The organism is Leptolyngbya sp. AS-A5 (assembly GCF_039962495.1).
Taxonomy (GTDB): domain Bacteria; phylum Cyanobacteriota; class Cyanobacteriia; order Leptolyngbyales; family Leptolyngbyaceae; genus Leptolyngbya.
In genome coordinates, this window is sequence record NZ_JAMPLL010000017.1 from 1 (window position 1) to 95,134 (window position 95,134).

Below are 95,134 nucleotides of genomic sequence, written 5' to 3' on the forward strand. Positions count from 1 at the left end.
TATTCTGTTGTATAGGTTCAGGCACTGATGAAGTGCGTCGCTTTCGCTCGGCTTCCCTCACCGCTTAATCAATATAGCCGGAAGAGAAGGAGGGTGTCAATAGCGTTTTGAAAAAAAGTTTCGGGAATCGCTCCTGAGTATTGCTATGGCTGGGTTTGAAGCTCTGAATTCTTTAAAGCACGATCGCTTGAACTTGATTTGTGGGAATTCTTGCTTCTAATCGACGCGGAGGCAGATCTGTGGGAGAGCGAAAACTGAGAGACGATCGACTAGCCGTTTTAATCGATGCGGACAACGCAAGCGCGAATCTCATCGAGCCGTTATTGGAAGAAGTAGCTAAATATGGGACTGCTAACGTCAAGCGAATTTATGGCGACTGGACGAATAATCAGTTAAGTGGCTGGAAGGGAAAGCTTCATACATATGCTATTCAGCCAATTCAGCAGTATAGCTATGTGCCTGGAAAGAATGCGACGGATAGCGCCTTGATTATTGATGCAATGGATTTGCTGTATACGGGCAGTTTTGATGGATTCTGCTTGGTGTCAAGTGACAGCGATTTCACTCGGCTTGCCTGTAGGCTAAGAGAGGCTGGATTGTTTGTCTACGGATTTGGGCGAAAGCAAACGCCCATATCGTTTCAGAAAGCGTGCGATAAGTTCACCTACACTGAGATTTTTGGAGCAGAGGATATTAATGTCGGTTCTGAGGCGAAGCAGATCGATCGAGAGTTAACCCCAGTAAGGGATGAGCCTTCAGCAAAAGAACCAGTCAGTAAGGAATTAATTGAGTTACTGAAACGAGCTTATGAAGCGACAGCGGGAGAAGATGGATCAGCGGAGTTAGGAGCATTCGGCTCACAAATTAATAAAATCTCACCGTCTTTTGATTCGAGGAACTACGGATACAAAAAGCTTCGTTTGCTAGTTGGAGATGTCGGTTTATTCGAGGTGCAAGAGATTCCTGGTAAACAGAATCCACTTGCCAAAGTTGTGTACATCAAACTGAAAGGGTAGATCAAGCGCTGCTCAACCTACCCTAGATTTTGTGATCGATTTTGAGGAGATTGGGTTTGAGGTTCTGATGATTGCCAGAACCTCAAACAATTACCTTAAAGGGCTGCGATCGCACTCCCTTCTTTCACAACCGTCTTCAGAATTCGATCTGCCATTTGCGGGGGGGTCAGTCCTAATTCCGCCTTCGATTCGTTAGGGGTTGCGTGATCGACCAGAATATCAGGAACACCGATGCGAGTGACTGGGACAACCACTCCGGCATCCATTAATGATTCAACGATCGCGCTTCCAAATCCACCAGGTAGACAACCTTCTTCAAGTGTGACCACTCGACCGATTTTCTGGGCTAAGGGGAGAATTAGCTCTTCATCAAGCGGTTTTGCGAATCGTGCGTTGATTACGGTGGCTTCAATTCCATGTTCGCTGAGAATCTCAGCAGTTTGCATTGCAGGATAAACCATCGAGCCGTAACCAATCATCAAGAGATCGTCGCCTTGACGGAGAATCTCGCCTTTGCCGATCGGTAGTTCTTCCCAACCTTCCTCCATCAAGGGCACACCATAACCATTGCCGCGAGGATACCGCATGGCGATCGGGCTTGAAGTGTGATTGATGCCAGTGACGAGCATTCGTTGTAGTTCAGCTTCGTCCTTGGGAGCCATTAGCACTATGTTGGGGATCGATCGTAAGTACGCGATGTCGTACATTCCCTGGTGGGTGGGACCGTCTGAGCCGACGATGCCAGCGCGATCCATGCAGAAGAATACAGGGAGATTTTGGATACAGACATCGTGAACGATTTGATCGTAGGCGCGTTGGAGGAAGGTGGAGTAGATGGTTGCGACAGGACGCATTCCTTCGCAAGCTAATCCTGCTGCCAGAGTCACTGCGTGTTGTTCTGCAATGCCGACATCCATGTATTGTTGCGGAACTCGCTTCTGGAAAATATCAAGTCCGGTTCCAGTTGCCATTGCTGCGGTAATACCGATGATGCGCGGGTTATTCTCCGCTAATTTGCTCAGGGTTTCTCCAAATACTTTGGAGTAGCTTGGGGGCTTGGGCTTCGAGGAGGGGATAGCTTTTCCGGTGGCGAGGTTGAATGGAGTTTGGGCATGATAGCCGACTTGATCCTGTTCGGCGATCGCATAGCCTTTTCCTTTCACCGTTGCGACATGAACAAGGACTGGTCCGGGATGTTTATGCGCTTCTTTGAAAGTCGCAATCAGCTCCTCAAGATTGTGTCCATCAACTGGACCCATGTAGGTAAAGCCCAATTCTTCAAAAACGGCTCCAACCTTCGGCACAGCAAGCCGCTTCATTCCTTCTTTGAGGCGGGACAGTTCTGGAGAGAACGGCATGTTTTTCATCTGTTCTTCCAAGTTGTCTGTGAGAAATTGAACGGGCGGACTCAGGCGCATCTTGTTCAGATAACGAGGAATCGCACCGACGTTGGGAGAAATTGACATCTCGTTGTCGTTGAGAACGACAAGAAGATTCGTTTTCGGTAGGTGTCCAGCATGGTTGATTGCTTCGAGTGCCATGCCGCCTGTGAGTGCGCCATCGCCAATAACAGCGGCAACTTTGAAGTTTTCGCCTTGAGCATCGCGTGCTAGTGCCATGCCAAGCGCGGCAGAGATGCTGGTTGAGGCGTGACCTGCACCGAAATGATCGAACTTGCTTTCGCAGCGTTTCAGGTAGCCCGCAACGCCGTCTTTCTGTCGAAGCGTGTGGAAATCAGCATAGCGCCCAGTGATTAGCTTGTGGGGGTATGCTTGGTGTCCGACATCCCAGATCACTTTGTCGCGATCGAGATCCAGGGTTTGATAGAGGGCGAGGGTTAATTCAACGACACCCAATCCAGGACCAAGGTGTCCCCCAATCGCTGCCACAGTTTGCAGGTGCTTTTCGCGGATTTGACGCGCGATTTGCTGAAGCTGAAAAATCGATAATCCATGCAACTGGTTTGGGTGTGTTAATTCACTCAAATGCATACCGGGGTATCCTTCGGATGATGTGATGTGAGCAGTAGACGGATCTACTCTTATCACTCTAGTTCATCGGGGGTAACGATTCGGAGTATTCGTATGCAAATCGCAACTTTTCTTGTGATAAAAGTTTAGGCGCGATCGCGTTCATTAGAAACACTTTATGCTGTGGTGATGCGGGTTATGCGTCTTTAATCTTCGTGTCGGTTCTACGGAAGGATGTGCCACAATCTTTCTGAAGTTTGCACCCGTGGGGCGAGGATTTTATTGATGTTGATGCGGAATTTAATGCAATCAAGAGGAATGCGAAGTATAACTGCATCCATCGTGGGGATGAGTTTAATTGCATTGGCGATGCCTGCTAAAGCAGGGGTGCTAGATGATTTGCTGATTCGTCCGGGTGTGGATGAGGCAGATTACGATACTTGTGCGCGGGATTTGGTGCGAGGCAAGATTTCAGCAGCAACTGCGGCGGATGCTTGCGCGAAGGCACAGCGTCCCAGAGATTTGGGAATTTGTGTCGATCGCATTACCAGAAACAACATTGCTGGGGAGGATGCGCTTTCGGTATGTCGGCAGGTACGCCGTCCTGTGGAGGCTTCGACTTGTGTGGTGGATATCCGCCAGAGAGCGCCTCAAACTTCGCTAGTCAACGTTTTGAGCGGCTGTCGTCGGAGTTTGCTGCCGGAACGTTTTTCTAGATGCGTTGTAGACTTAAGCCGAGAGTTGAAGCTGGCAACGGATCAGTCGATCGCAACTTGTATCGATGCGACCGATCGATCTCGTGATGTGGTTCCAACGGTGCTGCCCGGTTCGACAACGACGCCGCCTGTCACCACGCCGCCTTCAGGTTCCACTTCTCCGACCCCGCCTGTTTCTCCGGGTCAAACAACCCCAACACCCCCGACGACAACCCCAGGGTCATCTACGCCGGGAACTGTGACACCTCAACGATTCTAAGTTACACTCGGAACTCAGCAGAATTTTGGCGAACACTGAGTTCCGAATTTTTCCTCATGATCAACATTCCTCAACTTTTGGCGCAAGAGCTTTCATTACGATCGTCTCAGGTTGCAAATGCGCTGGAATTATTTGCAGAAGGGGCAACGGTTCCGTTTATTGCACGGTATCGCAAAGAGCGAACAGGTGAGATGGATGAGGTGAAATTGCGGGATTTGCTCGATCGATTTACCTATCTCACGGAGTTGGAGGAGCGCAAGAAAAGCGTTTTGGAATCGATCGAGACTCAGGGCAAACTAACTGAGGAATTGAGAGGCAAAATTGAGGCTTGTTTGCAGAAAAATGAGCTAGAAGATTTGTATTTGCCGTATCGTCCGAAGCGCCGAACGAGGGCGACGATCGCTAAAGAAAAAGGTTTAGACAAGTTAGCAGGATATATTGCTTCTCTGAATCAGCCGCATGCAGGAGTGGCTTCTTTAGAAGATGAAGCAAGGAAGTATTTATCTGAAGAGAAAAGCGTCAAAACGATTGAAGAGGCACTACAAGGAGCTTCGGATATTTTGGCGGAGGAAGTTTCAGAGAAGGCAGAACTACGATCGTATTTACGAGAGTTTTTATTCAATACAGGTGTGTTTGCATCACGTATTAAATCTGACTACGCCGAAGGTACTACTAAGTTTGAAATGTACCGAAGTTACGAGGCAAAAGTGAAAACGATCGCACCCCATAATCTTCTTGCTTTACATCGGGGAGAATCAGAAGGGATTTTAAGTTTTGAGCTTACGTTTGATGAAGACGCGGTACAGCAATATTTAGAAACGCAAGTTGTTCGAACGAAAGTAAAAGCTGTACGAGAGTTTTATCGATCAATGCTGAAAGATGCGTTTAATCGATTAATGCGAACGTCGATTATTTCAGAGGTACGATCGCAGAAAAAACAAGAAGCAGATATCGAATCAATCAAAACGTTTGAAACGAATTTGAGAGAATTATTGCTTTCGGCTCCCGCAGGAATGAAGCCGACACTAGCGATCGACCCAGGATTTCGGACAGGCTGTAAAGTTTCGGTGCTAGACCAAACTGGAAAATTTTTGAAGTATGAAGCAATTTTTCCACATACCGGAGCAGAAAAGCGAAAACAAGCTGCAGTTACACTAAAGCAATTAATTGACAAATACAAAATCGAATTAATTGCGATCGGAAACGGAACTGCTAGCCGTGAAACTGATGAATTTGTTGGGGAAGTTTTAGCAGAGATCGATCGTAAACCAATCAAGGTTATTGTGAACGAATCAGGGGCTTCAATCTATTCAGCAAGTCCGGTTGCGATCGCAGAATTTCCAGACCTAGATATTACGGTTCGAGGAGCAATCAGTATCGGACGACGCTTACAAGATCCACTTGCGGAGTTGGTGAAAATTGATCCAAAATCAATCGGGGTTGGGCAGTACCAGCACGATGTTGATCAGAAGCTTTTAAAGAAAAAGCTTGATGAAACTGTTGAAAGCTGTGTCAATTATGTCGGAGTTGACCTTAATACTGCGTCGAAAGAATTGCTGATGTCTGTATCGGGCGTAAGTGCAACTGTGGCGAATAATATTGTTGCCTATCGCAATGAAAACGGAGCGTTTCCCGATCGTAAATCTCTGCTTAAAGTGCCAAAACTCGGTGCAAAAACATTTGAGCAAGCAGCAGGTTTTTTAAGAATTCGGGGTGGGAAAAATCCGCTAGATAATACAGCAGTGCATCCAGAGCGTTATGGAATTTTGGAGGCGATCGCTAAAAACTCAAATATTTCACTCTCGGAAACTGCTCAAATTGCAGCGCAACTCAAAGCAAATCTGAAAAACTATGTGACAGAGACGATCGGAGAGCCAACGCTACGAGACATCATCAGTGAATTGGAGAAGCCAGGACGTGATCCACGCGCTGAATTTAAATATGCAACCTTCAGGGAGGGGATCAAAGAGATTTCTGATCTCAAAGTAGGAATGGAGCTTGAGGGAATTATTACAAACGTGGCAAATTTCGGTGCATTTGTGGATATTGGAGTGCATCAGGATGGACTGATTCATGTTTCGCAAATGAGCGATCGATTTGTCAGCGATCCAAATCAGATTGTAAAAGTGGGACAAGTTGTAAAAGTTCACGTCCTAGAAGTAAATGAAGCGCTCAAGCGAATTAGTCTTTCGATGAAATCTGGAGAACGCAAGCCTGTTTTTACGAAGAATCAAGATGTAAAGAACCAAGAGACATCGAAGCGATCAGAGCAAAAGCAAACCTCTCAGAAACCAGCCTCGCTCAATGATTTGAAGTCAAAGTTCGGCAAAAAAGCTTAACTCGATCGTGAATGACTTAATTTCCAACATTCCTGCGCGATCGTCCAATCTTCCTGCGTGTGAATAACCAAAATTCTCACTTTTGACGATCGCGCACTAATATCTTGATCGATCGGCGAGGACTGATTTTTTTCTGAATCGATCTCGACCCCTAGCCAGCGAAATGCTTCACAGGTACGCGATCGAATTAATGCCGAATTTTCTCCGACTCCTGCAGTAAAAACGATCGCGTCAAGTCCGCCTAAACCAGCAATCATCGCCCCCATTTCTGAGCGCAATCTGTGAATATAAGTGTCAATTGCTTTAGTCGATCGTTCTGTTTGTGAACCCATGACTTGACGCAAATCACTCGAAATTCCTGAAATACCAAGTAAGCCTGATTGCTTATTGAGAATTTGCTCGATTTCGTCGATCGTATAGTTTCCTTCCCGCATGAGATAAAGCACCACGCCCGGATCAACTGACCCCGATCGGCTGCCCATCATTAAGCCTTCAAGCGGTGTGAATCCCATTGTTGTATCAATGCTCTGCCCATCTTGAACTGCCGCCAAGGAGCAACCATTGCCCAAATGACAAGTGACTAACTTTAGGTCAATTAGCTCACGTCCCAATAACTGAGCCGCACGATTTGCACAATATTGATGGCTGATACCGTGGAAACCATAGCGCTGTACGCCCTTTTCATACCACTCGTAAGGAATTGGGTAGATACTGGCAGCAGGGGGCAAAGTTGCGTGAAATGCAGTATCAAATACCGCAACTTGAGGAACACCTCCCAAACTCTGCTCGATCGCTTCGATGCCTTGAAGATTTGCGGGATTGTGTAACGGGGCAAATCGAACCAGATCAGCGATCGTAGCTTTCACAGTCTGGTCAATCCGGACACTCTGACGGTAATGCTGCCCACCGTGAACAATGCGATGTCCGACAATATCAACATCGCCAGTTTGCTGAATCACTTTGGTTTTACCCTCAGAAAGCGTTTTCAGCATTTGTAGAGTGTCTGTAGCGCGATCGGTGGACTCAATTGCAGATTCCAGCCTTGTTTCATTAGCTTTAACTTTGAGGACTGCTTTTCCTGGTTGTACTGTCCAATCAATCTGAGCTTCCCAGAGTGGATCAGGCGGGTCGATCGGCAAGGAGCCATTGAGATCGTAGAGACAGCTTTTCTGACTGCTTGATCCAGCATTTAAAACAAGAACTTTCATAGGCAACTAAAGTCCTGAAATCCCTGAATTGACAGAACTCTATCATTCTAGTTGAATCCTGAATTGCAGCAAGAAAACGGAGCGATGCGAGCAAGAACTGTATGTAGCAGGGTTTCTGGAGACTGGTATAAATCAGAGAAAATTCTTATGAAAGCTATCGAAATCCTACAAGAAAGCCAGAGAGAAAGTTCTCTCTGGCTACACATCTTTGAGCAACAATCAGGACTCTAGGTTTATAAAACGCCCATATTTGATAAGCCGAGGATGACACCCGCACCCAAAATATGACCAAAGCAAGTGCTGCCAATCACCGCAGGCAACCCAAACCCGCCGAAAAAGTTTGAGGATGGCATCGCAGGCGGCGCACTTGGGTTTTTCATCGTAAATTTCGCAATCGCGATCGCCAAAATATTACAAACGATCATGACTGCCGCAACATTCGGAGTCCATTCCAACGTTCTTGGCACAACAGCCAGCAGTGTAGAAGTAAACAATTGAGCTCCTCCTTCGCTTTGCAACACAATATTTTGAATAGTGAATTTCTACCAGAAACGCGAATCCCCTAGATCAGATTGCAGTAATAGTTAATGTTTCTACGTAGTTTGATACAAAACTGCGATCATACTGAGTAATTTTATATACAGATAGATGAGTAGGAATAATGAACGTTGAGCTGCTCTTGTTGAGATTTCGTATTTAATTCATTTGACGTAGGCTACTGAGTCTCAAATAACACATGAATTTGATGCATGAATTTTGCAGTACTCTCTATCTATTCGCTCATCAGCTCTATTTCAGTATGTTAAAAGCTTGGATTTTGTTTTATAATTATCCCTAGAAAACAAATATCTTGCTTAGCTCCCTCAATGTGGCTGTAACCCCTAATAACCTTTGGTGGTTTAAGCTTTTTTGAGTAAAACGAAAAACACGAATATTAGTATCTCAATTTACATTCAGTATAACTTGGTTCTGAATGTTACTTGCCATTTCGGAAAGTTACCAGTACCCTATTGGTGACTCGAAATACCTAGAATTTTAATTTGCAGTTCTAGAGATATTGCAAGTCACAGAACAAGCACCCCATGTACTTACAGGGCTAACAAATTAATTTGCTGTCGTAATCAGGAGGCTAATATTTTCTGAGGCTTTTGTTTAATCAAGTCAACAAGAATAGGATTGAACGGACTTCTCTCATTCTTGCCGAAGAAAGGGCTTGAAATTCATATCAGATTGCCGGCTATCTCTGATAGATAGTCCGGGTTTTTGTGTTTAGAGACCAAATCTAAATATGAGGAAATTTCTGTTCTTTCATCAAGTTTCGGTTAAGATAGCACGACTATTCCTAGTGCTGGTAGTCCTAGTGCTGATAGGCTTTCTAATAAGCAAGATACTATCAGCTTTTCCGCTGATTACGAGATAACTCTGTCGATGAAAAATGCGTTGCTTTCGGCACAGCAAAGCTGTTCACAATTAGCTGTCCACAATTTATGTAGAAGCTTATGTAGAAGCGCACTTCATCTCTCGAAACCTTCGCCGAGTAATGATTAGTTATGGTGAGTCACAAACCGTTTCAACGCCTTCAGCCGCTGTCGTTGTTGGCACAATTAATCAGCCGTCGAGTCGATGGGTGCTTGCAAATCATGAGCGAATCAACCTCCTGGTTACTGTATCTCGATGAGGGCAGGCTTGCTTTTGCCACGAATTCAATCCAGCCCTTCGATCGCCTCGATCGCATCCTCGTTCAGATGAGCGATCGCACTCCCGCACTGAAGCTATTAGATCGGTCGCAATTACGACAGTTTGAGAGTGAGACCGGAAGCTACCCTGCAAATAGTGCTGATTATCAAGCGATTCAATGGCTGATTGATCAGCAGTTAATTGAGCGATCGCAAGTGCGCGAATTGGTTGAAACTATCGCGATCGAGGTGCTGAAACCCTTTCTCACCGTCACAGAAGGGATCTATGAGGTGATTGCAAAAGCTAGCTTTTTAGACTATCCAAATCTTTGTCAATTGGACTTACGCTCGATCGTAGAGCGCTGTCATTCTGAACTGCGGCAAGTTCCAACTTCTAGGGCAACAAGCGCTGATGTACAGGCTCCAGCTTCGAGTGTCCCAACGACACCGCCGCGACCCTTGAGCTTCACCTCTCCAACCGAGCCAGCTCCAACTAGAATTCCAGTATCGCCGACCCCCATTACCGCCCGCCAAACCGCCCGTTACACGATCGCTTGTATTGATGACAGTCCCACAGTGCTACAAGCGATTAGTACCTTTCTCAATGATTCTAGCGTCGCGGTGATTATGATCAACGATCCGGTCAAAGCGCTGATGCAGGTGGTTCGCAGCAAGCCGGACATGATTTTGCTGGATGTCGGAATGCCAAATCTGGATGGATACGAACTCTGTTCGCTGCTGCGTCGCCATCCGAGCTTTAAGCAAACCCCCATCATTATGGTGACGGGTCACACAGGTTTCATCGATCGGGCTAAAGCCAAAATCGTGGGTGCATCGGGTTATTTGACAAAACCGTTTACGCAATCGGAACTCGTCAAAATGGTGTTTCGATATCTCAATTAGCGCATTGTTTACCCTTTTTACCGCAATGAAACGTTATGAGCTTAACTTTAATGGGAACAGTTCTAGTCGTTGAAGATACACTCTCGGAAATGGAGCTACTCAGCCACTACCTCCGTGAAGGTGGATACAGCGTTGTTGGAGTTGTTTCTGCCAAGGATGCTTTGAACAAGGCGATCGAGATTAAGCCCGATGTGATTATTACCGATGTGGTCATGCCGGGAATGAGCGGCTTTGAACTGTGTCGCAGCCTGAAGAAAAACCCCGAAACTCAAAGCGTGCCGATTATTATCTGTACGTCTAAAGGGCAGGAGATCGATCGCCTCTGGGGAATGCGACAGGGCGCAGATGTCTATATCACCAAGCCTTTTACACGAGAGCAACTAATTCGTGCTGTGCGATCGGTCGGAGGATAACCCGTGGATAACTCAGTACTGACCTTAACAACAACTCGAAAGGGGGAAATTGCACCTCCTAATCTCGGAGAAAGTTATCTCAAGTTTGAAGTCGGACAAGGCACGATCGTCGGACTGCCGATGAAGCAGGTTCAGGAAGTCGTGGTGCTACAGCCCCGCTACCTCACTCCGGTTCCCACTATGGAGCCGGAGATTTTAGGACTGATGCACCGTCGGAGCCGCGTCTTATGGGTTATTGATCTAGCGATGCTGTTGGAAGTGGGCAGGCTCGATTACAGTCCGCAGCAGTACGATATTGTGATTTTGCGAACGGGTTCGATTTCTATTGCTGCGGCAATCAAACGAGTGGATGGGATTGCTTGGACGCTTCCAGAAGCTTTACAACCCGTTCCGAGTCATGTGAGCAAGGGACTCATTCCTTACTCTCGCGGCTGCCTTTTACAGTCTCAAGAAATAGTATTCATGCTGGACGGTGAAGCGATCTTGCAAGCTCCGCTGCTTCAGCATTCTTGATTTTTAAGGTTTGCTTTGTGTTCGATTTTGCATCTGACTCATCAGGCGATTTGTGCATCTCATCTACTCTATTACCCGTTTGAGAACTCCTACCTATGGTTGATCAACTGAACGCAGCCCAACGGGATCAGCCCGTCGATCGCGGATTTGATCCGAGTGTAATCGAGGTTTCCTCTAAGCCCGGTCTACCCTCAAGCTCTGTAACCTCCTCTAAACCGTCCAGCATCGCAGCTCTAAGACGATTAAGCCTGAAAACCAAAGCGACGACGATCGCCATCGCGATCGGTACCCTACCCGTCCTAGCGATTGGCGCGATCGCCTATTCGTTTGCCAATGCTTCGGTGACAAGGCAGGTGATCGCCACGGAAGAAACGTTGGCGACGACGCTCAGCCAGCGGGTGACAAGCTTTATGACAGAGCGAACCTCAGATCTACAAACGCTCTCCAGTTTGCCGTCTTTAACGGTGCCATCAGTACGAGATTTGGTGTCTCAAGACGACAAGCGGCTTGTGTTTGAACGCTTTGTTCAGGAGAAGGGCGTGTATGAAGGAGTGGCGCTGTTTGATTTGAACGGAAATGCAGTGCTGCAAAGCGATCGCACCGCAATTCCATGGCAGGGTGAGCAGGACTATTTCCGCGCCGCCCTACAGTCGAATCGCGTCTTGATTAGTCGTCCAGTGCGGGCAGACAAGACGGGTGCTTATTTCGTGTATGTGACTGCTCCGGTGCAGGAAAGCGGCACAGATAGGCGCACGGGGATTATTCGTGCCGTCCTGCCGATTAGAAACCTGGCATTGGAACTGCAAAACTACAATCGAATCGGCACTGACTTTAGCTTGTTAGATGCCAGCAATCAAATCTTTCTATCCTCGAAAGAAGCGCAAATCGGTCAAAATGCTGCTTCGGTTTATTCGCGGCTTTCACAAATGCAGTCACGCCGATCAATTAATTCCCGCGAAATTAACGAAACGGTTGCCAATCAGACAAAGCCTGTTCTTGCTAGCTTTGTGCCTTGGACGGGGCGCGATCGCCTGCCCGATTTAGGCTGGGACGTGATTCTTTCTGTGCCAACCGAGGTTGCATACCAACCTCAGCGCCAGCTCTTTTGGACATTTTTGCTGGGAACTGGAGCAGCAGTTGTCGCGACGGGATTGCTGGCGAAATGGCTCGCTGATCGCGCAACTCGCCCAATTTTGGCGGCTACAAGTGCAGTTAAAGCGCTAGGGGACGGCAAGCTTGATACACGAGTCACGGTCAGCAGTGAAGACGAAGTCGGCGTGTTGCAGCGCAACATCAATCTGATGGCGGGACAACTGCAAAGCTTTGTCGATCAGCAAACCGAAAGCGCTGAACGGGCACGGTTGTTAAATCAGATTATTTTGCGAATTCGTCGATCGCTCTCGCCTGAAGATATTTTTGCTGCCGGCGTCGATGAAGTTCTCGACTTTATGAAAGTCGATCGCGTGGTGATTTACCGCTTTGCACCGGATTATCTCAGCGGGACGATTACGGCTGAATCGGTTGCGCCGGGTTGGACGAAGGCGCTTGGAAAAATTGTCAACGACCCGATGGAAGCTTCGCTTGTCGATCGCTACCGGGGTGGGCGGGTGTGGTCGATGGAAAACCTGCGCCAAGCAAATCTCACCCAATGTCACTGTGAAATTCTGGAGCGGCTAGAAGTTCAGGCAAATATTGTTGCGCCAATTCTGCAAAACAAAGAATTAATCGGACTCATCTGTGCCCATCAGTGCGCCAATCCGCGTCAGTGGAAAGCGGAAGAGATTGATTTCTTTGGGCAGCTGGCAGCGCAAATCGGCTATGCCCTTGACCAAGCGTTCTTGCTGGAGCAAACTGAAGCCGCCAGAAAAGCCGCAGAGCAATTATCTGAAGAGCGCCGACAGCAGAAAGAAGAACTGCAAATGCAGCTGATCGATTTGCTGAGCGAAGTTGAAGGAGCCGTCGAGGGAGACTTAACCGTTCGAGCCGACGTGACCGCAGGCGAAATCGGCACCGTGGCGGACTTTTTTAACTCGATCGTCGAAAGTCTGCGCCAGATTGTGACACAAGTGAAATCGGCAGCCGTTCAAGTGAACGATGCCCTCAACGCTGATGAGCAAGCGGTACGGCAACTGTCCGCAGAAGCGGTGCAGCAAGCTGAGGAAACGAACCGAACGTTAGCTTCGGTGGAAAATATGGTGCGATCGATTCAAAAAGTGTCGCATAGCGCTCAGCAAGCGGCGAATGTGGCGCGGGAAGCCTCTTCGACCGCAGAAGCAGGCGGAATTGCGATGGAATTAACCGTGCAGAACATTCTGGGACTGCGCGACACGATCGGTGAAACCGCGAAGAAAGTGAAACGTCTGGGCGAATCGTCGCAGCAAATTTCTAAAGTGGTATCGCTGATTAATCAAATTGCCATGCAAACGAATTTTCTGGCGATTAACGCCGGAATCGAAGCGGCAAGAGCCGATGAAGGATCGCAAGGATTTGCGGTCGTGGCAGAAGAAGTCGGAGAATTAGCCGCACGATCGGCTGCGGCAACGCGAGAAATCGAGCAAATTGTCGCTACGATTCAGCGCGAAACGTCTGAAGTTGTCGAAGCAATGGAGCAGGGAACCTCGCAGGTTGTGGAGGGAACGCGACTCGTTGATAATGCTAAACAGAGCTTAGAAAAGATTCTCTCGGTGTCGCGGCGCATCGATGACTTGGTGCAAGCGATTTCAGAATCGACGGTGACACAGGTAGAAACCTCGGATGCGGTAACGCAACTGATGCAGGAAATCGTAGAAGTCGCGGGTCGCACTTCTTCGGCTTCACTGGAAGTTTCGCGATCGCTGCGGCAGACGGTTGGGGTAGCAAAAGAGCTACAGGAATCAGTGGGCGCGTTTAAGGTGAGCTAAACGATGAAGCAAGATAGAGAGCTTGAGATTCGCCGTCAGTTTCTCGATGAAGCGCAAGAGTATCTTGATACGCTTGATGCCACGATTTTGGGGTTAGCTAACCATCCGGTTGATGCGACCCAAGCGAATGCAGCGTTAAGAGCCGCGCACTCGATTAAAGGAGGCGCAGGAATGATGGGATTTCAGGTTCTGAGTGAACTTGCCCATCGGCTCGAAGACTCCTGGAAAGTGCTGAAGATTGATAAATCAATCTCCCTGACTCCCCGACTCGAAAATCTGCTGTTAGCGGCGGTAAGCTGTCTGCGACAGGTCGTGGAGTTCGATCGCGACTCGATGCAGCGCCATCAGGCTTCTTGTGTGGACGCAAACTGGCTAGCAGTTGAGGCGTATCCCGTGTTTGATGCGCTGCATTCGGAATTAGGCGATCCGCAGGAGGAAAACGCCGCTTCGGTGCTGTCGCCGGAAGACGGTCAAGACATTGTGCCGCTGTTGTTTGAAACAGAAGTGGAAGGCTGTTTGCAGCGATTAGAGTCGGTGCTAGCCGCGCCAGATCAGCCTTGCTTGCGCGAGGAAGTTGCGATTCTAGCGCAAGAGTTGGGCGGACTCGGTGAGATGCTGCAACTGACGAATTTTATTCAGCTTTGCCAATCGGTGTCTCACCAGATTGAGCAAGGAGAGACCGTCGAAACTGCTCAATCTGCTTTAAAGGCTTGGCGAATCGCGCAGACGTTTGCGATCGCCGGACAATACGACCAGATTCCCACCTCGATCGCGGGTGCGGAAAGGGTTGATTTTGCCGCACCCGCGATCGAGGTCGTCGAGCCGAGCGATTGGTTTACCGAAGCGCTTGCCGCCGATAGCTTTGATGATGCGGCGTATCCCGACTTTCAACCGATTCCGGCTCCTGCACGATCGCGCAGCGCAGCGCAAGCAACGACTCCTGCCCAACCGCAAGTGACCGATTTCAAAGTGCTGGAAGCGGAACCCGAACCTGTAACGGTTGCTGAAGATCAAGATGCGACGGTGCGCGTTCCGGTGCGGCAACTAAATCAGCTCAACGATTTGTTTGGTGAATTAACCGTCGATCGCAACGGGTTAGATCTCTATCTAAAGCGATTACGATCGCTCGCCAGAACGCTGCACGAACGGGTGCAAACGCTCGATCAAGCGAATGCGAAATTGAGATTGGCTTACGATCGCGTGAATTTAGCGGGAGTACGAACGCTGGGCGAAAATCGTCGCCCGGAATTTGATGCGCTAGAACTCGATCGCTATGGCGATCTGCACTTACTGTCGCAGCAGGTGATGGAAACGATCGTGCAGCTTCAGGAAGTCAGCGAAGATATTGATCTGAGCTTAGACGATACCGAACAGTCCTCGCGGAACCTGAATAAAACCGCGAAACAAATGCAAAGCGGACTGTCTCAGCTTAGAATGCGCCCGATCTCGGATATTTTGGATCGCTTTCCGAGAGCTTTACGCGAATGGTCATTGCAGTACGGCAAGCCCGTGCGATTTGACATGGCGGGTGGCAGTACGCTGATCGATCGCAACATTCTCGAAACGCTCAATGATCCATTAATGCACCTGTTACGCAATGCGTTTGATCATGGAATCGAAGCTCCCAGCGTTCGAGAATCGAAAAACAAATCGCCAGAAGGAGTGATCGAAATTCGGGCATTCAACGAAGGCAATCGCACGATTATCACGGTTCGGGATGACGGTGAAGGCATTCCCATTCAGAAAATTCGCGATCGAGCGGAACAAATGGGACTTGATCCGGTGCTGCTTGATGCAGCGCGAGATGAGGAATTACTGTCGCTGATTTTCGAGCCGGGATTTAGTACAAGCAGCCAAGTCACTGCCCTTTCTGGTCGCGGGGTCGGAATGGATGTGGTTCGCAATAATCTTAAACAAATCCGGGGTGAAATCAGCGTCAATACCAAAGCGGGACTGGGGACAACGTTTACCTTGTCGGTTCCATTCACTCTGTCGACGGTTAAAGTGTTGCTGGTTGAGAGTGCGGGAATGCTACTCGCGTTTCCTACCGACGTGGTTTCAGAATTAGTGCTGCTGCAGCCGGATCAAATTATTCAAGCTCCGGGTAGCGAACTCCTAAACTGGCAAAATCGCATGGTACAACTGGTGCGCCTGCAAAAATGGATGCGCTTTAATTGTCCCAAAATTCCTCACGGCTTTGAGACTCCGCCCACGATCGCTACTCCCAGCGTGCTGATGCTCGACCAAAACCCGCAATGGTTTGGAGTCTATATCGATCGCTGCTGGGGTGAACAAGAAGCGACGATTCGTAAAGTCGAAGGCAATTTGCCGTTACCGAGTGGATTTAGCGGCTGTACGATTCTGGGGGATGGTCGCGTTGTGCCTTTGGTGAATGCGCCGGAACTGCTGCGCTGGATCACAAGCTGTGAGCGCTCCGAAACCGAACCAGAACTCGACCTCAATTTCCGCGCCCAACTCAAAGCCAGCCTATCTCAGCGCCCCGAACTTCCTGGAAGCTTGGTTCCAACCGTGCTAGTCGTCGATGATTCGATCAACGTGCGGCGATTTTTGGCGCTGACGCTAGAGCGATCGGGCTATCGCGTCGAGCAGGCAAAAGACGGGCAGGACGCGATCGAGCGGCTTGAATCGGGTTTAGCTGTACAAGCTGTGATCTGTGATATCGAAATGCCAAGGCTAGATGGATACGGATTTTTGGCAAAGATGCGATCGGATACGCAATTTGCTCAGGTGCCTGTGATGATGTTGACTTCCCGGAGTGGCGAAAAACATCGTAAGCTGGCTGAAAACTTAGGCGCATCCGCTTATTTCTCAAAACCCTATAACGAGCAGGTTCTACTCAAAACGCTCGAAAAAATGGTGAACTCGATCGCCGTCGTTTAATTAATGTATGTTCGATATCAGTGTTGGAGGGTTGAATCCAGCTTGAAGTCTTCTATCACGGGGAGACGAGAGGCAACAATCCAACCTGAGCATCAACCTAATCCCTAAATTCTCGCAATATTTCTTTCGCTCAAAGCAGCGATGTTTATTTTTGTGTAGCCCTTATGTTAGACCGTTCTTCTCGCCCCACTCGTCCGTTTTGGTCAAATTGGTTTCGTCATTTACCGATCGAGCGAAAACAACTGCTTGCGCTACTGGTGTGTGAACTGATTCCGATCGTCGGATTAGGCATTGGTTTCTCGATCGTGCTTGCAAATAGTTTACGCACCCAACTGCTTGCCCAAGCAAAATCCGAAGTTGCGGTGACGGAGACGAACTACAACATCAAAATCAATCAGATGGGATTCGGATCGCGGGGACAATCGGATAATCCTGCGATCATTACCGCGACAAAAAATCATCAGCGCAACGAAAATCTCTCAACCGATCTGCAAAATCAACTCCAACAGATTTTGCAAAACGAAGTGAAAGCACGCCGCATGGAATATGCAACCCTCATCGGCAAGGATTTACGCATCATTGCGAATGCAAATAACAAACGAGCCAAAGAAACGGTGACAACGCCTGAATTGGTGCCGCTGATTCAGCAAGCTCTCCGAGATGGGCAACAAATCAAAGCGAGTAGCACCGTTAGCTGGGACGAACTCCGCAAAGAAGCACCGCCGCTACCCGATCGCTTCACTAACCAAGATGCTCTCATTCGCTACGTCGTTACCCCCATTCGCGACTCCGAAACCCCAAACAATATCATCGGCGTTCTCGTTTTTGGCGATATCGTCAACCACAAACTCCCGATCGTCGAAAATACCCTAAAAGCCTTTGGTAGTGGCTATAGTGCCGTTTATTTTCGACGCGAGAATGGTGAATTTGGCTTAGCCACTGGGCTGAACCAAGACAGCGACTCGAATCAACCTCAAATTGATGCGGCTTTGTCTGACCTAGCAATTCTCAGATCGGCGATCGCTGCCAAAGGCGAGACTGCCACTCAGCGAATTCCTGTCAACGGCCAGACTTACACCGTTGCTGCTAAAGCACTCCCGAATCGCATTATCGAAACACCAGATGGAGCCGTTGCAGAAATGGGAGACACTCCCAGTGCCATCCTGGTGCGCGGCACCCCTGAAACTGCCCTGAATCAATTGCTGCTAATGAGTGTGCAGCAAGAGGCGATCGTGTTGGCGCTAGCAATCGGAGTGATCGTCATTTGGACAATTATTTTTCGTCGCATCGTTCTCAAACCGATTCAGGAGTTGCAGCAGACGACCGAAGCATTTGCCAATGGCGATCGATCTGTCCGGGCTGAAGTGTTTGCTAAAGATGAAGTGGGACAATTGGCGATCGCGTTTAATCACATGGCAGACAGCATTAGTGCTTCTGAAGTTTCTTTGGCAAATGAAGTGTCGCGCCAAGAACAGCAAATGCAAGAAGCACGGGTGCTGAGCGAAATTACGGTACGAATGCGTCGATCGCTTGATCCGAGCCAAATTCTTCAAACCGCGATCGACGAAGCTCGATCGTTTCTCAACCTCGATCGCATCCTGGTTTATGAATTAGAATCCTGCGTAGTCAATGGAACGGTGATTGCAGAATCAATCAAAGCTGAGAATCTTAGCTTGATTCATAAAACGATCGCATCTCCATTAGGTTTAGATCGGTTTGAGCAATACAGCACCCAGTCGGTTTGGGTCGTCAAAAACGCAGCGAAAGAGATGGACGATCGCTATCGTCAACAGCTTGCCCAACTAAACATCAAAGCTGAAATTGCGGTTCCGCTCAAACAAGAGAATCAAATTATTGGACTCGTCTGTGCTCAAAGTTGTCAACAGGAGCGCGATTGGCAAGTCTCCGAAATCAATTTCTTCGTGCAGCTTGCGACTCAGATTGGCTTTGCCCTAGACCAAGTGAAACTGTTACAGGAACACCAATCCGCTGTGCAAACCGCCGAAGATCGTAAGACTTCGCTTCAGCAGCAAATCATTCAACTTTTGGGCGAAATTCAAACGGTGTCTGCCGGAGATCTCACCGTTCGCGCTAATGTCACCGCGAATGATCTCGGAACCGTTGCTGATTTCTTCAACGCCGTGGTTGAAAATCTGCGCGATCTGGTTCTGAAAGTGAAACAGACTTCTGCTCAAGTCAACGATTTGCTCAACCAAAACGAGGAGGAAGTCCAGCACTTAGCAACTCAGGCGCGTCAACAAGCCCAGGAGACGACCCGCACCCTTAATTCAGTAGAGCAGATGACGTTAGCGCTGCAAGCTGTTGCCGATCGAGCACAACAAGCGGCGATCGTCGCTCAGAATGCTGCGAATGCCGCAAAATCTGGAGAAACCGTGATGGATTCGACCGTGACCAGTATTTACAATCTCAGAGCCACGGTCGAAGATGCAACCCGCAAAGTTAAGCTCTTAGGAGATGCTTCTCAGCAAATCGGGCGGGTGGTTTCGCTGATCAGCGATCTTGCAACGCAAACCGATCTGCTTGCCATTAACGCCAGTATTGAAGCTACTCGCGCTGGAGAGCATGGACGTGGCTTTGGCATTGTCGCGACTGAGATCGGGGAGCTTGCGTCTCGATCGACCACGGCAACCCGCGAAATTGCCGCGCTGATCCAAACGATTCAGGAACAAGTCACCGAGGTTGTTGAAGCGATGAATCGGGGCGCGACCCAAGTGGTCGAAAGTGCCCACTCAGCCCGCAACGCCAAGCAAAGTCTGATTCATGTCGTGCAGGTTTCTGAGCAGATGGATGGCTTGACGAACTCGATCGCGCAAGCAACGGTTTCTCAAACTCAATCGTTTCAGTCTTTGACCGGCCTAATCAAAGGTGTAGCGGAAGTCTCAACGCAAACTTCTGATTCGTCGGTGCGAGTGTCGAGAGCGCTGCGGCAAACTGTGGATGTGGCAGAGCAGCTACAGGCTTCGGTGGGAATGTTCAAGGTGCAAGGGGCCGATCTCGATCCTGTTTGAGTGGTGAGTGCTAAAAGGAGTGGGGGCTAATACTAGATCTCCAAATCCTCGTTACAGATCTTACGTAAAGGCGCGATTCATCGTGTCTCCCGCTCCTCGCATCAAATAGGCTCATAAACCATTTGCGGAACTAATACCCCATCCACTCGAATCTCCCCAATCCCCAAGAATCGCAAGCTTCGCTCCACGGAGTGTTCGCGCTTGACCCTTACAATTCCCGATCGCTCAAGTTCCAGTGCAATCTTTTGTCCCTGACACCAACGTTTCGCGATCGCACTCTCCAACACAACTTCTGGTAAATGGAGCAGCACTGCTTCTGGCTCAATCAGAGGACCAGGCAGCTCCTCGATCGTAGCGCTGTCCTTCAACTCAAAGCCGCTGCTTTCGGTTCTCAGCAGCTTTGCTAACGTTGCCCCTGTTCCTAGTTGCTCTCCCAAATCACGAGCGATCGAGCGGATATAAGTTCCGCTGCCACAAGCGATTGCTAAATCAAGTTCGGGAAAATCACCCGCTCTAAAATCCAAAATCTTCAGATCGTAAATCTCAACGGTACGGGCAGGAACCTCGATCGCTTGCCCCGATCGCGCTAGATCATACAGCCGCTTCCCTTGAACTTGAATCGCACTGTAGTTCGGCGGAATCTGCTGAATCACCCCCTGAAACAAGGGCAATTTTTCCTGAATCTGTTCTAAGCTCAGGTGCGAAACTGCCTGCTGAGTCAGGATCTCACCTTCAAGATCATCTGTTGCCGTCGTTACGCCAAATCGAATCGTCGCATGATACGCCTTATCCTGGCGGAGATATTGCAGCAGGCGAGTAGCGCGACCCAACGCGATCGGCAAAATCCCTGTCGCTGCCGGATCAAGCGTCCCCGCGTGACCCACTTTTTTCAGCCCATAAATTCGGCGAACCTTCGCGACACAATCATGCGAAGTTAACCCAAACGGTTTATTCAGGTTTAGAAACCCATCCACGCGATTATTCTCCGTTTAACTGCGCCACAGTCAATGACTGTACCAGATTTAACCGTAGCGGATCTTGAGACAAGGTACGGGCATAAGCCGCCGAAAGGTAAGGGCGATAGTCCGATCGATTCGCAAGATAAGTCTGAAAAAACGCCAAACCTAGAGCATTCACATAGCGACGGGCAACGTTTGGAGCTTCACCAATCACCTCTGGTGGCAAAGGAACCCCCTGAGCATCGCCTTCTTGTAGGGCAGAAAAATGCGTTCCGCGATCGATCAGGGCTAAATATCGCTCTGGCGCTTTCAGCCAGGTAAACGGCTGGATCTGCTCCGGCAAAGCAGGCGCAACCGTATCGGCATTGCCCGTAATGATCATCGTTGGCGTTTCGATCTGCGCGATCGCCGCTTGTCCAAAGACGCTGCTCGCAATCGGGTTAATCGCAATAATCGCTTTCACCCGTGAATCGCTCAAGTTATAAGAGATCGGCGGCAGTGCTCCAGCGCGGCATTGCAGCAACAGCGACAAATTCAGCGTTCGATCGATTTCGGCGGGCTGACACGATCGCTGGAGTTGCTGAAAATTAATCGGCGCACCCGCGAGCGCCATGACCGTGTACCCCCCAAAAGACTGCCCCAACAGACCGACCTGCTTGATATTTAAGCGCTGATAGCGCGAATCGGTGTTGGCTCTGCGCTCTAGCTCATCTAACAGATATTTGATATCTAGCGGTCGATCAATAAACTCACTCGGACTCGTCACTTCATTGACCGTTCCACCAACCAGCGCTTGAAGCTGTTTGGCATTACTTCCCGGATGTTCGGGCACTGCCACGGCAAATCCATGTGAAGCCAAATGCTCTGCAAGATAGCGAAACGTGCCCCGATCGGAGCCAAGTCCGTGTGAAATGACCACCACCGGAATTGAGGCGCTCAACGGCTGCCGACGGGCAACGGGCAAGTAAACATCAACCGGAAACACCCGCTCTCGCCCTAAAGCCTGCACAAATCCCCGCGATCGATCGACCAATCTCAGCGCTTCCTTTTGAAATCCATAAGCGCCTCGAACTGACAAATCGGGAATCGCGCCCCCTGGTAACGGTGTAGCTTCTGTATTAGAGAGTTGGGCAATTGTCTGCGTTGCCCGGTTCGTTTGATTAATCAAATTTCCCAACTCTCCCGCAATGTCTAAACTGCGCTGTAAATCAACTCGCAGTCCGCGCGTTGGAAATTTACGCAGCACATTCAGCGCGGTTAATCCCTCTGGATCTGCCGATGCCAGAATTAAGGCAGCCCGAATTGCAAAAAAACCAGTATCGCGAGAGTCTGGCTGGATAATCTGCCCTAAGCGCCGTAATAGAATCTCCCCTTGCTGCGTGTAGAGAAACTGCGACACCGCGATCGGAGTCAAATCTGCCCGTGTCAGTAATGCTTTTCGGAGTGTTTGCAGTTGTTCAGGCGTGACATACTGCGAATAGACATAAAGATCGCTGTCCAATGTACCCGTGCGGGCATAAGCTTCAAGCGACGAAACTGAAATCGATCGCTCCAAGATTCCATACGTCAAGAAGACACGCTCAGCCCCCCAGACCGGACGACTCACAACAGAGAGCGACATCCATCCCCCGATCGCACAAAGCGCAACCTTTAACCGCTTAAACTTTCGCATCTTGACCACGCGCTGGGATTCTACCTAGTCTTGTCTGCCTCATTCTGGCGCACAGATAAACTTGCGACAAGGCAAATTACCTCATACTTTGGCAAAGATCTCCCTTCTGACTAGTAGTAAAATTGGTGCCTCTGATTTAATTAAATTAAATCCAAAAATAAACTGCCTTCTGGAAAACCTTCTAAGATGAAGGAAATTATTGAGTTGCGATCGGTGATCACACCCTCAGATTTAACCGTCCCGATTGCGACGCTTCCTCATTTTCTTCTGTACGCAGCACCATGACAGCATTTTGGGATCGTTTGCTTGATTCAAGCTCCTTTATTCCTCACGGACACTGCTATCTCTGGCAAACTGGGCTGGTGTGGCTTCATATCACAGGCGATGCGCTAATTGCACTGTCATACTACTCAATTCCGATTACCCTGGTTTTCTTTGTGCGGCAGCGTCGCGATCTACCGTTTGGGTGGATTTTTCTGCTATTTGGAACTTTTATTATTGCCTGCGGAACAGGTCATTTGCTCGACATTTGGACGTTGTGGCACCCGGACTACTGGATTTCAGGCGGCTTAAAAGCGGTGACTGCGATCGTTTCAGTCCTGACTGCTGTAGAACTTTATCCGCTGGTTCCCAAAGCGTTGGCATTGCCCAGCCCAACCCAACTTGCTCTCACCAACCAGGCACTCCAAGTTCAAATTGGAGAACGCCGTCAGGCTGAACTTGAACTAAAGCGCTATCAAGACCAACTTGAAGAATTAGTGGCACAGCGTACTGCTGAACTGACTGCAATTAACCAACAGCTTCAGCAAGAAATTATTGAGCGCCAGCGCATTCAGGAAGAACGAGAATTGCTGCTGCAGCGAGAACAGCAAGCGCGAGAACAAGCAGAGTCTGCCAATCGCGTCAAAGATGAGTTTCTTGCGGTTCTGTCCCACGAACTCAGAACCCCGCTCAATCCGATTTTGGGTTGGACAAAACTTTTACAGCGACAACAGCTAAAACCAGAGAAAGCCGCGATCGCGCTTGACACGATCGAGCGCAATGCCAAGCTACAAGCGCAGTTAATCGAAGACCTGCTGGACATTTCTCGCATTATGGGCGGAAAGTTAACCCTCAATGCTGCTGCAACCGATCTAAAGACGGTGGTGCTTGCAGCGATTAGTACCATTTCTCTAGCGGCTGAAGCAAAACAGATTCAGATTGAGACCCAGCTTGAAGCAGAGATCGGACAAGTTCTAGGAGATGCCGGACGATTGCAGCAGGTGGTGTGGAACTTGCTCTCTAATGCAGTGAAGTTTACGCCTAAAGGCGGTCGAGTTGAAGTGAGCTTAACTTGTCAGACGAATCAGCGCTCAGATTTTGCTACCATTACCGTCCGAGATACGGGTAAGGGGATTGGGGCGGCTGCGCTTCCCCATGTGTTCGATCGCTTCTGGCAAGAAGATAGTACCAATACGCGTGAATTTGGCGGTTTAGGGTTAGGGCTGGCAATTAGTCGTCAAATTGTGGAGCTTCACGGGGGCATTATTACTGCCGAAAGTGCAGGCGAGGGACAGGGAGCAACCATCACGGTGAGATTGCCCCTTTGCGCTACAGCCGCAGACGTAGCTCCAAAACGATCGCGCTCTGAAGAAAATTCGACTTTAGCAGGGCTGCATATCTTGGTGATTGACGATAGTTGTGACTCTCGCGAGTTTACTGCATTCGTTCTGAGTCAAGCAGGCTCGAAGGTGACAGCGGTTGATTCTGCGAAGGCCGCTCTGAATGTGCTGTCTAACTCTTGCCCAGATGTGATCGTCTGCGATATTGGATTACCCGAAATGAGCGGCTACGAATTCATTCAACAGGTTCGATCGCGTCCAGTTGAGCAAGGGGGTAGAGTGGTAGCAATTGCCCTAACTTCTTATGCAAGTGACAACGATCAGAAGCGAGCGATCGAGTCTGGATTTCACCAGCATTTATCTAAGCCGGTTGAACCGGAGCGCCTACTTAAGACGATCACAGCAGTCCGCCAGCCCGTTGGGTAGAGGCTCTATTAAAACCAAATAGAGCGATTCGGAGAATGGACAGAGAACAGATTGCGACTTTCGATCGACATCGATTTCGTAATTAAGTTCTATAAAGATTCATACAACCAAGCTTTATTTTATTTTTTGCTTGGGAGTATTACTTGAGCTAATTTTTAGTGATACGATAAACCCCCGAATCTTAATTTCATCAAAGGTTATCTAGATGACAGTTTTATTATCGGAAGTCAACGAGCAGACACAGACGGAAGAAAGCGACTCCTGCTTAGTCCGCTATCTCAAAGAAGAGTTAGCCGTTCCGGACGAGTCGATCGAACTGGCGATGCGCCATTGTGAACAAGAACGCGGAACGTTACCCATGGTGCTGTGGCGCTATGGATTCGTTTCGATCGACCAACTGAACCAAATTTTTGACTGGATGGAGCGCTAGGTTACTGCTTGCTCATCTTGTTCAAGAGCCAAAGCGAGGTCGAAATGGCGACAAACTGCGCCAAAATCACATTGATGCTTGCTTGCACCACAAGAATGTCAATGGGTTGAATGAATTTTGCCGGATCGACGTTGACAAAACCTGCAAACCCCTGATTGACCGCTTTGCCAAACAGCAAACCGACGATCGCCTCTGCTCCCAAGAGCGCTAAGAGAGTTCCCGCTAAACTTGCAATCAATCCTGTCCGAATCGTTTGAATCGCCTCCGCTTTTTTCGGTCGAGCTGCTGCCGCTCCATTCAGCCGCCGTCCGATCACCACGTATTTCGTCAACGACCAGAACATATTGAAGCCTAAGACCGCGATTCCACCGATCGTCAGCACGACCCCAACCCCGGTTCCTGGATTGTTGGCGGCTGGAGTGCGAGTGGAAACGGCAGCAAACAGCAAGATCGCACTTGAAATCACGGCCAGCACCAACTGAAACCAAAAACTAAACCAACCCGCAAATCGGAATGTGCTTGCAATTTCTCGAAGCGTGGGGGAGTCAGATTTTGCCATAACAGATCACACAGAAGCTAAATCCAGCTTATACCAATTTATGAGTAGGACAGGCGATTGCAGCACTTCAATCCGGTCAAACCCGGATCGTGTTGCAGCAAACATTCAACCGGATCAGCCTTTACGGTAGGATGAAACTTATGCCTACTCTTCTTATTTCGGGAGTTCCACACGCCTACGAGCTGACGGCTCCCACCTCAAACTCTGTCGTTCTAGTATTCATTCACGGCTGGATGCTGAGCCGCAATTATTGGCAACCTCTGATCGATCAGTTGTCATCGGATTATCAGTGTTTGTCTTATGATTTGCGGGGCTTTGGTGAGTCCCAACCGCGAGATGCGGCTTGCCTGCCCGCTGTGGACGATCGATCTGGTGGGGCAGTTGCCGTCGCCACGCAGAACGCGATCGCGCAGTATAGTCTGCTTGCTTATGCGAGGGATTTAGGAATGCTGTTGAAGCAGTTGCAGATTCCTGAAGTTTGGTTGATTGGGCATTCACTCGGCGGCTGCGTGGCGCTGTGGGCAGCCGACCAAATGCCGGAACAGGTTCGAGGCGTGATTTGCCTGAATTCTGGCGGTGGCATCTATTTGAAAGAAGCGTTTGAGCGGTTTCGATCGGCAGGTCAGCAGATGGTGAAACTGCGCCCAAAATGGTTAGCGCAAGTGCCGTGCCTGGATTTAGTGTTTCAGCGGGCGAATGTGGCGAGCGTGATTGAACGCTCGTGGGGTCGGCAACGAGTGATCGATTTTGTTAATGCGGATCAAGAAGCTGCGATCGGGACGTTATTGGATTCGACCACGGAAGCCGAGGTGCATCGTTTACCGCAAGTCGTGGCGCGGTTATCACAGCCGCTCTACTTCATTACTGGGTCGAAAGATACGGTCATGGAACCGAAGTATGTGCGTCATTTAGCTAGTTTTCATCCGCTATTTGGCGATGGAGCGGACAATGTTCTAGAGCTTCCCGATTGCGGTCATCTATCAATGCTAGAGAAAACCGATTCTGTTGAATCGCACATTCGCAGCGTTTTGGAATAGCTTTGTAATGATTAACGGCTTGTTTCTATAGCGATCCTGTTTGAGAAGTTTATGTCCTAATCGCCGCTTTTCAATTGCCTCGTTCCATGTCACACTACCGCTTGGTTTGATCTTAGATTTTGATCTTGGATGTAGAGTGCATGGACGATCAGATAGAGATGCCAGGGAAAACACGATCGCTACTCTTGGAGCGATGTTTTGTGATCGTTTGGGTGCTTGCATTAGGTGGAATTGCATTTTTTAATCAGTTGGGCAGCATCGGACTGGTGGATGAGACAGAGCCGCTGTTTGTGGAGTCAGCGCGGCAGATGACGGTTACCGGAAATTGGATTACGCCGTATTTTAATCAGGTGACTCGGTTTGATAAGCCGCCCTTGATTTACTGGCTGATGGCGATCGCATTCAAAACGGTTGGCGTAAATGAATGGGCAGCGCGGCTGCCCTCTGCGATCTCGGGAACCGTTTTGGTCGGTTTTTGTTTCTATACGATTAGGCGATTTGTTCCATTGAGAATTGCACCGTACTTGGGATCGGCGATCGTTGCGTTTAATCTGATCACGCTGTTCTTCGGACGGTTGGGCTACTCGGATATGTTGCTGAGCGCTTGTTTTGGTGGATCGCTGCTGGCGTTTTTTTTCGGCTATGTGAGATCAGATCAGCGCTGGTATCGGGCGTTTTATGGGCTGATGGGGCTGGCAGTTTTAACGAAAGGCCCGGTTGGGGTCGTGTTGCCGAGTGCGATCGTGCTCATCTTTCTATTCTGGGCGAGAAACCTGCGCGGAGTGCTGCGCGAGATGAAGCCGATTCAAGGAACAGGAATTTTTCTGTTGGTGAGTGTGCCTTGGTATTTGTTGGCGTATCTTCAAAACGGGAATGCGTTTATTCAATCGTTTTTCGGGCTGCATAATGTTGAACGCTTTACCAACGTGGTGAATCAGCATTCTGGCGCTTGGTACTATCATTTGGTGATTGTGCTAGTTGGGTTTTTCCCTTGGTCGCTTTGCTTGCCTGCGGCGATCGCTCATGCGATCAGGCAACCCAAATGGCAACAAGAACCAAGATCACAGCATCTTGGAAAGTTCGCGCTGGTATGGTTTGCGGTTGTGCTGATCTTCTTCACGATCGCGGTTACAAAATATATTACTTATACCTTACCGCTATATCCCGCAGCAGCGATTCTCGTCACATTATGGTTCGTGCATCATTTTTCACAATCAAGACAGTCCATCCCGGTTAAGGCTACCGTATACTTTAGTATTGCTATTTCTGTTGCTGTTGGTGTTCTCATTTTTTACAGCCCAAATTGGTTAAATCGTGATCCAGCTATGCCAAATTTGGGATTAAGAATGCAGCAGTCTGGATTGCATCACATTGGCGCATCCATTTGGATTACAGCCGCGATCGTTGGATTAGTTTTAGCGATTCAGTATCGATTGCGCTGGTATTGGGCTGTGAATCTTGTTGCTTTTGCAGCATTTATTCTGTTTTTTATTACTCCTGCGGTCAGCATTATTGACTCAGTTCGACAATTACCGCTGCGCCAAATTGCTCAAGCGACGATCGAGGATCGACGACCGAACGAACCGATCATCATGGCAACCGATGCGTTTGAGAAACCGAGCTTAGTGTTTTATACGCAGCAGCCAATCACCTTTCTCAATCGCGCTCGGATGATTCAGCCATATTTACAGAAGCTGCGGAAAGAAGGAAAAACAACATCGATCGTGATGATCACCACCCCAACCGCACTGCAAGAAGGAAATGTGAAACCAAATCAGTACCAGCCGCTTCAACAGTATCGTCAGTATCAACTTGTGCGCGTTCCAATTCGTTCTTCAAAATAATTCATGAAATCAGTACAAAAATGGTGGGCAGAGCCAACCAATCGGCAAGTTGCTGCAATTCTAATCGTGGGATTCCTGTTTCGCAGCTTTATCGCGTTTTGGCTGCCACCTGGATTTGATGAAGCGTACTACTATATTTACACTCAAAATCCTGCTCTGAGTTATTTTGATCATCCGCCACTGGTTTCGTTGGTGAGCGCGATCGGCATTTGGCTAACTGGCGAAGTCTCTCAATTTACAATCCGCATCGGCAGCTTATTGCTGTATCCGTTTACGTTGTACTTTCTATACCGTGCAGCAGTTCATTTATTTTCAGTTCGAGTTGGATTGCTGACGTTAGCGATCGCGTCGGTCATTCCAATTTTCCAACTCGGATTTGGCACCTTTACGCTACCCGATTCACCGCTAATGTTTTTCTGGACATTAACGCTCTGGGTGGGAGCGGTTGAATTTTTTCCTCGCGATCGCACAGTTTACATTCCCTCATATCGAGTTGCACTCATCGGGCTACTTGTTGGATTGGCTTGCGTTGGAAAATACCACGGATTTCTACTTGGATTTGGCTTAATTGGATTTTGTTTGACCAGCCGGCGGCATTGGGCAGTGTTTCGATCTCCGTGGACAATATTAAGCTTTCTACTATTTTTAGTTGCGTTCTCGCCTGTATTGTATTGGAACAGCCAGCACGATTGGATTTCTTTTACATTTCAGGGAAACCGTAGTGTTCCAAATCGTTCCTTCAAATTCTCTAAAGTAATTGATGTTGCGTTTGCAGCCTCGTTGTATTTATTTCCTACATTTGGATTACCACTCTGGTTTGTTAGCATTCAAGAAATTATTCTAACCGTGTCGCGGAGGTTTTCAAACTCGATTCACTCTTTCGTGTTGTGGACATCTGCGCCTGTATTCATCATCTTTACGCTGATTGGTGGTTATCAACAGATTTTACCCGGTTGGACAATGCCAGGATTCTTCTCGGTTACGCCACTACTCGCTTGGTACGCATCGAGGTGGCGATCGTCGGTTCTAAAACGCTGGCTTGTGGGTTCAACCCTTGCGATCGTCGCCCTGCTATTGTTTGCGCTGTCTCACGTCACGCTGGGAACGCTGCAAAAACCGGGACAATACGCGCTGTTTGGGGGATTCGTTGCGCCGCAAGACGATCCTTCGGTTGATCTGATGGACATTCTGCAACTGCGGCGAGAATTTTCGCGATCGCCTCAACTGCTCACAGCATTGAAAAATGCCGACTTCATGTTCAGTAATCGATTCCACATGGCAGGGCACACGGCGATGGCACTCACGCCACTCTATTCGACTCCGATGACTTGCTTCGATCGCCGCGACTTGCGCGGATTCGCCTTCTGGTCAACTGCAGAACAATGGCTGGGTAAAACAGGACTCTACATCACTGCCGATAAATTTCAAACCCAAGAAGACTCTGCGGCGGAATATGTCCCGTATTTTGAAAAATTTACCAAGCTAGGGGAAGTAGAGTTGCGCCGAGGTGGAGTGGTGATCGATCGGATTCATGTGTTTCAAGGGACGAACTTGCTAAAACCATTCCCGCGTCCTTACTGAGTCAAAATCATTACGCCATATCTTCATGTAGCAATATAGTAATTTAGTCTATTTTCTTAACTTGTCTAGATGGCGTAATTACCCTATGGCTAAATAGCAGTTCAACTGCCCTAATTAGCATAACCCTCTCACAAAAGGTTAAATTTATGCAATATCTTGTGAGCGAACAAAATTTAAATCAGAATTTTTTTGATCCAGCTAAAACGCAAATAGGATAGGAGATATAAGAAATTCTACGTATCTGCTCTGGGAAAATCGTATCCAAAATAACTTGCAACAATTTAACAATCGGGTTAATCTCTTCATCGAGACTTAACACCTAGGAGAGAGACGTAATGCTGAACCCAACTTCCAGCAAAATCGTGCAAACCTTGGCAATGTCGGTGGGCATTGTGATTGCCGGAACCTTTGGCAGCACGATTCAAAGCCAAGCTCAAACCGTACCTTCAGGTGTGTCTACCTCTCAAACGCTTGCGTTTCAGATTGCTCAGGGAATTCCGATCGCAGAAATGGAACGCATGGTCTTTACTCGAATTAACCAGTACCGCGCCAGCAAAGGTTTACCCGCAATGATCTGGAACGATAGCATTGCCAAGCAAGCCCGTGAACACAGCCGCAATATGGCGAAAAAAGCAGTTCCATTTGGTCATCAAGGATTTGAAAAGCGCGCAAAAGCAATCACCAGTAGCATTCCAGCGCGGGCGACAAGTGAAAATGTGGCTTGGATTATGAGCCGCCGCGATCCGATCGGGCAGGTTGTAGAAGCTTGGATCAAAAGCCAAAAGCATCGGGAAAACATCGAAGGAAATTTCAACGTAACCGGGATCGGCATCGGCCTCAGCGCAATGGGAGAATACTACTTTACGCAAGACTTTGTGCGAAATTAAGGTGCAAATCTGCATCAGGTGTAAGATACGTGAGTTGTAAAATCACTTGCCTCACCTTATGCAACCGCGTGAATTTCACCTTTGTGATCGCGATCTTACTTCCGAGCTATTGGAGCAGTATCAGTCAGCCACCGTGATCGCAGTCGATACCGAAACGATGGGGCTTCTACCACACCGCGATCGCTTGTGCTTAGTACAGTTGTGCGATGAGTGCGATCAAGTAGCGGTTGTCAGAATTGAGCGGGGACAAACCGAAGCACCAAACTTGAAGCAACTGCTTGAAGCGTCAGACATTACGAAAATCTTTCACTTTGCGCGATTTGATATTACGACCTTGCGCCATCACCTGGGAATTCAGGTCACACCGATTTTTTGCACGAAATTAGCAAGTAAGCTAATTCGCACCTATTCCCCCCGTCACGGCTTAAAAGATTTGATTCAAGAATTAACGGGGGTGGAACTTGACAAGAGCGCTCAAAGCTCCGATTGGGGTAATGCCATGAATCTTTCTGAGGCACAGTTGCAGTATGCGGCGAATGATGTGCGCTATTTGATTGAGGCGCGATCGAAACTGATTGAAATGCTAGAGCGCGAGGAACGTTTGGAACTTGCGGAGCAGTGTTTTCAAGCATTGCCTGTGTTTGCCCAGCTTGATATTCTGCAATATCAGAATGTGTTTGAGCATTAAAGGAACTCACATTAAAGGAGTTTGCTTCCTGTAGGCTCCGGAGAGCTTCCTTAAATCCCCGCTAAGGTGTCGGACTAGAACTCGGAGACGCAGCCGGATTCGGTGCAGCAGGCACACTTGGCGGAATCTTATCTGCAACGATCAAAGCTTCCATGACCGCTTTGACGATCGGCGCTGCTACTGTCGAACCAAACGCATCTGCACCCTTCGGTTCATCAATCACCGCTGCCACAACATATCGAGGCGCATCGATCGGGAAAATACTCACAAAACTGGTAATCTTCGCACCTTCGATATATCCACCCGTTTCTCCAGCTTTTTGCGCGGTTCCAGTTTTACCGCCGATGCGGTAGTTGGGAATTTGCGCGGCTTTTCCGGTTCCGTCTTGCACCACCGATTCCATCATTTTCAGCACGGTTTGCGCGGTTTGCGGTGAAAAAACTGGCTTGGGTTGAGGAGCGTTCGCGTTCCAGTAAGGCTGCCCCTTTTCATCAAATAAGCCTTGAACCACATGAGGCGTGAGCAGCTTACCGCCGCTTGCTAAAATCCCGTGCAGTTGCACCAGTTGCAGCGCCGTAATCGAAAAGCCTTGCCCAAACGAACTGGTCGCCGCATCGATCGCAGACTCGGTAAAAGCCTTTTTGTCTTTGATTTGCCCCGTCCCTTCAAACGGCAAATCGCTTCCGGTCGGCTGCCCTAAACCTATTTTTTGTAGCCAGGAATAGTAGGTGGATCGAGACATTTGCTGCACGATTCGCACCATGCCGACGTTGCTGGAATGCTCCATAATTTGAGTGATCGTACTAGGCCCTCTTGCACCGGCGCTGGAGAAATCAAAGTTTTGAATGGGCCATCCGTCTACCTGAATTGCCCCTTCATCATTAATCACTTGGTCGGGTTTGATTGCTCCTGCCTCAAGCGCGATCGCCACGTTCAAGGGCTTAAACGTTGATCCCGGCTCATACAAATCGGTTAACGCCCAGTTTTTGAACTGCTCAATGTTTGCTTTATAGAATTCATTCGGATCATAAGACGGAGCAGATGCTAGCGTTCGGATTTCGCCTGTCTTGGCATCCATCGCGATCACTACACCACGCTTAGCGTTGAATTTTTTTAGCTGCGGCTGAAGGGCGGCGATCGCCGCTCTCTGGACTCGACTATCGATCGACAACTGCAAATGCAAGTTGTCCATCTGCAAAAATCCCCCCGGAAGACGATCGGGCATCATTACCCCTGATCCGGTGCGGCTCAGTCGCACAGATTTCACTGATCGTTCAAGCAAATTCTTGTGGCTGTATTCAACTCCTGCTTGCCCGATGCGATCCAAATCCAAATACCCAACCACATCGGCTGCGAGGGTTTGCTGGGGGTAGAGTCGCTGCTGCTGTTGTGCCAGTTCCAAGCCGTCAATCTGCAAAGATTGAATGCGATCGGCTGCCGATTCGGGCACGGCGTACTCAACGCGAATGCCGCTCTCGCCCGCGCTGAATCGTTGCAGCAAGTCCCCCGCAGGGATGCCCAGAATTGCAGAGAGTTTCGTTGCAATTTCGGTTTTCGGCTCCTGAAACGCGATCGGGTGGGCGTACAGCGTGTAGACCGGACGATCGATCGCTAAAACATTGCCGTTGCGATCGGTAATCGGGCGACGCGGGATAAAGGGACGCAAAAAAGTAGTTTGTTGAGCGCGTGCCTCTTTAAGCAATTTTGGTGACTGATAGACTTGCAGCCGAACCAGATTGAGTGATAAGAGTCCTGTTGCACCCACCAAGATTGCCCAAACGAGAAATAAGCGACGAACGCTCGGTTTTGCTTGCGCTGTGCGAAACCGTTCGATCAGTTGAGTCTGACTTACAGCTTGTAGCAGTCGATCGCGCAGCTTCTCGATCATCGGCGGCAGACTCGCTCCACTCGCAAAACGGGCAGTGTTTGAGGGGCGGCGGGGTGAGGAGGTAGGCTTTCCTCGGTTTGGCATGACTAATATCCTAGAGGGGCAACAGGCGAGGATTGCGAAGAAGAAGCAACGGGTCTTTCAGGACGGGGCGGAGCAGCTTTAATAAAAATGAGGCTATCGGGATTTTGCGGAACCAAACTTGCATCCGGGCGATTCGATTGAGTCGCGATCTGATTTTTCAGGACTTCTCCGTTTGCTGTGATCTGGCGTTCATTGCGACGCAATTGTTCCAGCTTGCTGTATTCTTTGCCCCAAAGCTGCTGAGTGTACACCGTCCATCCATAAACGGCAAGTACCGTACCTGCTAAACCAAACGTCACTAAGATCGAAACTCGCTGAGTCAGGAGCAGCGATCGCAACCATCGGGGAGGTTTGCCTGACTGGGGTAACTGCCGCACCGATGTCGCGGATTTTTTTCGCTTAGACTTGAGTGCCGCTGCCATACCGCCCTCACACCTTGATAGTTTGCCTTGATAGTCTGCTTGAGAACGATTCATTGTCCTCAAGCGAACATTGTATCGGTAGTTTTAAACTATGCAGACGAAAGACTCTAAATTTTGTCGTGTCATGCGATCGGGAGTACCACTCGGCTCATAATTCGCCCATCATCCAGCTTGTAAAGATTGAATTCTGATCCCATTTGCTGCATGAGTGACCGACAGATTGCGAGATGGAGTCCGGGCGGTTTGTCGAGCGTGGACGGAGCGAGCAAATCTACGGCTCGTCCGGCTTCAAGGTCTTCGCAGAGTCGCGGCTCGATCACACCATCGTCGGTAATGGCAATTTCCATCCACTGAGCGCTGATTTGCCGACACCAAATATCAATACGTCCGCCCAGATTTGCCCGTTGACAAGCAATTAGCAGCAGTTCGTACAGGACTAATTCAAGCTTAGTAATGTCTCCGTAAATCATCGGATTAATCTCGTGATGCACTTGTGACCAGAGTTGGCGCTGCTTGAGCAAGTGATCGACGCGATCGAGCGCTCGTCTGACCAGTCCGATCATTTGCACCGTTTCGTTTCTGATTGTCAGTTGCCATTGTTCATCGCGGATCACATGACGCACCGGATCGATCGTGGTATCGATTTGCCGTAGCAGTTGAGCTTGTCGCGCATCACCGAGGGGCAGCTCAGCTAGTCGAGAAACGCTGAACTTGACTGATCGATACAGATCTTCGAGCCGACGATGCTTGTACCAACTGAGGCGCTCTAACCGTTCGCGATCGCGCTTCAATGCTTCGGACACCATTAAATGTCGGCGTGACCAGGCAAACTGAGCGACCAAGGTATTCAAAACGGTGAGGTGACGATCTAGCCATTGCCGCTCTAGCCGATCCGCCACCAGGACAACCGCAGTGGGTTCATGTTCGGGCGCAGTTCTGAGCGTGATTGCTAAGATTTGACCGATTCCAGGAGCGTTCAACCACTGCCGGGTTTCGATCGGAATCTCATCGATAGAAACGGAGAGAATTCCGTCGTGAGCTAGGACGCGCTGAAGAAAGGTATCCGTCTCGATCGAGACTTTCAGAATGGGGTCGATGTGGAATCGACGATCGTTGTTAGATTGCACCACTCGTCCGATTCCCCGACCTGCTGCCCAGCCGACTAGAACTGCCAAGGGTGCTTCTAAAATTTGCGCGATGTATTGTAACGCCGATTTTTCTAGCAAATCTAAATGCTGCGTTTGTTGAATCGTATTCAAGCCCCACTGAATCGTCTGATAGATCTTGCGCTGTTGGTCGTTTTGCTGCTGCAAGCTCCATTGCCGGAGAACAATTCCCACTTGCTGAGCGGCAATCTTGGTAAACTCGCCTTCGCGCTGTGTCCACGATCGCGCCTGCTCATGCGCCAAAATCAGCACCCCTTCTACAGCGTGTCCGAGAGTCGTGCTGCACACCAATAGCGATCTCACTCCCAGTTCTAAAAGCGGAGTTCGCCAAGCTGCAAAGCGGAGATCGTCTGCTAAATTCTCGATCGCGATCGGGCTCGATTGTTTTTCTAGCATTTGCCAGTCGATCGGGCTGAGAGAGCCAAACCAAGCAGGCAGCGGTCGTTTATATTGTGGCTGGGTTTGATAGCGCACTTCAAACGCATCGCGATCGGAGTCGTAGAGCAAAACGACCACGCGGTCGATGCCTAATCGCTGATTTAACAAAGTTGCAGCATTTTGAAAGGCAGAAACTCCATCGCCTGTGCTGTAAATTGCTTTAGCAATTTCGGCAGTGAGGGCTTGATCGAGTTTGACTTGGGCGATCGTGTTTTCCATGCCTTCGAGGGGCGATACCACCCCCAGTAGCTGCGCGGCTGCTCGCATAAACCGTTTATCTTCGTCTTGCCAGCTTCGGGGTTGGTCGCTTTCTGCGGTGAGAAATCCCAATAGCTCGTTCTGGCATAAGATAGGAGCCGCAATCAGCGATCGCGCCCGAATGAATTCCATCACTCGCACGGTGATCTCCGCTTTGGTCAGGCTGATGGATTCGCCGATTGTAATCACTTGATCGGCTTGCAGCGCTTGATAAAAGCTGCTCATTTCCTGCACGGTTAGCCCGGATGCAGAATCGATCGAGCGAGTTCCTTTTTGATTTGTGGCTCTTCGCCAAAAATAGCGGCGCGTCGGTTCAAACCAGTAGAGGCTCGTTCGCGCAGGCTGAACAAACTGCTGGACTTGCTCTATAACGCGATCGAGCCGCTGTTCAAAATTAGGGAGCGATCGCAGCTCCGAGAGCATTGTTAACATCGGACGATCAACATGCTTAATTTGTTGTCGCTTCTGTTCTTGTTCTGCGGCTTCTAGCGTTGCTGCAAATTCTCCTAAAACGATCGCGATTAGCGATTGTTCTTCGGGTCTTGGAAAGCTTCCCCATAGTTTTGAGCCGACGATCGTGACCCCATAGCATTGATTCTTGAGTGAGATCGGGAAAATCATCGCGCCTTGAATGTTTGCTTTTTCGGCAAATTTGCGCCACTCGTTTGCCCGTTGTTCTTCACGCAGATCAGGAAAGGTGAGCGGTATTTGCTGAATGACGGCTTGTTCGAGAATGTCGCCTGGAGTGAGGATGAATCGTTGTTTGAGAAAGGGTGCATCTCGCAGCGGGCTTTTCCCTCCTTTACCAGACAAACGATGTTCAGCACGATCGTACAATCCAATCCAGACGAGATCGAAGGCAAAGCAGGTATTGAGATAGGCGTAGACAGATTCGATCGCAAGGGTATCGCCCTCACGCAGATGTTTGAGAACGCGACTGAGGGCGATTAAGTGTTGTTCAGATTGCGTTGTCTCTTTCGAGTAACCCATGTATCAGCCGGAGGATAGCGCACAGGAGCGGCGGGATTTGCCTACTCGTTTGATAGAGTGCCCGGAGATTGTAGGTTTTGCACGAGTGCGATTGGATGGATACAGTCGCGCAGCGAACCCGACCAAAAATGCGCTACTGTATCGATGCTCTCTTGTTTTAATTAAATTCTTCCTGTGTCAGATTTCTATCGATCGATTCTTCGTCCTGTTCTGTTTTCTGGTTTGAATGCTGATCCGGAGTGGCTGCACGTTCAGACTTTACGATCGCTCAGTTGGATCAATTCGTCGAACTGGCTGCGATCTCGCTTAAATCATCTGTATGGATTTGACTCGCCTCGATTGTCGCAGTCTCTTTGGGGTTTGACGTTTGCGAATCCGCTCGGTTTAGCAGCAGGGTTTGATAAAGATGGCGTGGCGGCGAATGTTTGGTCGAGTTTTGGGTTTGGATTTGCGGAATTGGGAACGGTGACGTTTCATGCTCAGCCTGGAAATCCACAGCCACGCTTGTTTCGTTTGGTCGAGGATCTAGCGGCACTCAATCGCATGGGATTTAACAATCAAGGAGCCGCTGCCCTGCGATCACGCTTGGAACAGCGAAGCAAAGGAATTCCGATCGGGATTAATCTAGGCAAGTCAAAAATTACGTCACTGGAGGCTGCCGCAGAGGATTATTTAGGCAGTTTTCGATTGTTAAAACCCCTGGGCGATTATTTTGTCGTGAACGTCAGCTCTCCGAATACGCCGGGGCTGCGATCGCTACAAGCGACCGATCAGCTAGAACCGATTCTGTCGGCGCTACAAGACGAGAATCAATCCGAAAAGCCTTTGCTTGTCAAGATTGCGCCTGATTTAGAGTTCGAGGATATTGCTGCGATCGTAGATTTAGCTCAGCGCTTTCAACTATCTGGGATCATTGCAACGAATACAACCATCCGACGCAATGGACTGAAAACGCAAATGATCGCCGCGACTGGCAATCCGATCACAGAAGAAGCAGGCGGAATTAGTGGCGCTCCAGTGAGGGCACGATCGACCGAAGTGATTCGAGCCATCTGGAAACAAACTGAGGGAAGCTTGCCGATCATTGGCGTGGGTGGCGTATTTTCTGCCGAAGATGCTTGGGAAAAGATTACGGCGGGAGCGAGTTTGGTTCAGGTGTATACGGGCTGGATCTATGAAGGCCCAACAATGGTCAGGCGGATTTTGCAGGGATTAGAAGAACGGTTGGAGCAGTCCGGCTTTGAGAGTTTGCCAGCGGCGATCGGTTCCTCGCACAATCTTGCGATTAAAGAGTAATCCTAAAGAGCGATGCGGGGATCAATCACTTTCCGAATAGTGAAAAGAAAGTTTTGCGATTGCTCTGTATGAAAACCGCGTTTCTGATTTTTGGCGCACAACGCAGTGGAACATCGGTAACGAGCCACATTTTGTCGGAATTTGGAGTTAATTTTGGCTCGGATCAACACTTTATCCAAGGTGGACATAATCCGATTTTTTTTGAATTGAAGTGGGTCAATGATGCCAACAATCAACTGATTCAAACGTTGGGTTATCGCTATATCGATTTTTTCTTACCCATTGAGCAAGATTTCGAGGACGATCGCTGGCTTGAACCCGAAGAAAATCTACAGACCAAAATTGCTCAAGAATGGGGTGAGACTGCGACGATCGGACTCAAAGATCCGCGCTTCTCGCTCACTTTTCCGCTATGGCAGCGAGTTTTATCAAATGCAGGCTATCAATTAAACATCATTCTTGCGTTTCGCTCTCCATCTAGCTTTCTCAAATCCAATCAAGCCTTGTTTTACAACTGGGAAGGCTGGGACGTAGATAGACATCTGCGCTTTTGGCTGCAATTAAACTTAGCGGCGACGTACTTTACTCGCGATCTGCCTGTCTATTTTCTTTGCTATGAGGATCTGATGAACAATCCCGGCAAGGAAACTGAACACTTGGCACAACATTTTGGGCTGGATTCGAGCTTGGTCGATCGTGCAGCAGCAGTGGTCGATCGATCTCACTATCATCATCAAACAACAACTGAAACGGGTGTTGCGCTGATCGATGAGTATTACCAACGGCTGCGATCGCGCACTGTTTCAGCAGACGACTATCTAAACTACCGCAACACTACTTTATCTCTCGCCTAATTTGACATGCTGCAAAACATCGATACCTTAGAGTTAGCCAAACCGTACATTGCTCAGCAGGGCTTAACGGTTTGGTTTACAGGATTAAGCGGTGCAGGTAAAACCACAATCTCTCAAGCCGTTTGCCAACAATTGATTGAACAGGGCTTAAAAGTTGAACATTTAGATGGGGACTTAGTACGCCAAACGTTGACCAAAGGATTGGGATTTAGTCAAGCCGATTGTGAAGAGAACATTCGCCGCATTGGGTTTGTGGCGCATTTACTGACTCGAAACGGTGTGATTGTGTTAGTTTCTGCGATTTCGCCTTATCGATCGATAAGGCAAGAAGTTCGATCGCAAATTGGTGCATTTATTGAAGTGTTTGTTGATGCGCCTTTAGCGGTTTGTGAGCAAAGAGATGTGAAAGGACTGTATCAACGATCGCGAAATGGAGAGCTCCCACAGTTTACTGGAATTGATGCACCGTATGAAGCGCCTTTGAATCCGGAGGTCACTTGCTCGACTGCGGAGGAAACGATCGACCAGAGTGTGACCAAAGTGATGCAGGTGATTTCTAGATATCAGGCGAGTTCAGCAAGTTTCTCGGCTTCGGTTTGAATGGGTGATTGCCCCCTAAATCCCCCAATTTGGGGGATTTAGGGGGCGAGGGATCTCAGCAATCACAAACCAATCGACTTGTGTGTACAGGGTAGAAGGGCTGGGAATGAGGGCGAATCGCCCCCCAACGCAGCGAGAAATCTCATCAATTCAGCAACTCTAAGCCTGACTATTCCAAGCCTGTGCTGCATCGTTAATCGCTTGATCTACAGTTTTCTTACCCAACATTGCCGCCTGAAGATTCTCGTAAATCGTCTGCTGCAACGTCTTGATATTTTTAACCACCGGAATCAACACCTCCGCTTCCTTAAGCTGCCCTGCACTGACGATTCTGGCTTTATCGATCGCATTCGCATTCGCGGGTGCAGCCGTGAAGTAACCATCTTGTGCCGCTTGAATTGTCGAGGGCAACACATTCGCAGCTTTAGCAAATTCAAGCTGATTGGCATTATTGGTCAAAAACAGCGCAAACTTTACAGCAGCATCTGGTTGATCCGTATCTTTTGGAATTGCGATATTCATTACGGCAACGTTCTTCTTGCGAGTATCGCCCGTAATTTGCGGAGCAGACTGCGAAGCTTGAGCGATCGTCGGTGCGTTTTTCGCGATCGACTTGAGGAATTCTGCACCCGATGCCAAAATCGCCGTATTGCCCTGCTGATAGAGATCGATCGCGTGTCGATGTCCTTCAGTTAAGACCTCTTTTGGCATCAAACCATTTTTGTACATATCAACCCAATACTGAAATGCCGCTTTACCTTGAGGCGTATTAAATGCCGCTTTGCCCTGAGCATCGACTAACTGAACACCCATCTGCACAAACGATTCCATCACTTCCCCAGAATCATTCGGAACAACTGTGGCAAAGAACGCATATTTTCCAGTTTTTTCCTTGATTTGCTTTGCAGCTTGAGCCAGTTCTGCATAAGTCGCAGGCGGTTTGGAAATGCCTGCTTTCTTCATCAAATCCGTGTTGTAAATCGCAACTCGCGTGGTCAAATACCAAGGCACACCAAAGGTTTTACCATTCAGCGTACTCGCTTGCCAAATTCCCGGAAAATACTGTTGCTTCACGTCCGCCGGAATTTTCTCATCGAGATTCATCCACGCGCCCCGCTCAGCCAACTGAGACGCAAACCCAGGATTAAGATTCACCACATCTGGAGCCGTCTTCGCCGCCACAGAAGTCAAAATCTTGCGCTCCATCTCTGCCCAAGGCACGTCTGTCCAGCGAACTTTTACGCCCGGATTTTCTTGCTCAAACTTTGCAAACAGTGCTTTGAAATAGTTATCAAACTGTGGACTCAGTTGCATCGTCCAAAAATCAAGCTGACCGTCCGCCGCTCTTTGTCCGTTGGGAGTCCCACTGCCGCAACTGACTAGCCAACTAAGCACAACTCCCAAAATCGTAAATATCGTAAACGTTTTCCAAGTTCTAATCTGACGCATGAATCTACACAATGTCTTGCAGTGTAGCTCAGTTTACCGGATCAATTGCTCAACTCCACATTAACTGCCGCACCGGGATCTCAATTACGAAAGTTGCACCCCGCTTTGAGGGACGATCGCAGCTTAATCGTCCTCCATGCTGCTCAGTCACAATCTGATAGCTCACAGATAGTCCCAATCCTGACCCTTGCCCCACAGGCTTTGTCGTAAAAAATGGATCAAACAAACGGCGCTGTGTTGCCGCAGTCATGCCGATGCCATTGTCTGTAATCGAAATTCGCGCCCACTCGGTTGAATCTGACTGTTGAAACAGCACTGTTTGCACTGTAATTTCTGGAGTAAAGTCAATTTCTTCTGCAAGCCAGCGCTCATTAATTGCACCGATCGCATTAGATAGCACATTAATAAAGACTTGATTCAGCAAGCCTGCGTAACATTGGATCTTTGGTAGAGCGCCATAGTCTTTGACAATCTGAATGGTTGGACGCAGTAACGGACTCCCGCAAGCTCGATTTGACTTTAACAAATGCTGTAATAACATCAATGCACTTTCAATCCCTTCGTGCAAATCGACCGCTTTTAGATCCGCTTCATCATGGCGCGAGAAATGTCTGAGCGATCGCACAATATCGCGAATGCGTTCTGCTCCGGTTCCCATTGAGTCCAGCAGCTTCATTAAGTCGTGCCGCACAAATTCTAAATCCAGGTCTTCGAGTTCTTCGGCAATCTGTTCACTGGGAACCGGATGATCCGCTTGATAAAGTTGAACAATTCGCAGCAAGTCTTCAATATAGTCTTTTGCGTGTTCAACGTTGCCGTAGATAAAACTCACCGGATTGTTAATTTCGTGAGCAATGCCCGCAACTAATTGCCCCAAGCTCGACATTTTTTCATTTTGAATCAGTTGTGCCTGAGTTTTTTGGAGTTGCTTAAATGCAGATTCAAGCTCTTGGGCTTGTTGACGGAGTTGGGCGTCGGATTGTTTGAGTGCAAGATCTGCTTGTTCGCGTTCTGCCTCTAACCGGATGCGATCGCTGATGTCGCGAGCCATTGAAACAACACCCGTGATATTTCCATCTGCATCTAAAATCTGGCTGTTATACCACTCACAAACAATGATTTCTCCATCGTCTCTGAGGTTTTGATTAATGCTGTGAATTTCACCCTGTTGCTCAAACAGCGTTTTAATAATCTGATTGACTTTTGCTTGATCCTGTTCCGGCACCCAACAGTTTCCATTCCGTCCTATTGCTTGCGATCGTGGAGTTTTAAAGATTTTTTCGGCTGCTGGATTCCATTCTTTCGCGGTAAATTCCGGTGTCCATTCGATAATTCCCATCGGTGCGTGTTGAATCAGCATCGATAGTCGTTGTTCTGACTTTAGAAGTGCAACTTCCGCCTGCTGTCGTTCGATCTCGCTTCTGGCGCGATCAATTCTGTCCGCATTGATTGAATCTTCGATTGTTCCGATAACAAAAGGATTTCCGTCTGCATCGTGTACGATCGACTTCACCACTGAAACCGCTTGCGCTTGTCCGTTAGCATCGTGGAGGTAGCCTGTCTGAATCACATCGGTTTCGCGGGTGAAAATGCCTCCATCGTCTCTTAATTCTGCGGAGAAGACGCGATCGGCACCTTCGAGGAGTTGTGCAGCAGTGTAGCGCGATCGTGCGACAAGGGCGCGATTCACAAACACAACGCGAGCATGACGATCTTGAATAAAAATTGGAGCCGCAACTCGATCGAGAACGTGACAAAAACTTAGTGCTGCGGTGGTCTCAATCTCCTGACCAATCATCGTGGAATCCCTGATACACGTCCTTTTTAGGATTCCCAGAAAGGAATTCTATTGCGCCAGCGAGCTGGTTTGCGCTAACGCAAACCCTCCTGCCCAGAACAGAGATTCAGGCGACAAACTTTCAGTATTAGCTAAGGAACAATCACTGCTCCAGTTTTCTCATCAAACAAGTGAATTTTGTCGATCGGCACAAACAATCTCAAAGCTTCACCGAGCCTGACGGTGCGATCGGGAGTCATGCGAACCTGTATCGTGTCTGACTTATCGGCAAGTCTTACAGAGAGAACCGTTTCATGCCCCAAAGCTTCGACTAAATCAACCGCAACTAAAATAGTTTGCTCATTAGAATCGCTCACACTCAGATGCTCAGGACGAATACCCAATGTAATCATTTGACCATCGTAGCGGCTGAGCGCTGATGCCCAGTGATTCGGGAGTGTGAGTTGAAATAGAGCATGATGCAAGGTCAATGGAGCGCGAACTTGCATCGGAATGAAATTCATTGGGGGCGATCCAATAAACTCAGCCACGAAGCGGTTTGCAGGGTGATTGTAGAGTTCTAGCGGTGTGGCAAGCTGTTGAATCTGTCCGCCGTTCATGACGGCAATGCGATCGCCCATTGTCATCGCTTCGGTTTGATCATGCGTGACATAAATTGTGGTGGTTCCTAACTGACGCTGAAGTTTGACAATCTGCGCCCGTGTTTCGGCTCTGAGCTTTGCATCTAAGTTTGAGAGCGGTTCATCCATCAAAAAAACTTGTGGATTTCGTGCCATTGCTCGACCGAGTGCAACTCGCTGTTTTTGTCCACCTGAGAGCTGTTTTGGTAGGCGATGCAATAGTGGCTCAATTTGCAGCATTTGTGCGACCAGCTTGACTCGTTCTCGAACGGCGCGTTCTCGATCGCTGATGTAACGCATTCCACTGGGTAAGTTTCGCGTCGCTCCAACCGCTAAATTTTCTGTCCAATTTGCATTTTTTCCGTCTAACTTGGTGCGTCGTAGTCCAAACGCCAAATTATCATAGACGCTCATGTGTGGGTAAAGCGCGTAGTTCTGAAACACCATTGCGATATCGCGCTCTTTCGGTGGCAAATCGTTAACTACGCGATCGCTCACTCGAATGTTTCCAGCAGTGAGTTCTTCGAGTCCTGCAATCAGTCTTAACAAGGTGCTTTTGCCGCATCCTGAGGGGCCAACTAGCACCATAAATTCACCGTCTTCGATCAGGAGATTAATCGATCGCAACACGGCTGTATTTTCGCTTTGATCGCCCTTTTGATAGGATTTGTAGACGTTTTCGAGAACAACTTGAGCCACAGTATTGCCCTAATGCGTAGAAGCAGTTTATCGCATTTGCGGCAATGCAGAAATTCCCCAAATCCGCACCGTTTTATCTTCACTCCCGCTAACAATTAAAGATTGATCTTCATTGACGGCAACGGCTGTAACCAGGCTTGTATGTCCCTGCAATTGACAAACTTCCCGCCCTGCCTGCAAATCCCAGATTTTAATTGTGTTCTGACTGCCGCTAATGAGATAGCGATCGTCATTTCTCGCCACGGATGCAATTTGCCTTAATTTAATCTCGGTCGGCTCAATTTCTTGACCGTTTTTCAGACTCCACGATCGTACCTTGCGCTTTGCTCCTTGAATCATAAAAATATCAGCTTCGGGATCAATCGAAATGGTGTAAACAAAGGTATAAGCCTGAATGCTAAACATGACATCTTCAGCCGCAATGTCCCAAACCTGAATCAATCCCTCTCGGCTCGCACTAATCGCAATCGTGCGATCGTCATACCGTAAATGCTGTGTTGCAACTGCGATCGCTGTAATTCCAGTGTTGTGTCCTTTCAGTGCTGCTAAACATCCAAACAATCGATAGTGCGGATACGATTGCAGTAGTTCTGGATAAGGTTGCAACAATGTATAAGCAACTTTTTGAACTGCGATCGCCGAATCATCTAAGGCTTGAACTAACAGATCTAACCCTGCTGCTGTGTGTTGAATTTCTTGCAAGGCTGCAATTCGTTGATCGATGCGATCGCTCTTAAGCCGTTGCCGAATGCCGTCGATTCCTCCCAATACAGCGCTACCCATCACCGGACGGGCGGAATTTCCTAACACTGCATCAAATTCGTTCGGGAACTGAGACACGCTGAATCAATGGGATGCTCTCTCTAGTGTGCCGGAAAAGCAATTTTTTGACTGTGGTATATTTGAACTAAATTCCGCCGCGATCGTTCATATGGTTGCTACTCGCTCTCAGCAAGAAATTATCGAACAACTCGATTTGATGTTACGCGCTCGATATCCACTGATTTACTTAGTCGGAGTCGAAGAGGACTCGATCGAAGCCGTTCTTCTACAAGTGTGCCAACAATCCGAGCGGGAATTACGATGCTGGGATATTGTGCGCGGTTGGGACGATAACGGAGCAGACAAAGGATCAGCGATCGCAGCCCTTGGACGCATTGCCAAAGCTTCAAATAATCAAGCTGCAGTTTATGTTCTGCGCGATCTTCATCCGATTCTCAAATTTCCGCTACAAGCAACGAATGCTCCGATCGTGCGGGAGATCAAAAACCTGGCGCGTGACCTGAAGCGCAGTCGTAAAACCTTGGTACTCACAAGCCATTCTCTTGATGTGCCACAAGAGATTATCGAAGAAATGACGGTAATCGACTTCCCGCTCCCTGATGTAGAAGAAATTGATGCGCTGATTGCTCAGATCGTTGTGGCGGAAAAGCTCAAACTCTCTCAACTGGGTCGCGAACAATTGGTAAAAGCTTGTCAGGGATTGAGTCGCGCCCGAATTCAGCGAGTATTAGCCAAAGCGATCGCAGCCAAACAACATATCAGCGAACAAGATATTGATAGTGTTCTGGAGGCTAAACGCCAAGCGATTCGTCAAACTGGAATTCTAGAATTCTTCACCACCCAAGAATCACTCAAAAGTGTGGGAGGTTTAGACAATCTGAAAAAATGGGTACAAATGCGCCAGGATAGCTTTACCGAAGAAGCAAGGCGCTACGGCATTCCGAACCCAAAGGGTGTTCTACTTGCAGGCATCCAAGGTACAGGAAAATCACTGTCTGCAAAGACGATCGCGCACGAATGGCGCTTACCTCTATTGCGGCTCGATGCGGGTCGATTGTTTGGCGGACTGGTCGGGGAAAGCGAAAGTCGAGTGCGGCAGATGATCCGAATTGTCGAAGCGATCGCGCCCTGTGTGCTGTGGATGGACGAAATCGATAAAGCATTCGGCAACATTAATGCAGGCATGGACGGAGATTCTGGCACCAGTCGCCGTGTGTTTGGCAGTCTGATTACTTGGATGCAGGAAAAAACGAGTCCGGTCTTCATTGTTGCTACTGCGAACAATGTTCAAATTCTCCCGGCTGAACTCCTACGCAAAGGTCGCTTTGATGAAATTTTTTTCCTCAATCTGCCAAATGAATCTGAGCGGCGCGATATCTTTCGAGTCCATCTTCAGCGATTACGACCCAGCCGACTCCGCGAGTTCGATTTAGCGTTACTCGCTCGTCAGACTCAGCAGTTTAGCGGCGCAGAAATCGAGCAGACGATCGTCGATGGAATGCAACGGGCTTTTAGTCAGGGCAGTCCCGGCAACCGTCGCGACTTTACAACCGAAGATATCGTGCGGGCGATCGAAGAATCTGTTCCCCTCGCTGCGATCGCTCGTGATCAAATCAATGCCCTGAAACAATGGGCTGCCAATTCAGGAGCGCGTCCAGCTTCACAGGATATACAGTTGATCGAAGAGTTACGCGCCATTACTCGCCAGCGTGGAATTGATTTGGAGATTGAATAAATGTCACACTTTACGACGATTAAAGTTGAAATCAAAGACGGCGAAGTGCTACATCAAGCCTTACGCGAACTCAGATACAAAGTTGAGCAAAATGCACTTGTGCGAGGCTATCAAGGCAATAAAACTCAAGCAGATTATGTCATTCGGCGATCGAATGGCTACGATCTCGGCTTTCGACGCGAAGGCGATGAATACGTCCTGATTGCAGACTTCTGGGGAGCGAGAATCAATCAAACGCAATTTATCAATGAAGTTCAGCAAAAATACGCCCACAAGCAACTGCAAAAGACTGCCGCAGAGCAGGGATATACGATCGAAGCTGAAGAAGTCCTAGAAGATGGAACTGTGCGAGTCGTCGTCGGACGCTGGATTTAAATAGCTTGAGTGCCGTTGAAATCTAATCTCAACGGCACTCATAGATTTACAAAACTTCAACAATCGCGCTATTCAAACTCACCGCTTGATTTCTCACCGCACTCCAGGCAATTTGGTGCGCTTTCGACTCCTCCCCATACCACTGAAGCGCAGAGTTAAACGCTACCCTATAGAAGTGCTGGGCAGTTTCCGACAGGCGATCGCGAACCTCTTTGGGCAATTCGCGATTACTTTGGTACGACATTCAAGCCGCCTCCAGTAATGGGATAATTTTCAAGTATCCCGGCTGTGTGGACAAAACTCACCTGCCCTATGGAATATCTTCAGGATTTGATTTAAGGAGACCACTTTGATCACAGGTACTTTGAAAACCACCAAATCAGATGAAATCTTTGCGGCTGCTCAGAAATTAATGCCGGGTGGCGTAAGTTCTCCCGTTCGGGCGTTTAAGTCGGTGGGCGGACAGCCGATCGTGTTCGATCGCGTCAAAGGCGCTTACGCTTGGGATGTCGATGGCAACCAATACATCGACTATGTTGGCACTTGGGGGCCTGCGATTTGCGGTCATGCTCACCCAGAGGTGATTCGAGCAATCCAAGCGGCGGCGGAAAAAGGAACGAGTTTCGGCGCGCCGTCTTACCTCGAAAACGTCCTCGCGGAAATGGTAATCGACGCGGTTCCCAGTATCGAAATGGTGCGGTTTGTGAATTCGGGAACGGAAGCCTGTATGTCGGTGCTGCGCTTGATGCGGGCATTCACCGGACGCGAGAAAATTATCAAGTTTGAGGGCTGTTACCACGGACACGCAGATATGTTCTTGGTGAAGGCTGGATCGGGTGTGGCAACGCTTGGTTTACCGGATTCTCCCGGTGTGCCTAAATCTACCACCAGCAGTACGCTGACTGCACCGTATAACGACCTAGAAGCAGTCAAACAGCTACTTGAAGAAAATCCGGGTGAAGTGGCAGGCGTAATGCTGGAGCCGATCGTCGGAAACGCTGGATTTATTCCCCCAGACCCCGGCTTCCTTGCAGGCTTGCGCGAACTCACGACAGAACACGGAGCGCTGCTGGTGTTCGATGAAGTGATGACCGGATTCCGTATCGCTTACGGTGGAGTGCAAGAGAAGTTTGGCATTACCCCGGACTTAACCACATTGGGGAAAGTGATCGGCGGTGGCTTACCTGTCGGTGCTTATGGCGGTCGGCGCGAAATCATGGAGATGGTTGCTCCCGCAGGCCCGATGTACCAAGCAGGAACGCTCTCCGGCAATCCGTTGGCAATGACGGCGGGAATTAAAACACTCGAACTGCTGCGTCAACCGGGGACGTATGACTATCTCGATCGCATCACTTCACGCCTGATCGCAGGTCTACTTGATGTCGCCAAACAAACTGGACATGCCGCTTGCGGGGGTTCGATTAGCGGAATGTTTGGCTTCTTCTTTGCCGAAGGGCCTGTTCACAGCTATGAAGATGCGAAAAAATCGGACTTGTCAAAGTTCAGCAAGTTTCATCGCGGAATGTTAGAGCAGGGGGTTTACCTCGCTCCATCGCAGTTTGAAGCAGGCTTTACCTCGCTGGCGCACACCGAGGAAGATATCGATCGCACAATTGAAGCAGCACGATCGGTGATGTCAAGTTTGTAAGCTTTCTACTGAAATGCAAAAGCCGGAGGACTTACTTCTTCCGGCTTTTTTTAGTTTTTTAGCAGTTGCAGCCTTTGTGTCCACAGTCACCATGCCCGCTTGGATGTCCATTTGCACAGGCTTCGCTGCAATAGAATTTATCGTCTTTCTGAACAGCGCTATCAGTTAAGACGATGCACAGGCAAGGTTCACAAGCGCATTTCATTTGGGTTACGGTCGTCATCTTATTTTCTCCGAATCAGTTGGCTTGATTCTAACATCTGAATGCTTGTTCAGATATTACAAACTTCTACATAAAGCAGATGGCTTCAGATATTCATTCAAATAACAGAAAATCTTAAATTATTCCAAACAATAGATTCTTTGAAATGTGATCCTGCATACAGTGAGCAAAGCGAATTGATTTCCTAGTTGTAGGAGAAAGGTGTATGTGTGGCATTGGTGGTATTTTCCAGCACGACCCAGCAAGACCGATCGATCCTGCGGTTTTAATCGCAATGGCAGCCATTCAATCGCATCGAGGGCCAGATGGCTGCGGCTGGAAAACGATCGACGATCGCGGTGTCGGTTTCACTCATGCCCGTTTAGCCATTATTGATTTAAACGCCGATCGTGCTCGTCAGCCCTTTGTGTCAGAAAATCAGCAAATCATGATCGCTCACAATGGCGAATTCTATGACTACAAACGCATTCGAGCAGACCTGACTTCACGCGGCTATCAGTTTAAATCCAAAAGCGATACAGAGCTATTGATGCACTTAACTCACCGCTTCGGATTAGAAGGTGCATTACCTCATCTGCGCGGAGAATTCGGCTTTGCAATCTATGAAAAGCAATACGATCGACTCACATTAGTACGCGATCGCTTTGGCATTAAGCCCTTGTTCTGGACAATGACTCCAGAAGGGTTGGTGTTTGGTTCTGAGATTAAGGTCTTATTTGCTCATCCCGCAGTCAAGCGTAAGATTTCATCACACGGACTGTATCATCAACTCATGCAACTCATGGTTCCGGGAACGACTGCATTTGAGGGAGTTCACGCAGTTCAACCGGGACAGATGGTGATTGTTGAGCGTCAAGATGGAGAACTGAAGGTTCGCACCAAAACTTACTGGGATTTGAACTTTCCCTTACTCAGCGATCGTACCCAACAATACGACGACGAGTATTACATCGAAACGCTAAGAGAACGCTTTATCGAAGCAATTCAACTCAAGTTAGAAGCAGATGTTCCGGTGGCTTGCTATCTATCGGGTGGAATTGATTCTTGCACAATTTTAGGAATTGCTGCCGCCTGCCAACAATCTCCGGTGAAAGCGTTTACAGTTGGATTTGACAATCAGGACTATGATGAAACTGAGATTTCAAAACAAATGTCGCAAGCGGTCGGAGCCGATCAAGACATTGTAATGACGCGGGGGGGCGAACTATACGATCACTTTGCTCGCGCAATTTGGCACACCGAGCGCAGTATCTACAATACGTTTACGATCGCCAAACTGCTCCTGAGTGAGCACGTCCATAAAGCTGGATATCGCGTTGTTCTCACGGGTGAAGGCTCTGACGAACTGTTTGCCGGATATCCTCAACTGCGATTGGATATGATTCGTCACGGCATGAATGATGCCACTCCAGAGGAACGCGCCGATCTCGAAGCTTGGCTACAAGAAAGTAATCGATTGTTCCAGGGCAATCTACTAGCTCAAAAAGCATTAGATGATCCAGCCCTAACTCAGTTAGTTGGCTTCACGCCGAGTTGCTTACAGTCCTGGTTATCAATGGGGGCACAAGTTCCTGAATTGTTGCACCCGGAGCATCGCGCTGCAACTGCGAACTATTCACCTGGAGCAGCGATCGCTACCGCCCTTGATCCTGCTCAAATCTCCGATCGACATCCGCTTGATAAAGTGCAATACATTTGGATCAAAACTCAGTTTGAATCACAAGTTCTGGGATGGGCAGGCGATCGCGTAGATATGGCAAACTCAATGGAAGCGCGTCCTCCATTCTTAGATCATCATTTAGTTGAATTTGCGGTCACACTCCCGCCATTGATGCGTTTTCGCGGCAAGCGAGATAAATATGTGTTGCGGGAAGCAATGAAGGGACTATTACCGCAAGCATTGTACGATCGCCAGAAGTTTGCGTTTATGGCTCCTCCTTCGCATACGGATGTGGAAAAGCAAAGAGCATTGCGATCGCTGTGTGATCTGTATCTTTCAAACCGAGCGATCGCAGATGCAGGATTGCTTGATGCAGAAGCAGTGAATCAAGTGCTGCAACGCCATGCTGATCCGAACACACCGCTTTCTGCACGAACTCAGCTAGATGGCATTATCAATCATCTATTAAGTGTTCAGATGTTGCATCAGCAGTTTGTTGCGGCAGATATTCCGAGATTGGCAAGGGAGCGGTCGCAGCACTTAAATTGGCGATCTCAACAACCTGTCCTCTCCGGTGTCAGCTAAGGCGAATGCAACGAGTTTCTCGCTTCGGTTCGATCGGCTTCTTGCCCCCTAAATCCCCCACAAGTGAGGGACTTTGAAAGCCGGAAAACTTCTTAAGCTTAGGGAATTGTTCTTCTCTAAGTCCCCTAGAATGGGGGATTGAGGGGGCGACCCGGATTTGACATCGGAGCGAACGCTTCCCATCGAACCCACATTCACAGAGTTGTGCGATGACCTCAAACATACATCAAAGGGTCTGGCAAAACGCCAAACCCTGAAAACTGTAGTCACTTAGTTGTATGTGTAGCTGAAACAAGAAGTAACAAGTAAGGTGGACAAAATCGCAAACATTCTAATCAGCATTCACCATACATTCAGCCAAATCAGGCTGTAGTTTTCATTGAACTTTAGCTTGCCTCAAATTGAACCATTAAACTGAAGTGAAAGAGACAAATCTGAAAGTAATTGAAGGTTGATCGTAGTTTCGCCTTTTAGACTTTGCGAGCGATTAAAGCAGGAGACACAGGCTTTAACCTGACTGGGAAGAAGGGTTTCAACTTCTTTTGTGTCTTGAATCTAAAGTAGCACTCCCATCTCAGTTCGGCTCACTCAATTCACTAATGTTTACAGCGCTTTACGGACTGCAACGATCGCCCAAACTAGCGTAAGATTGCTGCCCAAGTTGCACCCCCAACCACCCCATCAACCGCTAACCCAAACTTCGCCTGTGCTGCTTTTACCGCTGCTTCAGTTCCAGCGCCAAACACCCCATCAACTTCTCCGTCATACATGCCGATCGCTCTCAATCGACTTTGTAATCCTTGTACTGCTTCACCTCTCGCACCCCGTCGCAAAATCGGAAACGCTCCCGTCGGTGCAGGCTCAGAACGAACCGGACGTGCTTCAGGAGTCCGAGGCGCTGGAGTCAGCGTCGTAGGTTCAGAAGTGGGAAACAAGCGATTCCAAGTTTCATTCCCAACCACACCATCGGCTGTAATTCCCGCCGCCTGTTGAAAGCGTTTTACGGCTTGATCGGTGCTTTCTTCAAATGCACCATTGACTGAACCTGAAAAATATCCTAAAAGTTTCAAAGTGCTTTGTAGCTCAGTCACCGTTGCGCCTTGACTTCCAACTCGGAGAATCGGTCGAGTCTGCGTCCATCCAGGCACGCTCGTACTCAGCACCAGCGCAATCGAAATGATCAGCGATCGAACAGTCCGCATAGACAAGCGAGAATAAGGACGAATCATGAGACGCGATATCAGGGGGTAAGGTTGCATCGAACGGATTGAATCTGCCAAAAAACCAACCAAGTCAGCGAAGATTTTACACTAGGTTTCGAGAAATAATCATGCAATCTGCCCTTCTCTATCGATTTCAAGCCGCAATGATGGGGGCGCTAATCGGCGAAATGATCGCACTGCAATCGCTGAGTCGGGTTCCTGCTCGTCGATATTCGCTCACTCAGCTCATGCAGTTTTACGCGGAGTCTTTGATTGCTCCGGAGCGAATCGAAACAGAAAACCATCCGATTTTTCGAGAGCCACTGACAACGGCGGAATCTGCGATCGCGCTTCTGCCTGTGTTCCTGTTCTTTCACGAAGACTTTCTGAAGCTGAGGCAGAATGCTCAGACTGTTCTGAGGCTGTGGCAGAATTCTGCGGTGTCGGAGTTGGACTTACTGGCGATCGGATATACGTTCTCGCAAGCTTTACTCGAATCGCTCAATCCTCGCCGCCTTGTCACTTCGATGTTTGAAGTCTTGTTACCGCCGCCTGAAGGAGTTCCTAAGCTCCAGCGGCTTCAGCAGGTCGAAACGATGGTACAGCAGGGCATTGGACTTGAAGAGGCGACTCAGCTTATTTTGACGCTGAGTGATGCCACGCTGGGAGATGCTGCCGTTGCGTTAGCCCTGTATTGTTTTCTCAGCACGCCAGGAGACTTTCGCTTGTCGGTTCTGCGATCGCTACAGATCGGGTATCGGACTCCAACGGTTGCCGCACTCACTGGGGCACTTTCTGGAGCGTATAACAGCACGATCGGGCTTCCGTCCGAATGGCGCATAAGTGTTCCACAACAAGCTGAAATTCAGCAATTGTCTCAGCAACTGTTAGCCAGTTGGTCAGGAATGTATGTGGTTAGACCGAGAAATTTTGCAGTTGCGGCTCCTCAAGTGATACGGCGTTAACTTGCTTTTTTCTTAGATTTTTTGCTATTTGCGGTGAGGCTAACAATATTCACATTCTCAGCTACAGGATGAACTAGCCATTCCTTTTTGATTAGCTCCAGTTTGACAACAGAATTCGCATTCTCAACAAACTTAAGAAACTTGCCATACCCTAACTTGCTGTGATCAAAAGTTGGATCTTGTTTCAGCATTTCTGCTTTGAGTAAGGGAAGCGTTGTTGGCGTTTGAAGACCGGAAAGCGCTTGCTTTAATAGTTTGAGTGCTTGGGCTTGAGGATCAACTACTGTTTCCAGCATTTTATCTGCGTCGATGTAGATAAAACGATCGCAACAATTTTGCACCGTTCGACTCAGAACCGATTCTCGACCAATTCCGATCGTTCTCTTACCGAGTGATTTCAAGCGTCGAAACAATGGCGAAAAGTCAGCATCGCTGGTTGCCAGCACAAACCAAGAAATATCGGGCGATCGTGCAGTCATCTCCATGACATCTACAACCATCTGAATATCAGCAGCATTTTTGCCTTTAACGGGATGGTAAACGTGAACAAGTTCAAAGCCCAAGTTAATCAGATCCTCTTGGCGACCACTGATCGCTGCATTACTAAAGTCACCATAGGCTCGTTGAATCATCACCTGTCCGAGTGCATTCGCTTGTTGCAGCAAAATGCTTCCCCCTTCTGACTTCAACCATCCGGATAGATTCTCAACATCTAGGAAAATTGCGACTTTGTTTGACATTAGGACATTAGTAGGGGAAGTTTCGCTCTGAACGCCTTTATCATTCCCATCCGAAGCGCGAAATTGTACGGGTGTCTTTCCGCCGAGTTTTGCAAATTTGATCGAGAATAGAAATCGATGCCGTTGGTCTAGATTGCCTTGAGTCAAGCCCCTTCTAATCGCCCGAATCCCCAGGACACTCACCTCAATCGAGCGCGGGCAAGTTTGCGCCAAGCGTTTACCAATTATTCTCAGTTTTTGCGATCGACCAAAGATCCGCAACTTGAATCTGCATTAAAGGCGGAACTCGAAACGATCTCAAGCAATTTGAAGAAGCTCGATCAGTACGTGCTAAGAATTGCGGTGTTTGGTTTGGTGAGTCGCGGGAAATCGGCGATTTTGAATGCGCTGATTGGGGAAAAGGTGTTTGAAACAGGGCCTCTAAACGGCGTGACGCAGGCTCCCAGCCTGGTTACTTGGTCGCCAAGTGGGGGCTTTGTATCTGAAGGACGATCGATCGTGCCAGAGTCTTCGAGCAAGATTCGCATCGAATTGATCGATACACCGGGACTTGATGAAATTGACGGACAAGCGCGGGCAGAAATGGCGCAAGACGTTGCCCGACAAGCGGATTTAATTTTGTTTGTGATTTCTGGAGATATGACGCGGACTGAATACAAAGCGCTCTGTGATCTCAGACAAGCACAAAAGCCGCTAATTCTAGTGTTTAACAAAGTTGACCTTTATCCGGATCAATCGCGCCAAGATATCTATCTCAATCTGCAAAGCTTGGGGGCTAGAACAGGAAATAGCGATCGCTTAGAGCAGCTTTTAACTTCAGATGAGATTGTCATGGTTGCGGCGGAACCCGCACCGCTGCAAATGCGCGTGGAATATCCAGACGGGCGAGTGAGCTATGAATGGGAAAGCCCACCTCCGCAAATTGAGGAATTGAAAGCGAAGATTCTGACGATTCTGAATCGAGAAGGTCGATCGCTCTTGGCGCTCAATGCGTTGACTCAAGCTAGAGTCGCAGAAGAAGAAATCGCGGCGAAGGTGATGGAACTGCGAAACACCGAAGCCGAAGCCTTAATCTGGAAGTTTACCCGCTACAAAGCGATCGCCATTGCACTCAACCCGATCGCGTTTCTCGATCTCATTGGTGGCGCAGTTTCAGATTTAGCAATGATCCAAGCTTTAGCGAATCTCTATGGCTTGCCGATGACGCGTTATGAGGCAGGAAAGCTATTAAATACAATCTTGTTCAGTTCAGGAACATTGCTGCTCGGTGAGATTGGTAGCGGAGTTTTACTGGGAATGGGCAAAAGTGCAGCAGCTTTAGCGACCGGAGTAGATGGCAGTGCAGGATTCTCGGCATTCGCGGGAACGGCTGCTGTTCAAGCAGGCATTGCAGGATATGGGTCGTACTCGGTTGGACGAGCAGCGCAAGTTTACCTGGAAAATGGCTGCACCTGGGGCGCACAGGGCGCTAACACGGTGATTCGCGAAATATTGAATCAAGTGGATGCCAAAACGATTATTTATCGATTGCGGCAGGAACTTTTGTAATATCTGTAATACTTGTAGTATTATAAAAATCTTGAAGAAGTTGAGCAGCGTCCTGTCTCAATTTCCGTTGGCGCTTGGAATTTTTTGAATGTTGTCGGGGCGATCAACCCTCAGCCACACTGGGAGGATGTATGGCTAAATTTTTAGACATTCTCAAATACTTTCGCAACTACTGGAAGATTTCAATTTTCAGTATTGCGATGATGAGTTTGTTCGAGATTATTGACTTATTTGTGCCTTATACGATCGGGCAAATTTTGAATGTCCTGTCGGGGCAGCCGCTCGATCGTGTCTTACAAAGCCTGATCAATTCAACCGCACAAATCAGCCGAGTTGAAGTTAATCAATCCTTTACGCTATCGGTGTTATTGGTGCTAATCGCGATCGTGTCTGTGGTGCGTGCGCCGATTCAGCCGTGGTTAGGTGCCTGGTTTGCTTGGGATACTGCATTTCGGGCGCGTCGTGATAATGCTGGGGAATCGTTAAAAAAGGTATTGACTTTACCATTAGAGTTCTACGACGAGAACAATGCTGGACGGATTGCAGCGCGTGTCGCAAAAGGATTGTCAAATCATACTTGGATCTATCCGGATATGATTTCGCAACTGTTCCCGAAGCTTTTACGGGTGATTGGAATTGTTGCAGTGATTTGGTTTATCGAATGGCGCATCGCGATTTTACTGCTCGTTTCGTTTATTGGTATTCTCGCGTTTAACTTAGTAGGGCTGAAAGAGCTTTCTGACCAAGAAGAACGCTTAGATAAATACATGGAGGATACTGAAAGCCGCACTTCTGAGATTATCACCAACATTAAGACGGTGAAAGCCTTTGCAACCGAAACTTCAGAGCTGAAGCGCCAGCAGCAGAGACTTGATCGAGAGTTCAAAGTGCTGGACTATCGCATTCACAAAGGCTATGTAATGCTGATGATGTATGAGCGCACGATCGTTCAGACTTGTGTGTTCATCTTGTTTGCTTTAGCAGTCTATGCCACAGCACAGGGCAAGATCTCGATCGGTCACTTTACAACGACTTTCACAATATCAAGTATGGCGTATGCGGAAGTACAACCGATTAGTCAATTTGCTGAGTTCTTTGCGCGGCGCTATGGTTCAATGGTTCGCTTTCACGAGTTTATGAAGCTTCCGGTTGGTATGGATGCTAGTAGCCTTGCACCACATCCTGAAGCGGTACCGAAGTATCAGTTCACCGGGAAAGTTGAATTCTCTAATCTGCGGTTTGGCTACAATGTCGATCGACCCGTTCTCAAAAACATCAACTTACTAATCGAACCGTATCAAACGGTGGCATTAGTCGGTCGATCGGGGTCAGGAAAATCAACGCTTGTCAAGCTTCTGTTCCGCTACTTTGAGCCGAATCAGGGCAAGATCTTGATCGATGGTCAAGACATTCGACGGTTGGATATTAGTGGCTATCGGAAGCGATTAGCCATTGTTCACCAAGAGGTTGATATCTTCAATGGCACATTGCTCGATAACCTGACCTATGGCAATCCCAACGCCACAATGGAGCAAGTCCGCGAAGCCTGTCGTATTGCTCAGGCAGAAGACTTTATCCAACAGATGTCAGCCGGATATGCGACGATCGTTGGTGAACGGGGGGTTCGACTCTCCGGAGGACAAAGACAGCGAATCGGGATTGCAAGAGCTTTGATTGTTGATCCGGATGTGCTGATCTTTGATGAAGCAACTTCAAGCTTGGACTATGAATCAGAGCGATCGATTCAGTTAGCAATGCGATCAATTCTGGGAACGAGAACATTGATCATCATTGCTCACCGATTGAGTACGGTGCGTGAAGCAGACAAAATTGTGGTGTTAGACCAAGGCAACATTGTTGAGGTTGGCAGCCACGAAGAACTGCTACAACAAGGCGGACTCTATCAACGCTTGCACTCGCTTCAGGAAACTGGCGAATTGTTAGCTTAATTCCACATAGCATGGGAAAGCTTTTACTTCCCATGCTTGTTTAAGCTGCGTTTCGTTTTTGCCTTAATTGTTGCATCCAAGCTTTTGTTCCATAGATTCCTTGCAGCAGAGCGGGGACGGTTAGATTCACATCTAGTGCCTCCCAATACAAGCCAATGCCAGAAGGAGTAATTTCAATGGTTGCTAAATCCTCTTCAGAAGCATCAGCCAATCCCTGTGCAAGTTCATGAGGAAACATAAAAGTTGAGCCGTCTTTTAGATGAATGACGACTTGACCAGAAGCACGATCGTAATAGGCAGAAGCAGCACGCGGATCTGTGGCATCTACGAGAATTGCACGATCGTAGGCACGATCGAGCTGTGCTTCTAAAGCTGCATCAAGGTTCTCCATGAATTTCTCTCCAAGCTTCTAACAATTCGCTCTGATAGGAAATCACCAGTTTGGGAGGGTAGATGGTCATCTAAATAAATCACCACTCGCAATCCATCTTTTCTATGACCGTTGGCATTCACCTTATTACAATGAGCGTAGATACTCCACGACCGATCGCGCAATGGTTAAATTTCCATCTTTAGCGAGCTTTTCTGTTTTACGCGGTGCGTTCATTGGTTGAGTGATACCTTTCCAATCACCGTTAAAAAACTCATCGGTTGACCAAATTTGATGCGTTGCATAGTTCTGAATACCTTCGAGCAACACTGGAGACTCAGCAAAACCCTCACGGGTAACAGTTGTAACCGGAATTTCGTAGCGGCAAGCCTCAGAAAAAGTGCTATATCCTGGTTTTGTGAGCAGACGACCACACACAGGCATGAGATCAATCGGGCGATAAAAACGATCATCTACTTTGATTAGATTCGGGAAGTCTGGAGCGTTTAGATCAAAACAAAGAAATCTGTAATCGGGATAGCGCATCACGTTTTCGTAGGGAATGCGATCGAGTCCCAATCCGCCAAATGTTGCCAAAATAATGTTTTCTTTCGGAGTTTCAGTTAGATCAAATTTCTCTAAAATCTCTGCGGCATCGAATCGGGGATCAACTCCGGTCAAGCCCACATCTGTAATGTGAGAAAACGCGCTCATGGATTCATGAAATGGCATTCTGAACAATCGATCGCACTGAGCAAAACATTCCCCAATCCAATCTGCAACCTCAATAAATTTGCCGCCCCAATCGCGATAGATAAAGTCCCACCCAAAGTTACTCATCATCCAGCCCGGAACGCCTGCTGCTTTGGCGATCGGAGCCGCTAACGGTGGAATATCTCCCAACACTAAGCCAACTCGATTTTGACGAATAAAATTGGCCTCGCTAGCAATGATTGATCGCTGTTGTTGCTGAATCTGACGGAGTTTCTCTAAGGTTGCCGCTTTATCCATGGTGAGACTATCCCCTTGAATCACACCCACATCAAAGGCGCGGGGACGATGGATAAAATCTCCTGGAATATAAGCTTCCAGCAGCGATCGCGGAGCCGTGGTCACAAGGATTAATACAATCTCAGGATCGAGCCGCTGAATTTCAGCCGCGATCGAAGCGGCGCGGGTGGCATGACCAAAGCCGTGATTGGTAATTGCAAGATAGAGAATTGGTTGAGGCATGGCATCTCGAAGAAACGATCAGAAAACAAGCTTAAGCGATTGAGGCAAAAATGGTACGGCTTATCTTCTGATGCGTCGCAGAACTGTTGTGAATTGGGGAGCAGGGTGTCGGTTCCTTTTCAGCCCCCCTACTCCCCACTCCTTTGAGCGTTCACAACTCAAACAGGATCGTTATATCAACGCGCTGTCAAATTTGCGATCGGAGCCGAGACAATTCCTTGAGCGATCTGCTGGGCGCGATTGATCGGAATTGCAAATCCAATGCCTTGAGTCCCCCGAATAATCGCTGTATTAATGCCAATAACCTGCCCGTTCTGGTTAAGCAATGGGCCACCAGAATTGCCCGGATTGATCGCAGCATCGGTTTGGATATAGCCTTGACCATTCGGCGCTCCAAACGATCGCCCCGATCGCTCAGTGCCACTGATAATGCCAACCGTGACAGTATTATCCAATCCAAGTGGATTACCAATCGCGATCGCCCATTCTCCGGGACGCAGTTGATTAGAATTTCCCAAAGGAACTGTGGGCAAATTGTTGGCTTGGATTTTCACCACGGCAACATCAGCCTGACGATCTTCTCCGACGACGCGCCCTTCAAACTGTCGTCCATCCTTCAGCGTGACGGTGACTCGATTGGCTCGATCGACCACATGAGCATTGGTCAAAATTAATCCATCCGATCTCGTAATAAATCCTGAACCCACTCCGCGTACTACCCGCCCATCGGAGAAATTACCTCCTGCCGTGCGTGATGAATTGATCCGAACGACTGCCGCACCTGTACGATCGACCGCGTTTGAGACGAAGTTGGCATCAGGAGATGCAGATTGAGCTACTACGGGCTGTAAATCTATAAGCCGAGCGGGGGCAAAGTGAGTCGTTGAGATCGCTGCGATCGCGCCAAATGAAACTAACGAAACTGAAGTGATTGATTTTTTCAAAGCCATCATAGCGATTAGAACTTCCTTGATTGAAATTGAATTACTTCGACTGCAACACTTGATTAATCGATGCCAATGCCGTCTGTAGCGTGTCGTTCAAGCTGGTTGCATTGGTAATGCGATCGGTCGGTGAATGATAGTTCGGATCAGAGCCGCGATAGAAAAACAACACAGGGACTCCCTTCGCTGCAAACGACGCATGATCACTGCTGCTATTTGTTAAAGCTGGAACAAAAGTTGGAACATTGGAATTGAGTTGCTTGAGCTGCGATCGTAACTCAGCAGACCCACCGATGAGGAGACGATCATTAATCCCTACCATGTCGAAATTAAACATGGCTGCTAAACCAGACAGAAATTGAGGCTGCACAGAATTTACGAAGGCTCTTGATCCTTGCAAGCCATCTTCTTCGCCATCAAACGCCACGAACCACACTTCGCGAGCCAATGGCGTGTTCGCCAACCGCCGCGCCGTCTCCAAGACCACTGCTGTTCCAGATGCATTGTCGTTGGCTCCAGGAGAACCGGAAACAGAGTCATAATGTCCACCTAACAATAAACGAGGTTGAGTTACACCAGGAAGACGAGCAATCACGTTGCGTCCGGTAATCGTTCGCCGCTCTGTATTTACAGAGACCTGTGCAGATGGCGCGTTGAGTAATTTCGCACCATTACCTTGAGTGATGCCGATCGCCGGAATTGCTGCCGGACTGCTCAGCGTTCCTCGCAGGGGTTTGTCTTCTGAATTGATCACAATGACTGCGATCGCACCCGCCTTTGCTGCGTTGTCTACTTTCTGTGAGAACGGAATTTCACCCCGCTGCACAACCGCGATCGCACCTTTCACATCAATCGATGCAAAGTCATTTGGTCGCCCCACATTGGGAACGACTACCAACCTCGCATTAGCTTGACCTGCGATCGAGTTGTTTAGAGCTTGAGCTGAGGTTGTCTGTCCATTTACAGCAACACTCGAACCTAGATCTCGAAACTTCGGATAGGTAAAGGTCTGCACCTCAGTTTGATAGCCTGATTTGCGATATTCCTCGATCAGAAATTGACTTGCTTGCTGTGCAGCAGGTGTCCCCGCAACTCTAGCTCCAATCTGAGTCAACTTTTGAACGGTTTCTTGAACCCGACTCTCAGACGGCGACGCTGCTTCAGTTGTACTTGCAGCAACGGTATCTGCGGAACGGTTTGCTTGAATTGTACAAGCCGGAAGCGTTGCCAAAATGACAGCAAAAGCTGCATAGATGGATTTAACGGTTTTTTTCATTCGAGTCATGACGACAAAAAGGTTCAGAACGCATCCTCACACCAAATTGATTTTTGAGCGCCACAGATGCTGGCAGCCCCCTAAATCCCCCATGAGTGAGGGACTTCAAGCCAAAGCCGTGTCGAATTCTCAAAGTCCCCCGTTTTGGAAGATTTAGGGGGCGAGGGATCTGTAGCATTAACAAATCAATCTGATATCACACCTACCTTTGCAAAGCGTTTCTTAACGTGAATTCGACACATATCCTTGGCTACGTTTGGATCTGCAGGTAGCCCCCTAAATCCCCCATTCTGGGGGACTTTGAAGGTAAGAGAATCTCTTGAGTTTAGAGAACCGCTTTTCTCTAAGTCCCCCACTCGTGGGGGATTTAGGGGGCAAGAAGCCGATCAGAACGAAGCGAAAAAAACGTCGAACTCACATTTTCTTAAGCTATTTCCTATTGTGCAGAGCGATTATGACAAGGAAATGTCAGAGGTAAATCGACTGGACGGCTTGAGCGGAAGTTCAATGCGGAAAGTTGAGCCACGATCAACCTCACTGATGCCCCGAATCCGTCCCTGATGCGCTTCGATAATTTGCTTCGCGATCGCAAGTCCGAGTCCAAATCCGCCGGTTTGCCGAGTGCGGGCAGTATCTACGCGATAAAACCGCTCAAACACATGAAAGAGATCTGCGGCAGGAATACCGATTCCAGTATCTTGAATCTCCAAAACAGCGTGATTCGACTGAACGAATAAACGCAGTTCAATCATTCCGCCTGCGGGTGTGTATTTGAGTGCGTTCGTGATTAAATTGACGATCGCTTGTTTCAGTAAATTGGGATCAGCTTTGAGCCAGAGTGTTGCTTCCCGAATGTGGCTGGTTAGCTGAAGGTGTTTCTCGATCGCTTGAGGCGTATATTCTTCTACCAATGATTGCACTAACGCAGCAAAATCAATAGCATTCAGGGTTGCTGGATCTAACTTTCCATCTTGGCGTGACAGAAACAACAATTGATCAATCAGTGAACCCATTGATTGGGCAATCACCACAATCTGAGTTAACCGCGATCGCATTTCTTGAATGTCTTCCGGTGGCATCAGAGCAACCTGAGCTTGGCTCAAAATTCCAGCGACGGGAGTTCTGAGTTCATGAGAGGCATCGGCTGTAAAGCGCTGAAGACGATCGTAAGCATGACGTGTCGGTTGCAGGGCGATTCCCGCCAACGTCCAACCAATGACTCCAATCACTCCAAGCGTCACCGGAAGACCAATGCTAAGGAATAATCGCGCTTGATCTAGGCTTTTTTGCAGCGAATCGAGCGGCACTGCAACTTGTAGATAGCCTACAATCCTCGCGCCGTTTTTTAGTGGAATCGTCAACTGCCTTAAAACACTGGCTGGAGATGCGATCGTTCTCCAGCCAATCGTATCTTCTAACCTCAATGGAGAACTTTGATCAGAAGCTTGAAGTCGCCTTCTTCGAGCATCATACAATCGAACATAAGCAAATTGAGGATTTGGAGTCATTGATGGTGATTGGTTGCTGCGGCTCAATTGACCCGTGAGAATCTGTGTTTGCTTCAGCAGGGTTTGATCAAATCGATCGAGTTGTTCATTCACAGTCAGCCCATAGCCGATCGCTGCAAACAGCGTCAGAACCCCGCCCATTGAGAGCGTGTACCAGTAGGCTAAATTCCGGCGGCTGCGGTGAAACATGAGATGCAGTTATCTTGCTTCAGAGTCAATAGAAATCAGTCGATAACCCACACCATACACGGTTTCAAGCCAGTTCTTGGCTCCAACTGCGTCAAGCCGTTGTCGCAGTCGTCGAACCAAGGTGGTGACTGCATTGCTTTCGGGTTGACTACCCCAGCCCCACAAGGCTTGCTCTACCTGATCGTGTGTCACCACTTGGCGCGGATGCCGCATAAAATATTCCATCAACTGAAATTCTCGTCCCGATAATTGCACCGTCGTTTGTTGGCGCTCTAGAGTCAAGGTGTCGAGGTGCAACTGCAAATCTCCCAAACTCAGCGTGTCGCCTTGCCACAACGGAGATCGTCGCCGTAATGCGCGCACCCGTGCCAATAATTCCATCACATCCACGGGTTTAACGAGATAATCATCGGCTCCAGCATCTAGTCCTGTCACTTTATCGATCGTCGTATCCTTTGCAGTTAGCATTAACACCGGAGCCGTCTTGCCTACCTGCCGAAACTGCCGACACAGTTCGATTCCGCTGATTTGAGGCAGCATCCAATCGAGAATTAGCAGGTCATAGGGACGATCGAGCATCAGCGATCGGGCTGTCATTGCTTCAGCGATCGCATCAACAATATGTCCCGCTTTTTCTAGCGCGGCTTGCAAAGGTTCTAGTTGAAGGGAATCATCCTCAACCAGTAGAATCAGCATATTCGCTCCTCAAACTAACTTTCCTATTCTAGAAAATGCTTGAAGATTCACCTCGATAAAGGAATGTTCCCTTGAAAAGCTTACCCAATCTAGGACTTTGGTTTTGGTTGTCGTTACCCCTGCTCGGCATGTTGTTTTGGACAAGCAGTGGTTGGATTGTCGATCGGCAATTGAAACAGAATAATCAAAGCGTAGAAAGTATTCAAATTAAGACAGTCGAGATTCGATAATTTCTGCGTTGTTTAACGGCTGTAATTGCCATTTTTATCAGTTGTTTGACAGCATCGTTGCTCTCATCAAATAAATGTGCGACAAGCGATGAATCGCGATCGACGGCAGGAAGGGGTAAGTTAAGATTCGGGCAAGTCACCGAAGCGATCTCGGTATCGCTGAAGTTCGGTGGCAAGGGCTTCGGCGCGTTGGCGTTCTTGAGCAGCTTGCGATTCGGCAGCTTCGAGGGCAGTCGCTAATTCATCGGGGATCAGTAATTTCTCACCCGTTTCTAAGCGATAAAACCCAATCAGGTTGCCCTCGACGGTGAGACGAAGCTGTAGGGGTTGGCTTTGACCATCGGCAATGAGCTCGTAAGTTTCGCCTCTCAAGCGATAGCCCCGGAGTTTTTCTGGAATCCATTCGCCTTTAGGATCAGATTGCCAATATTCTTGAACACCCAATTGTTCGTAAAGCGTTTTCTTAAAGCTTTCGTCCTGGGTTCTGGTTCCGGGCGAAGTCATCTCAAAAATCACGGCAGGAACTTGCCCTTCTTCCCAGATTTTGTAGTTGTCGCGTCCCCCTGGTTCGACCCCAAAAATCACCATCACATCAGGCGCAGTCCGCAGCCTGGGAAAGCCTTGCGCGTAGTAGAGAAACTGGTTGCCTAAAACGGTTGCTTGCTGACCTATGAGGTATTGGCGCAATACTTCCAGGGTGATGAGTAAAGCATAGAAATGGTCGTAGGTTTCTGCCACGGGTTCACCATCGCCAGTGGGATAGAAAATTTCTGGAGTTTGAGAAGCAGAAGCAAGAGCCGTCATCGCTGTGCCTCCAGTGCGTGTGATCTAGTTTCGTGTGATCTAGTTTATTGTATGATCGTAGCGGATATCTAAATACCGATGAGCGGATTTGGTCGGTGTAGTTTATGCGAGCTGTCTCAGCACCGTAATGTAGCGATCGATCGCATGATCTTTAAACCGCTGACTGACGAAGTTAAGACTAAACCGTCGTCCGATTCGGATCTCTTTGTCTACAGCGCGATATCCCTGCCACCAGCGCGGTAACTCTGGGACAAGATCCATTCCATGAACTATTCGGTAGCTGTTGGGAACTCGCTGATTGAAAGACTCACGAAATCCATCGTTTCCGACATTCGGTGCGCCATAAGTGTAGGCTTCGATCGTCACTTTATCAGAGAAATTGTACTGAACATCTACAGCGCATAAGGTTGCTAAGGCTCCACCTAGACTATGCCCCGTTGCAACGACACTAGATATCGCATTGTTTCTGATATACTCATGAATTCTATCTCGCACCGCAAAATAAGCTGCAACAAAGCCTTGGTGGATCAGTGCTCCCGAACGACTAGAGCCACCATACGGATAGGTTTTCTCCCGTGGCTCAACAATCAATTCTCGAATCACGTTTTGGTCAAACTGAGTCCGTTCTAGTTTAGTGTTAAAATTTGTTTCCCAATCTTCCGAGGATTTGCTACCTCTAAACACAATCGTTGCTGCGGTTCCTTCTACTAAAATCGCGCATTGGGTATCTGTTTTTGGTTCACTAATCAGGACAGGGTTAACGGTGATGCCGTCAAACTTAATAGTGTCGAAGTTCTCATAAATCTTTTGACAAAGAAGAGCGTACTTTACAGCTTTTGTATAATCAATCGACATACAACCTCCGGTGGCAACTAAAGTATTGTGCATTATTTAACTACCATTAAACTGAGTCGTTTTCAGAAGATTTTTCTAAGAAGGAATAGCGATCGCATTGAATTAATTCTTTGAATTCTAATTCTGTTTCCTTTTCTACTTGTTAGCTAGAGTGTGAGAAACTACAGTTGCATTCGCAGCACAGCTATTTTTCTAGAACGATTTAATATGGCAACTTATATAATTACGGGAGCAAATCGAGGAATTGGCTACGAATTTTGTCGTCAACTGCAAGAACGAGGAGACACGGTGATTGCCGTCTGCCGCGCTGCCTCTGAGGAATTGCAGCAGCTAGGCGTACAGCTTGAGGCTGGAATCGATATTACTTCAGACGCTTCGGTTGCAGAGTTGCAAAATCGACTACAAAAGACCACGATCAATGTTCTCATCAACAATGCAGGCATTCTCAAGCGAGTGACGTTAGATAACCTCGACTTCGATAGCATTCGCGAACAGTTTGAAGTGAATGCTCTAGGCGCATTGCGAGTCACTCATGCGTTGCTACCGAATTTTAAAAACGGCTCTAGGATTGTCTTGATGACTAGCCGAATGGGATCGGTCGCAGATAATACCTCTGGCAGTTCTTATGGGTATCGAATGTCGAAGGTGGCGCTATCAATGGCAGGAAAGTCATTGGCGCATGATCTAAAACCGCGTGGAATTGCAGTAGCGATTCTACATCCGGGTCTAGTGCAAACGCGAATGACAAACTTTACGCCTGGAGGTATTACACCAGAAGAATCTGTGAAGGGACTTCTGGCTCGTATTGATGAGTTGACTTTGGAAAATACAGGAACATTCTGGCACGCAAAGGGTGAAGTGCTACCCTGGTAAGCCGAAGTCGTCTAGCATGAGTTCGGCGGCAATTAACCGATCGATTTCACGCAAGAAAACTTGTCGAAGACCACGAGAGAGCACTACAGCCTGATTTCATCAATTCTCTAACAGATTTTAGAATCTTCATCTCTCCATTCAACAACCCTGGGAAACCTGCACGAAAAGATGAAGTTTTCATCAACTTCACTCTAAAAGACTTGAGATATTCAGTGGTTCTACTTGATGATGGTGCAACGAGCAAATGCTTGTAGATGTGTAAGGTCACTTCGTAAATATAATGCAACCAACAACCTTAGTTTCTGGGTTGGCTCCAGCAGCTATGTTCTTGTATTCCTGCCTGGAGCGCCGCTTAAATGACACTGCCTTTAGCTGGTTAAATGAAACGGTTCACCAAATAGAAGAAGGAGCCTCTGAACGTCTCTTTATTGCTCGGTTTAGCGCTGTCCCCAGACATTTGGGAAAATCTGATCTTGATCTTGCTGACAAAGATATCCAAGCGTTCGATCGCGTTCGTCCGGGATTGTTGCTGAAGCACTGGAGCCTAGATCAAGCAGGACGAGCCTTGTTAGTTCTTGCTTGGGCAGACTCTCATCCTGATTCCTATATTAGTACGGTCGAAAAGCTGTTTTCAGCAGCAGAGATGGGTGAACTGGTGGCGCTTTATCAGGTACTACCACTGCTTCCTCATCCCGAGCGCTTGCTCACCCCAGCGCTCGACGGCATTCGCACCAATATCACAGCCGTATTTAATGCTCTTACTCTAAACAATCCTTACCCTGCTGAATACTTTAGCGAAGATGCCTGGAATCAACTGGTGCTGAAGGCTCTGTTTGTCGGTAGTCCGCTCCATGCGATCGTTGGTTTAGATCGTCGCGCCAATCCTAAGCTGGCTCGAATGCTGTCGGACTATGCTCACGAGCGCTGGGCAGCAGGGCGACCCGTTAATCCTGAACTGTGGCGAGTAGCGGCTCCGTATCTAGAGCGCGATCGCATCAATGATCTCACTAGATTGATCTCTAGTGCTGATTCACAGGAGCAAAAAGCGGGAGCGCTTGCCTGTGCAGTCTCTCCACTACCAAAAGCTCAGGCTCTTCTGGTACAAGTCCCCCACCTACAACAGCAGATCCAGCATGGTGAACTGTCCTGGGAGCACTTTGCTCTGCTCTAAGTAGCGTTTCTGAAAATCTACATCTGTCCAACAATCAACCAACTGCCATGCAGCCAAACTCCATGATGTTTATCGATCCTCATATCCATATGTCATCCCGCACCACCTATGATTATCTGGTGATGCAGCAATATGGAGTCGTTGCCTTGATTGAGCCTTCCTTCTGGTTGGGGCAGCCTCGTACCAGCGCGGGAACATTCAAAGACTATTTCAATAGTCTGGTGGGTTGGGAGCGATTTCGGGCTGGACAGTTTGGAATGCGCCATTACTGTACTATCTCCATCAATCCAAAAGAAGCCAACAATGAAGCCCTAGCGGAGGAAGTAATGGAGCTATTACCGCTCTACGCTGGCAAAGAAGGGGTAGTCGCGATCGGAGAAATTGGCTTTGATGAGATTACAAAGGCAGAAGAGAAATACTTTCGCCTACAGCTTGAGCTTGCAAAAGAACTCGATAAGCTAGTGCTGGTACATACTCCCCATCGCAACAAAAAAGAGGGAACCACGTTGAGCATGGACATTTGCTTGGAACATGGGATCGACCCTCAACGAGTCATAATCGATCACTGCAACGAGGAAACCGTTGAAGAAGTAGTAAATCGGGGTTTTTGGTGTGCGTTTTCTATCTATCCCAATACCAAGATGGGGAATGAACGAATGGTAGAACTGGTGCGGCGCTATGGCAGTCAGCAAATCATGATCAACAGCGCGGCAGACTGGGGAATGAGCGACCCGTTAGCAGTTCCTAAAACCGCTCAACTGATGCTTCAGTGCGGAATTCCCGAAGAGCAGGTGAGAGCAGTTAGCTATAGCAATGCGCTTGCAGCTTATGGTCAAAGCGGTGAAATGAAAGAAGAGGACTGGCTGAATCCTCTCCCTGTCGATCAGCGTCAACTTTACAGTGGCAACTCGGTTCTACGAGGACAAACCCCTGTATACGATGCCGAGCAAGAATCTTTGATCATTCGGTAATGCTTGATACTTGTTTCTATTCTTTGAATACCAGGACAGGTCTCTCAATACAACTCTTTTAGAACCCTACCCCGATGAATACAACCAGTATGCAGTCCGCCTCGCTATGGGCTTACCTGCAATTGATGCGACCTGCCAATATCCTCACTGCCTGGGCAGACATTCTGCTAGGATATGCGGCGGCTGGGCAAGTGAGTCAAATCCAGGCAGTGCTGGCTGGAACGATATCTATAGTAGAGCTAGTTCCCCTTGGTTGGCTGTTGTTAGCAACGACAGGACTCTACGCCGGGGCGGTTGTCTTCAATGATGTGTTTGATGCAGAGCTAGATGCAGAGGAGCGTCCTGAACGTCCGATTCCTAGTGGTCGAGCTTCACGACAGGGAGCAACAATTTTAGGAAGCGTGCTGCTACTGGGTGGCATTGCGGCGGCGGCTCAAGTCTCTCTGACCAGTGCTTTATTGGCGATCGCGATCACGATTGCAGCACTACTGTATGACAGTGCGGGCAAGCACCAGGATCAGTTTGGCCCGATCAATATGGGGCTATGTCGGGGAGGAAACTTGCTCTTGGGGATTAGTGCGGCTCCGGAGTTGTTGAGTGATCGCTGGTTCTTGGCTTTGATCCCGATCGTATACATTATTGCGGTTACAGCGATTAGTCGGGGCGAGGTGCAAGGAGGCAAGCGTGAAACCGGGATTGCTGCGCTGGTGCTAGCCGGAGCTGTGATTTCAGCAATTTTGCTACTGGGATTCCTGCCTGTTTATAACTTGCTTGCTGCTGTTCCTTTTGTGCTGTTATTTGCGGGATTGATTCTCCCTGCCTTTATTAAAGCGACTCAAGATCCCAGCCCCAAAACGATTCAAAACGCTGTGAAATCAGGAGTTCTTTCCTTGATTGTGATGGATGCTGCTGTAGCGGCTGGTTTTGCTGGATGGCTGTACGGAGCGATGTTAGTCGTGTTGCTTCCCCTATCTATGCTTCTAGCGCGATTGTTCGCTGTAACCTAATCTTTGCGTTTTTTGCTGCTGTTCATTCTTCAAATAACTATGACATCTTTATTGCGCCGTCCTGCTCGTCCTCAACAGTCCTCGCTCCCGATCCTTAAACAGCAGTTTGAAGTAAACTTTCGATATGAAGTTCACTTTACACAAGGCTTATTTCGGACAGATAATCCACTCCTGGCGCAAGTCATTGCTCAACAGGCAGATGCAGACGCTAAAAAAATGTTAGTTGTGGTCGATGGAGGCTTGCTCCCGCATCATCCCCAGCTATTGAATCAAATTGAATCCTATACCAAAGCTTACCCAAAGTTAGCCCTGCCCATTTCTCCGATCGTGGTTCCCGGTGGTGAAGCCGCAAAGAACAATCCTAGTCTAATTGAGCAACTGCATCAGGCGGTCGATGACATTGGGTTATGTCGTCACTCTTATGTAGTCGCGATCGGTGGTGGTGCGGTATTAGATATGGTTGGCTATGCTGCGGCAACCGCTCATCGGGGCATTCGCCTGATTCGAGTACCCACCACGGTTCTGGCTCAGAATGACTCTGGAATTGGCGTAAAAAATGGTATTAATGCCTTCAACAAAAAGAACTTTTTAGGAACCTTTGCGCCGCCCTTTGCGGTACTGAATGACTTTGAGTTTTTAACGACGCTAGACGATCGCGACTGGCGATCGGGCATGGCGGAAGCAATCAAAGTGGCGTTGATCAAATCACCTGAATTTTTCACCAACATTGAAGCTCAAGCAGAGGCACTCGCACGACGAGAGATGCCAGCGATGCAGCACCTCATCTATCACTGTGCCCAACTTCATCTAGAGCATATTGCCGGACATGGCGATCCGTTTGAACTGGGATCATCGCGACCCTTGGATTTTGGGCACTGGGCAGCGCATCGATTAGAGCGGCTCACGAATTATGAATTGCGGCATGGAGAAGCAGTTGCGATCGGGATTGCGCTGGATGCGACCTATTCCTATTTAATCAATCTTTTACCTGAAGCAGATTGGCAACGCATTTGTAAAACTCTGAAAACATTAGGCTTTACGCTGTTTGTTCCAGAGTTAACTAGCTATCTTGATGAGCCAGAGCACCCTTTATCCCTGTTTCGCGGGCTGAGTGAATTTCGAGAACATTTGGGCGGAGAGCTAACGTTGATGCTATTAAAGCAAGTGGGTCAGGGTCTGGAAGTCCATCAAGTTGATTGGGAACAGTACCGCAAAGCGATCGCGATTCTATCTACTCTCTAAAGTTCTATTTGCCATCCTAGTCATGCGTCTTTTCACTCCATCCCCGCTCCATCTCACTTATTGCACCAATATTCATCCGGGTGAAAGCTGGGATGCAACCTACACCAATCTACGAACTTATCTTCCTGTTCTGAAACAGCAGCTTAGCCCAGATCAGTCTTTTGGTGTTGGGTTGCGGTTGGCAGATGCCGCTACCCAGGAGCTTCTTCAGGAGGACAACCTGATCGATTTTCAGACCTGGCTTCAGGCACAGGATTTGTATGTCTTTACGATCAACGGATTCCCCTTTGGAGGCTTTCACCACCAGATTGTGAAAGATCAGGTCTATGCACCTGATTGGTCGAAACCAGAACGCCTAGCGTACACCGAACGTCTGATTCGCATTTTGGCAGCTTTACTACCAGAAGGTATAGACGGTGGAATTTCAACGCTGCCCTTATCCTATAAACCTTGGTGGCGAAACGATGCAACAGCGCAGGAGAAAGTATTTCACCATAGCAGTTTGAATTTGGCGCAGGCAGTTGTGGTAATGGCTCAAGTACATCAACAAACTGGAAAGCTATTGCACCTAGACCTTGAACCAGAACCGGATGGATTGATTGAAAACACGCAAGAAACGATCGCATTTTTTCAAGACTGGCTACTCCCGATCGGAACTCCTGTTCTCACGCAAGCACTAGGAGTAGATATCCAAACAGCAGAAACTTTAATCCGACAGCATATTCGGCTTTGCTATGATACCTGTCATTTTGCGGTGGAATATGAGGAACCTGCGATCGCTCTAGCCGCACTAAAAGCGTCAGGGATCAAGGTTGGTAAGTTTCAACTCAGCGCCGCGCTCAAAATTACTTTACCGGAACCCTCTGAGCGCCAATCTTTGATTCAATCGTTAGCTCCGTTTGCAGAATCAACATATCTGCATCAAGTCGTGACTCGTCATGCAGATGGAGCGCTTCAGCACTATGCAGACTTGACAGAAGCAATGCCCTATCTTGCGATCGACGCTGCGATCGAATGGCGCACTCACTTTCACGTTCCTATTTTTATTGATCGCTACTCTTCTTTTGCTTCGACACAAGATCATATCTATCAGGCGCTTCAGAATCTATCGCTTGCACCAGATTGTACACACTTGGAAATTGAAACTTACACCTGGGATGTCTTACCGCCTGCAATGAAGCTGGACATTCTAGAGTCTATTCAGCGCGAATATCACTGGGTTTTGAAAACTCTGGCTTGATTGCGATCGTTCCATTCACTGAATTTCTCAGCAACTCATGAAAAAAACTGTTGTTATTAATGTGGTTGGTCTAAGTTCAAGGCTGCTAGGAGAGCATACTCCGCAGCTAAAACAATGGATCGCACAAGGTCGGATCGCGACGATCAAGCCGGTTCTGCCTGCTGTAACCTGTACTGCACAAGCGACTTATCTCACCGGACGCTATCCCACAGATCACGGCATTGTTGCTAACGGCTGGTATTTTCACGACGACTGCGAAATCAAGTTCTGGCGACAGTCGAACAAGCTGGTACAGAGTCCGAAAATCTGGGACGTTGCCCGAAGCATTGATCCTGAGTTCACCTGTGCGAACTTATTCTGGTGGTACAATATGTACTCCTCAGCGGATTATTCGGTGACACCCCGCCCCATGTATCCGGCTGATGGGCGCAAGCTTCCAGATATTTATACCCAACCTGCCGATCTCCGCTCTACGCTCCAGACTGAGCTTGGAGAGTTCCCCTTGTTTAAGTTTTGGGGCCCTGCGACTTCTGCTGAATCAAGCCAGTGGATTGCGGCATCGGCGAAGCGAGTTGAGGAACTGTACAGTCCCACGCTGACTCTGATTTATCTCCCTCATTTAGATTACTGTTTGCAAAAGATTGGCTGTCAGCCCGATGAGATTGCTCAAGATTTGCAGGAAATTGATGCTATCTGTGGCGATTTGATTGCTTACTATGAAAACCGTGGCGCTCAAGTCATTCTTCTTTCTGAATATGGCATTACTCCGGTCAATCAGCCGATTCACCTCAACCGCGTACTGCGTCAAGCAGAGCTGCTGCAAGTTCGAGAGGAATTAGGGCGAGAACTGTTAGATGCTGGGGCAAGTAAAGCCTTTGCTGTTGCAGATCACCAAATTGCTCACGTGTATGTTAATGATCCAAGCTGTCTCGACAAGGTAAAGCAATTACTTGAACAAACAGATGGCGTGGACCTGGTGCTGGATGAGGCAGGCAAAGAAGCCTATCATCTTGACCATCCTCGATCGGGCGATCTGATTGCTGTTGCTAAACCGAACGCCTGGTTCACGTACTACTACTGGATGGACGATCGCAAAGCCCCCGATTTTGCTAGAACAGTCGATATCCATCGCAAACCAGGGTATGACCCCGCAGAACTGTTTATCGATCCTCGGATCAAACTACCGAAACTTAAACTGGGAACAACACTCCTGAAGAAAAAATTGGGATTCCGGTATCTGATGGAAGTCATTCCGTTAGATGCCAGTGTGGTAAAAGGATCGCACGGGCACCTCACGCCAAGTGCAGCAGACTGCCCAATGCTAATCACCCGCGAAACTGACCTACTGCAAAGAGATTCTCTAGAAGCCACTGATGTATTTCACGTGATCCTAAGCCACCTGAAGCGTTAATAACCGCCTCTCTTGCTCAGCGCCGGAGTACCCAATTAACCGTGGTAGCGCTTATCCTGGAGATATCCAAGCAGCAGATTTTTAGTCGGCGGGGTGTCTCAAGACCAACGGACGGGATGTACTCCGGATCTCACACAGTGGAGGGGCTAATGAACTTACCAAATACGCTACAGACTCCGTTCTTACTGCAAGAATTGCAATGGGTTGCTGATCCCGTAAGCTACATGGAAAAAGCGGCTCAGCAGCATCCTGATCTCTTTTCGGCAGGAATTGTTGGGGGGAGTCATCTAGTTTTTGTCAATCATCCGCAAGCGATTCAAGATATCCTCACCAGCGATCGCAAGCGCTTTCTCGCTCCCGGAGAAGTGAACCGAATTCTGGCTCCGCTGATTGGTGACTATTCGGTAATTATGCTCAGTGGCGATCGGCATAAGCGTCGTCGCCAATTGTTGATGCCTCCGTTTCATGGTGAACGAATGCGGGCTTATGGCAATTTAATCTGCAAGCTCACCGAAAAAGTTTTTAGTCGAATTCCGATCGCTCAATCCTTCACGGCGCGATCGGCGACGCAGGAAATTTCGCTACAAGTCATTCTAGAGGCTGTGTTTGGTGTAACTGAGGGAGAGCGATTTAATCGCCTCCGATCAGCAATTACAACGATGACCGAGCGATTCCGCTCTCCCTTAGCGGCGAGCTTTTTGTTTTTCCCCTGGATGCAGCGAGATTTGGGGGCGTGGATGCCGTGGGGCAAGTTTGTGCGCGATCGTGCCAACATTGATGAGTTGCTTTATGCCGAAATTGCTGATCGTCGTCGCGAGAACAATCCCGATCGAGTAGATATTCTGTCGTTGCTGATGGCAGCCCGCGATGAGAACGGTGAGCCGATGAGCGATCCAGAACTTCGGGATGAACTGATGACCTTGCTGTTTGCTGGACATGAGACGACTGCAACGGCGATGGCTTGGGCGCTGTACTGGACTCATCGCTTGCCCCAAGTGCGTGAGAAATTGCTGCAAGAGCTTGATTCGATCGGCTCTAATCCCGATCCCATGACAATTGCCCGCTTGCCCTATCTCAGCGCAGTTTGTAACGAAGCCTTGCGCTTGTATCCGGTTGCGATGCTCACGTTTACCAGAGTCGTGAACGAACCGCTAGAACTCTTAGGACACCCGCTTCAGCCCGGAGTGAATGTGGTCGGCTGTATTTACCTGTTGCATCACCGAGAAGATCTTTACCCAGATTCGCACCAGTTTAAGCCAGAGCGCTTTCTAGAACGGCAGTTTTCTCCGTTTGAGTTTATGCCATTTGGGGGTGGGGCACGGCGCTGTATTGGTGAAGCGTTGGCGGTGTTTGAGATGAAGTTGGCACTGGCAACGATTTTGTTGCGTTATCAGCTTGCCCTGGCCGATCGTCGTCCCGAAGTTCCGCGTCGTCGTGGGGTGACGCTTGCTCCAGCTAGGGGAGTCAAGCTCCAGATTGTGGAACAAAGACCGGTAAAATCGACCGAAGCGATGGCGCAGACGAGATAGAAGGCGCTGATGATTCAGGGCTTAACTTGGCAAGCGATCGGGCTGGTTGGTTTCATACAAAATCTCTCAATACTCGAGACGGATCCTCGTAAAGACGCGAACACCTCCGATGAAGCTCCAAATCGCGTCTTTACGGAGGAAACGGCTGTGTCGCAGGATTGTTGGGAACTGGCGTTATGTCAGGAAAGATTGATTTTGTAGTTCTCGCTACAGAAAATCTTATATATTTATGGATAGACGATTTATGAATGACCCAAATTATGACAACTACACTTGATACAAACAACTCTCAACTCTCTGCTAAGCATCAGGACAACATTATGGCTGTTCTTGCTCACCGCATTGAAGCAGCTCAAGCAGCGCACAACACGCAATTAATTGAATTATTGGAGTGGGAGAAGCAGCAGCTTGGACAGGCAATCACTCCAAATCGGGGATCGCTAGCTACTAGATTTAACGCCTTCAAACAAAGAGTCACCAACGCATTTGCTAGAAAATCAGAGTTGCAGGTGTACCAGTATGAGCAGGGCAGTGACTGGTGGTGGTATGCCTTTGATCCGCGCACAGGAGACTGCGTGTATGCAGATTCCGAAGCAGAATTACGACTTTGGATTGAGCAGAACTATCGCGGCAGATAAAGGGAAGCTTGAACAAACTTTGTTCTCATCGGGGCTTAGTATGTCACAGCAAGAAAATGCAGCCGACGACAATCAATAAGCCAAAAATAATCTGATTAAATCTCGGCTGCGGGATGAGACGATTAATTTTGCTTCCAACGTAAACTCCGATGCTAATCCCGGGGATTGACCAGAGAAACAACTGCCAAACCATCGGAGTCCACAGTCCTGCAAATCCGTGCCCTGCGATCGTCGCGATGCCTGAAAATAGAAAATAGCACTGCATCGTTGCCCGAAAATAAGTGGCTGACCAACGACGCAGCACCCCGTAGATTGCGATCGGGGGTCCATTGGTGTTATAAGCCCCTCCTAAAACTCCTGCGACGAATCCAAATAACACTGCATATCGCTCATGGGAAAGCTGAGGAAACCTTACAGAAACGAGATTGTACGATCCGTACAAGATTAGGATGATGCCGAGTCCAATCTTGACCAATTTTTCAGGGGCATACTGTAACAGCAATAAGCCAAAAGGGACACCAATGACCGTGCCAACAATCAATCGCCAAGCCGATTTGAGATCAACGCTATCTTGATCGGAAATTAAGATGATTAAGCTGATAATAAATCCTGTGAATGCTACGACAGGAGTGGCAGTTCGCAAACTCATGATTAAACCGAGCAGCGGCATAGCAAGCAGTGCATCCCCAAAACCGATCGCTGAACGAATTGAGGTACAGACAAATAAAATCAAAGCGGTTGCGATCGTTAAAGTAAAGGGTTCCATGCAAGAGACTAATAAAACAGTTTGATCAGCCCATAGCTAAAAATAGAAATAAATAACCAAGATAAAGCACCTAAGTATAAAGGTTTTAATCCAATCTTCTGAATCTGATTCAGCCTTGTTTCTAAACCCATTGCTGCCATTGCGATCGCTAATAGAATTTGGTTTAGCTGTGCGATCGCACTTTTTAAGCCCTGTGGAAATAAGTTCAAGCTATTGAGCAGAATCAAAAGCATGAAATACATAACAAACCAAGGGATTGCCACTTTTGTTTTTAAGGAATCAGTTTTGGAAACTGATCCAAGTAGTAGAACGACCGGAGCTAACCAAAGCACTCTTGATAACTTCGAGATACTAGCCACCTCACCGCTGAGCGGACTAGCTTGAAATGCAGCCGCAATTACCTGTGCAACTTCATGGATTGAAACCCCGCACCACAATCCGAATGCTTCTGGCGTTAGGTGTAGCTGTCCTATCAGCAATGGATACGAAAGCATAGAGAATGTTCCAAACAGGGTCACAATTGCAACCGCATAAGTGATATCTTCATCTGCACTTTTAGTTGTGGTACTGGTTGCAATCACGGCAGAAGCACCACAAATCGAAGTTCCCGCAGCAATGAGACGAGTTAGGCTCGAATCAATTCCTAACTGTTTTCCGAGCCAACAAGTTAACCAAAATGTACTCAGTAAAGTCGCTATGGTGATCAGCATTCCTGTGATGCCAACTGAGAAGACTTGTAGCAGGCTGAGTTGAACACCCAGTAGAACGACTGCAAATCGTAGGATTCTCTTCATTGCGAAGCTAATTCCTGCTTGAGCGTGTGAGGGTGTTCTGATCGTATTTCGCACCAGAATGCCGAGTAGAATCGACAGAATTAGCGGACTAAAGAGATGGAATCCGGGAACCAGTCGCAGCAGATAAGCGATCGCGGCTAAGCCGGAAGTGAGCAAGATTCCTGACTGAATTTGAGCAAAGCCTATTTTTGCCTGTATCGCTATCTGTGAGTAGAAATCACTTTGAAGCGGAGCGATTTTTACAGCGAAGGGCTTCACATTATTTACTTTTTGTCGCATTACTCTAATGGTGATTCAATGTTTTGCAACCAATAAGGATTTGCCCTGCTTTGTGCATCCGACAAAGCAGGGCTGTCGAACACTTATAAATTAACTCAGCACAAAACCACTTCTTTTAATGGTCTATGTTTGATTGAACAGAACGTTGTTTCAAGTGCTGAAGCAACATTGAGAAACACTTGTCCCGTTAATGAAGTCGGAGCAGCCAGCGTTAGAGGTTTTCCAGCGTCACCGCCTGCACAAATTCGAGCATCGATCGGAACTTGTCCCAATAATGGAGTGTGAAGTTCTTCTGCTAACTGCTGTCCACCACCACTGCCGAAAATCGGAGTCGGTTCACCACAATGCCCGCACAGTAAATAGCTCATATTTTCGATGATGCCGAGAACTGGAATTCCGACTCGACGAAACATATGGATACTACGACGGACATCTGCAATCGCAACCTGCTGTGGTGTCGTCACTAGCAACACCCCGCAGATTGGGCTTTCTTGGACGATCGTAATCTGAGCATCACCTGTGCCGGGAGGGAGATCAATCAGCAAATAGTCTAAATCGCCCCATTCGACCTCGTGAATGAACTGAGTAATGATTTTGTGCAGAACAGGGCCTCTCCACGCTAACGGATGATCAGGTTCTGCCAGCAGTCCGACTGACATCACCTTAATTCCGTGTGCTTCTAAAGGCAAAAATCGCGTTCCTTCAGCCGTTTCGATGGTTTCTACTTGTGACTGTCGTAATCCAAGCATTTGCGGCACATTTGGGCCATAAATATCTGCATCGAGAAGACCTACTTTTGCCCCTTGTAGACTAAGCGCGATCGCAAGATTAACAGAAGTCGTTGATTTTCCAACTCCCCCTTTACCACTAGAGATTGCTAACGTGGTTCTCACTCCTGGAATAGTACAGAGCTGAATGTAAGCCTTTTTGCACCAAGTCAGTTGTGAAAGTACATCCTCAATCTGTGACTTCAAGCTATGTTGATGCTGACCAACATAAAGACGGAGATACACATACCCATCGACCACTCTAAGATTACGAACCATTCCCAAACTCACAATATTGTTGTTCAGAATAGGTTCAGTGACCGTTTTAAGCAGTTCAGTCACTGCTTGCTGTCTAGCTTCAGCAATTGGATCGGTCGTAGATGCAGGAGACTCGTGAACCGTCTGAAACGGCGATCGATGATTAGGCATTGGAGGGTTCTTGCAAAGCTTCTTGGATGGTCTGAATAGCGCGTTGAGCAAAGATACAGACGTCGCGATCGGGATCGTCGAGCGATTGCTGTAATGGATTAAGGGCGGTTGGATTTTTCAGAATGCCAAGCGCGATCGCGGCATCTCGGCGAATGTCTGAATACTCATCGGTGAGCGCCTGAATGAACAATGGTAGAGAATGATCATCTGGTGTTTTTTGCAAGGCTTGTAAGCTGAACTTACGCACCTGCCAATGTTCATCTTTTAAGGCAGCTTCTAGAGCAGGAATTGCACTGCGATCGGCATGAATTGCCAAAGACTTGGCTGCATTTCGCCGCACTTCCCAATCTGAATCATTGGTCAGTGCTTCACACAGACGAGGAACAACTTCTACATCGCTTAAATGCCCCAAAGTTAAGGCAGTTGCTCGTCGAACACTTGCATCTGAATCAGACATCAGCGCTAACGCAGGTTGACAGCGTTCGACTTGGTTGAGATAGCGCAATGTTGTGACTGCCGATTCTCTTAAAGCAGGGTTAGAAGATTCAAAGAAGGGCAACACATACGGTAGGGATTGAGCATCGTGAATCTTCCGCAGCAGGAATAAAGCATTAAGCTGTAGATTCACATCGTCTTGGAGTAGCGCATCGAGCAACATGAGTAGATGATCCGGAGCAACCAATTCACCTAACGCCGATCGTGCTTCCTCTCGAATTTCTTCATCAGGAGAAGCAAGACATTCAATCAATGCCGGAACTGCTGCTGGATTGGCAAGTTCCCAAAGCGCGGTCACTGCTAGTTTTTGCACTAAAAAGCTTTCATCTTTTAGCGCATCGATCAACGGTGCTAAAGCTTCCTCATCTCCAAGATGCTGCAATGTTTTGACAGCAACAAGACGATCTTCGACATCTGGCGATCGTAGCATCTCCAACCAAGGAGCAAGTTCAGAGTTGGTTTCCATCACTTCCCCCTAGCGCAACAAGAACGGAATTTGCACGGTAATTGCATTGGTCGGACATTCCTTTTCGCAAGGTAAGCAGAACCAGCACTCATCGTATTTCATGTAAGCTTTGCCTGTTTCGGGGTCTTTTGCTAAAACGTCTAATGGACAAACTTCAATGCAGGCAACGCATTTTTCAAGGCATTTGGATTCATCGACAATGACGGGAACATCGACTCTTTGAGTTGCTAAAGCCATAGGTCAACCTTTTCTCAACGTGAACAACTTAGCGAACGGCGACATCATATACTTCGGTTTCAACATCCACATCGACAATGTAAGGTTCGATCGGACGCTTGAATAACACCATGTTTCCATCTTCATTCTTTTTCAGATGCACATGACAGAACCATTCATCGTTGTTCTTTTCTGGATAGTCCACGCGATAGTGATACAGTCCCCAGCGACTCTCACGGCGGAAGAGTGAAGCTCTTGCTGCCATTTCTGCACAATCGCGGATAAAGTGAACTTCCATACAGCGCATCAGTTCATGTGGATCACGCGCACCCATGAGGTCTAAGGTGTCGTGATAGCGTACAAAGTTGCTCAGCCCGATTTCCATGCGATTTGCAGATTTCGGTGGCTGTAGATAGTCATTCACTAAGCGGCGCAGCTTGTATTCGACTTGAGTATGCGGGATGCCGTTGGATCGATCGAGCGGTGCATAAATTCTTGCTTTCTCGGCTGCTAGAAACTCTGGATCAGGATCAACATGATCAAGGTTCTGAACATACTCGACTGCATGTTCTCCAGCGATTCGTCCAAACACAAATGCACCAATCATGTAGTTGTGCGGCACACTCGCCATGTCCCCTGCGGCATAAAGTCCTGGCACTGAAGTTTCAGCCCGCTCATTCACCCAAACTCCAGAAGCACTATGACCGCTACACAGTCCAATTTCAGAAATGTTCATTTCGACTCCACTGGTGCGATAGTTCTCACCCCGCCCTTCATGGAATCTGCCTCGGCTTGGACGCTCATTCGACCACAAAATCGACTCAATTTCAGAGATAGTGTTTTCGTCTAAATGAGTCATCTTGAGTTGAATTGGACCTTTACCAGAGTTCAGTTCTTTCCAAACTTCTAGCATCATTTGTCCGCTCCAATAGTCGCAGCTAATGAAGCGATGTCCTTGTGCATTTGCGGTGTAAGCTCCAAATGGACTCGCAACGTAAGCACAGGCAGGTCCGTTGTAGTCTTTCATCAACGGATTAATCTGGAAGCATTCAATGTTACTCAGTTCGGCTCCAGCATGATACGCCATCGAATAGCCATCGCCTGCATTAGTGGGATTCTCATAGGTTCCATAGAGATAGCCCGAAGCAGGTAAGCCTAGCCGTCCGCAAGCTCCTGTACAGAGAATCACAGCTTTCGCTTGAATGACAACGAAATCACCATTGCGAACATCAAAACCGACTGCACCGATCGCACGTCCATCCCGGACTAACACGCGAGTCGCCATCACCCGATTAGTCACCTGGGCTTTGTGACGCTTCACTTGACGCGCCAAAATTGTCTTCAAATCTTTTCCTTCTGGCATCGGCAAAACGTATTTACCCACCCGATGCACTTGCTTGAGGTCGTAATTGCCTTGAGTATCTTTCTGAAATTTTACGCCCCAGCTTTCTAGTTCTTGAATCACAGAAAAGCCAAGTTTACCTGTTTGATAAACCGCATTCTGATTGAGAATTCCATCATTGGCGATCGTAATTTCCCGAACATATTGTTCTGGAGTTGAGTTACCGGGAATGACGGCAGTGTTTACACCATCCATTCCCATTGCGATCGCGCCACTTCGACGAATGTTCGCTTTTTCCAGGACGAGCACTTCATCATCGGGATTCGCTTGCTTTGCTTTGATGGCTGCCATTGTTCCAGCCGTACCGCCCCCGATTACCAGAACATCCGTCTTCATCCATTGAGTATTCACTCAAAAATCCTCCCTATTGATGGACAGTATCTAGCTGTGCGCTCAGAACTGTCTCAAGCACTACAGAAAAAATCAGAAAAAACGATTTGATTAGAAACATCTTTTCTATCGAAGAAATTCGTCTAGAAAGAGATGTAATTCAGTTCGACTGTTTTTATTGTGCAGTACGTTTTTGATTTTCTTTATTGCAGTATTTTATGAACTAATAAATGAATTGAATCCATCGATTGATATGATCAGCGAAGTTACGAAGCGAATATATCATTAGGGTTGAAGGCGATGGAAGTTTATCAGATTCGAGTTTTTCTAGAAGTTGCTCGTCACCTAAGTTTTACGGAAGCAGCAGATGCTCTAAACCTGACCCAGCCTGCGGTAAGCGCTAAGATCAAATCACTAGAAACTGAGTTAGGAACTTCGCTGTTTTATCGTTTGGGTCGTAAGATTCAGCTCACAGAGGTCGGTGAATTCTTATTGGAAGAAGGAGCGAAACTGATTCAAGTTGAAAATGAGTTGCTCCAAAAAATTGAAAATATTAAAAAAGGAAAATATGACAGCCTAAAAATTGGCTGTACGATGGCACTTGCTGAAGGTTGGTTGCCAAGTGTTGTGTTTGAATATCGTCAACAATATCCGAGCATTCAGGTTCAGTGCTTGGTGTTTGAATCAGCCGAATTGCTCTATCAAGCGATGACGAGTCAAACGGTGGATGTCGGAATTTCTGATGTGAATTTTGAAGAATTTTCGGAACTTTCAGCCACAGAGATCGATGCAATCTCCTATCAGTTATTTGTTGCCCACAATCATCCCCTAGCAAAACAACGTTGGCTGAGCTTAGCAGATCTGAGAAAGTATCCTTGGGCGCTACTGCCTTCAGGAACACCCAGCCGCTTAGTCTTAGAATCGCGGTTATCAGAGTTGGGATTTTCGCTCGATGGTTTTCTTCAGTTTGAAACCGTCGATACGATGAGTCTGATGCGAACCTACATGATGCAGGGGAACTATCTCGGATTCGCGACAAACTTCGACTTTAAGCCAGAGTGTGAATTGGGAACTGTTACCGCAGTTCCGATTCAAGAGTTTGCGCTGTCTGGAACTGTCTATCTAGTGGCACCTCGCCGATTAACTCAAGCAAACGCAGCCACTCCATCGGGTCGTCGATCGCGCAGTCTCAACCCAATCCAAAAATTAATTCACCTTCTGCAAGCCAAGCATTCTGCGGCTCAACCTAGCTCCAATGTTGCTCGTCTGCGATCGCCCAGTTTTACTCGTCGCAGTAATTTATCTCCCCGTCCCGAAGTGCTGACGCTCTCGATCGGAGTTCAAAACAGTACGGTTCCGGCTGTGACCGCAGGGCTGGTTATCCAACGGCTCGGACTGCTAGAACATTTCTTGCCAAAAGAAGGTCGATATAGCTCAACACAATATAAGATTCAGTGGCAGGATTTTTCGACCGGGGCACCGATCGTCGATGGACTGCGATCGCAGCAACTAAATATTGGTGTTCTCGGTGACTATCCTTTGCTTTTGAGTGCTGAAGCCGGACAAAACACTCGTTTGATTAGCTTTGTTTCCACTAATCCCGATGGATCTTGCAATGCGGTTGTGGTTCCGAACCGTTCTCAGCTTCAGAGTGTGGGTGATTTGCGCGGAAAAGCGATCGCGGTTCCACTGCGGTCTTCTGCACATGGAATGGTGTTGCGGTCGCTGAATGCAATGAACCTCTTAAATCAAGTGAACTTGCTTCCCCTCGAATCCGCGCATCCCTTTGAGTTCTCTGAACACTACGCTGATAGCTATGCTCACTTTGCACCTTTTCATGACATTGCTTGTCGTCGGGGACAGTTCCGCTATCTAGGCGGCTGTAATCCTGAAGCTTTGCCCGCTTTTTATGGTGTAGTGGTGACAAGTGAGCTTGCAGAACAATACCCGGAAGTTGCAATCGCCTATCTTCGGGCGCTCTCTGCTGCACAGTATTGGTACGATACGACTCCAACTGCACCGTCTTTAGTTGCAAAATGGACACAGCTTGACTCAGAGGTGATTGTGCAAATTCTCAGCAGTTCTTATCAACCAAATCAACCTGGACGGTTCTTCTCGGAGATGGGCATTCGTCCTGATTGGCTGAGATTACACATTGATCAACTTAGTCTGATTCCGGGAAACCAGGAGCTACAAACCATTAACTTGAATCAATGGATTCAGTCAGAGTTCTTGCAGCAGGTTAGAGCTTAGGCTCTATCAGTTTCTCGCTGGAGTTTGGGGTTTTCTTGCTGCCTAAATCCCCCACTCGTGAGGAATTTAGAGGGCTGCATCCGCCTGAAACGCAGCAAATCCTCTCGGTCGATCGCACCTCACTCTATCTCCATACTTTTCATCGTTTCCTCTCGAATCAGTTCAAAAATCTCGCGGTTCAGTTGCAAAAACTCTGAAGTAACCGTGATATCACTGTGTCTCGGTCGGTCCAAAGGAACATTGACGATTTGCTTAATCCTGCCTGGACTCACCCCCATCACAAAGATACGATCGCTCAGGAACACGGCTTCTTCGATATCATGCGTAACAAAAACCACAGTTGTTTTCTGTTCACTCCAGATATCGAGCAGAAGCTCCTGCATCATATGTCGGGTCTGAGCATCCAGCGCTGCAAAGGGTTCGTCCATCAACAACACAGAAGGAGAGTTTACCAAGGCACGAATGATACTTGCCCGTTGCTGCATTCCTCCTGATAGTTGATACGGATAAGAGTGACGATGCTTGTATAACCCAACGCGATTGAGATAGTAGTTCACAATCTCTTTGCGCTTCGCAGCAGGAATGCCTTGGATCTTCAACCCAAATTCCACATTCTGAAACGTCGTTTTCCAGGGCAAGAGAGAATACTGCTGAAATACAAAACCACGATCGGCACCGGGACGAACAACAACCCTGCGATCAACTGAGACAGAGCCACAAGACGGCTTGATAAACCCCGCAATTGCATTCAGAATCGTGGACTTGCCGCACCCGGATGGGCCGAGCAAACACACAAATTCACCGGGAGCGATCGTAAAGTCGATCGACTCTAGCACCGGGATTAACTGCCCCTTTCGCTTAAAACAAATCGATAGATCCTCGACTTCTACCAGCCCTTTGAGCGCTTGTTGTGAAGTTCCTTGCTCGATTAACATTGCCACAATCGCTATCCTCTACTAATTAATTGCTGTTTCCTTTCTTTGTGACGCGCCAAGGCATCAATACATGAGTCAGACGATCGACTGCAAAAGAACTCAGTGATCCCATCAATCCGATCAGCAGCATTCCCATGACGATCGGTGGATAGTTAGAAGTCACATAAGATTCCCAAGTGAGATAACCAATCCCAAATCGTCCTGCTAAGATTTCTGCGGTTACAAGACAAAACCAGGAATTTCCCATCCCAATCACTAAGCCACTCGCAATGTTCGGCATTGCTCCTGGAATTACAATGTCCTTGAAGACCTGCCATTGTTGCGCTCCCAAGCACTGTCCAACGCGCAGTAACAATAAATCGGTGCCTTCAACCCCTTTGATCGTGCTAATTAAGATTGGAAAGAATGCACCAATAAAGGTAATGTAGACCATTCCCGATTCTGCATCAGGAAACATCAAAATCGCGAGCGGAATCCAAGCAACCGCAGGAATCGGACGCAGGATTTCTAAGGGTAAGAAAACAAGGTCTTCAATTTTTTGAAACCAGCCGATTACAATTCCTAAGCTAATTCCTAATACTGCTGCGATCGCATATCCCAACAGCACCCGCATCACACTCGCCTGCAAGTGCATCATTGGGTTGCTTGAGAAGAACTTAACTGTTGCACCGAGAACTTCCAGTGGAGAAGGCAGAAACGAAAAATTAATGAAGAATTGGAACTTGATCGCACAGAGAAACTGCCAAATTCCAAAAAACAAGACAAGCGAAAGTACCCGCAGGAAGACACGCAATAGATTGAGTCGCGAAGTTCCTTCTGATTTTTGAAATAGCTGTGACAATAGAAAACTCAAGCGATCGACGATGCTGAGTTTGGTTGATCGCTCAGAGGATGAGCTAGACATGAAGTGCCTCCAATCAGTGAGAGAAAACGCGTAGGAACGCATTGTTTCACGGGCAACGCATTCCTAGCTGTATCAAAAGCGCCTTGCACTTAGCGTGCTGCTAAACTAGGCTGGGATGCTTGTGCGGAAAATTCTTGCAGCCCCTTAAAGCCAACCACCTGAGCGCCATTGCTTTGGGCAAAGGCTTGAGCATCTTTCTCGGTCAGGAATGCAGAGATACCATCATTGTTGCGAACAAAGAAGGAATTTTCAGCAAACAGTTTCCAGCCGTTGGTGCGATCGTGAACAAAGATTGCACTCACCGCCTGCTTTCCTTCTGCTTGAATCTTTTTCAATGCCGTCATCATATTTTGAATCGAGGCATAGTTTCTGACTTTATCTTCATCCTTGAGCCACAGTTGAGCCGCTAATTTTGCATCCTGAATCGGCTGCTTGGTTTCAGCATCTTCACCTGCGATCGTAAAGTTATCAGCTTCTGTCGCGGCTTGCTCATAGTTCATTCCCATTTCTTGCATCGCCTGCTTCAGATAGCTGTCATCAACAAACTTAGTCACATCCTCCGTTTTGATGTTTGCATCTAGCCTTCCTAATTGTTTCAATGTGGTCACACTGTTGTTTAAGGCATCCAAATTCGGCTTGCGAATTGTGGGATTGAGTCGCTGTAAACCTGAAGGGCCAAGGAACATATAGACGACTTCTTTTTCCACACCCGCCCATTGTTCGACCCTGGCTGAGATTGCTTCGGGTTGTTCGCGGAAGAGCTTATTCGCTTCGAGCATTGCTTTCATATATGCCACGACAACTTCTGGATATTGTTTTGCGAAGTCCGATCGCACTACAACACCATGAAAAGTCGGAACACTGAGTTCTGCACCATCAAAAATCTTACGTGCAAATCCCCGGAAGGGAAACAGTTCACCAAAGGGAACAAAGTTTGCGTGAGCATCAATTTGATTGGTTCGGAGACTGGTTCCACCCACTTCCGGCGCTTGGCTAATCAGCTTGACATCCTTTTCAGGATCAATGCCAGCACCCTTCAATGCCTTCAATACCATTCCATGAGCCGCAGAACCAAACGGAACAGAAACTTGCTTGCCCTTCAAGTCTGCCAATGTTTTGACAGGACTATCTTTTGGAACCATGACTGCATTTCCAGCTCCGGTCGCGCTGTAACCCAAGGTGCCAATATAAAGCGTATTAACACCGCCACCTTTCTGCTGAAAAGTTGTCATGTTAATTGTGAGGGGAAAGTCTCCCATCATGCCGATATCAAGCTGATTGGCAAGCATTTTGTTGGTAATCGGAGGCCCTGAAGTGTAGCTTGACCACTCAATTTTGTACTCTACATTTTCGTATTTTCCGGTTTTGGGCAAATACTTTTCAAGCAATTTCTCTTCGCGAATAACAGAGCCTCCGGTCGCCGTGTTAATTACTTGATCTTGAGTGCCGATCGCAATGCGAATTACTTTTTTATCGCTCGAATTGCCAGATACATTTCTTGCTTGAGTATTAGAACATGCAGCAACAAAGGCAAACGAACTGAGCGACAGAGAAAGCAAAAAGCCTCGGCGAGTGAACCTCCGTCTATTCATGGTTGAAATCACTCCAACTCTTGTGGTGTGACTGTCATTCTATTCAGATGAGACAACTCTTTCGTGTAGAGCATGATACAAATTTTGGCTTCTCTTTCTTTTTTATTCATAAATGGATCGCTTGAATCCATAAAACAAATTGATGAGTTTGCAATCATGCTAGTTAGACAAGTATTTCTTTGAATTACATTTACTTTACAAACAGCAGGAATATAGATATTTTAGGAAACTAGCTAATTTGGTTAATCGAAAAGAATGGCATAATACTTTCTTCTATAATCTGAAATTTATTAATAAATTAAACTTCTTTTGAAGAAGAGACGCACCCCATTTTTTTTTGTCATATATCAAGTTCCGATTTAACTCACTGCATGACTAAAAAGCTTTCTTCTCAAGATTGATTGATTTGACAAGTTTAGTACACCTGCTTCAAGCTGAATTAAGATAGAACAATTGCTTTGGGCGGGGTTATGGATCTAGAGAAGCCATTGGGATCAGTCATTCAAGGATCTCTGAGCCAAGGATTAGAAGTGCGGCTGCATCCTGATATATCGGTCGAAGAGATGCGGGTCGGCAAGTTCTTAGTCGTGCAGGGAACTCGATCGCGCTTTTTCTGTATGCTCACCGATGTTTCTCTCGGAACTGCTAGCCAGCGCATTATCGCCAATCCCCCAGAGCCCACCAATTTATTTCTACAAGAGGTACTTGCCGGAAGCGGGACATACGGCACGATCGAACTGTCTCCGATGCTGATGTTTACGCCGACTGAAAAGCCTGTTGAGAAAAAGAAAAAATCTTCCAAGTTGGCATCGTTTGAAGCAAGCTCAAGTGAAGCGATCGAGCTTTTACCCGTAAAAACGATTCCGAGCCACTTCAGCCAGGTGTATGACGCGAGTGAGCGAGATTTCCGCGCCGTGTTTGGTTGGGAAGATGACCCCCATCGGCGGAATTTTGCCATTGGACAGCCGATCGATATGGAGGTGCCGATTTGTTTGGATCTCGATCGATTTGTCGAGCGCAGTAATGGTGTCTTTGGGAAATCGGGGACTGGAAAATCATTCCTTACGCGATTGTTGCTCGCGGGCATTGTGCGAAAACAAGCGGCAGTAAATCTGATCTTTGATATGCACTCCGAGTATGGATGGGAAGCCACTCGCGAAGGAAAGCAGTTCAGTACAGTAAAAGGTTTGCGGCAACTATTTCCAGGACAGGTGCAGATTTTCACACTCGATCCGGACTCGACAAAGCGGCGAGGAGTGCGCGATGCTCAAGAACTCTATGTCAGCTACGACCAAATCGATGTTGAAGATTTAATGCTAGTGCGGGGAGAGCTAAATCTTTCAGAAGCCGCATTAGAAAACGCAATTATTCTCCGGAATGAATTTGGTAAGGCTTGGATTAATCGTCTCCTCACTATGAGCAATGGCGAAATTCAGGAGTTTTGTGAGACGAAAATGGGCAGTAAGTCCTCAATCATGGCGCTGCAACGTAAGCTCAATCGCCTTGATGAACTAAAATACATTCGGAACAGTTGTCCGCATAACTATGTAGGTCAGATCCTTGAATGTGTTGAAAGTGGAAAGCATGTTGTGATTGAGTTTGGGTCTCAATCGAATTTACTGTCCTATATGTTGGCAACTAACATCATTGCGCGGCGAATTCACCAAGCTTATGTGCGAAAAGCAGAGAAGTTTTTGCAAACCAAAGAAGTGAGCGATCGACCCCAACAGCTTGTGATTACGATCGAAGAAGCCCACCGATTCCTTGATCCAGCAACGGTCGGACAGACTATCTTTGGTACGATCGCCCGTGAAATGCGGAAATACTTTGTCACGCTGTTAGTGGTCGATCAACGTCCGTCTGGAATTGATAACGAAGTGATGTCACAGATTGGAACGCGGATTACTGCCTTGTTGAATGATGAGAAAGATATTGATGCGATTTTTACCGGAGTGTCTGGGGGGCAAAGTCTGCGATCGGTACTGGCAAAACTCGATTCAAAACAACAGGCATTAATTCTAGGTCATGCAGTTCCAATGCCTGTGGTGGTGCGGACTCGTCCGTATGATGAAACGTTTTACAAAGAGATTGGTGATACCGCTTGGGAAGAATTGCCGGATGTTGAGGTGTTTCGGGCGGCCGAGGCGGCTAAGGCGGATTTAGGATTTTAACGTCAGTTCGACGGATTTCCTTGCTGCGTTTAGGCTCGGTCGTGCCCCCTAAATCCCCCACGGGTGGGGGACTTTGACGGTCGGGAGAACTCATGAGATTGGAGAATTTCGCTGCTCCAAGTCCCCCACCCGTGGGGGATTTAGGGGGCAACGCGCAGATCTAAACGTAGTCAAGAATTTGCGTTGAACTCACGTGATTTTAGGCGTAGGTCATAAAAAACAGAGACGCTCCAGCGGAACGTCTCTAAAAGATTGGCGATTGTACGATCGATTAAATCAACAACGGACGGAACCCATGTTTCACTGAAGCATCTCCAATCTGCTCCATTTTCTCAACCGTGATCCGATTGCGTCCCCAAGAGAAATTCGTGTGCAACTTCTCAAACTCCAGCAGCATCGACTCGGCAAAACACGCAAACAACTGGCGTGCAGGCACATCCATATTCACGATGCTCATAATCCGCCAGTCAATATCTAGCGAATGTTCCACAATCCCACCATTGAGAACTGTAATTCCTGGATGCTGTACCTTTGTACCCAAGTTTTTCGGATAGCCGCCATCGATCAATAAACAAGGCTGCTTCAACTGTGTTGGATCAATCTCCACACCCTTCGGCATACTCGCGACCCAAACGATGATGTCCGCTTGCGGTAAGGCTTCCTCTAGGCTCTGAATCTTGCCTCGTCCGAGTTCGGCTTGCAGATCCTGAAGCCGCTCTTGATTTCGTGCAATTAACAGCAGTTCGGCTACATCAACGCGAGAATTCAACCAGCGACAAACCGCGCTGCCAATATCTCCCGTTGCGCCACAGATCGCCACCGTTGCTTTTGACAACTCAATGCCTAACTGCTTCGAGGCTTGTTCGACTTGGCGGCAAATGATGTAGGCGGTGTGTGTGTTCCCGGTTGTAAACCGCTCAAATTCCAGCATGACGTTTCGCACTTGCCGGATCTGCGACAGATTGAAATTCTCAAAAATAATTGAAGAGAATCCACCCAGTGCTGTGATATTGATGCCGTGTTTCTGCGCGTGTGCCATCGCGTTAATGATCTTTCGAGTTGCAGCTTTGATGCGGCGGGTTGCCAGCATTTCTGGGAGGAAGCAAGACTCAACGTAACGTCCTTCGATTTCTTGTCCCGTAATACTTTTGACTCGAATTGTATCGACAATCTGCGGCGGGGCACTGCACCAGAAATCTAAGCCTTGATCCGCGTATTCGGGATATCCTAGCTCTCGTGCAACAGACTGAGCGTGTTCTAAGCTTGTGAGATGACCAATTAGACCAAACATCGATCGTATGTGAAGTAGTCCGACTTCAGGCGGTGAGATGGATAAACGAAACCGTTAAACTGATGTAAGAGAAAATGCCACAAATCGACGATGGACGCAAGCAGATCAAGAGTCCACCGTCGGAGATTGAAGCGATCGTCGTCGCGCCGTTAGACGGCTGCAAGTCCGTGCGCCGACATCCGCATGACATCGCGGGTCGTAAAGCCAATATTGGTTAACGCTTCACCGTATTGAATCATAAAGTCTTCGACCAATGCTTCGCGCTCCATTCCAAGAACGCTGGCATCTGCCTCGACTTGATTCAGCATTTTCCAAACCAAGGGAAGATTTGCTTTGTTTGCTTCTTCTAATTCGGCTTTCGAGGCTTCAAAGTTTGCTTTCAGCCATTCTTCGCCGTAGTTCAAGTGCATGTATTCGTCTTTGACGACACCTTCGGTGATTTTGCGAGCGAAGTCATCTGCAACCGGAATATAGATGTTGTATGCCGAAATCGCAAAGCACTCGATGATCAGCGATTGAATCAGTAGACAGGTGACGATCCTGCCTTCGGCTGCGGCAACTTGGAAGTTGTTGTGCAGCGCAGAGAAAAATTCGCGGGCAAACTCCATATCGGCAACCACGCTGAGGTTGCGACCGCAGGCTTCAAAGCCTTTTTTGTGGCGGTTTTCCATGCGTGCGAGTCCGATTAACTGGTCTTTATCGTTGGGCAGAAGTTCTGCTAGTTTTTGATAATTTTCATGTGCCTCTTGTTCGCCCTCGATGACGATCGCGTTAATTCGGCTATAGGCATCTTTGTATTGCTCACTGTGGAAGTCAATCTCTAAGGTCGCCTCAAGTTGGGGCATAGATCAGATTTCTCCTGGTCATGACGATAATTTCCGCAGAGTGGCGGAGGTTCGGGTGGGATTGAACACGGTGTCTCCCCATTCTTTCCCCCCTCTCACTTTACCGTCTAAGGTTGAGAATGACGCTAAGAATCGATAAAATATCTGCGCTAATGGGCATTGAAGCGCTAAAATAACCGATTCTTTGGGGCGTGTGGGGAGTATGAAGAGCGAGTGGAAGCGTGTACTCGGTTTAGCGCTACTGATTGCCGGGGCAGGAGTCGTTCTGCTGCCGCTGGGAGTGGTATTGATTACGTCGTTTAAGCCGCCAGGAAGTTCCCTTGATGCTCCGGGTTGGTCGCTGGAGAATTATCGCGAAGCTTGGCAACGGGGAGGGTTTTTGCTGGCGTTTGCGAATTCGATCGTTGTGGCGATCGCGGTCACGCTCTTTCAGATTTTCACGTCAGCGCTTGCGGGTTATGCGCTAGCTCGGTTGAAATTTCAAGGCAAGCAGGCAATTTTGTTAATCGTGCTGGCAACGTTGGTGATTCCGTTTCAGATTTTGGTGATTCCGATTTTTCTGGTGCTGAAATGGGGGCATTTGATTAATACGTATGGGGCGTTAATTTTACCTACTGCGGCGAACGGATTCGGGATCTTTTTGATGCGGCAATTCTTTCAAGGGATTCCGATCGAGCTTGAGGAAGCGGCGATGCTGGATGGAGCCGATCGTTTACAAGTGCTGTGGAAGGTGATGTTGCCGTTGTCGCGTCCGGCGTTGGTGACGTTGGCGCTATTTACGTTTATCGGGGAATGGAACGATTTATTTAAGCCGCTTGTGTTTACGACGCGTCCAGAGTTGCGGACAGTGCAGTTGGCACTCGCGAGTTTTCAGGAGCAGTTTACAAATAGTTGGACGCTGTTGATGGCAGCGATCGTTCTAGCGACGATTCCGATCGTGGTGATTTTTGCGATCGGTCAGCGGCAATTGATTCGAGGGATTGCGACAACAGGGATTAAGAATTAAGACAGTGCTGACAGATCACGGCTTATCAAACGAATGCGATCAAGGAGGGTGAAACGGTATGGCTCAAATAAAAGTGTTTTACGAACCTGAAGCCGAACTGTTAAGCGTGTTTTTGCAGAGTCCTCGCAAGAACCAGATTGGTACGGAGCTTGGAGATGGGATCATTTTGTTTAAAGATGGCGTGAGCGGTGAGCCAATTGGTGTGGAAGTGCTGTCTTATCGCCCTAGAGATGCTCGGCTTGATGCTGTGAGCGTGGAGTTGGGTCAGTCGAGCCAAATGCAGCCACCGAATTGAGCTTTAATTTCTTCGTGTTGGTGACGCTGACCGATCGTGGTGATTTTTGCTATTGGGCAGCATCAACTAATTTGCGGCATTGTGATGACGGGGATTAAGAATTAGGCTTTGCGAAAAACGACAGTGAAGATTCCAGCAGATGCAATTATTCCAGATGAAAAAGTTGTTGACTATCTCTTAGTGCAGAAGCTCAGGAATGACAAATCAAAGTTTTTGGCACAAGCTGGATTTACGCAAGAGAACTCCGAAGCCTTGAAAACAGCAATTCGATCGCTGGCTGACGAAGGAGAAGCGATCGCAGATAAAACGAATGAGTATGGAACGTTCTATCAAGTGATTGAAGAATTGGTCGGCGTGAATGGTGTCAATCTACCTGTTGTTACAATTTGGTTAAACCGTCAAGGAGATGGAAAGTTCCAGTTTGTGACGCTCAAACCTTACCGAGAATCTTGATATGGCTGTAGAACTATATTGCGAAGTTGCTTTGACTTGCGATTTACCAGAATACAACTTGAAAGCAGGAGACATTGCAACTTTGATTGATTTTGTGCCCCATCCTAGCGGTGGAGAGGAGGGCTGTGTTTTAGAGGTTTTTAACGCAGTGGGTGAGTCGCTAACTGTGATTACTGTTCCGGTTTCTACGATCGCGGCGCTAAGCTCTAACGAAATCTTGACGGTTCGTTCTTTGGCGAAGGCAAGCTGATCAAGGTAGCATTGCGTAACTGGGATGAAAAATTAAGCTGCGATCGCATTGAGCAAGTGCAATTAGAATCATCGCTGATTCTTTTTGTTACCTCCCGGGTTTTATGACTTCACAGCTTCAGGCGATCGAGGACGTTTATTCAGCGCTGGCAGAATGCTGGAGGAACGGAACGCGCTAACTATCAAATGTTTTTTGGAGAGTCCAAGGCGGAGAATGGAGCATTGATGCGATCTCTCAACACTTCAAAAATGCCACCCGCAGCAAAGCCAAAATCCAAGCCGCCCTCGAAGCCCTCGGCATCGTCACCCGCCAAACTGACAACACACAAAGCAAATGGTACTTCACCGACCTCCGCACCACTGCTTAAATGCAAGCGCGAGTTATTTCAGCACAAATCATCCACGCCTGCGATCGTCGAACCCTTAGAATGAAAGTGCCGAATTGACACCCTAGCTCATGGACAATCAAGCAACTCAAGCAACGGGACTACCTGAGAAAATCTTAGAGGCCCTGAGCACACTGTCTCTCGATCGACAGCAACAGGTGTTTGACTTTGTGGAGTTTTTGATCCAGAAGCAAGAGAACTCTGAAGTGCGCCCTCCAATTCAGCAAGCAGCAGAGCCTAGTAAAAAGAGAATTCTAGGTCAGCATCAAGGCCTGGGCTGGATGAGTGAAGACTTCAATAATCCCCTACCCGATGAATTCTGGCTTGGCGATGAAAGCACTTAGGAGATCTTCATGAATCTTTTGCTCGATAGCCATGTTTTGATCTGGTTAGACATTGATCCCGATTCTCTATCAGCGCGAGTGCGGGAACTCCTGACCGATGAAAGTAATACATGGGTCACAAGTATTGTTAGCGTTTGGGAAATTCAAATCAAACTCCAACTGGGTAAGTTGTCGCTGAACTTACCTTTCTCTGAATTGCTAGAAAATTTACGAGTGACTAGCGGTCTGCAAATCTTACCGATCGAGCTATCGCACATCTGGTCACTAGAAGGATTGCCGAATCACCATCGCGATCCGTTCGATCAACTGTTAATTGCTCAAGCACTCTCCACCCAACTCCCGATCGTGAGTGCAGATTCGATGTTCGATCGATATTCCATCCAGCGATTGTGGTAAACCATCGCCCTAAACCCACTGAGGGGTCATACCCCTTTGCGTATTGCTTGTAATATTTATCACAGTGGAAGAACCCTTTCTCTTTGAGGTTCTCCCATGAACATTAGCGCAACCCTTTCTCAAGCCGATCGAGACGCGATCGCCCAAGCCATTGCAACAATCCAGAAACATCTCCCCTTTCTGGTCGATTTAGTCGCTGAAGAACGCTCCTCGCTGCCAAAGCTCAGTCCCAAATCTCGATCGTTTGTCAACACTGCCTTAGATGTTGCTAGGGCGTATCTGCAAAGTCTAAATGTAAGGTAATGCCCTATTTGAGCCAAATTAGAATTGCAGCAATTGTCAGCATCGCCAGATAGTTCTCTGCCCGTTTTTCATACCGTG

Annotated in this window: 82 protein-coding genes; 45 read left to right on the forward strand and 37 right to left on the reverse strand. The window is 48.1% G+C overall.

All coding sequences use genetic code 11. The features are described from left to right. The first annotated feature begins 239 nt into the window (after nt 1–239). Nucleotides 240–1,016 carry an NYN domain-containing protein gene (locus NC980_RS17660; protein WP_190376766.1) on the forward strand — a complete coding sequence of 259 codons (777 nt, stop codon included), beginning with the start codon at nt 240–242 and terminating at the stop codon, nt 1,014–1,016. 95 nt (nt 1,017–1,111) lie between these two features. Here NC980_RS17660 and dxs read toward each other — a convergent pair whose 3' ends face one another. Then, nucleotides 1,112–3,007, reverse strand: a complete 1,896-nt coding sequence (gene dxs / locus NC980_RS17665; RefSeq protein ID WP_190376767.1) for a 1-deoxy-D-xylulose-5-phosphate synthase — start codon at nt 3,005–3,007, stop codon at nt 1,112–1,114. Between the two features lie 297 nt (nt 3,008–3,304). Between dxs and NC980_RS17670 the strand changes: the two genes are divergently transcribed. Next, nucleotides 3,305–3,961: a hypothetical protein gene (locus NC980_RS17670; protein WP_190376768.1), complete on the forward strand. Its 657-nt coding sequence runs from the start codon at nt 3,305–3,307 to the stop codon at nt 3,959–3,961. A gap of 56 nt (nt 3,962–4,017) precedes the next feature. Further along, complete coding sequence (locus NC980_RS17675; protein ID WP_190376769.1) at nt 4,018–6,300, forward strand: Tex family protein; 2,283 nt, start codon at nt 4,018–4,020, stop codon at nt 6,298–6,300. Here NC980_RS17675 and NC980_RS17680 read toward each other — a convergent pair. Next, the gene (locus NC980_RS17680) at nt 6,297–7,508 is read right to left on the reverse strand and encodes an acetate kinase (RefSeq protein WP_190376770.1); all 1,212 of its coding nucleotides are present in this window, start codon (nt 7,506–7,508) and stop codon (nt 6,297–6,299) included. The genes NC980_RS17675 and NC980_RS17680 overlap by 4 nt on opposite strands. Before the next feature lie 233 nt (nt 7,509–7,741). Continuing rightward, nucleotides 7,742–8,002 carry a photosystem I reaction center subunit PsaK gene (gene psaK / locus NC980_RS17685; protein WP_190376771.1) on the reverse strand — a complete coding sequence of 87 codons (261 nt, stop codon included), beginning with the start codon at nt 8,000–8,002 and terminating at the stop codon, nt 7,742–7,744. Nucleotides 8,003–9,058: 1,056 nt separating this feature from the next. Between psaK and NC980_RS17690 the strand changes: the two genes are divergently transcribed. The 6 genes from NC980_RS17690 to NC980_RS17715 all read left to right on the forward strand — a co-directional run bounded on the left by NC980_RS17690 (nt 9,059) and on the right by NC980_RS17715 (nt 19,843). Then, complete coding sequence (locus NC980_RS17690) at nt 9,059–10,087, forward strand: response regulator (RefSeq protein WP_190376772.1); 1,029 nt, start codon at nt 9,059–9,061, stop codon at nt 10,085–10,087. 35 nt (nt 10,088–10,122) lie between these two features. After that, nucleotides 10,123–10,500, forward strand: a complete 378-nt coding sequence (locus tag NC980_RS17695; RefSeq protein ID WP_190376773.1) for a response regulator — start codon at nt 10,123–10,125, stop codon at nt 10,498–10,500. 3 nt (nt 10,501–10,503) lie between these two features. Next, nucleotides 10,504–11,013, forward strand: a complete 510-nt coding sequence (locus NC980_RS17700) for a chemotaxis protein CheW (RefSeq protein WP_190376774.1) — start codon at nt 10,504–10,506, stop codon at nt 11,011–11,013. A 95-nt stretch (nt 11,014–11,108) separates the two neighbouring features. Next, nucleotides 11,109–13,913, forward strand: a complete 2,805-nt coding sequence (locus tag NC980_RS17705; RefSeq protein ID WP_190376775.1) for a methyl-accepting chemotaxis protein — start codon at nt 11,109–11,111, stop codon at nt 13,911–13,913. A 3-nt stretch (nt 13,914–13,916) separates the two neighbouring features. Further along, on the forward strand, nt 13,917–16,814 hold the full coding sequence (locus tag NC980_RS17710) for a hybrid sensor histidine kinase/response regulator (RefSeq protein WP_190376776.1): 2,898 nt from the start codon (nt 13,917–13,919) through the stop codon (nt 16,812–16,814). 164 nt (nt 16,815–16,978) lie between these two features. Then, nucleotides 16,979–19,843 carry a methyl-accepting chemotaxis protein gene (locus tag NC980_RS17715; RefSeq protein WP_190376777.1) on the forward strand — a complete coding sequence of 955 codons (2,865 nt, stop codon included), beginning with the start codon at nt 16,979–16,981 and terminating at the stop codon, nt 19,841–19,843. A gap of 101 nt (nt 19,844–19,944) precedes the next feature. Here NC980_RS17715 and truB read toward each other — a convergent pair whose 3' ends face one another. Continuing rightward, complete coding sequence (truB, locus tag NC980_RS17720; protein WP_190376778.1) at nt 19,945–20,817, reverse strand: tRNA pseudouridine(55) synthase TruB; 873 nt, start codon at nt 20,815–20,817, stop codon at nt 19,945–19,947. Between the two features lie 4 nt (nt 20,818–20,821). Further along, nucleotides 20,822–22,474 carry an alpha/beta hydrolase gene (locus NC980_RS17725; protein ID WP_190376779.1) on the reverse strand — a complete coding sequence of 551 codons (1,653 nt, stop codon included), beginning with the start codon at nt 22,472–22,474 and terminating at the stop codon, nt 20,822–20,824. Between the two features lie 281 nt (nt 22,475–22,755). On the opposite strand from NC980_RS17725, the gene NC980_RS17730 reads away from it, so the two are divergent. Together NC980_RS17730 and NC980_RS17735 are read left to right on the forward strand one after the other, a co-directional pair. Continuing rightward, nucleotides 22,756–24,501, forward strand: a complete 1,746-nt coding sequence (locus tag NC980_RS17730; RefSeq protein WP_190376780.1) for an ATP-binding protein — start codon at nt 22,756–22,758, stop codon at nt 24,499–24,501. A 205-nt stretch (nt 24,502–24,706) separates the two neighbouring features. Beyond that, complete coding sequence (locus tag NC980_RS17735) at nt 24,707–24,931, forward strand: DUF2949 domain-containing protein (protein ID WP_190376781.1); 225 nt, start codon at nt 24,707–24,709, stop codon at nt 24,929–24,931. Nucleotide 24,932: 1 nt separating this feature from the next. Here the strand turns inward: NC980_RS17735 and NC980_RS17740 are convergent, their stop codons facing one another. Continuing rightward, nucleotides 24,933–25,490, reverse strand: coding sequence for a DUF3611 family protein (locus NC980_RS17740; RefSeq protein ID WP_190376782.1), 558 nt, complete (start codon nt 25,488–25,490; stop codon nt 24,933–24,935). Between the two features lie 140 nt (nt 25,491–25,630). Here NC980_RS17740 and NC980_RS17745 point away from each other — a divergent pair, with 140 nt between their 5' ends. From NC980_RS17745 to NC980_RS17765, 5 genes are all read left to right on the forward strand, one after another. Then, nucleotides 25,631–26,527 carry an alpha/beta hydrolase gene (locus NC980_RS17745; RefSeq protein ID WP_190376783.1) on the forward strand — a complete coding sequence of 299 codons (897 nt, stop codon included), beginning with the start codon at nt 25,631–25,633 and terminating at the stop codon, nt 26,525–26,527. A gap of 140 nt (nt 26,528–26,667) precedes the next feature. After that, a complete protein-coding gene (locus NC980_RS17750; protein ID WP_190376784.1) occupies nt 26,668–28,371 on the forward strand; it encodes a glycosyltransferase family 39 protein in 1,704 nt (567 codons plus the stop codon). Nucleotides 28,372–28,374: 3 nt separating this feature from the next. Further along, nucleotides 28,375–29,952 carry a glycosyltransferase family 39 protein gene (locus NC980_RS17755; protein ID WP_190376785.1) on the forward strand — a complete coding sequence of 526 codons (1,578 nt, stop codon included), beginning with the start codon at nt 28,375–28,377 and terminating at the stop codon, nt 29,950–29,952. A gap of 335 nt (nt 29,953–30,287) precedes the next feature. Then, nucleotides 30,288–30,839, forward strand: coding sequence for a CAP domain-containing protein (locus NC980_RS17760; protein ID WP_242026849.1), 552 nt, complete (start codon nt 30,288–30,290; stop codon nt 30,837–30,839). A gap of 58 nt (nt 30,840–30,897) precedes the next feature. After that, nucleotides 30,898–31,527 carry a ribonuclease H-like domain-containing protein gene (locus NC980_RS17765; RefSeq protein ID WP_190376786.1) on the forward strand — a complete coding sequence of 210 codons (630 nt, stop codon included), beginning with the start codon at nt 30,898–30,900 and terminating at the stop codon, nt 31,525–31,527. Nucleotides 31,528–31,588: 61 nt separating this feature from the next. Here the strand turns inward: NC980_RS17765 and NC980_RS17770 are convergent, their stop codons facing one another. The 3 genes from NC980_RS17770 to NC980_RS17780 form a co-directional block, all read right to left on the reverse strand. Continuing rightward, nucleotides 31,589–33,499, reverse strand: a complete 1,911-nt coding sequence (locus tag NC980_RS17770; RefSeq protein WP_242026870.1) for a penicillin-binding protein 2 — start codon at nt 33,497–33,499, stop codon at nt 31,589–31,591. Between the two features lie 2 nt (nt 33,500–33,501). Beyond that, nucleotides 33,502–33,975: a hypothetical protein gene (locus tag NC980_RS17775; RefSeq protein WP_190376787.1), complete on the reverse strand. Its 474-nt coding sequence runs from the start codon at nt 33,973–33,975 to the stop codon at nt 33,502–33,504. 68 nt (nt 33,976–34,043) lie between these two features. Next, a complete protein-coding gene (locus NC980_RS17780; protein WP_190376788.1) occupies nt 34,044–36,773 on the reverse strand; it encodes a GAF domain-containing protein in 2,730 nt (909 codons plus the stop codon). Nucleotides 36,774–36,947: 174 nt separating this feature from the next. On the opposite strand from NC980_RS17780, the gene NC980_RS17785 reads away from it, so the two are divergent. From NC980_RS17785 to cysC, 3 genes are all read left to right on the forward strand, one after another. Then, nucleotides 36,948–38,069: a quinone-dependent dihydroorotate dehydrogenase gene (locus tag NC980_RS17785; protein ID WP_347272602.1), complete on the forward strand. Its 1,122-nt coding sequence runs from the start codon at nt 36,948–36,950 to the stop codon at nt 38,067–38,069. Nucleotides 38,070–38,137: 68 nt separating this feature from the next. Continuing rightward, the gene (locus NC980_RS17790; protein ID WP_190376789.1) at nt 38,138–38,923 is read left to right on the forward strand and encodes a sulfotransferase; all 786 of its coding nucleotides are present in this window, start codon (nt 38,138–38,140) and stop codon (nt 38,921–38,923) included. 48 nt (nt 38,924–38,971) lie between these two features. Beyond that, nucleotides 38,972–39,523 (forward strand): adenylyl-sulfate kinase, encoded by a 552-nt coding sequence (cysC, locus tag NC980_RS17795; protein ID WP_190376842.1) that lies wholly within the window; start codon nt 38,972–38,974, stop codon nt 39,521–39,523. A gap of 159 nt (nt 39,524–39,682) precedes the next feature. Here cysC and NC980_RS17800 read toward each other — a convergent pair whose 3' ends face one another. The 4 genes from NC980_RS17800 to NC980_RS17815 all read right to left on the reverse strand — a co-directional run bounded on the left by NC980_RS17800 (nt 39,683) and on the right by NC980_RS17815 (nt 44,929). Next, on the reverse strand, nt 39,683–40,972 hold the full coding sequence (locus tag NC980_RS17800) for a sugar ABC transporter substrate-binding protein (protein ID WP_190376790.1): 1,290 nt from the start codon (nt 40,970–40,972) through the stop codon (nt 39,683–39,685). Between the two features lie 49 nt (nt 40,973–41,021). After that, nucleotides 41,022–42,770: a PAS domain S-box protein gene (locus NC980_RS17805; protein WP_190376791.1), complete on the reverse strand. Its 1,749-nt coding sequence runs from the start codon at nt 42,768–42,770 to the stop codon at nt 41,022–41,024. A 131-nt stretch (nt 42,771–42,901) separates the two neighbouring features. Continuing rightward, nucleotides 42,902–44,089: an ATP-binding cassette domain-containing protein gene (locus tag NC980_RS17810; RefSeq protein ID WP_190376792.1), complete on the reverse strand. Its 1,188-nt coding sequence runs from the start codon at nt 44,087–44,089 to the stop codon at nt 42,902–42,904. 27 nt (nt 44,090–44,116) lie between these two features. Continuing rightward, nucleotides 44,117–44,929, reverse strand: coding sequence for a hypothetical protein (locus NC980_RS17815; RefSeq protein ID WP_190376793.1), 813 nt, complete (start codon nt 44,927–44,929; stop codon nt 44,117–44,119). Nucleotides 44,930–45,020: 91 nt separating this feature from the next. On the opposite strand from NC980_RS17815, the gene NC980_RS17820 reads away from it, so the two are divergent. Both NC980_RS17820 and NC980_RS17825 read left to right on the forward strand, forming a co-directional pair. Then, nucleotides 45,021–46,607: an AAA family ATPase gene (locus NC980_RS17820; RefSeq protein ID WP_199298513.1), complete on the forward strand. Its 1,587-nt coding sequence runs from the start codon at nt 45,021–45,023 to the stop codon at nt 46,605–46,607. Then, nucleotides 46,608–46,982, forward strand: a complete 375-nt coding sequence (locus tag NC980_RS17825) for a DUF1257 domain-containing protein (RefSeq protein WP_190376794.1) — start codon at nt 46,608–46,610, stop codon at nt 46,980–46,982. 46 nt (nt 46,983–47,028) lie between these two features. On the opposite strand, the gene NC980_RS17830 is transcribed toward NC980_RS17825, so the two are convergent. Further along, entirely contained in the window at nt 47,029–47,226 is a 198-nt protein-coding gene (locus NC980_RS17830) for a ChaB family protein (protein ID WP_190376795.1), read from the reverse strand. A 105-nt stretch (nt 47,227–47,331) separates the two neighbouring features. On the opposite strand from NC980_RS17830, the gene hemL reads away from it, so the two are divergent. After that, nucleotides 47,332–48,630 carry a glutamate-1-semialdehyde 2,1-aminomutase gene (hemL, locus tag NC980_RS17835; protein ID WP_190376796.1) on the forward strand — a complete coding sequence of 433 codons (1,299 nt, stop codon included), beginning with the start codon at nt 47,332–47,334 and terminating at the stop codon, nt 48,628–48,630. A 58-nt stretch (nt 48,631–48,688) separates the two neighbouring features. On the opposite strand, the gene NC980_RS17840 is transcribed toward hemL, so the two are convergent. Further along, complete coding sequence (locus tag NC980_RS17840) at nt 48,689–48,853, reverse strand: metallothionein (protein ID WP_190376797.1); 165 nt, start codon at nt 48,851–48,853, stop codon at nt 48,689–48,691. Between the two features lie 205 nt (nt 48,854–49,058). Here NC980_RS17840 and asnB point away from each other — a divergent pair, with 205 nt between their 5' ends. After that, nucleotides 49,059–51,098 (forward strand): asparagine synthase (glutamine-hydrolyzing), encoded by a 2,040-nt coding sequence (gene asnB, locus NC980_RS17845; RefSeq protein ID WP_190376798.1) that lies wholly within the window; start codon nt 49,059–49,061, stop codon nt 51,096–51,098. Between the two features lie 638 nt (nt 51,099–51,736). Here the strand turns inward: asnB and NC980_RS17850 are convergent. Next, nucleotides 51,737–52,327 (reverse strand): peptidoglycan-binding protein, encoded by a 591-nt coding sequence (locus tag NC980_RS17850; RefSeq protein WP_190376799.1) that lies wholly within the window; start codon nt 52,325–52,327, stop codon nt 51,737–51,739. Nucleotides 52,328–52,428: 101 nt separating this feature from the next. On the opposite strand from NC980_RS17850, the gene NC980_RS17855 reads away from it, so the two are divergent. Continuing rightward, nucleotides 52,429–53,265, forward strand: a complete 837-nt coding sequence (locus tag NC980_RS17855; protein WP_190376800.1) for an ADP-ribosylglycohydrolase family protein — start codon at nt 52,429–52,431, stop codon at nt 53,263–53,265. On the opposite strand, the gene NC980_RS17860 is transcribed toward NC980_RS17855, so the two are convergent. Further along, entirely contained in the window at nt 53,262–54,152 is an 891-nt protein-coding gene (locus tag NC980_RS17860; RefSeq protein WP_348253938.1) for an NYN domain-containing protein, read from the reverse strand. The two genes, NC980_RS17855 and NC980_RS17860, sit on opposite strands and share 4 nt — an antisense overlap. On the opposite strand from NC980_RS17860, the gene NC980_RS17865 reads away from it, so the two are divergent. Both NC980_RS17865 and NC980_RS17870 read left to right on the forward strand, forming a co-directional pair. Continuing rightward, complete coding sequence (locus NC980_RS17865) at nt 54,144–55,553, forward strand: GTP-binding protein (RefSeq protein ID WP_190376802.1); 1,410 nt, start codon at nt 54,144–54,146, stop codon at nt 55,551–55,553. The two genes, NC980_RS17860 and NC980_RS17865, sit on opposite strands and share 9 nt — an antisense overlap. 131 nt (nt 55,554–55,684) lie before the next feature. Further along, nucleotides 55,685–57,502, forward strand: a complete 1,818-nt coding sequence (locus NC980_RS17870) for an ABC transporter ATP-binding protein (protein WP_190376803.1) — start codon at nt 55,685–55,687, stop codon at nt 57,500–57,502. A gap of 40 nt (nt 57,503–57,542) precedes the next feature. Here the strand turns inward: NC980_RS17870 and NC980_RS17875 are convergent, their stop codons facing one another. The 8 genes from NC980_RS17875 to NC980_RS17910 all read right to left on the reverse strand — a co-directional run bounded on the left by NC980_RS17875 (nt 57,543) and on the right by NC980_RS17910 (nt 65,607). After that, on the reverse strand, nt 57,543–57,893 hold the full coding sequence (locus tag NC980_RS17875) for a DUF2442 domain-containing protein (protein ID WP_190376804.1): 351 nt from the start codon (nt 57,891–57,893) through the stop codon (nt 57,543–57,545). A gap of 126 nt (nt 57,894–58,019) precedes the next feature. Next, nucleotides 58,020–59,105 (reverse strand): glycosyl transferase, encoded by a 1,086-nt coding sequence (locus NC980_RS17880; protein WP_190376805.1) that lies wholly within the window; start codon nt 59,103–59,105, stop codon nt 58,020–58,022. 176 nt (nt 59,106–59,281) lie between these two features. Beyond that, nucleotides 59,282–60,058 carry a trypsin-like peptidase domain-containing protein gene (locus tag NC980_RS17885; RefSeq protein ID WP_190376806.1) on the reverse strand — a complete coding sequence of 259 codons (777 nt, stop codon included), beginning with the start codon at nt 60,056–60,058 and terminating at the stop codon, nt 59,282–59,284. A 31-nt stretch (nt 60,059–60,089) separates the two neighbouring features. After that, entirely contained in the window at nt 60,090–61,334 is a 1,245-nt protein-coding gene (locus NC980_RS17890) for a M28 family peptidase (protein WP_190376807.1), read from the reverse strand. Nucleotides 61,335–61,777: 443 nt separating this feature from the next. Then, the gene (locus tag NC980_RS17895) at nt 61,778–63,022 is read right to left on the reverse strand and encodes an ATP-binding protein (RefSeq protein WP_190376808.1); all 1,245 of its coding nucleotides are present in this window, start codon (nt 63,020–63,022) and stop codon (nt 61,778–61,780) included. 9 nt (nt 63,023–63,031) lie between these two features. Beyond that, nucleotides 63,032–63,718, reverse strand: coding sequence for a two-component system response regulator RppA (gene rppA, locus NC980_RS17900; protein ID WP_190376809.1), 687 nt, complete (start codon nt 63,716–63,718; stop codon nt 63,032–63,034). A gap of 350 nt (nt 63,719–64,068) precedes the next feature. After that, the gene (locus NC980_RS17905) at nt 64,069–64,752 is read right to left on the reverse strand and encodes a Uma2 family endonuclease (protein WP_190376810.1); all 684 of its coding nucleotides are present in this window, start codon (nt 64,750–64,752) and stop codon (nt 64,069–64,071) included. A 102-nt stretch (nt 64,753–64,854) separates the two neighbouring features. After that, the gene (locus NC980_RS17910) at nt 64,855–65,607 is read right to left on the reverse strand and encodes a lipase family protein (RefSeq protein WP_190376811.1); all 753 of its coding nucleotides are present in this window, start codon (nt 65,605–65,607) and stop codon (nt 64,855–64,857) included. A gap of 207 nt (nt 65,608–65,814) precedes the next feature. On the opposite strand from NC980_RS17910, the gene NC980_RS17915 reads away from it, so the two are divergent. The 9 genes from NC980_RS17915 to NC980_RS17955 all read left to right on the forward strand — a co-directional run bounded on the left by NC980_RS17915 (nt 65,815) and on the right by NC980_RS17955 (nt 75,689). Then, nucleotides 65,815–66,480: an SDR family oxidoreductase gene (locus tag NC980_RS17915; RefSeq protein ID WP_190376812.1), complete on the forward strand. Its 666-nt coding sequence runs from the start codon at nt 65,815–65,817 to the stop codon at nt 66,478–66,480. Between the two features lie 280 nt (nt 66,481–66,760). Continuing rightward, entirely contained in the window at nt 66,761–67,651 is an 891-nt protein-coding gene (locus NC980_RS17920; RefSeq protein ID WP_190376813.1) for an EboA domain-containing protein, read from the forward strand. Between the two features lie 47 nt (nt 67,652–67,698). Next, complete coding sequence (locus NC980_RS17925; RefSeq protein ID WP_190376814.1) at nt 67,699–68,622, forward strand: TatD family hydrolase; 924 nt, start codon at nt 67,699–67,701, stop codon at nt 68,620–68,622. A 74-nt stretch (nt 68,623–68,696) separates the two neighbouring features. Continuing rightward, nucleotides 68,697–69,629 carry a UbiA-like protein EboC gene (gene eboC / locus NC980_RS17930; protein WP_190376815.1) on the forward strand — a complete coding sequence of 311 codons (933 nt, stop codon included), beginning with the start codon at nt 68,697–68,699 and terminating at the stop codon, nt 69,627–69,629. A gap of 39 nt (nt 69,630–69,668) precedes the next feature. Beyond that, entirely contained in the window at nt 69,669–70,871 is a 1,203-nt protein-coding gene (locus tag NC980_RS17935) for a 3-dehydroquinate synthase (RefSeq protein WP_190376816.1), read from the forward strand. Nucleotides 70,872–70,893: 22 nt separating this feature from the next. Beyond that, nucleotides 70,894–72,111 carry a metabolite traffic protein EboE gene (eboE, locus tag NC980_RS17940; protein ID WP_190376817.1) on the forward strand — a complete coding sequence of 406 codons (1,218 nt, stop codon included), beginning with the start codon at nt 70,894–70,896 and terminating at the stop codon, nt 72,109–72,111. 37 nt (nt 72,112–72,148) lie between these two features. Next, nucleotides 72,149–73,522: a nucleotide pyrophosphatase/phosphodiesterase family protein gene (locus NC980_RS17945; protein ID WP_190376818.1), complete on the forward strand. Its 1,374-nt coding sequence runs from the start codon at nt 72,149–72,151 to the stop codon at nt 73,520–73,522. Between the two features lie 149 nt (nt 73,523–73,671). Beyond that, on the forward strand, nt 73,672–75,051 hold the full coding sequence (locus tag NC980_RS17950) for a cytochrome P450 (RefSeq protein ID WP_190376819.1): 1,380 nt from the start codon (nt 73,672–73,674) through the stop codon (nt 75,049–75,051). Between the two features lie 260 nt (nt 75,052–75,311). Continuing rightward, nucleotides 75,312–75,689: a hypothetical protein gene (locus NC980_RS17955; protein WP_348253939.1), complete on the forward strand. Its 378-nt coding sequence runs from the start codon at nt 75,312–75,314 to the stop codon at nt 75,687–75,689. Between the two features lie 43 nt (nt 75,690–75,732). Here the strand turns inward: NC980_RS17955 and NC980_RS17960 are convergent, their stop codons facing one another. From NC980_RS17960 to NC980_RS17985, 6 genes are all read right to left on the reverse strand, one after another. Next, nucleotides 75,733–76,455: a sulfite exporter TauE/SafE family protein gene (locus NC980_RS17960; RefSeq protein ID WP_190376821.1), complete on the reverse strand. Its 723-nt coding sequence runs from the start codon at nt 76,453–76,455 to the stop codon at nt 75,733–75,735. 8 nt (nt 76,456–76,463) lie between these two features. After that, the gene (locus NC980_RS17965) at nt 76,464–77,528 is read right to left on the reverse strand and encodes a YeiH family protein (protein WP_190376822.1); all 1,065 of its coding nucleotides are present in this window, start codon (nt 77,526–77,528) and stop codon (nt 76,464–76,466) included. A gap of 95 nt (nt 77,529–77,623) precedes the next feature. Further along, nucleotides 77,624–78,724 carry an Mrp/NBP35 family ATP-binding protein gene (locus NC980_RS17970; RefSeq protein WP_190376823.1) on the reverse strand — a complete coding sequence of 367 codons (1,101 nt, stop codon included), beginning with the start codon at nt 78,722–78,724 and terminating at the stop codon, nt 77,624–77,626. Further along, nucleotides 78,717–79,685 (reverse strand): HEAT repeat domain-containing protein, encoded by a 969-nt coding sequence (locus tag NC980_RS17975; RefSeq protein ID WP_190376824.1) that lies wholly within the window; start codon nt 79,683–79,685, stop codon nt 78,717–78,719. Before NC980_RS17975 ends, NC980_RS17970 begins: the two co-directional genes overlap by 8 nt. Before the next feature lie 9 nt (nt 79,686–79,694). Then, nucleotides 79,695–79,922 carry a ferredoxin family protein gene (locus NC980_RS17980; protein WP_190376825.1) on the reverse strand — a complete coding sequence of 76 codons (228 nt, stop codon included), beginning with the start codon at nt 79,920–79,922 and terminating at the stop codon, nt 79,695–79,697. 28 nt (nt 79,923–79,950) lie between these two features. Next, nucleotides 79,951–81,639 carry a fumarate reductase/succinate dehydrogenase flavoprotein subunit gene (locus tag NC980_RS17985; RefSeq protein WP_190376844.1) on the reverse strand — a complete coding sequence of 563 codons (1,689 nt, stop codon included), beginning with the start codon at nt 81,637–81,639 and terminating at the stop codon, nt 79,951–79,953. Nucleotides 81,640–81,933: 294 nt separating this feature from the next. Here NC980_RS17985 and NC980_RS17990 point away from each other — a divergent pair, with 294 nt between their 5' ends. Further along, nucleotides 81,934–83,886 carry a LysR substrate-binding domain-containing protein gene (locus NC980_RS17990; protein WP_190376826.1) on the forward strand — a complete coding sequence of 651 codons (1,953 nt, stop codon included), beginning with the start codon at nt 81,934–81,936 and terminating at the stop codon, nt 83,884–83,886. 119 nt (nt 83,887–84,005) lie between these two features. Here NC980_RS17990 and NC980_RS17995 read toward each other — a convergent pair whose 3' ends face one another. The 3 genes from NC980_RS17995 to NC980_RS18005 all read right to left on the reverse strand — a co-directional run bounded on the left by NC980_RS17995 (nt 84,006) and on the right by NC980_RS18005 (nt 87,317). Then, the gene (locus NC980_RS17995) at nt 84,006–84,821 is read right to left on the reverse strand and encodes an ABC transporter ATP-binding protein (RefSeq protein WP_190376845.1); all 816 of its coding nucleotides are present in this window, start codon (nt 84,819–84,821) and stop codon (nt 84,006–84,008) included. Nucleotides 84,822–84,846: 25 nt separating this feature from the next. Continuing rightward, the gene (locus NC980_RS18000) at nt 84,847–85,725 is read right to left on the reverse strand and encodes an ABC transporter permease (RefSeq protein WP_199298514.1); all 879 of its coding nucleotides are present in this window, start codon (nt 85,723–85,725) and stop codon (nt 84,847–84,849) included. Nucleotides 85,726–85,814: 89 nt separating this feature from the next. Next, nucleotides 85,815–87,317, reverse strand: a complete 1,503-nt coding sequence (locus NC980_RS18005) for an ABC transporter substrate-binding protein (protein ID WP_190376827.1) — start codon at nt 87,315–87,317, stop codon at nt 85,815–85,817. A 470-nt stretch (nt 87,318–87,787) separates the two neighbouring features. Between NC980_RS18005 and NC980_RS18010 the strand changes: the two genes are divergently transcribed. After that, nucleotides 87,788–89,488, forward strand: coding sequence for an ATP-binding protein (locus tag NC980_RS18010; RefSeq protein WP_190376828.1), 1,701 nt, complete (start codon nt 87,788–87,790; stop codon nt 89,486–89,488). A 271-nt stretch (nt 89,489–89,759) separates the two neighbouring features. On the opposite strand, the gene NC980_RS18015 is transcribed toward NC980_RS18010, so the two are convergent. The 3 genes from NC980_RS18015 to NC980_RS18025 are packed head-to-tail and all read right to left on the reverse strand — an operon-like array spanning nt 89,760 to nt 91,624. Beyond that, a complete protein-coding gene (locus tag NC980_RS18015; RefSeq protein ID WP_190376829.1) occupies nt 89,760–90,779 on the reverse strand; it encodes a long-chain acyl-[acyl-carrier-protein] reductase in 1,020 nt (339 codons plus the stop codon). 25 nt (nt 90,780–90,804) lie between these two features. Next, complete coding sequence (locus tag NC980_RS18020; protein ID WP_190376830.1) at nt 90,805–90,942, reverse strand: hypothetical protein; 138 nt, start codon at nt 90,940–90,942, stop codon at nt 90,805–90,807. After that, nucleotides 90,929–91,624 (reverse strand): aldehyde oxygenase (deformylating), encoded by a 696-nt coding sequence (locus NC980_RS18025; RefSeq protein ID WP_190376831.1) that lies wholly within the window; start codon nt 91,622–91,624, stop codon nt 90,929–90,931. Before NC980_RS18025 ends, NC980_RS18020 begins: the two co-directional genes overlap by 14 nt. Nucleotides 91,625–91,826: 202 nt before the next feature. On the opposite strand from NC980_RS18025, the gene NC980_RS18030 reads away from it, so the two are divergent. The 8 genes from NC980_RS18030 (at nt 91,827) to NC980_RS18065 (ending at nt 95,056) form a co-directional block, all read left to right on the forward strand. Further along, nucleotides 91,827–92,630 carry a carbohydrate ABC transporter permease gene (locus tag NC980_RS18030; protein ID WP_190376832.1) on the forward strand — a complete coding sequence of 268 codons (804 nt, stop codon included), beginning with the start codon at nt 91,827–91,829 and terminating at the stop codon, nt 92,628–92,630. 58 nt (nt 92,631–92,688) lie between these two features. Then, nucleotides 92,689–92,925, forward strand: coding sequence for a hypothetical protein (locus tag NC980_RS18035; protein WP_190376833.1), 237 nt, complete (start codon nt 92,689–92,691; stop codon nt 92,923–92,925). A gap of 123 nt (nt 92,926–93,048) precedes the next feature. After that, nucleotides 93,049–93,378 (forward strand): DUF6883 domain-containing protein, encoded by a 330-nt coding sequence (locus NC980_RS18040; protein WP_190376847.1) that lies wholly within the window; start codon nt 93,049–93,051, stop codon nt 93,376–93,378. 1 nt (nt 93,379) lies between these two features. Continuing rightward, a complete protein-coding gene (locus tag NC980_RS18045) occupies nt 93,380–93,628 on the forward strand; it encodes a DUF4926 domain-containing protein (protein WP_190376834.1) in 249 nt (82 codons plus the stop codon). 224 nt (nt 93,629–93,852) lie between these two features. Then, nucleotides 93,853–94,059 (forward strand): hypothetical protein, encoded by a 207-nt coding sequence (locus NC980_RS18050; RefSeq protein WP_190376835.1) that lies wholly within the window; start codon nt 93,853–93,855, stop codon nt 94,057–94,059. A 25-nt stretch (nt 94,060–94,084) separates the two neighbouring features. Continuing rightward, entirely contained in the window at nt 94,085–94,357 is a 273-nt protein-coding gene (locus tag NC980_RS18055) for a DUF2281 domain-containing protein (protein ID WP_190376836.1), read from the forward strand. Nucleotides 94,358–94,366: 9 nt separating this feature from the next. Continuing rightward, a complete protein-coding gene (locus NC980_RS18060; protein WP_190376837.1) occupies nt 94,367–94,753 on the forward strand; it encodes a type II toxin-antitoxin system VapC family toxin in 387 nt (128 codons plus the stop codon). A gap of 96 nt (nt 94,754–94,849) precedes the next feature. After that, a complete protein-coding gene (locus NC980_RS18065; protein WP_190376838.1) occupies nt 94,850–95,056 on the forward strand; it encodes a hypothetical protein in 207 nt (68 codons plus the stop codon). Nucleotides 95,057–95,134 lie beyond the last annotated feature (78 nt).

Excerpts from the sequence above, each read along its gene's own strand:
- dxs (WP_190376767.1), bottom strand. The coding sequence starts at position 3,007 with ATGCATTTGAGTGAATTAACACACCCAAACCAGTTGCATGGATTATCG.
- NC980_RS17670 (WP_190376768.1), top strand. The coding sequence starts at position 3,305 with ATGCGAAGTATAACTGCATCCATCGTGGGGATGAGTTTAATTGCATTG.
- NC980_RS17675 (WP_190376769.1), top strand. The coding sequence starts at position 4,018 with ATGATCAACATTCCTCAACTTTTGGCGCAAGAGCTTTCATTACGATCG.
- NC980_RS17680 (WP_190376770.1), bottom strand. The coding sequence starts at position 7,508 with ATGAAAGTTCTTGTTTTAAATGCTGGATCAAGCAGTCAGAAAAGCTGT.
- NC980_RS17690 (WP_190376772.1), top strand. The coding sequence starts at position 9,059 with ATGGTGAGTCACAAACCGTTTCAACGCCTTCAGCCGCTGTCGTTGTTG.
- NC980_RS17695 (WP_190376773.1), top strand. The coding sequence starts at position 10,123 with ATGAGCTTAACTTTAATGGGAACAGTTCTAGTCGTTGAAGATACACTC.
- NC980_RS17705 (WP_190376775.1), top strand. The coding sequence starts at position 11,109 with ATGGTTGATCAACTGAACGCAGCCCAACGGGATCAGCCCGTCGATCGC.
- NC980_RS17710 (WP_190376776.1), top strand. The coding sequence starts at position 13,917 with ATGAAGCAAGATAGAGAGCTTGAGATTCGCCGTCAGTTTCTCGATGAA.
- NC980_RS17715 (WP_190376777.1), top strand. The coding sequence starts at position 16,979 with ATGTTAGACCGTTCTTCTCGCCCCACTCGTCCGTTTTGGTCAAATTGG.
- NC980_RS17725 (WP_190376779.1), bottom strand. The coding sequence starts at position 22,474 with ATGCGAAAGTTTAAGCGGTTAAAGGTTGCGCTTTGTGCGATCGGGGGA.
- NC980_RS17730 (WP_190376780.1), top strand. The coding sequence starts at position 22,756 with ATGACAGCATTTTGGGATCGTTTGCTTGATTCAAGCTCCTTTATTCCT.
- NC980_RS17735 (WP_190376781.1), top strand. The coding sequence starts at position 24,707 with ATGACAGTTTTATTATCGGAAGTCAACGAGCAGACACAGACGGAAGAA.
- NC980_RS17740 (WP_190376782.1), bottom strand. The coding sequence starts at position 25,490 with ATGGCAAAATCTGACTCCCCCACGCTTCGAGAAATTGCAAGCACATTC.
- NC980_RS17745 (WP_190376783.1), top strand. The coding sequence starts at position 25,631 with ATGCCTACTCTTCTTATTTCGGGAGTTCCACACGCCTACGAGCTGACG.
- NC980_RS17750 (WP_190376784.1), top strand. The coding sequence starts at position 26,668 with ATGGACGATCAGATAGAGATGCCAGGGAAAACACGATCGCTACTCTTG.
- NC980_RS17755 (WP_190376785.1), top strand. The coding sequence starts at position 28,375 with ATGAAATCAGTACAAAAATGGTGGGCAGAGCCAACCAATCGGCAAGTT.
- NC980_RS17760 (WP_242026849.1), top strand. The coding sequence starts at position 30,288 with ATGCTGAACCCAACTTCCAGCAAAATCGTGCAAACCTTGGCAATGTCG.
- NC980_RS17765 (WP_190376786.1), top strand. The coding sequence starts at position 30,898 with ATGCAACCGCGTGAATTTCACCTTTGTGATCGCGATCTTACTTCCGAG.
- NC980_RS17770 (WP_242026870.1), bottom strand. The coding sequence starts at position 33,499 with ATGCCAAACCGAGGAAAGCCTACCTCCTCACCCCGCCGCCCCTCAAAC.
- NC980_RS17775 (WP_190376787.1), bottom strand. The coding sequence starts at position 33,975 with ATGAATCGTTCTCAAGCAGACTATCAAGGCAAACTATCAAGGTGTGAG.
- NC980_RS17780 (WP_190376788.1), bottom strand. The coding sequence starts at position 36,773 with ATGGGTTACTCGAAAGAGACAACGCAATCTGAACAACACTTAATCGCC.
- NC980_RS17790 (WP_190376789.1), top strand. The coding sequence starts at position 38,138 with ATGAAAACCGCGTTTCTGATTTTTGGCGCACAACGCAGTGGAACATCG.
- NC980_RS17800 (WP_190376790.1), bottom strand. The coding sequence starts at position 40,972 with ATGCGTCAGATTAGAACTTGGAAAACGTTTACGATATTTACGATTTTG.
- NC980_RS17805 (WP_190376791.1), bottom strand. The coding sequence starts at position 42,770 with ATGATTGGTCAGGAGATTGAGACCACCGCAGCACTAAGTTTTTGTCAC.
- NC980_RS17820 (WP_199298513.1), top strand. The coding sequence starts at position 45,021 with ATGGTTGCTACTCGCTCTCAGCAAGAAATTATCGAACAACTCGATTTG.
- NC980_RS17825 (WP_190376794.1), top strand. The coding sequence starts at position 46,608 with ATGTCACACTTTACGACGATTAAAGTTGAAATCAAAGACGGCGAAGTG.
- NC980_RS17830 (WP_190376795.1), bottom strand. The coding sequence starts at position 47,226 with ATGTCGTACCAAAGTAATCGCGAATTGCCCAAAGAGGTTCGCGATCGC.
- NC980_RS17840 (WP_190376797.1), bottom strand. The coding sequence starts at position 48,853 with ATGACGACCGTAACCCAAATGAAATGCGCTTGTGAACCTTGCCTGTGC.
- asnB (WP_190376798.1), top strand. The coding sequence starts at position 49,059 with ATGTGTGGCATTGGTGGTATTTTCCAGCACGACCCAGCAAGACCGATC.
- NC980_RS17850 (WP_190376799.1), bottom strand. The coding sequence starts at position 52,327 with ATGATTCGTCCTTATTCTCGCTTGTCTATGCGGACTGTTCGATCGCTG.
- NC980_RS17855 (WP_190376800.1), top strand. The coding sequence starts at position 52,429 with ATGCAATCTGCCCTTCTCTATCGATTTCAAGCCGCAATGATGGGGGCG.
- NC980_RS17870 (WP_190376803.1), top strand. The coding sequence starts at position 55,685 with ATGGCTAAATTTTTAGACATTCTCAAATACTTTCGCAACTACTGGAAG.
- NC980_RS17875 (WP_190376804.1), bottom strand. The coding sequence starts at position 57,893 with ATGGAGAACCTTGATGCAGCTTTAGAAGCACAGCTCGATCGTGCCTAC.
- NC980_RS17880 (WP_190376805.1), bottom strand. The coding sequence starts at position 59,105 with ATGCCTCAACCAATTCTCTATCTTGCAATTACCAATCACGGCTTTGGT.
- NC980_RS17885 (WP_190376806.1), bottom strand. The coding sequence starts at position 60,058 with ATGATGGCTTTGAAAAAATCAATCACTTCAGTTTCGTTAGTTTCATTT.
- NC980_RS17890 (WP_190376807.1), bottom strand. The coding sequence starts at position 61,334 with ATGACTCGAATGAAAAAAACCGTTAAATCCATCTATGCAGCTTTTGCT.
- NC980_RS17895 (WP_190376808.1), bottom strand. The coding sequence starts at position 63,022 with ATGTTTCACCGCAGCCGCCGGAATTTAGCCTACTGGTACACGCTCTCA.
- rppA (WP_190376809.1), bottom strand. The coding sequence starts at position 63,718 with ATGCTGATTCTACTGGTTGAGGATGATTCCCTTCAACTAGAACCTTTG.
- NC980_RS17905 (WP_190376810.1), bottom strand. The coding sequence starts at position 64,752 with ATGACGGCTCTTGCTTCTGCTTCTCAAACTCCAGAAATTTTCTATCCC.
- NC980_RS17910 (WP_190376811.1), bottom strand. The coding sequence starts at position 65,607 with ATGTCGATTGATTATACAAAAGCTGTAAAGTACGCTCTTCTTTGTCAA.
- NC980_RS17915 (WP_190376812.1), top strand. The coding sequence starts at position 65,815 with ATGGCAACTTATATAATTACGGGAGCAAATCGAGGAATTGGCTACGAA.
- NC980_RS17920 (WP_190376813.1), top strand. The coding sequence starts at position 66,761 with ATGCAACCAACAACCTTAGTTTCTGGGTTGGCTCCAGCAGCTATGTTC.
- NC980_RS17925 (WP_190376814.1), top strand. The coding sequence starts at position 67,699 with ATGCAGCCAAACTCCATGATGTTTATCGATCCTCATATCCATATGTCA.
- eboC (WP_190376815.1), top strand. The coding sequence starts at position 68,697 with ATGAATACAACCAGTATGCAGTCCGCCTCGCTATGGGCTTACCTGCAA.
- NC980_RS17935 (WP_190376816.1), top strand. The coding sequence starts at position 69,669 with ATGACATCTTTATTGCGCCGTCCTGCTCGTCCTCAACAGTCCTCGCTC.
- eboE (WP_190376817.1), top strand. The coding sequence starts at position 70,894 with ATGCGTCTTTTCACTCCATCCCCGCTCCATCTCACTTATTGCACCAAT.
- NC980_RS17945 (WP_190376818.1), top strand. The coding sequence starts at position 72,149 with ATGAAAAAAACTGTTGTTATTAATGTGGTTGGTCTAAGTTCAAGGCTG.
- NC980_RS17950 (WP_190376819.1), top strand. The coding sequence starts at position 73,672 with ATGAACTTACCAAATACGCTACAGACTCCGTTCTTACTGCAAGAATTG.
- NC980_RS17955 (WP_348253939.1), top strand. The coding sequence starts at position 75,312 with ATGACAACTACACTTGATACAAACAACTCTCAACTCTCTGCTAAGCAT.
- NC980_RS17960 (WP_190376821.1), bottom strand. The coding sequence starts at position 76,455 with ATGGAACCCTTTACTTTAACGATCGCAACCGCTTTGATTTTATTTGTC.
- NC980_RS17965 (WP_190376822.1), bottom strand. The coding sequence starts at position 77,528 with ATGCGACAAAAAGTAAATAATGTGAAGCCCTTCGCTGTAAAAATCGCT.
- NC980_RS17970 (WP_190376823.1), bottom strand. The coding sequence starts at position 78,724 with ATGCCTAATCATCGATCGCCGTTTCAGACGGTTCACGAGTCTCCTGCA.
- NC980_RS17975 (WP_190376824.1), bottom strand. The coding sequence starts at position 79,685 with ATGGAAACCAACTCTGAACTTGCTCCTTGGTTGGAGATGCTACGATCG.
- NC980_RS17980 (WP_190376825.1), bottom strand. The coding sequence starts at position 79,922 with ATGGCTTTAGCAACTCAAAGAGTCGATGTTCCCGTCATTGTCGATGAA.
- NC980_RS17985 (WP_190376844.1), bottom strand. The coding sequence starts at position 81,639 with ATGAAGACGGATGTTCTGGTAATCGGGGGCGGTACGGCTGGAACAATG.
- NC980_RS17990 (WP_190376826.1), top strand. The coding sequence starts at position 81,934 with ATGGAAGTTTATCAGATTCGAGTTTTTCTAGAAGTTGCTCGTCACCTA.
- NC980_RS17995 (WP_190376845.1), bottom strand. The coding sequence starts at position 84,821 with ATGTTAATCGAGCAAGGAACTTCACAACAAGCGCTCAAAGGGCTGGTA.
- NC980_RS18000 (WP_199298514.1), bottom strand. The coding sequence starts at position 85,725 with ATGTCTAGCTCATCCTCTGAGCGATCAACCAAACTCAGCATCGTCGAT.
- NC980_RS18005 (WP_190376827.1), bottom strand. The coding sequence starts at position 87,317 with ATGAATAGACGGAGGTTCACTCGCCGAGGCTTTTTGCTTTCTCTGTCG.
- NC980_RS18010 (WP_190376828.1), top strand. The coding sequence starts at position 87,788 with ATGGATCTAGAGAAGCCATTGGGATCAGTCATTCAAGGATCTCTGAGC.
- NC980_RS18015 (WP_190376829.1), bottom strand. The coding sequence starts at position 90,779 with ATGTTTGGTCTAATTGGTCATCTCACAAGCTTAGAACACGCTCAGTCT.
- NC980_RS18025 (WP_190376831.1), bottom strand. The coding sequence starts at position 91,624 with ATGCCCCAACTTGAGGCGACCTTAGAGATTGACTTCCACAGTGAGCAA.
- NC980_RS18030 (WP_190376832.1), top strand. The coding sequence starts at position 91,827 with ATGAAGAGCGAGTGGAAGCGTGTACTCGGTTTAGCGCTACTGATTGCC.
- NC980_RS18035 (WP_190376833.1), top strand. The coding sequence starts at position 92,689 with ATGGCTCAAATAAAAGTGTTTTACGAACCTGAAGCCGAACTGTTAAGC.
- NC980_RS18045 (WP_190376834.1), top strand. The coding sequence starts at position 93,380 with ATGGCTGTAGAACTATATTGCGAAGTTGCTTTGACTTGCGATTTACCA.
- NC980_RS18050 (WP_190376835.1), top strand. The coding sequence starts at position 93,853 with ATGCGATCTCTCAACACTTCAAAAATGCCACCCGCAGCAAAGCCAAAA.
- NC980_RS18055 (WP_190376836.1), top strand. The coding sequence starts at position 94,085 with ATGGACAATCAAGCAACTCAAGCAACGGGACTACCTGAGAAAATCTTA.
- NC980_RS18060 (WP_190376837.1), top strand. The coding sequence starts at position 94,367 with ATGAATCTTTTGCTCGATAGCCATGTTTTGATCTGGTTAGACATTGAT.
- NC980_RS18065 (WP_190376838.1), top strand. The coding sequence starts at position 94,850 with ATGAACATTAGCGCAACCCTTTCTCAAGCCGATCGAGACGCGATCGCC.